Consider the following 111,749-nt stretch of genomic DNA (forward strand, 5'->3'; position numbering starts at 1 on the left):
CGGACCTCGGCCAGGCTGCCGGCCAGCTGCTCGGGTGTGTACATGTACGGCATCCAGACGTCCCCGAACCGGCCGGCGCGGCGGATCGCGGCGCCCGCGCGCCCGCCGACCCAGACCGGCGGGCCGCCCGGCTGCACCGGCGGGGGGTCGAGGGCCAGGCCGGGGAGGCGGGTGAACCGCCCCGAGACGTCGACCGGGCCGCCGGCCCACAGGGCGCGCAGGAGCTCCAGCGCCTCGTCGGCCCGGGCGCCGCGCTCGGCCACCTCGACGCCGGCGGCGGTGAACTCCGGCGGGTGCTCCCCGCCCACGCCCACGCCGAGGTCGAACCGGCCGCCGCTGACCCGGTCGAGCGTGGTGGCCAGCTTCGCGGCCAGCGCCGCCGGGTACAGCGGCAGCACCGTGAGCGAGCTGAGCAGCCGGATGCGCGTGGTCGCGCCGGCCGCGGCGGCGAGGGTGACGAAGCCGTTGGCGACCGGGCCGTGGAAGAACAGGTGCTCCCCGGTCGCCACGCCGTCGTACCCGGCCTCCTCGGCCGCGCGGGCCTCCGCGGCCACCGCGGTCTGGTCGGCCGAGAGGGTGAGGACGACCCTCACGGGTGCTCGCTGACCAGTTCGGTGTCCACGCCGACCTTGCCGACCTTGGAGGCGCCGCCCGGGCTGCCCAGGGGGGCGTCGCGGCCGGGCAGCGGCTCGACGAAGAAGCGCCGGTTGTCGTCGACGTGCGGCTCGTTCTCCTCGGTGACCCGGCGGTCCTGGGAGATGGCCTCCACCGGGCAGACCGGCTCGCAGGCGCCGCAGTCGATGCACTCCTTGGGGTTGATGTAGAGCTTGCGGTCGCCCTCGTAGATGCAGTCGACCGGGCACTCCTCCACGCAGGACATGTCGGTGGTGTCGATGCACTCGGCGCCGATGACGTACGGCACGGGGTTCTCCTCAGTCGGTGGGGGCTCGGTCGGCGGGGCGGGCGCGCAGGTCGACGTCGCTCACACCGGCCCGCCGACGTTGTCCGGGCGGGCGGCGCCGGCCAGCTGCTCCAGCGCCAGCTCGCGGATGCGGAACCGCTGCAGCTTGCCGGTCGCCGTGGTGGGCAGCTCGTCGAACAGCAGCACGTGCCGGGGCCGCTTGAAGGCGGCCAGCCCCTCGCGGCAGAAGGCGACGAGGTCCGCGTTGGTCGCCGTCCCGCCGGGGCCGAGGACGACGCAGGCCACCGGTTTGTCCAGCCCGTCGGCGTCCGGCAGGGAGACCACGACCACCTGGGCGACGTCGGGGTGCTGGCGCAGCCGCTCCTCCACCTCGGTCGGGGAGACCCAGATGCCGCCGGCCTTGATGATGTCGTCGGTGCGGCCCAGCGAGGTGTAGTAGCCGTCGGGGCTGCGCACGTAGGTGTCGCCGGTGCGCACCCACTCGCCCTGGAACACCCGGCGGGTCACGGCACTGCGCTGCCAGTAGCCGGTCGCCGCGGAGCTGCCCTTGACGTACAGGTGGCCGGGGGTGCCGTCGAGGACGGGCACGCCGTCGTCGTCGACGATCCGCGCCTCGTACCCGGCGACGATCTCGCCGGTGGCGCCGGCGCGGGTGCGACCCGGCCGGCCGCTGATGAAGATGTGCAGCATCTCGGTGGAACCGATGCCGTCGAGCATCTCCACGCCGAAGCGGCCGGTGAACCGCTCGAACAGCGCGGCGGGGAACGCCTCGCCGGCCGACACGCAGGCCCGCACGGGGGCGAACGCGTCCTCGGGCAGGCCGGCGGCCAGCAGGGCGGCGTAGAAGGTCGGCCCCCCGAAGAACAGCGTCGGCCGCAGCTCCTGCAGCACCCGCAGGGTGCCGGCCGGGCTGGGCCGGGAGCGGTCGAGGACCGTGCTCGCCCCGACCGAGAACGGGAAGGTGAGGGTGTTGCCGAGGCCGTAGGCGAAGAAGAACTTCGCCACCGAGAAGGTGACGTCGTCGGGGCCGATGGCCAGCACGTCGCGGGCGTAGGTCTCCGCGGTGTCGCGCAGCGAGCCGTGCCGGTGCATCGCGCCCTTGGGCGTGCCCGTGGTGCCGGAGGTGTAGAGCCAGAACGCCGGCGAGTCGGCGACCGTCGGGTAGGGCTCGGCGACGGCGTCCCGCGCGCCGGCCCCGGCGGCGAGGAAGTCCGCCCACGACCGCACGCGCGTCCCCGCGACGTCCGGCAGCGGGCCGTCGGTGAGGACGACGACGTCGGCGAGGTCGCGCAGCCCGCCGACGGCCGGCGCCAGGTCGGTGAACTCCGCCGACAGGGCGACCAGGCGGGCCCGGCTGTCGGCGGCCAGCACCGCGAGGTCCCGGGGCTTGAGCATGGTGCTCACCGGCACCGGGACCGCACCGATCCACAGCCCGGCGAGGAAGGCGGTCACCAGCTCGGGGGTGTCGCCCATGCACAGCAGCAGCCGCTCCTCGGGCCGGACCCCGGCGGCGACCAGCGCCGCGGCGCACGCGGTGACGGCTGCGTCGAGCTCGCCGTAGCCGAGCGTGCGGACGCTGCCGTCGAGGTCGATCGCGGTGATCGCCCGGCGGTCGGGGTCCGCCCGCGCGTGCCGGGTGACCAGCCACTCGGCGGCGTTGAACGGCTCGGCCGACGGCGGGGTCGGCGCCGGGGGTGCGACGGTGTCGAGGGTGGCCACGCTGCTCAGCCCTTCCGGTGACGTGCGGGAACCGGCCCCCGTCCAGGGGCCCTGGAACCGGCCCCCGTCCAGGGGCCCGCCCTGAGCTTGCGAAGGGTGGGGAGGACGGGGGTCCTCTCAGAAGCGGACGTAGTCGTACTCCACGGGCAGGGAGTTGATGCCGACCGACGGGGGCGCGATCCAGCCGGCGAAGTCGCCGGGCTCGTAGTGCGGGACCATCAGCTCGGCGACCCGGGCGCGGTCGTCGGCGGTGGGCAGCCACTCATCGACCCGCTGGTCCCAGGCGGCGTCGTCGAGGATGTCGCCCTGCGGGCTGACGTGGTGCCCGGCGAAGGCGCCGACCTTGCGGTTGAAGCCCTGGTGCGGCAGGTACAGCCGCTGCTCCAGACCGGCGTCCTCGAGCTCCTGGTTCCAGCGCCGCACGCCGTTCTCGCAGTCGGCGGCGTACTCGTTGCGCAGGTCGAGGTTGAGCGCGGTGAGCATCGGGACGGTCCGGGTGGCCATCTTCCCGTTCTCGACGACGGGGACCTCCATGGTGAGGTCGTGCAGCTGGTGGTCGTCCTTGCGCCGCGTCTCCATCCAGCGGCCCTTCAGGCCCGCGGTGTAGTAGCCGGCCACGTTGGAGGAGGTCTCGGAGCCGAAGAGGTCCATCGACACCGAGTACTGGAAGTTCAGGTACTTCTGGATCACCGACAGCGGGATGCCGCCGTGCTCCCAGATGTCGTCGGTGCCGTGCCGCTTCACCAGCTCCGCGGTCCGCTGGACGGTGCGCTGCACGCCCGTCGTCCCGACGAACATGTGGTGCGCCTCCTCCTTGAGCATGAACTCGCAGGTGCGCGCCAGCGGGTCGAAGCCGGACTCCTTGAGCGTGCCGAGCTGGTACTTGCCGTCCCGGTCGGTGAAGTAGGTGAACATGAAGAACGACAGCCAGTCGGTCGTCTCCTCGTTGAACGCCCCCAGGATGCGCGGGGAGTCGTAGTCACCGGAGTTGCGCTTGAGCAGCTCCTCGGCCTCCTCCCGGCCGTCCTTGCCGAAGTAGGCGTGCAGCAGGTAGACCATCGCCCACAGGTGGCGGCCCTCCTCGACGTTGACCTGGAAGAGGTTGCGCATGTCGTACAGCGACGGGGCGGTCATGCCCAGGTGGCGCTGCTGCTCGACCGAGGCGGGCTCGGTGTCGCCCTGCACGACGATGAGCCGGCGCAGGTCCGAGCGGTGCTCGCCGGGCACCTCCTGCCAGGCCGGCTCGCCCTTGCGGTCGCCGAAGTTGACCTTCCGGTCGGGGTCGGCCTCGGCGAGGAAGATGCCCCAGCGGTACTGCTCCATGGGCACCCGGTCGAAGTGCGCCCACCCGTCGCGGCCCACGGCGATGGCGGTGCGCAGGTAGACGTCGTGGGTCGGGATGGAGGGCCCGAGGTTCTTCCACCAGTCGAGGAACTTGGGCTGCCAGCCCTCCAGCGCCCGCTGCAGCTTGCGGTCGCCGGCCAGGTTGACGTTGTTCGGGATCCGCTCGCTGTAGTCGATCCGCGACAGCGGCCCGGTGGGGGTGGGGGCCTCGCCGGTGACCGTGCCGTCGGTGGGGTTGCTCTCGGTGGTGGTCATGCTCAGACCCGCTTCCTGTCGTAGTCGGCGCGCTTGCCGGTGCCGTACCGGCGCAGGGCTCCTTCGGGACCGGCGGCGTTGGGCCGCTGGAAGATCCAGTTCTGCCAGGCGGTGAGCCGGCCGAACACCTTCGTCTCCGGCGTCTCCCGGCCGGCGAAGCGCAGGTTGGCCTCCATGCCGGTGAGCGCGTCGGGGGAGAAGCTGGCCCGCTCCTCGATGACCAGGCGGACCTCGTCCTCCCAGTCGATGTCGTCCGGGGTGGCGGTGACCAGCCCCAGCGCGGCGGCGTCCTCGGCGAGCAGGTCGCGGCCGACCGCGGCCTCCGCGGCGGCGAGCTCGTCGGCCGAGCCGAGGAAACGGACCTGCAGCCGGGACAGGCCGTTGCCCATCGGCAGCAGCCCGGTGTTGAACTCGTCGAGCCGGATCGCCGCCGGGGGCTTCGGGTCCTCGTCGTCCTCGAACTGACCCTCCAGCATGAACTGCCGGTCGGCGGCGAGGGCGATCTCGGCCAGGGTGCCGGCGAAGCAGGAGCCCGGCTCGACCAGCGCGAACAGGCTGCGGCTGGTGGTGTCCAGCCGCTTGAGCGTGCGGCGCCAGTAGCCGACGGTCTCGTTCACCAGCCAGTGGTCGCGGTGGGCGAGCAGGAACCCGTCGTAGCCGGCCACCGTGCCCAGGTCGCCCTCGGTGCGCAGCAGCCAGGTGCCGACGGCCAGCTCGTTGGTGCGCAGCCGCAGGATCGCGTCGTCCAGCTCGCGGGTCGTGGCCAGCAGCCAGGCGCCGTCGCCCTGCTGGTGCAGCTCCTCGACGCTGCCCGGGACGGCGTCCGGTCCTCGCACGGTGATCGTCGCGGTGCCCGAGTCCCGGTCGAGCACCACGCGCACGTGCTCGTAGCGGGTGGTGTCGCCATCGGTCTCCCGGCGCAGCGGCGTCAGCGCCACGCCCTGCGCGCCGGCCCCCGGCCGGTTCGACGTCGCGGCCAGCTCGGCCGCGCGGCGGGCGACCTCGGCGTCGAAGTCGCGGGCCTTGACGGTGGCGTCGACCAGCCGCCAGTCGACCGCCCGCCGGCCGCGGATGCCCTCGGCGGTGGTGGAGAAGACGTCGGCCAGGTCGCGGCGCACCCCGCGCTTGTCGACCACGCGGGTCAGCCCGCCGGTGCCGGGCAGCACGCCCAGCAGCGGCACCTCGGGCAGCGACACGGCCGAGGAGTTGTCGTCGACCAGCACGATCTGGTCGCAGGCCAGGGCGAGTTCGTACCCGCCGCCGGCCGCCGTCCCGTTGACCGCCGCGACGAAGGGCAGGCCGGAGTGGGCGCTGGCGTCCTCGAAGCCGTTGCGGGTCTCGTTGGTGAACTTGCAGAAGTTCACCTTCCAGGCGTGCGGGGAGGCGGCCAGCATCTTGATGTTCGCCCCGGCGCAGAACATGCGCTCCTTGGCGCTGGCGACCACGACCGCCTTGACCTCGGGGTGCTCGAAGCGGATCCGCTGGACGGCGTCGTGCAGCTCGATGTCGACGCCGAGGTCGTAGCTGTTCATCTTCAACTCGTAGCCGGGCACGATGCCGCCGTCCTCGGCCACGTCGAGGGTGAGGGTGGCGATCTCGCCGTCCACCGACAGCCGCCAGTGCTGGTACTGCTCGGGGGAGGTGTCGAAGGAGACCTCGGTGGTGGCCGCGGGCTCGGCGGCCGGACCCGGGCCCTCGGTCGTCGTCCCGTCGGTCGCACGGTGGTCGAGGGTCGTCACGGTGCCTCCAGGGGGATTGCGGGCCCGCGGGCGCCACGGGCTCACGTCCCATCCTGACGTGCTACACGACCCGGTGCAAGAGGCAGGAGGAGTGTAGACGTGGGCCGCGGTGCGGCCCGGATCGCCGGCCGCGGTGCCACGCTGGGAGCACCAGCCCAGCCCGAGGAGGACGGCGATGACGGCGACGGACGTGCAGGCGGCGCGGTTGCAATGGGTGCGCGACGGCGACCCGCGGTGGGACGCCGACCGGGAGCGGGTGTTCGCCGGCGTCCCGGAGGGCGTGTTCCGCACCGAGGCCCGCCGGCCGGGGGAGCGGCTGCCCGGTGACTGGTGGCGGGCGGAGGACGCCGGGCGGGTCGTGGGCTACGGCTGGCTGGACGACGTGTGGGGCGACGCCGAGATCCTGCTGGCGGTCGAGGACGGCGCCCGCGGGCGCGGCGTGGGTGCCTTCGTGCTGGCCCGCCTCGAGGAGGAGGCGGCCGCCCGCGGGCTCAACTACGTGGTCAACGTGGTCCGGGACACGCACCCCGACCGGGACCGGGTGACCGCGTGGTTCCGCGCCCGCGGGTTCGCCGCCGACGACGAGGGCCGGCTGCGCAAGCGGGTGGCCCCCGGGGACACCGGCCAGCGCCAGGAGGGCCGGCCCGGAACCGGCCGCGCGCAGCCGCCGGACGGCGACCGCCGGGCCCGGTACGACGCCGAGCGGGCCCGGGCCGCGGCGCGCGGGCACGACGGGGCGGGCGACGGCGGCTCGGACCGCGGGCCCGGCGCGGAGGAGGCCGGCGGGTACGTCGACCCGGAGCACCACCGCTACTGACCCGGCCCGCCCGGGGCTGCCCCGCGCTGGCTGCTCCGGGCTGCCGTGGTGCAGGGCGCGGGCGGGGGCGCGTGGGAGCGGCCCGGGGACCGGATCAGGCCACGCCGAGGAGGGCGTGGGCGACCGAGCTGTCGCTGCGGAACTCCCGGGTGGAGGACCGGTGCACGATCCGGCCCTTGTCCATCACCGCGATGTCGTCGGCCACGGCGAAGGCCAGGTGCAGGTCCTGCTCCACGACCAGCAGCGTCACCCCCTCGGCCTTCATCCCGCCGATCGCCCCGCCGATCTGGTCCACCACCGCCGGGGCCAGGCCGTCGGAGGGCTCGTCCATCAGCACCAGCCGCGGGTTGGTCAGCAGCGCCCGCGCGATCGCCAGCATCTGCTGCTCGCCGCCGGAGAGCTGCCCGGCCGCGTGCCGGCGCCGCTCGCCGAGCCGGGGCAGCAGCTCCAGCACCCGGGGCACGTCCCAGGGGCCGGCGCCCCGCCCGCGGCGCGCGGCGAGGTCGAGGTGCTCGGTCACCGTCAGCGGCGGCCACACCCGCCGGCCCTGCGGCACCAGGCCCACGCCCGCCCGCGCGACGACGTCCGGGCGGCGGCCGGTGACGTCGCGCCCGTCGATGCGGACCGTCCCCGCCGTGGCCGTCACCAGCCCCATGAGCGTGTGGACCAGCGTGGTCTTGCCGACGCCGTTGCGGCCGAGCAGCCCCAGCACCCGGCCCGCGCCGACGTCGAGGTCGACCCCCTGCAGCACCGTGCTGCGCCGGTAGCCCGACCGCAGCCCCCGGACCTCGAGCACTCAGCCCACCTCCCGGCGGGCGGGGCCCGCACCGTCGAGGAACAGCGCCTCCCGGCCGGTGCCCAGGTAGGCCTCCTGCACCGCGGTGTCGCCGCGGACCTCGTCCGGCGTCCCGGTCAGCAGGACGCGGCCCAGGTGCAGCACGGTGACCGAGCGGGCCAGGGCGAACACGACGTCGAGGTCGTGCTCGACGACCACCACGGTCACCGACTCGGGCAGCGCCCGCAGCAGGTCGACCAGCCGGGCGCTCTCGGCCGGGGACATCCCGGCGGCCGGCTCGTCGAGCAGCAGCAGGGTGGGCTCGCAGGCCAGCGCGAGGGCCACCTCCACCTGCCGGCGCTCGCCGTGGGAGAGGGCGGCGACGGGCACGGTGGCGCGGTCGGCCAGCCCGACGTCGGCCAGCAGCGCCCGCGTCCGCTCCCGGGCGGCGGCCTGCCGGCGCGGCACCGGGGAGTGCCGGGACCCGTGCCGGCGCTGGGCGGCCAGCAGCACGTTCTGCTCCACCGTCTGCGAGAGGAACAGGCTCGAGTGCTGCAGCGTCTGGCTGATCCCGCGCCGGGCGCGCTGGGGCTCGGAGAGCCGGGTGACGTCCTGCCCGGCGAGCCGGATCCGCCCCGCGGTCACCGGCATCTCGCCGGTGACCAGCTTGAACAGGGTGCTCTTGCCCGCCCCGTTGGGGCCGATGAGCGCGTGCCGCGCGCCGGCGGGGACGTCGAGGGTGACGTCGTCCACCGCCCTCAGCGCGCCGAACGACCGGGTCACGCCGGAGAGGGACAGCAGCGGTGCGGTCACGACGAGCCCTCCCGGGCAGGACGCCGCCGGCCGATCCCGGCCCGGACGCCGGCGAGGCCGGCCACCCCCTGGGGCAGCAGGTAGACGGCGAGCACGAAGACGACGCCCAGCAGCAGGGGGCCGTGGCCCTCGAGGGTCGGGCCGTAGGTGTCGCGGACCAGGACGACGACGGCGGCACCCAGGGCCGGGCCCCACAGCGTGCCGGCGCCGCCGAGGATGACCGCGAGCAGCAGGAGGGCGCTGGTGGAGAACCCGGCGTCGCTCGGGTTGACGATCCGCACCAGCCCGGCGAACAGCCCACCGGCCAGGCCCGCGAAGCCCCCGGCGAGCACGAAGGCGGCGTACTTGTAGCGGAACGGCGTGTAGCCCAGCGAGCGCATCCGCGCCTCGTTGTCCCGGATCCCGCGCAGCGCCGCCCCGAACGGGGACGCCGAGACCAGCCACAGCCCCAGCGCCCCGAGCAGCACCACGGCCAGGACGAACCAGTACACGTACCCGGCCAGGGTCAGCGGGGTGCCGGCCACCCGGATCGACGGGATGCCGAACAGGCCGTTGGAGCCGCCGGTGACCGTGTCGGCCGACTGCGCCAGCTGGTGGACCAGCTCGCCGATGGCCAGCGTCAGCATGAGGAAGAAGACGCCGCTGCTGCGCACCGCCAGCCAGCCGGTCGCGGCCGCGCCCACCGCCCCCGCGACCGCGGCCAGGAGCACGGTGACCACGCCCTCGGCCGTCCAGTGCTCGGCGACCAGCCCGGCGGTGTAGGCGCCGATGCCGAACCAGGCGGCGTGGCCGAGCGAGGGCAGGCCGGTGATGCCGACCAGCAGGTCAAGGCTCATGGCGAACAGCGCGAAGACCAGGATCCGGGAGAGCGTGTTCGTGCCGAACGGGTCGACGAACAGCGGGACGGCCGCGAGCACCGCCAGCAGCACCAGCCCGAGGACGGCGGCCAGCGGGCGGGACCCGCGCCGTCGCGGCGTGCCCCCGGCGGCCGCCGTCGCGCCGGGTGTGCCGCGCGCGGGAGGGCTGTCCACGGTCATGAGTGGGCCACCTTCCCGGCGAAGAGTCCACGGGGCCGGACGACCAGCACCAGCGCCAGGGTGCCGAAGAGGATGAAGGAGGCCAGGTCGGGCAGCAGCGCCCGCCCCAGCGACTCGACCTGCCCGATCACCAGCGCACCGATCAGCGCGCCGCGGATCGAGCCCAGACCGCCGATCACGATGACCACCAGGGCCAGGAGCAGGATCGTCTCGTCCAGCCCGGGGCGGGCGCCGTAGACCGGCGCGGCGAGCACGCCGGCGACGGTGGCCAGCATCGACCCGAGGCCGAGGACGGCGACCTTCACCTTCCGGTTGTCGATCCCCATCGCCGACACCATCTCGCGGTCGGCGACGCTGGCCCGCACGAGCGCGCCGACCGACGTGCGCTCCACGACCAGCCACACGACCAGCGCCAGCGCCAGGCCGATGCCGATGAGCAGCAGCCGGTAGGTCGGGTAGGCGTCGCCGGCGACGTCCGTGCTGCCCCGGAGCCCCGGCGGCGGGCGCACCGAGCGGACGTCGTTGCCGTACACGATCGAGAGCACCTCGGCGACGATCAGCGAGATGCCCAGGGTCAGCAGCGCCTGGTCCAGGATCGGCCGCCGGGCCAGCGGCTCGGTCATCCCCGAGAGCACGCCGCCGGCGAGCAGGCCCACGAGCGCGGCGACGCCGAGCGCGGTGAGGAAGCCGCCCCACGACGCCCCGGCGAGGAAGGTGACCGACAGGTAGGAGCCGACCAGGAAGAAGGCGCCGTGCGCGAGGTTGAGCACGTCCATCATCCCGAAGACGATCGACAGGCCCACGGCGAGGATGAACAGCAGCGACCCGATGGCGAAGCCGTTGAGGATGCTGACCAGGTTCGCGTCGAACCAGCCGATCATCGAGGCACTCCTCTGCGCGAGACCGGGGACCGCGGGGGGTCAACCGCCCGCGGCCCCCGGCGTCCGGTCACGGCTGGGCGTAGACGCCGAGGTCCTCGACCACTGCGTTGACCAGCGTCCCGCCCTCGTCCACGACCTCGCGGAGGTAGATCGGCTGCTCCGGCGTCTGGTTGGTGAAGGTCCACGGACCGCGCGGGCTGTCCTCGACCTCCTCGACGGCGTCCAGCCCTTCGACGATCGCCTCGCCGCTGGTGCCACCGGCTTCCTCGAGCGCCCGGTCCAGCACGTTGGCCGCGTCGTAGGCCTGCAGGGCGTACGTCGTCGGCAGCTCGCCGTAGGCGTCCTGGTAGGCCTGCACGAACTCGGCGTTGGCCTCGTTGTCGATCTCGGTCGAGTAGTGCAGCGTCGTCCGGACGCCGACCGCGGACGGCCCCTGCGCGTCGAGCACGCTGCCCTCGGTGAGAAAGCCGGACCCGTAGAGCGGCACGCTGCCCTTCAGCCCGAAGGCGTCGTACTGCTGCACGAAGCTGACCGCCTCGCCACCGGCGTAGAAGACGAACGTCGCGGCCGCGCCGGAGGGCTGGATGGCCGAGAGGAACGGCTGGAAGTCCTGCGTCGTGCCGAACGGGGTGAGGGCCTGGCCGGCGACCGTGCCGCCCCCGGCCGTGTAGGCCTCGGTGAAGCCGTCGACGACCTCCTGGCCCGCGGCGTAGTCCGGTGCCATGACGTAGACCGGCCCGATGCCCTCGGCGGCCAGGTGCTCGCCCATCGCGGCGGCGACCTGCTTGTTGGTGAACGACGACCGCCAGACGTAGTCGCTCGCGGCGTCCTGGGTGACCGCCTCCGCCCCGGCGTTGGCGACGATGAGCGGGACCTGCGCCTCGGTGACCTGCTCGGCGACGCCGAGCGCGGTCGCCGAGTTGACGATGCCGACCATCGCGTCGACGTTGCCCTCGGTGAGCAGGCGCTGGACGGCCGGGACACCGGTGTCCGGCCCCTCGCCCTCGTCGGCGGTCACCGTCTCGACGGTGTAGCCGCCCAGCTCCCCGCCGTTCTGCTCCAGGAAGAGCTCCCAGCCCTGCTGCATGTCCTCGCCCAGCGGGGTGTAGACGCCCGCCTGCGGGATCACCAGGCCCACGCGGACGGTGCCGCCCTCCTCGCCCCCACCGCCCCCGCCGCCCCCGTCGTCCCCGCCGAGGCTGCCGCCGCCGCAGGCGGCGAGGGCGGTGACGAGGACGCCGGCGCCGGCACCGCGGAGGAGGCGGTGACCCAGGAGGGGGTGTGCGCGGTGCTTCGGCATGGGCACTCTCCGGTGAGGTCACGACGTGCTACAGCGACACGCCTGGTGGCGACAGAGCCTGTAGTGCCCGTTCTGAGTGTGTCAACAGTCACACCCGGCCCGGGACCGGACGAGTCCGAGTCGTGACCTGCGCCTCCACCGGCCGGGCCCGCCGGCGGCGGTGGCACGGGGTGCCACCATGAGCCCGTGGAGGTCGTGGAGGGTCCGTTCGTCACGCGCCGGCAGGAGCTGGGGGCGGCGAGCGCGCGCAGCCTGCTGCTCACCGTGCTCGGAGAGTTCGTGCTGCCCGGCGGGCGCCCGGTGTGGACCGCCAGCCTCATCGAGCTGCTGGCCGACCTGGACGTCGCGGAGAAGGCCGCGCGCCAGGCGATCATGCGCACCGCCGACAGCGGCTGGATCGCGGCCAGCCGGATCGGGCGGGAGACGCGGTGGTCGCTCACGGCGGCCGGCACGCGGCTGCTGCGCGAGGGCACCGAGCGGATCTACGGCTTCGCCGCCGGCGACCGGTCCTGGGACGGCCGCTGGCTGGTGCTCACCGTCGGGGTGCCGGAGAACAACCGGGCGCTGCGCCAGCGGCTGCGCACCCAGCTCGGCTGGGCGGGGCTGGGCTGCCTGGACGCCGGTACCTGGGTGACCCCGCGGGTGGACCGCGAGCAGGAGGCCCGCCGGGTCCTCGACGAGCTGGGCCTGCGGGCCGGCAGCTGGTCGTTCGTGGCGACCGCGGGGGCGGTCGGTGACGAGCGCACCCTGGCCCGCACCGCCTGGGACCTCGACGCCATCGAGCGCCGCTACGAGGACTTCCTCGACCTGGTCGGCCGGCGCCGCCCGCGCACCGACCGGCAGGCCCTGGTCGCGCAGGTCCGCCTCGTGCAGGAGTGGCGGCGCTTCCCGTTGCTCGACCCCGGGCTGCCGCGCGAGCTGCTGCCCCCGCGGTGGAGCGGCAACCGGGCGGCGGAGGTCTTCCGCGAGCGGCACGCCGGGTGGGCGCCGCGCGCCCAGCGGGCCTGGGAGGAGCTGACCGAGGGCCGCTGAGCTCACGCCGGCACGGGGTGGCGCTCCAGCCACGCCCGGCCGGCGTCGGTGAGGACCCGCATGTCCCGGTCGGCCTGCAGCAGCGGCGGGTCCTGCCGGTAGAGGCGGGCCACCAGGTGGCTGTCCGGGGCGAGCTGGCGGGCGATCTGGTGGGCCTCCAGCTTGTGCAGGCGGCCGCCGGGTGCCTCCGCGAAGCGCCGCAGCAGCGCGGCCTGCGCCTGCTCCGGGTCGGCCCGCTCCCGGTGCGGCGCGGGGGCGGGCTCCTCGTCGAGCAGGGTGGTGACCGCGCGGGAGAAGGTCTGCACCAGGTCCCGGATCCGGTCGTCGCGCGACGGTGCCAGCGCTGCGCCGCCCGAGCCCTGCCAGGTGCGCTGCGGGTGCCGCCGCAGGTACTCCTGCTCGAGCTCGAGCATCCGCTCGGTGTGCGTGCGGAACTGCTCCGCGGTGCCGTGCAGGAACACCCAGTGCCGCATCGCGTGCGCGTGCACGCCCTGCCGCTCGAGCTCCTCGTCGGAGAGCTGGCTCGCCGGGACCCCCGGTCGGTCGGTCATCGCGGCCTCCTCGTCGTCGGGTGCGGGACCCGGTCGGACTCTCTGGCACCGGGCCGACCGTCGTCAACCGCGCGGCGCGGGCGCCGGCGCCGCCGGTGCGCGCCGCCGGACCGGGGCGACCACGAGGGCCACGCCGACGGTGGTCACGGCGATGCCGGCCAGGGACACCGGCGAGAGCCGCTCGCCGAACAGCAGCCAGGCCTCCAGGGCCGTCGCCGGTGGCACCAGGTAGTAGAGGCTGGAGACTCCGGCGGCCGTGCCGCGGCGCAGCAGGTACAGCAGCAGGAGCACCGCGCCGAGCGAGAGGACGACGACCAGCCAGGCGAACGCGGCGACGAACTCGGCCGTCCAGCGGATGGTGGTGTCCTCGGTGGCGACGGCGAGCACGAGCAGCAGGGTCGCCGCGGCGGTGTACTGCACCGCGGTGCCCCACACCAGCGGGACGGCGTCCCCGTGCCGCTTCTGGTACAGCGTGCCGGCGGTGCCCGCGGCGAGGCCGACGACGCAGGCCAGCAGGCCGGCCACCGGCAGCGGCCCGGTCGCGGCGTCGGCGCCGAGCACGCCCGGCCCGACCGTGAGCGCGACGCCGGCGACGCCGAGCACCAGGCCGGCCCACTGCCGGGCGGTGGCCCGCTCGCCGAGCAGCGGCGCGGCGAGGACGGCGACCAGCACCGGCTGGAGGCTGACCACGACCGCCGACACGCCGGCCGGGACGCCCACGGAGATGGCGTAGAAGACCCCGCCCAGGTAGCCCGCGTGCAGCAGGAGGCCGGCGACGGAGGCGTGCCGGAGCTGGGTGCGCGAGGCCGGCCGGGCCGAGCGCAGGGCCAGCGCCAGCCCGGCGAGCAGCACGGCCGCCAGCGCCAGCCGCACGCCGAGGAAGGTGAACGGCTCGGCGTAGGGCAGGCCGTACTTGGCACCGACGAACCCGGTGCTCCACAGCAGGACGAACAGCGCCGGACCGCCGAGGCGGACCGCGGGGGAACCCGGGCCGGGGGGCGAGGTCACGGGCGCCAGCGTGCATGCCGCGTCCCGGTCGTGCCGCTCCGGATCAGCTCCAGCCGCGGCCGCGGGCCGTCGCTGCGGCCGGTCTGCGGGGGCCGGCTGCCGGCCCGGAACGGGGCCGGCCACGTGACGCCCGGCCCGGCGTACCCCTGCTCGGCGGCCGCGTGCAGGGTCCACTGGGGGTCGTAGAGGTGCGGGCGGCCCAGGGCGCAGAGGTCCGCGCGGCCGGCGAGCAGGACGGAGTTGACGTCGTCCCAGCTGGAGATGGCGCCCACCGCGATGACCGCGACGCCGAGCTCCCGGCCCACCTCGTTGCGGATCCGGTCGGCGTACGGCGTCTGGTAGCTGCGCCCGAACGCCGGCCGCTCGCCCTTGACCACCTGGCCGGTGGAGACGTCGATGCCGTCGGCGCCGTGCTCGGCGAACGCCCGGGCGACCCGCACCGCGTCGTCGACGTCGGTGCCGCCCTCGAACCAGTCGGTGGCCGAGATGCGCACCGTCATCGGTCGGTCGGCCGGCCAGGCCGCGCGGACGGCGTCGAAGACCTCCAGCGGGTAGCGCAGCCGGTTCGGCAGCGGCCCGCCGTAGCGGTCGGTGCGGTGGTTGGCCAGCGGGGAGATGAAGGAGGACAGCAGGTAGCCGTGCGCGCAGTGCAGCTCGAGGACGTCGAAGCCGGCCCGCGCCGCGGCGTGCGTGCTGTCGACGAACTGCTGGAGGATCGCGGCCAGGTCGTCCTCGGTGAGCTCCCGGGGGACGGCGTTGGCGGGGGAGTAGGGCACCGCGGAGGGGCCGACGACGTCCCAGCCGCCCTCGGGCAGCGGCTCGTCGATGCCCTCCCACATGAGCTTGGTAGAGCCCTTGCGGCCGGAGTGGCCGAGCTGCACGCCGATCCGCGCGTCGGAGGCCGCGTGCACGAAGTCGACCACCCGCGCCCAGACCGCCTCCTGCTCGGGCGCGTAGAGGCCGGTGCAGCCGGGGGTGATCCGGCCCTCGGGGGAGACGCAGACCATCTCGGTCATCACCAGCCCGGCGCCGCCGAGCGCCTTGCTGCCCAGGTGCACCAGGTGGAAGTCGGTGGGCAGGCCGTCGGCGGCGGAGTACATGTCCATCGCCGAGACCACGACCCGGTTCTTCAGCTCCAGCCCGCCGAGGCGGAAGGGGTGGAACATCGGCGGCCGGGGCTCGGCCGGTTCCGGCTGGCTGCGGGCGAACCAGGCGTCGACGGCGGCCACGAACTCCGGGTCGCGCAGCCGCAGGTTGTCGTGGGTGACCCGCCGGCTGCGGGTGATGATGTTGAACGCGAACTGCTCGGGGTCCTGGTGCACGTAGCGGCCGATCTCCTCGAACCACTCGAGGCTGGCCTGGGCGGCGCGCTGGGTGGAGAGCACGACCGGCCGGCGCTCCTCCTCGTAGGCGGCCAGCGCGGTGGGCACGTCGGGCTGCTCGTGCAGGCAGGCGGCCAGGGCGAGGGCGTCCTCCATCGCCAGCTTCGTGCCCGACCCGATGGAGAAGTGCGCGGTGTGCGCCGCGTCGCCGAGCAGCACCAGGTTGCCGTGCCGCCAGGTCTCGTTGCGCAGGGTGAGGAAGTTCAGCCACTTGGAGTTGTTGGCGAACAGCCGGTGCCCGTCGAGGACGCCGGCGAACAGCTGCTCGACCAGCGCGATCGACTTGGTGTCGCTCTCGCCGGGCGGCAGGTCGAGGGCGGCGACGTCGGCGAAGGCGCGCTGCCAGACGTCCTCGTGCATCTCCACGATGAAGGTGCTGCCGGTGCGGTCGTAGGGGTAGCCGTGGATCTGCATGACGCCGTACGGCGTCTCCTCCACGTAGAACTTGAAGGCCTCGAAGACCAGGTCGGTGCCCAGCCACATGTAGCGGCAGTTGCGGGTCTCCAACGTGGGCCGGAACACCTCGGCGTAGCGGGTGCGCACCGCCGACCGGGCGCCGTCGCCGGCCACCACCAGGTCGTGGTCCGCGCGGAGCCGCTCGACGTCGGGCGCCTCGGTGCGGAAGCGCAGCGCGACCCCGAGGTCGGCGCAGCGGCGCTGCAGGATGCCGAGCAGCTCCTTGCGGCTCATGGCGGCGAAGCCGTGCCCGCCGGAGGTGGTGACCCGGCCGCGGTGGTGCACGTCGATGTCGTCCCAGCGGGCGAAGTGCCGCTCCATCTCCCGGTAGACCGCCGGGTCGGCGTGCTCGATGCCGCCGAGCGTCTCGTCGGAGAACACGACGCCGAAGCCGAAGGTGTCGTCGGGGGCGTTGCGCTCCCACACGGTGACCTCGTGCGCGGCGTCGAGCTGCTTGACCAGCGCGGCGAGGTAGAGCCCGCCGGGCCCGCCGCCGACGACCGCGATCCGCATGCCGCCCCCTCCTACGCCGCTCACCGGAGCCGGAACCGCTGCAGCTTGCCGGTGGCCGTGCGCGGCAGCTCGGTGCGGAACTCGACGGCCCGCGGGCACTTGTACGGGGCGATCACCCGCTTGCAGTGGGCCTGCAGCTCCTCGGGCGGCACCTCGCCGGTGTGCTCCGGGTCGAGGACGACGAAGGCCTTGACGATCGTGCCGCGGTCGGGGTCCGGGGCGCCGACCACGGCGCACTCCACCACGGCGGGGTGTTGCAGCAGCGCCTGCTCGACCTCGGGGCCGGCGATGTTGTACCCGGCCGAGACGATCATGTCGTCGGTGCGCGCCCGGTAGGTGAAGTAGCCGTCGGTGTCGCGGACGTAGGTGTCGCCGGTGTGGTTCCAGCCGTGCCGGACGTAGGACTCCTGCCGGTCGCCGAAGAGGTAGCGGCAGCCGGTGGGCCCCCGCACGGCGAGGTGACCCTCGGTGCCGTCGGGCACCGGCTCGCCGTCGTCGTCCAGCACCGCGGCGGTGTAGCCGGGGACGGCGCGGCCGGTGCAGCCGGGCCGGATGTCGTCGTCGGCCGCGGAGACGAAGATGTGCAGCATCTCGGTGGCCCCGATGCCGTCGATCACCCGCAGGCCGGTGGCGTCGTGCACGGCGTGCCAGGTGGCCGCCGGCAGGTTCTCGCCGGCCGAGACCGCCCGGCGCAGCCCGGCCAGCCGGTCGGCCTTCCCGCCGGCGACGACCGCCTTGTACGCCGTCGGCGCGGTGAACAGCACCGTGACGCCGTGGTCGGCGATCGCGTCGGCGAGCTGATCGGGGGTGGCGCGCTCGAGCAGCAGCACGCTGGCCCCGACGCGCAGCGGGAAGACGACCAGCCCGCCGAGGCCGTAGGTGAACGCCAGGGGCGGGGTGCCGGTGAACACGTCCTCGGGCTCGGGGCGCAGCACGTGGGCGCCGAAGGTGTCGGCGATGGCCAGCACGTCGCGGTGGAAGTGCATGGTCGCCTTCGGCTTGCCGGTGGTGCCGGAGGTGAAGGCCAGCAGCGCGACGTCGTCGGCGGCGGTGTCCGCCGGGGCGGGCGGCGCGTCCCGCCGGGCCGCGGCGCGGGCGGTGAGGTCGCCGGGGCCGTCGCCGCCGAACGGGGCGACCACCATGCCCGGTACGGCCGCCCGCTCGAGGTCCTCGGTCAGCCGGGCGTCGCACAGGGCGAGGGCCGGCCGGCACATCTCCCCGATCGTGGCCAGCTCCCCGGCGCGCAGGGCCGGCATCGTGGTCACCACGACCCCGCCGGCGCGCAGGACCGCGAACCAGCAGGCCACCAGCCAGGGCTCGTTGAACCCGCGCAGCAGGACGCGGTTGCCCGGCACCAGGCCGAGCTCGTCGACGAGGACCGCGGCGATCCGGTCGGCCCGGTCGCGCAGCTCGCCGTAGCTCCAGGTGCCGCCGCCCGGGGTGCGCAGGCACGGCCGGTCGGCGCCGAGCCGGTCGATCGTGGCGTCGAGCAGCGCGACGGCGCAGTTGAGCCGCTCGGGGTAGCCCAGGTCGCCGAGGTCGAGGACCGGCCAGGTCTCCGGCGGGGGCAGGTTGTCCCGGCAGAAGGTGTCGACGTGCGCCGAGGGCGCGAGGGTCGGGGCGTGCACCGTCATGTCGGGGCCTCCCAGGGGCGGCGGGGTGATCCGGACCACACCGTGCGACCAGTATGGCGCTCGGGTGACGGGAGTCAACACCGCGGCATGACAGCAGGCGGGCGGCTATCCTGTCGCCGTGACCGCCGTCGAGCAGGCGACCTCGCCGGCCGGGGCGGGGTTGCAGCCGCGCCAGCTGATCGTGACGCTCTACGGGCTCTACGCCCGCGAGCGCGGCGGCTGGCTCTCGGTGGCCGCGGTGGTCCGGCTGATGGCCGACCTCGGGGTGGACGAGCCCGCCGTCCGCTCGTCGGTGTCCCGGCTCAAGCGGCGGGGGTGGCTGGCGGCCCGGCGGGAGGCCGACGTGGCCGGCTACGCCCTGACCGACCCGGCCCGCGAGGTGCTGGCCGACGGCGACGCGCGGATCTTCGCCCGGCGGCGCGCGGAGCCCTCCGACGGCTGGCTGCTCGTGGTGTTCTCGGTCCCGGAGTCCGAGCGCGAGCGGCGGCACCGGCTGCGCGCGGAGCTGACCCGGCTGGGGTTCGGCACCGTCGCGCCGGGGGTGTGGATCGCTCCCGGCCACCTGGCCGAGGAGGCCGCCGAGGTGCTGCGCCGGCGTGGCCTGGCCGGGTACGTGGAGCTGTTCACCCGCGCCTGCGTGCCCGGGGGGTCGGTGCGCGCCTCCGTCGCGCGCTGGTGGGACCTCGACGCGCTGCACGACCGGTACGCCGGTTTCCTCGACCGGCACGCCGGCGCCGACGCCGGGAGCGGGTGGCCCGACCCCGCGCGGGCGTTCCCCGACTACGTCCGGCTGCTCACCGACTGGCGGGCCCTGCCCTACGCCGACCCCGGGCTGCCGCTGGACCTGCTGCCGGCCGACTGGAACGGCGCGCGGGCGGCGGACCTGTTCGCGCGGCTGCGCGAGCGCCTCGCCGGCCCGGCCGCCGAGCACGCCCGGGCGCTGATCGAGGGCTGAACGACCCGCCGGACGCCGCCCCGGGCCCGACCCGGTGCCGAGCACGCCCCGGCGGACGCGCCACCCACCGGGTCCGCCGCGGGTCCTGCGTCTCGCCGGGGTCCTACATCTCGCCGGGGGTCCTACGTCTGTGAGTGCAACTGCACTCACAGACGTAGGACCCGCGGTGGCGACCTGGGTCGGTGGGCGCGGTCGAGCCGCCGGGGAGTATGCCGCGGTCGGGCCGGGGGTGCCGTGGTCGGGCCGGGGGTGCCGTGGTCGGGCCGGGGGTGCCGTGGTCGGGCCGGGGGTGTCGCGGTCAGGCCGGGGGTGTCGCGGTCAGGCCGGGAGGACGGCGGTGCCCTGCACCTCGACGAGCGCCTCGTCGTCCCAGAGCCGGGCCACCCCGATCCCGGCCATCGCCGGGTAGGCCTGGCCCACCAGCCGGCGCCACACGGCACCGATCTCACGGGCGTGCGCCCGGTAGTCGGCGAGGTCGACGGCGTAGACGGTGAGCGCGGCCAGGTGCCCGGGCTCCCCGCCCGCGGCCCGCAGCGCGGTGAGCAGGTTGCCCAGCGCCCGCTCGAACTGCGCGACCACGCCGTCGCCGACGATGCGCCCCTCCGCGTCCAGGGCGGTCTGGCCGGCGAGGAACACCAGGCGGCCGGCCCCGGCGACCACGGCGTGCGCGAAGCCCGACGGCCGGGCGAGCTCGGGCGGGTCGACCCGTTCCAGGCTCACGACTGCACCGCCCCTCCGTCGACGTTGATGCCCTGCCCGGTCACCGCCGCGTTCGCCACGCACAGCAGCACGACGTCGGCCACCTCCTCGGGCGTGACCAGCCGGCCGATCGGCTGCTTGCGGGCCAGCGCGTCGCGCGCCTGCTCCGGGGTGCGGCCGGTGGTGGCGCTGATGCCGGCCACCGTGCGGTCGGTCATCGGGGTGTCCACGTAGCCGGGGCAGACCGCGTTCACGGTCACCCCCCGGCCGGCCACCTCCGCGGCGGCCGAGCGCACCAGGCCCAGCAGGCCGTGCTTGCTCGCGGTGTAGGCGGCCACGTAGGGGTCCCCGCGCCTGGCCGCCACGGACGCGACCGCGACCACCCGCCCCCAGCCGGCCTCGGCCATGCCGGGCAGCACCCGGCGCAGCAGCCGGAACGGTGCGGTGAGGTTCACCTCCAGCATGCGGGCCCAGTCCTCGTCGGTGGTGCGGGCCAGCGGCGCGGACACGGCGACGCCGGCGTTGAGCACGAGCACCTCGACCGGGCCGCCCCACTCCCGCTCGACCCGGCCGGCGGCGGCGTCCGCAGCACCCGGGTTGGTGAGGTCGGCGGGGACGACGAGCGACGGGCCCGGCAGCTGCGCGGCCACCGCCTCGAGCTCCGCCGCCGTGCGGGCGACCAGCGCGACCGCGTGGCCCTCGGCGGAGAGCCGGCGGGCGACCGCGGCGCCGATGCCGCGCCCCGCCCCCGTGACCAGGCAGCGGCGGGCGGGCACGGCGGCGAGCTTGCCAGCCCCTCGTGACGACCGTCAACATGACGACATACCGCCGACAGAGGGGGCGACCGTGCGGCCCGAGGAGTTCACCGACGTTCACTACGAGGTGGAGGAGGACAACCACGCCGTCATCACCATCGACCGCCCGGAGCGGATGAACAGCTTCCGCGGCCGGACGGTGGACGAGCTGATCTCCGCCTTCAAGCACGCCTGGGCCGACCGCCGGGTCGCCGCCGTCGTCCTCACCGCGGCCGGCGAGCGCGCCTTCTGCACCGGGGGCGACGTCAAGGAGCGCGCCGAGACCGGCGGCTACGGCGAGACCGAGTGGGGGACGTTCGAGATCGAGCGGCTGCACCGGATCATCCGCGACATCCCCAAGCCCGTGATCGCCGCGGTCAACGGCATCGCGATCGGCGGCGGCCACGTGCTGCACGTGCTCTGCGACCTCACCGTGGCCTGCGAGGAGGCCACCTTCGCGCAGTCCGGGCCGCGGGTCGGCAGCTTCGACGCCGGCTTCGGCACCGCCTACCTCGCCCGCGTGGTGGGCGAGAAGCGGGCCCGCCAGATCTGGTTCCTCCTCGACCGCTACGACGCCGCCACCGCCGAGCGGTGGGGGCTGGTCAACGAGGTCGTCCCGCGCGAGCAGCTGCTCGAGACCGCCCGCGGGTACGCCCGGAAGATCGGCTCGTACTCGCCGACGGCCATCCGCTTCCTCAAGCACTCGTTCAACGCCGACAGCGACCACCTCGGCGGCATCTCGCACCTGGCGTTCGACGGCCTGGAGCAGTTCGTCCACAGCGAGGAGGGCATGGAGGGCGCCCGGGCCTTCGCCGAGAAGCGGCCGCCGGACTTCCGCCGGTTCCGCTGACGTCCTACACCCGCCCTTGACCGCTGCGACGGGCGTGTAGGACATTCGCGGCGGCGGTCGTGGCTCGGGGACGGGAGACGTCATGGGCGTGCAGACGTTCGCTGCTCCGCGGATCGAGGCCGAGCGGCCCGGCGACGGCCGGTTGCTGCTCCGCTCGGCCGAGCCGCTGGGCGACCACCCGGTCGGCGTCGTGCACTCCTTTCGGGCCGGCAGCGAGGCCCACCCCGACCGGCTGCTGGTCGCCGAGCGGGGTGCCGACGGGGAGTGGGCCCGCTCGACGTGGGGCGAGGTGCGCGCGCGGGCCGACCGGCTGGCGCAGGGCCTGCTCGACCGGGGGCTGGCCGACCGGCCGGTGCTGGTGCTGTCGGGCAACAGCCGGCTGCACCTGACCGTGGCGCTGGCCGCGATGACCGTCGGCGCCCCCGTCGTCCCGACCAGCGTCGCGTACTCGCTGCAGAGCGCCGACCACGCCAAGCTCCGCGCGATGGCCGACCTGGTCGACCCCGGCCTGGTCGTGGCCGAGGACGCCTCGTTCGCGCGGGCGGTCGAGGCCGTCACCGCGGGCCGGGCGGGGGCGCGGGAGGTGCTCGGGCCGCTGGGCACCGACCCGGCGGAGTTCGGCGCCGACCCCACCCCCGAGGTGGACCGCCGCTGCGGGGCGCTGGCCCGGGACGACGTCGCCAAGATCCTCTTCACCTCCGGGTCGACGGGCTCCCCCAAGGGCGTGCTCACCACCCACGGGATGCTCAGCGCCAACCAGCAGCAGCTGCGCCAGGTCTGGCCCTTCCTCGCCGAGGAGCCGCCGGTCCTGCTCGACTGGCTGCCCTGGAGCCACACCTTCGGCGGCAGCCACGACCTGAACCTGGTGCTCACCCACGGCGGCACGCTGTGGATCGATGACGGCCGCCCGGCCCCCGCGCTGGTGGACCGGACGGTGCGCAACCTCGCCGACGCGCGCCCCACCCTCTTCTTCAACGTGCCCGCCGGGTACGCCGCGCTGCTGCCGCACCTCGAGCGCGACCGAGCCGCGGCGGCGGCCTTCCTCGACCGGCTGCGTTTTGCCTTCTTCGCCGCCGCGGCCCTGCCCCAGCAGCTGTGGGACCGGATGGCCGCGCTGGCCGCCGCGCACGGCGCGGACATGGTCATGACCACCTCGTGGGGGCTGACCGAGACCGCACCGGCGGCGACGAGCGCCCACTACCGGATCACCCGCAGCGACGTGCTCGGGGTCCCGCTGCCCGGCGTCGAGCTCGCGCTGGTGCCGGTGGGCGCCAAGACTGAGGTCCGGGTGAAGGGCCCCAACGTCACACCCGGCTACCACCGCCGGCCCGACCTCACCGCCGCCGCCTTCGACGAGCACGGCTTCTTCCGCACCGGGGACGCCGTCGCCCTGGCCGACGACGACGACCCGGCCGCCGGGCTGGTGTTCCGGGGCCGTACCGCCGAGGACTTCAAGCTGATGACCGGCACCTTCGTCAGCGTCGGCACGCTGCGCCCGGCCCTGCTCTCGGCGGCGCAGGGCCTGCTCGCCGACGCCGTGATCTGCGGGCAGGACGGCCCGTGCGTGACCGCCCTCGCCTGGCCCGCGCCCGACGCCGCGGCCCGGGTCTCCGCCGAGGGGGTGCCGGACGACGCGCTGCGCGCCGAGCTGGCGGCCGCCCTGGCGCGGCTGGCGGCCGGGAGCAGCGGGTCCTCCCAGCACGTCGAGCGGTTGCTGCTGCTCACCGAGCCGGCCCAGCTCGACGCCGGGGAGATCACCGACAAGGGCTACGTCAACCAGGCCGCCGTCCGGGAGCGCCGCGCCGGCCTCGTCGCGCTGCTCGCCACCGAGCCGCCGCCCCCGCAGGTGGTCCTCCGGCCGCAGGGGCAGGGTGCCTGACGTGCTCGACGGCCACCTCCTCGTGGACGCGCACGTGCACGTCCCGCTGCTCTCCTCGTTGGCGCCGGCCTGGCTGGACTGGGCCCGCCGGTTCGGCCGGCCCGGCATCCTGGAGGAGGCCTGGCGGCCCGACGGCACGCCGGACCCCGCCGCGCTGGACCGGCTGTTCGCCGCCGAGGGGGTCGACGTCGCCCTGCTGTTCTGCGAGTACAGCCCCAAGGCCACCGGCTACCAGCTCTTCGACGACCTGCTGCCGGTCGTCGAGCACAACCCGCGCCGCTTCCGGCCGGTGGCCAACGTCAACCCGCACCTGCACTTCCCGATCGCCCGCGAGCTGACCCGCCAGCTCGACGCCGGGGCGGCCGCGCTGAAGATCCACCCGGTGCACGGCGGTTTCCGCGCCGACGACGCCGCCCTGTACCCCGCCTACGCCGTCCTGGTGGAGCGGGGGGTGCCGCTGGTGGTGCACTGCGGCACCAGCAGCTTCCCCGGCTCCACCAACGCCCTCGCCGACCCGCAGACCCTCGACGCCGTCCTCCGCGACTTCCCCGACCTGCAGGTCGTGCTCGCCCACGGGGGCCGAGGCTGGTGGTACGACGCGGCGGCGTTCCTCGCCGTGTCCCGCCCCAACGTCTGGATCGAGCTCTCCGGCCTGCCCCCCAAGCGGCTGCCCGAGTACTACGCCCGCTTCGACCTCGGCCGGCTGGCCCGCCGGTGGATCTACGGCACCGACTGGCCCGGCGTCCCGGGGCAGGCGGCCAACGCCCGCGCCGTGGCCTCGCTCGGGCTGCCCGAGGACGTCGTCGGCCTCGTGCTCGGGGGCAACGCGGTGCGGGTCTACGCCGGCCTCGACCCCGGCTAGGGACCCCCTGCGGTGGCGGGCCGCCGACGATCCGTCAGGATGTCCTGAGCACACCTGGGGGAAGGAGGGTCGAGCCGTGGGCAAGCACCGGGCACCTGACGCGGACCCCACCGATTTCGACGCGGCCACCACCGCGCTCGCCGACGTCACCGGCGACTACGAGGTCGACGCCGCGCACACCCGCATCGGCATCCGCGCCCGGCACGCCATGGTCACGACCGTCCGCGGGGCGTTCACCGAGTTCGCCGGCACCGCGCACCTGGACGTGGCCAAGCCCGCGGCGAGCTCGGTGACCCTGCGGATCCGGACCGAGAGCATCGACACCGGCCAGCCGGACCGGGACGCGCACCTGCGCTCGGCCGACTTCCTCGACGTCACGACGTTCCCGGAGATCGTCTTCGTCTCCACCGGGGTCGAGCAGATCGAGGACGACGTCTACACCGTCGCCGGGGACCTCACGATCCGGGACACCACCCGGCCGGTGGCGGTCGACTTCACCCTCACCGGCTCGGCGAAGGACCCGTTCGGCAACACCCGGGTCGGCTTCGAGGGCGCGCTGGCCATCAGGCGCAGCGAGTGGGGGCTGACCTGGAACACCCCGCTGGACACCGGGGGCGTGCTGGTCAGCGACCGCATCCAGGTGGAGTTCGACGTCTCGGCGGTCCGGGTCGCGTAGGCGGCGCCAGCCGGGCGCCCCGCCGGGTGCTACTGCTGCGCCCAGCGGCGGATGAACCCGACGGTGGCGCGGTCGACCTCCTCGGGGTGCGAGGCGCTGAGGAAGTGCCGGCCCCCGTCGACGACGCGCAGCTCGGCGTGCGGGCTGTTCACGAACAGCGAGATCTCGTCCTCGGCGTTCTCGACGGAGTAGACCGGGTCGGCCGTGCCGTGCATCCACAGGACCGGGCACCGCACGCCGTCCAGCCGGCCGTGCAGGCCGTCGCGGTCCCGGAGGTTGATGGTGCTCAGCCGCAGGCGCCGCCGGCCGGCGTCCCCGGCGTAGTTCTCCCGGTGGACGGCGTGCCAGAACTCGCGCTCGGCGGGGGGCACGTCCTCGCCCAGGCCCTCGGCGAGGACGGCGTCGACGAGCTCGTCCGGGATGACCCAGTCCTCGCCGACGCTGCCGGCGAGCGCGTCGACGGCCGGGGTGCAGAAGCCGACGCCGTCCCAGCACCCGAGGTCCCGGCTGCGCCGGCTCTCGGAGTCCATCGAGGTGCCCAGCGGGACGATGCCGCGGACGGTGCCGGGGGCCAGCACCGCCATGCGGGCCGCCACCCACCCGCCCTGCGAGGTGCCCAGGACGAACGCCTCGCGGACGCCGAGCGCGTCGAGGACCTGCAGGTCGGCGATCGCCGAGTCCCAGTAGGTGAACTGCTCCCAGGTGGCGCGGGTCCGGCCGTGGCCGTACGGCTCCAGCGCGAGCAGGTTGGCGGTCGCGGTGAGCTCCTCGTCGGCGAACTGCGGCCGGAACAGCTCGACGGAGGTGGTGAACGAGTTGACCAGCACGAGTGTCGGCAGGGCGGGGTCGAGCGGCCCGCTGGTCCGGTAGCCGATGGTCGAGCCGCCGAGGTGGGGCACGGTGATCGTCTGCGTCTCGGTCATGGTCCCGCCGTCCTCCGGGGAGCTGCACCCGGCCGCGGCCGGCGACCGGCCGGGTCATCGTGGCCCGGCGCGTCGGCGCCGGTCAACCGCGGGCATCCCCGGCCGGCCGGGGCGCCCCGGCGCTCACCGGCCCGGCCAGAGGGCCAGCAGCGTGCGGACCGCGGTGACCAGGGCCAGGGGCTGGTCGAGCATCGGGTGGTGCCCGGCCTCCGGCAGGTCGACGACGGTCAGCCCCCCGGGGGCCAGCCCGGCCATCTCCGCGGCCATGCCGGGCCCGACCAGCCCGCGCTCGCAGCGGAACAGCGCCGCGGGGGTGGCCAGCCGGGGCAGCACGTCGCGCAGGTCGGGCCGCGGGCCGAAGAAGCCCGGGTCGAACTTCCACGTCCACCCGCCCTCCGCGCGGCGCAGCGACCCGCGGGCCACGTGCGCCATGACGTAGGGGAGGTACTCCTCCTGCGGCGGCAGCGTGCGGAAGCGGACCACCGCCTCCCCGGGGTCGGCGTAGACCCGGTGGGTGCGGGCGATGCCCCCGGCGCGGGACTCCTCGGGCGGGCGGGCGGCCAGCGGCGAGTCGATGACCGCGGCGCCGGCGAGCGCCGGGCCGTGCTCGACCGCGGCCGTGAGGGTGACCCAGCCGCCCATGCTGTGCCCGAGCACCACCGGGCGGTCGAGCCCCTCGGCGGCGGCCACGGCGAGCACCTCCCGGGCCCACAGGGACATCGTGTACTCCGGGCGCCAGGAGCTGTCGCCGTGACCGGAGAGGTCCACCGCCACCACGCGGTGCGAGCCGAGCAGCGGGGCGACGTGGTCCCACCAGCCGGAGTGGGCGGCGCCGCCGTGCACCAGCACCAGCCCGGGGGCGTCGCCGTCCCCCCAGGCGCGGTAGTGCACCCGCGCGCCGGCCACCTCCACGTCGCGGTGCTCCGGTGCGCGGGCCAGGGCGCGGTCGAACCAGGCGGGGGCGCCGGCGTCCGGGGCGGCGGGGCGGGACATGGGCGTGCTCCTCGGGAACGGGTGGCCCCCGGCCGGGGACCGCTCCCGGACGTTACGCACGCGCCTGCGCACCCGGCGGACCGGTCCGCCGGGCCCCGCGGCCCCGCGCGCCGGGCCGCGGGGCGCCGGCCGGGTCCGGCCCGACCGCGTCCCCGCCCGCGTCCCGGCCGGCGAGCAGCCAGGCCGCCAGCGCCGCGAGCACGGCGGTGCCGCAGCCGACGGCGCCGATCACCGTGTACGCGCCCCCCGCCGGCAGCCCCCCGCCGGCGGGTGTCGCCGCGGCCAGCACGGTCCCGGTCAGGGCGCTGCCGACCGAGAAGCCGGCGTAGCGGAGCACCTGGTTGAGCGCCATCGCGCTGCCGGTCTCCCGCGGCGGGGCGCACGCCACGACCACCCCGGCGGCCGCGGCGAAGACGGTGCTCACCCCGAGCCCGGTGACCGCGGCGACGGCGGCGAGGGTCCACAGGTCGGCCCGGTGCGCCGCGAAGACCGCCTCGGCGGTGGCCACGAGCAGCGCACCGGCGGCCAGCACCGACCGCGGGCGGACCCGCTCCCCGAGCCGGCGCGACAGCGGGCCGGCGAGCATGCCGGCCAGCGAGAACGGCAGCAGCAGCAGGCCCGCGACCAGGCCGGAGGCGCCGAGCCCCGCGCCGCTGCCGGCGGGCGCCTGCGCCAGCGTGGGGAGCGAGCCCAGCAGCAGGTAGTTCGACAGGCCGATCAGCAGCACCGTGACGTGCCCGGCGGCCGGCAGCCGGCCGCGGGCCAGCCGCAGGTCGATGAGCGGGGCGGTCACCCGCAGGGCGACGGCGACCCAGGCGGCCAGCAGCAGGAGCGAGGCCGTGCCCAGGACGAGCACCCGCACCGAGGACCAGCCCCAGGTCCCGCCCTCGCCGAGGGTCACCAGCGCGCCGGCGATGCCGGCGCCGAGCAGCAGCGCGCCCGGCAGGTCGAACCGCCGCGGCGCGGCGGGGGCGGCCGGCGGCAGGACCGCGGCCGCGGCGGCGAGGGCACCGGCGCAGACGGCCGTCGCCGTCCAGAACGCGGCGGCCGTCCCGGCGGTGGTGGCGATGGCCCCGGCGATCGGGTAGCCCAGGCCGACGCCGGAGACGACGGTGATCGACAGCACCGCGATGGCGCGGGCGGCGCGGGGCGCGGGGAGCGCGTCGCGGGCGGTGGCGACGAGCAGGGGCATGAGCCCGAGCCCGAAGCCCTGCAACCCCCGGCCGGCCAGGAAGGCGCCGAAGGGCAGCGGCAGCGCGGTGAGGACGCCGCCGAGCACGACCAGGACCAGGGCGCCGAGCGCGACGGCCCGGCGGCGGGGACCGTTGCCGAGCCGACCGAGCACCGGGGTCGCCACGACGCCGACCAGCAGCGGCATGGTGAGCGACCACTGGGCGGCGTGCAGCGGCACGTCGTACCGGTCGGCGACGGCCGGGATGAGCGGCGCCCCGACGCTGCTGGTCACCGCCACCACCGTGGCGAGCAGGACCAGCACGGGGACCAGCGCGGGGGAGGGCCGCGCGGGCCCCGCGGTGCGGCCGGCCCCGGGGGCGCCGGCGGGTCGGTGCGTCAGGCCGGTGCCTCCTCGTCGCGCGGGTCGGGCTGCGGGTGCCGGTTGTACCCCACGACCGGCCGGGGGCCGGCCGCGGGCCGGGGCGGCCGGTCGGGGCGGCGGGGCTAGCCTGCCGGGGCAGCCCGGGGAGGACCGCCTGGAGGAGGACGCCGTGACCACCGTCCGCGAGACCGTGCACGACCTGCTGCGGACGTGGGGGCTGACCACCGTCTTCGGCAACCCCGGCTCCAACGAGCTGCCCTTCCTCGACGGCTTCCCGGCCGACTTCCGCTACGTGCTCGGGCTGCACGAGGGCGCGGTGCTGGCGATGGCCGACGGGTGGGCCCAGGCCAGCGGCCGCCCGGCGCTGGTGAACCTGCACTCGGCCGCCGGCCTGGGCAACGCCATGGGCAACCTGGCCAACGCCCGGGCTTCGGGGACGCCGCTGGTGGTCACCGCCGGCCAGCAGTCCCGGGCGCTGTCCGGGCTCGGGGCGGTCCTGGCCGAGCCGGCGATGACCCGCGTGCCCGAGCCCCAGGTGACGTGGTCGTTCGAGCCGGCCCGGGCGCAGGACGTGCCGCGCGCGCTGTCCGAGGCCGTGCACCTGGCCACGCTGCCGCCGACCGGCCCGGTGTTCGTCTCCCTGCCCCTGGACGACTGGGCGCAGCCGGTCGGGGACGACGAGGTCGCCCACCTGGCCGGCCGCCGGGTGCGCGCCGCGGGTGCCCTGGACCCGGAGCTGCTGGCCGAGCTGGCCGGCCGGCTGGCCGCGGCCCGCGAGCCGGTGCTCGTCGTGGGTCCCGAGGCCGACGACGAGCGGGTGGTGCCCCGGGTGGTCGCCCTCGCCGAGCGGCTGCAGGCCCGGGTGTTCACCGCGCCCAGCCCGCCGCGCTCGCCGTTCCCCACCCGGCACCCGCTCTGGCAGGGCGTGCTGCCGGCCAGCATCGGCGGGGTCAGCGGCGCGCTGGCCGGGGCCGACCAGGTGCTGGTGCTCGGCGCCCCGGTGTTCCGCTACCACGCCCAGGTGCCCGGGCCCTGGCTGCCGGCCGGGGCGCAGCTGGTCGCGGTGGGCAGCGACCCGCGGTCGGCGGCGCGGGCGGCGTTCGGGGACGCCGTCGTCGCCGACGTCGGCACCGCCGCGGGGCAGCTGCTGGCCGCACTGGAGGACGCGCCCCCCCGCCCGCCGCGGCCGGCGCCCGGGCGCGCGCCCGCGGTCGAGCCCGCGGCCGCGCCGTTCCCCGCCGACGCGGTCTTCACCGCCCTCCTGCACGGGCTGCCCGACGGCGTGCGGCTGGTCAACGAGTCGACGTCCAACACCGGCCAGTTCTGGGCGCACCTGCACCTGGCCGGCGCCCGGCGCTTCTTCTTCCCCGCGGCCGGCGGGCTCGGCTTCGGGCTGCCCGCCGCGGTCGGGGTCGCGCTGGCCGACCCCTCCCGCCCGGTGGTCGCCGTCCTCGGGGACGGCGCGTTCCAGTACGGCGTCCAGGGGCTCTGGACGGCGGCGCAGCTGGACCTGCCGGTGACCTTCGTGGTGCTGGCCAACGGGGTGTACGGGGCGCTGTCGGGGTTCGTCGGCCAGCTCGGGGTCACCGGCGTCCCGGGGCTGGAGCTGCCCGGGCTGGACGCCGCCGCGGTCGCGGCCGGCTACGGGGTGCCCGCCGTGCGGGTGGGCAGCGCCGAGGAGCTGACCGCCGAGCTCAAGGCGGTCGGCGCGGCGACCGGGCCGCGGGTGGTCGAGGTGCCGGTCGCGGTCGAGACCCGGCGGATCGGCTGAGCGCACCGGTGGCCGGCCCGCCCGCCGACGACCGGGTGCTCCGCGCGCTGGTCGACGTCTGCGCCGACGGGCTGGCGGTGACCGACCCGGCGGGCCGGCTGCTCGCCGTGAACGCGGCCGGTGCGGCGGTGCTCGGCGTCCCCGCCGGCGCCGTCCCCGTCGGCACCGTGCTGCCGTTCGCGGTGGGGCGGGGCCGGGTCGCCTGGAGGGCCCCGCACGGCCGGCGGCGGGACCTCGAGTACCGCGCCGACGCGCTGGGCGACGGCCGGGTCGCGGTCTGGTTCGCCGACGTCACCGGCTCCGTGCGCCAGCAGGAGCGGCTCACCGCGATCGTCCGGGCCGCGGCCTCGGTGGCCGACGCCGGGTCGCTGCGGGTCACCCTGGACGCGGTGGCGCGGGAGATCGCGATGACCGCCTCGATCGCCGCGGTGCAGATCCTGGCGCTGGACGACCCGCGCGACGAGGTGCGGGTGCTGGGCATGGCCGGGTTCGGCGACGCCGCGGACTTCACCGCGCGGCTGGCGGCCTGCCGCGAGCGGGGGGCGGCGGTGCGGTTCACCGAGGCGCTCGACCGGCGGCGGGCGGTCGTCGTCCCGCACCGGCGGGCGGCGATCCTCGGCGACCCGCGGTGGGCGCCGCTGCACGAGATCATGGCCCGTCCCGACTGGGACACCTTCGTCTCGATGCCGATGGTGGTGCGCGGCCGGGCGCTGGGCGTCATCAACGCCTACTACGTGCCGGGAGAGGACCCCGGGCCCGGCTCGCTGGACTTCCTCGAGGCCATGGCCGGGTCGGCCGCCGTCGCGATCGACACCGCGGCGCTGCTGGCCCAGACCCGGTCGCGGGCGCAGTCCGACGAGCGCCGGCGCCTGGCCCGGGACCTGCACGACTCCGCCGTCCAGCAGGTGTTCTCGATGCGGATGCAGGCCGAGGCGCTGCGGGCCTCGCTGGAGCGGCCCGGGCCCGACCCGGCGGCGGTCCGCGCCGCCGCCGGGGAGCTGGCCGCGCTGGCGGCCAGCGCGCTGGCCGACCTGCGCGGGCTGGTCTTCGAGCTGCGGCCGCTGGACCTCGCCGAGCACGGGCTGGCCGAGGCGGTGCGCGCCCACGCCGCCGGCATGGAGGCCCGCACCGGCCTGGCGGTCGAGGTGGTCGCCGACGACCGCCGGGAGCCCGACGTCGAGGTGGACGTGCAGGAGGACCTGTACCGGATCGTCCAGGAGGCGCTGCACAACGTGGTGAAGCACGCGGGGGCGTCCGGGGTGCGGGTGGTGCTGGCCGCGCTGCCCGGCGGGGGCGCGCGGATCACGGTGGACGACGACGGCCGCGGCGCCGGGACACCGGCCGGCCCCGGGCGGCTGGGGCTGGTGTCGATGCGGGAGCGGGCCGAGCGCTGGGGCGGCCGGCTGGTCGCCGGTCCCCGCCCGGGCGGCGGCTGGCGGGTCGAGGTGGAGCTGCCCGGGGCGCCGCGGTGAGCGGCATCGGGCTGGTGCTGGTCGACGACCACGCGGTGGTGCGCCGCGGCGTGCAGGCCTACCTCACCGCCGTCCCGGGGATGCGGGTGCTGGGGGAGGCCGCCGACGGGCAGGAGGCGGTGGAGCTGCTGGCGCGCCGGGCGGCGACCGGTGAACCGCTGCCCGACGTCGTCCTCATGGACCTGCAGATGCCCCGCGTGGACGGCGTCGCGGCGACCGCGGCGATCACCCGGGCGCACCCGTCGGTGCGGGTCGTCGTCCTCACCAGCTTCGGGGAGGCCGAGCGGGTGCACGCCGCGCTGGCCGCCGGGGCGGCCGGGTACGTGCTCAAGGACGCCGACCCCGCCGAGGTGGCCACCGCGGTCCGGGCGGCCGCCGCGGGGGAGGTGCACCTGGACGCCGCGGTCGCCCGGCAGCTCGCCCGCCGGATGGCCGCCCCCCGCGCCGGGCTCAGCGCCCTCACCGACCGGGAGCGCGAGGTGCTGGCGCTGGTCGCCCGGGGCCACTCGAACCGGGAGATCGCCGACCGGCTCGCGATCAGCGAGCGCACCGCCCGGACCCACGTGAGCAACGTGCTCGGCAAGCTGCAACTGGCCAGCCGCACCCAGGCCGCGCTGCTGGCCATCAAGGAAGGCCTGGTCCCCCCACCGGGCTGACGGCGGTCGCGGCGCCGGCGGCACCGCCGAGCACCGGCCACGGTCCGGGGCGCGGGTGCCGTCCCCGGCCGACCGCGACATCCGACGTAGGCCGGTGGCGACATCGCGCCGATCCGCGGGTGCGCGCACGATGCCTACCGTGACGTGAGCGCGGTCACCGCCCGCGCCCGTCGTCGCGGGACCGGCCCGGCGACCCCGACACCGGCGGCAGGAGGCTGCGAGATGAGCGCCAACCCGATCGTCATGGACGGCTGGTACATCGGCGCCTGGACCGACGAGGTCGGCCGCACCCTGCTGCAGCGCTGGATCTGCGGCCGGCCGGTGTGCTTCTACCGGCTCTCCGACGGCACCGCGAACGCCGTCGAGGACCGCTGCCCGCACCGCCGCTACCCGCTGTCCCTGGGCAGGCTGGGCGACGACGACGTCATCACCTGCAACTACCACGGTTACCGGATCGACGGGCAGGGGACCTGCGTCGGCGTGGCCGAGCAGCCCGACGTCCCCAGGAACGCGCGGGTGCACCGCTTCCCGGTCGTCGAGCGGCACGGCGTGGTGTGGATCTGGCCCGGCGACCCCGACCGGGCCGACCCCGCCGACGTCCCCGACCTCCCCTGGCTGGCCGACGAGGGCTGGACCCACGTCAAGGGCATGGTGCCGCTCAAGGCCCGCCAGGTCCTGCTGGTCGAGAACCTGCTCGACCTCACGCACGAGACGTTCCTGCACCCCACCTCGATCGGCAACGCCGCGGTCGCCGCCACCCCGATCGAGGTCGTGGGGGAGGGCAACCGGGTGTCGTTCATCCGGCACATGATCGGCATCGAGGCGCCGCCGTTCTACCGGTCCTCGATGGGGGTCACCACCGACATCGACCGCTGGCAGGACGGCGACTTCTTCGCCCCGGGCACGTTCGTCCTCAACATCCGGATCGCCCCCACCGGCACGGAGGAGCCCGAGGGCTTCCACATGAAGGTCTTCTACGGGATGACCCCGGCCACGGCGACGGAGACGCACGACTTCTTCGCCCTCGGCCGGGACTACCGGATCGAGGACCGGGAGCTGTCGGAGTTCCAGCTCGCGCAGCAGCTGGCGGTCATGCAGGAGGACATCGACGCCCTGGAGGTGCAGGAGGTCATGGTCGCCACCGACCCGGGGATGGTCGAGTCCAGCATCCGGTCCGACGTCGCCGGCATCCGCGGCCGCCGGCTGCTGGACAAGATGGTCAAGGCCGAGGCCGCCGCCCGCGGGGAGGCCCCGGCCCGGCCGGCGAGGCCGCAGCGCCCCGCGGCCGCCGCCGGCGGGCAGGCGCCGGCCGCCCGCCCCGAGCCGGCGCGGCAGGCATGAGCACCTTCGTCCTCGTCCACGGGGCCTGGCACGGCGGCTGGTGCTGGGACCGCGTCGCCCCGCTGCTGCGCGCGGCCGGCCACGACGTGCACACCCCCACCCTCACCGGGCTGTCGGAGCGGGCGCACCTGCTCGCGCCCACCGTCGGGCTCGACACCCACGTCGAGGACGTCGTCCGGCTGCTCGACGTCCTCGGCCTGCGTGACGTCGTCCTCGTCGGGCACAGCTACGCCGGGCAGGTCGTCACCGGCGTCGCCGACCGGCGGCCGGACGCGCTCGCGCGGCGGGTCTACCTCGACGCCTTCGTCGGCGAGGACGGCGAGGCCGCCCGCGACCTGCTGCCCGAGCAGGTCGAGCACCACTGGGCGGAGTCGGCCGAGCAGCAGGGCTTCGGCTGGCTGGTCCCGGTGCGCAAGCTCTCGGTGCTCGGGGTGACCGACCAGGCCGACGTCGACTGGCTCACGCCGAAGCTCACCCCGCACCCGTGGAAGACCTACACCGACCCGCTGCGGCTCACCGGGGCCGCCGGGCGGGTGCCGGCCGCGTTCGTCGAGTGCGTGACCTGGATGCGGGTGTTCGCCGCCCAGGCCGAGCGGGCCCGCGCCCGGGGCTGGCCGGTGCACGAGCTCGACACCGGGCACGAGGCGATGGTGACCGCGCCCAAGGCGCTGGCCGACGTCCTGCTCGAGATCGCCCGCTGACCGCCCCCCGACCCCTGGAGGACCCGTGGAGTTCCTCGTCCGCTCCGAGAACCGCCTGCCGCCGGAGACGCCGGCCGAGCGCCGCGAGGAGCTGCGCGCCGCCGAGCGGGCCCGGGCCGTGGAGCTGCGCGCCGCCGGGGTGCTCAAGCGGCTCTGGCGGGTGCCGGGCCGCAACGCCACCATCGGCCTCTACGAGGCCCCGGACGCCGCCGCCCTCCACGACGCGCTGGTCTCGCTGCCGATGTCGCCGTGGCTGGACGTGCACGTCGAGGCCCTCGCCCAGCACCCGCAGGAGCGGACGTGACCGCTCCGGTCCGCCGAGAGCTGCGCATCTCCTTCCGCCAGCACGACGGTGAGATGCTCGGCACCTGCTGGTGCGGGCTGACCCGGTCCAGCGCCCACCCGCGCCAGCTGTGGGAGTGGCTCGACGAGCACGAGCACGAGCACGAGCACGAGCACGAGCACGAGCGGCCCGGCGCCGCTGAGGAGGACCCGCCCGATGAGCACTGACACGCCGGCCGGCAGCCGGTTCGACCTGCCGGGGACGCCGGTCTTCGACGGGCAGACCAGCCGCCGCGGCCTGCGGATGAACAAGATGTTCATGAGCCTGCGGTCGGAGGCCAACCGCACGCGCTTCCTCGCCGACGAGGCCGGCTACTGCCGCGAGTTCGGCCTCACGCCGGAGCAGGAGCGCGCCGTCCTCGACCGGGACTGGCAGGCGATGATCGACCTCGGCGGGAGCATCTTCTACGTCTACAAGCTGGCCGTGATGGACGGCCGGTCCATGCAGTACCTCGGCGGTGTGTTCACCGGCATGACCGAGGAGGAGTTCGTGGCGGCCATGCGGGCCGGCGGGCGACGCGACACGGGAGGACGGCGGGATGGCTGAGGTGGTCTGGGGTCTGGCGACCTCGCACGTGCCCTCGATCGGGGCGGCCATGGACCGCGGGAAGACCGAGGACCCGAACTGGAAGGCGCTGTTCGACGGCTACGCCCCGGCCCGCGCCTGGCTGGCCGAGCACCGCCCCGACGTGGCGGTCGTCGTCTACAACGACCACGCCAACGGCATCGACCTCGACGTCGTCCCGACCTTCGCGATCGGCACCGCCGAGCACTACCCGGTCGCCGACGAGGGCTTCGGCCGGCGGCCGGTGCCCGACGTGGTGGGGGACGCCGACCTGTCGCTGCACCTGCTGGAGAGCCTGGTCGACGAGGGCTTCGACCTGACCGTCTTCCAGGAGCTGGACGTCGACCACGGCCTCACCGTGCCCCTGTCGGTGTGGACGCCGGACCCCGGCGAGGCCTGGCCGTGCCCGGTGGTGCCGCTGCTGGTCAACGTCATCCAGTACCCGCAGCCCACCGCCGCCCGCTGCTACGCCCTCGGCCAGGCGCTGGGCCGCGCGATCCGCAGCTACCCGGAGGACCAGAAGGTGGCCCTGCTGGGCACCGGCGGCATGTCCCACCAGCTGGCCGGGGCGCGGGCCGGGTTCATCAACCCCGAGTTCGACGCCATGTGGATGGAGGCGATCGAGACCGACCCGGCGCGCCTGGCCGCGCTGTCCCGCGAGGAGCTGATCCGCCAGGCCGGGTCGGAGGGCATCGAGCTGATCATGTGGCTGATCATGCGCGGGGCGATGGACGAGCGGATCACCAAGGTGCACAGCTCCTACTTCGTGCCGGCGTCCAACACCGCCGCGGGGATCGCGCTGTTCGACAACCGGGCGCCCCAGCCGGCCTGAGCCCGGCCGCAGCGGGGGCGTCCGGGCGCGGCTGCATCCCGGGGTCCGTCGTCCTACGTCTCTGAGTGCAGGTGCACTCAGAGACGTAGGACCCGCGAGGGGGACGTCGCCCGGCCCGCGCGACCCCGCCCGGCCCGGGGCTCAGCCGACCCGGGAGACGAACGAGTTGAGCTGGCCGGTGACGCAGCCGGGGAAGGTCTCGAACGCCCGAGCCCGCTCGGGGGAGGCGTTGTAGACCTCCTCGACCGCGCGGAACCCGGCCTCGTCGCCGTCGTGCTCCACCGCCCACACGAACGCGTCGTTCGGCTCGTCGGCGAACGCGGCGACCACCCGGAACCCGAACGACGCCCGCACCGGCAGCAGGGTCGGGAACCAGGCGAGGAAGTCGGCCATCCGGCCCGGCTCGATGGTGTAGCGGCGCAGCTGCACGGTCGTGGTCACCGGGGCAGTGTCGCGCACCCGGTCCGGCGCGGCGGACGGCGTGGTTGGCTGGCCCCCCGCCCGCCGTCGAAGGGACCGCCATGCCCGTCCTGCCCGAGCTCGCCGCCGCCCTCGCCGGTGGCCGGATCGAGGTCGTCGACCTCACCGCGCCGCTGTCGTCGGGGACGCCGGTCATCGCGCTGCCGGAGCAGTTCGCCCAGACCGCCCGGTTCGAGCTGACCGAGCTCTCCCGCTACGACGACCGCGGGCCGGCCTGGTACTGGAACGACATCCGCACCGGCGAGCACACCGGGACCCACCTCGACGCGCCGAACCACTGGGTGACCGGCCGGGACGGCGAGGACGTCGCGTCCATCGCCCCCGCCCGGCTGGTGGGGCCGGCCGCCGTCCTGGACCTCTCCGCCGAGGCCGCCGCCGACCCCGACTTCCTGCTCGAGGTCGACCACGTGCGCGCCTGGGAGGCCGAGCACGGCCCGCTCCCCGAGGGCGGCTGGCTGCTCTACCGCACCGGGTGGGACGCCCGCAGCGACTCCCAGGAGCGGTTCGTCAACGCCGACGAGAGCGGGCCGCACACCCCCGGGGTCTCGCCGGCGTGCGCCCGCTGGCTGGCCGAGGAGGCCCCGGTCGTCGGCCTGGGCGTCGAGACCGTCGGCACCGACGCCGGCGCCGCGGGCGGCTTCGACCCGCCCTTCCCGTGCCACGCCGCGCTCATGGGCAGCGGCAGGTACGGCCTCACCCAGCTGCGCAACCTGGCCCTGCTCCCGCCGACCGGCGCGGTGCTCGTCGCCGCCCCGCTGCCGATCGTCGGCGGGTCCGGGTCGCCGGCGCGGGTGCTGGCGCTCGTCGAGCGGGGCTGAGCGGTGGCGACGGTCGCCGAGGCGGTCGGCGCCGCGCTGGTCCGGCACGGTGCGGACACCGTGTTCGGCGTGGTGGGCTCGGGCAACTTCGCCGTCACCAACGCCATGGTGGCCGCCGGGGCCCGGTTCGTCGCCGCGCGGCACGAGGGCGGCGCGGCCACGATGGCCGACGCCTACGCGCGGGCCAGCGGCACCCCGGGCGTGCTCAGCGTGCACCAGGGGTGCGGCCTGACCAACGCCCTCACCGGCATCACCGAGGCCGCCAAGAGCCGCACCCCGCTGGTCGTCCTGGCCGCCGAGGCGACCTCGCCGCTGTCCAACTTCGCCGTCGACCAGGCCGGCCTGGCGGCGGCGGTCGGCGCGGTGCCGCGGCGGGTCTCCTCGGCGGCGACGGCGCTGGAGGACGTCGCCGCGGCGGTCGCGACCGCGGTGGGCGAGCGCCGCACCGTGCTGCTCAACCTGCCCCTCGACGTGCAGGTGGACGACGTCCCGCACGGCGCCACCGACCCGGTGGTGCCGGCGCCGGCGCTGCCGGCCCCGGCCGCGGCCGACGTCGACCGGCTGGCCGCCGTGCTGCAGACCGCCGCCCGCCCGGTGTTCGTCGCCGGCCGCGGCGCCCGGCACGCCCGCGCGGCGCTCGAGGAGCTCGCCGACCGGTGCGGAGCCCTCCTCGCCACCTCGGCGGTCGCCCGCGGGTTGTTCGCCGGCAACCCGTGGTCGCTGGGCACCTCCGGCGGCTTCGCCTCGCCGCTGGCCGCCGAGCTGATCCGGGAGGCGGACCTGCTCGTCGCCTGGGGCTGCTCGCTGACCATGTGGACCACCCGGCACGGCCGGCTGGTCGGCCCGGGCACCCGGGTGGCGCAGGTGGACCTCGAGCCGGGGGCGATCGGCCGCAACCAGCCGGCGGACACCGGCGTGGTGGGCGACGTCCGGCGGACGGCAGAGGCGGTGGGCGCCGTCCTCGGGACGACGTGCCCCGGCTACCGCTCCCCGGAGCTCGCCGACCGCCTGGCCGCCGGGGTGCGCTGGCGCGACGTCCCCTTCACCCCGGCGGCGCACGCCGACCGGATCGACCCGCGCACCCTCACCACCGCCCTCGACGACCTGCTGCCCGAGCAGCGGCTGGTGGCGGTGGACTCCGGCAACTTCATGGGCTACCCCAGCGCCTTCCTCGACGTCCCCGACGCCGACGGGTCGGTGTTCACCCAGGCCTTCCAGTCGGTCGGCCTCGGCCTGGCCACCGCCATCGGGGCCGCGCTGGCCCGGCCGGACCGGCTGACCGTGGCCGCCCTCGGCGACGGCGGTGCGCTCATGGGCGCCTCGGAGCTGGAGACCGTGGTGCGGCTCGGGCTGCCCCTGGTCGTGGTGGTCTACGACGACGCCGCCTACGGCGCCGAGGTGCACCACTTCGGGCCCGACGGGCACCCGCTCGACACGGTGCGCTTCCCGGACGCCGACCTCGCCGCCGTCGCCCGCGGGCACGGGTTCGAGGCGCACGTCGTGCGGGCCGAGCGCGACCTCGAGCCGGTGGCGCGCTGGCTGGCCGGCCCGCGGTCCCGGCCGCTGCTCCTCGACGCCAAGGTGGCCGCCGACGAGCCGTCGTGGTGGCTGGCCGAGGCCTTCGGCCACTGACCCGCGGCTCCGGCGGGGGCGGGTCAGTCGGCGAAGACCGCGGTGAGCGCGGTGGCCACGTCGCGGTGGCCGTGCACCAGCCGGCAGCGGCCGCGGCCGACCCGGGCCAGGTCGCGGCCGAGGTCGACGTCGTCCTCCCCGGAGGTGTCCAGCAGGACGTCGAGCCGCGGCAGCCGGGCGGCGACCAGCCGCGGGTCGGGCCCGGCGTTGTGCACGCAGTCCGACAGAAGCAGCACCCGGGCGTCGCGCGGCGGCACCCCGGCCAGCTGCGCCGCCGCGGTCTCCAGCGCGAAGGACACGTTGGTCAGCCCCTGCGCCGGCACCCGCACCAGCAGGTCGAGGACGGCGAGCGGGTCGGTGGTCTCCCCGAGCCGCACGAGGACGGCGGCGTCGGACCAGAACGCCACCACGGCCAGCCGGTCGCGGCCCAGCTCCCCGGCCAGCGCACCGACCGTGGCCGCGGCGGTGCGCACCCGCTCGCCGCGCATCGACCCGGAGACGTCGACGACCAGCACCACCGACCGCCGGCGGCGCACCCGCTCGCGGACGACGACGTCCTCGTCCTCGGGCACCGGCGTCCCGGCGACCGCCTCCAACGTGCGCTCCAGGTCCAGCTCGTCGGACCCGCCGCTCCACCGCAGGCTGGTCAGCTCACCGAGGCCCCGGCGGTCCCGGCGGTCGCGCGGCGGGTGGGTGACCGCGAGCCGGCGGGCGATCTCCCGGGCGCGGCGGCGCACCTGGCCGTCGTCCGTGCCGGGCGCGGCCAGGTCGGCCAGCGGGACGAGCTCGGCCGGCTCGTCGGTCGTGCCGCGCGCGGTGCCGGCGGGCCGGGGTGCGCCCGGCCCGCCCCGGCGCCGGTCGCCGGAGGACAGCGCCAGCCCGCCGCCGCCGGCCGAGGGCCGGTACAGCGAGGGCTCCTCGGTCAGCTGCTTGGGGCGCCGCCGCAGCGGGCGCATCCCGGACGCCCGCCCGCCGGACCCGCGCCGGGTCACCGGCGAGTCGGCCTCGACCGCCCTTCAACCGGGCTGGGCCGCCGCGGGGGAGAGCAGGAAGTGGTCCTCCCACACCTGCCGCAGCACCGCCTCGGCGGTCGCCTCCAGCGCCTCGTCGAGGAAGATCCGGCCGGACAGGGCCAGCAGCAGCGCGTCGAGGACGACCGCGGTGTACTCCTCGGGCAGGTCGCGGGGAGGCTGCACCGAGGGGGCGTCCGGCAGCCGGACCCCGCGCATGGCGGCCAGCTGCGCGGCGACCAGCGCCAGGTCGATCGCCCCGCGCACGCTGCTGCCCTGGCGGACGTCGTCCCGATCCCGGGTCGCCCGGGTCAGGGCCACCGCGTCGGCGACCAGCCGCGGCGACTCCAGGCCGGTGCGGCGGCCGACGATGCCGCGCTCGGCCTCGGCGTCCTGGTAGCCGATCGACAGCCGGCACAGCCGGTCGTAGACCGACGTCGACAGCCGGGTGGTGCCCACGTTGTCGTAGGGGTTCATGGAGGCGACCACCCGGAAGGTGGGCAGCGCGGTGACCGTGCCGACCCGGGGGACGGCGATCCGGCGCTCGGCCATCGCGGTGAGCAGCGTGTTGAGGGTGTCCTCGGGCGCCCGGTTGAACTCCTCCACGTAGAGGAAGCCGCCCGAGCGCATCGCCTCGACCAGCGGGCCGGGCACGAAGTTGTCCTCGGTGTAGTCCTCGCGCAGCACCCGGGCCGGGTTGTGGTGCCCGACCAGCCGGGTCGGGGTGAGGTCGGCGTTGCCCTCGACGAACACCAGGGGGATGCCCCACTCCAGGGTGATGGAGCGCAGCAGCGTCGTCTTCGACGTCCCCGGCGGGCCCTCCAGCAGGACGTCGCGGCCCGCCGACACCGCTGCCAGCAGCAGGTCCAGCTCCCGCTCCCGGCCGACCAGGTGACGGGCGACCCGGGCGCGGACCTCGCGGACCGAGGCGCCCTCGACCCCGGTCACCCGGCTGCCGGTCACGGCCGTCTCCGGGGCCGTGCCCTCCACGGGTGCGTCGTCCGGGGCGCGGGTGCGGGCGTCGTCGTCCACGGGGCCTCCCACCGAGAAGGTGCTCAGGGTTTGACGGGCCCCGAGCCTAACCGCGGCCGCCGCCCCGCCCGCGCGCGGTCCCAGGGTCCCGCCGGCCCGGTGCCCGGGTCCCCGCGGGCCCGGGCACCTGCACCCCGGAGGTCCTACGTCATTGAGTGCTGTGGCACTCAATGACGTAGGACCCGGGCCGCGCTCGTCCCGGGCCGCGCTGGACCCGGGCCGCGCCGGTCCCGGGCCGCGCCGGTCCCGGGCCGCTCCGCCGGGCGGGGTCAGGCGACGCGGCGGGCGGAGTTGTAGCCGCCCATCGCGTCCACGGAGGCCACCTTGACCGGCTGCCCGTAGGTGGAGGCGTGCACCATCTGCCCGTTGCCGATGTAGATGCCGACGTGGCTGACCGGGCTGTAGAAGAAGACCAGGTCGCCGGGCTGCAGCGCCGAGCGGGAGACCGGTGTGCCCAGCTGCGACTGCATGCGGCTGGAGTGCGGCAGCGGGACGCCCGCGGCGGCGAAGGCGTACTGCACCAGGCCCGAGCAGTCGAAGGCGTTCGGCCCGGCGGCGGCCCACACGTAGGGGTCGCCGATCTGGGCCATCGCGGTGTCCACCGCCACCTGCGCCGCCCTCCCCGGGGCCGGCGCGGCCGACCCGCCCCCGCCCGACGGGGCCGGCGCCGCCGCCTGCTGCCCGTCGTCCTCCGCGGCCGCCGCCGCGCTGGACTCCGCGGCGGCCGCCTGCTCGGCGGCGTGCCGCTCGGCCGCGGCCTGCGCCGCGGCCTGCTCCTCGGCGGCCAGCCGGTCGTACTCGGCCCGGAACTCGGCGACCTGCCGGTCCAAGTCGGCCTGCTGGGCGCTCACCCGGTCCAGCAGCTGCTGTGCGTCGGCCCGGGTGCGCTCGGCCGCCGCGGCGGCGCGGTCGGCCTCGGCCGCGGCCCGGTCGGCGTCGTGGGCGGCGCGGTCGGCGTCCCGCCCGGCCCGCTCGGCACCGTCGAGCAGGCCGTTGTTGTGGTCGGCGATGGTCTGCAGCGTGCCGACCCGGTCCAGCGCCTCCTCCGGGGAGCCGCTGGACAGCACGGCCGACAGCGGGCCCAGCCGGTCGCCGGTCCAGGCGCCGCGGGCGACGGCCCGCACCCGGTCCCGGGCGTCGGCCAGCGCGGCCCGCGCCGCCGCCACGGCGGCCTGCGCGTCGGCGACCGCGGCCTCGGCCGCGAGGACCCCCGCGGCGGCCTGCTCGGCGGCACCCTGGGCGGCGCGCAGCCGCTCCCGGGCCTCGTTGAACTCCTCGGTGACCACCTCGAGCCGGTGGGCGCGGTCGGCGACCAGGGCCGCGGCCTCGGCGGAGGTGGCCGGGTCGTCGGGGGCGGCGAGCGCCGGCAGGGGGCTGAGGACCAGCCCGCCGGCGGCGAGCAGACCCACCAGGACCCGGGGGGCGGACGGACGGCGGGCAGGGGTGGGCACTCGCGCCATGGCCGGTGGGGCGTCCTCTCTTCCACGGCCGCCTACCGGGTTAGCTGACGGGTTCGGGCGGGAAGGCGCCCGGCCGCCGCGGCCGGTGAGGGCCGAGGCGTGCTTCACCCCAGGACTGCGGTGGGTCCCCGGTCCCCGGTTCCGGCGGCGTGGCCGGCGCCGGGGTTCGGCGGCGTCCGGGCGGTGCCACCAGTCGGTGACGGAACGGCCCGTCCGGACGCGGACACGCTAGAGGTGCGGTCGTTCCGGAACCAACCGCGGGCCCGACACCCCGGGCGGGTCTCACGCTGCGTGACCACGCCGCCCGGTGTGAGCGCTCAGAAGTTGCCGCGCCGCTCCTGCTCCCGCTCGATCGCCTCGAACAGCGCCTTGAAGTTGCCCTTCCCGAAGCCGAGCGAGCCGTGCCGCTCGATGAGCTCGAAGAACACCGTGGGCCGGTCGCCGGTCGGCTTGGTGAAGATCTGCAGCAGGTAGCCGTCCTCGTCGCGGTCGACCAGGATGCCGCGCCGCTGCAGCTCCTCGACCGGGACGCGCACGGTGCCGATGCGGGACCGCAGCTCCGGGTCCTCGTAGTAGGAGTCGGGGGTGGCGAGGAACTCCACGCCCTCGGCGGTCATCGCGTCGACGGTGGCCACGATGTCGTTGGTCGCCAGGGCGACGTGCTGGGCGCCCGGGCCGCCGTAGAACTCCAGGTACTCGTCGATCTGGGACTTCTTCTTGCCCACCGCCGGCTCGTTGAGCGGGAACTTCACCCGGTGGTTGCCGTTGGCGACGACCTTGCTCATCAGGGCCGAGTAGTCGGTGGCGATGTCCTCCCCGATGAACTCGGCCATGTTGGTGAACCCCATGACGCGGTTGTAGAAGTCGACCCAGCGGTCCATCTCGCCGAGCTCCACGTTGCCGACCACGTGGTCGACGGCCTGGAACAGCCGCTTCGGGGCGCCCTCGCGCTTGACGAAGGACGACGTCCGGGCGGTGTAGCCGGGCAGGTAGGGGCCGCTGTAGCGGGAGCGGTCCACCAGCGTGTGCCGGGTGTCGCCGTAGGTGGCGATCGCGGCCAGCCGCACCGTGCCGTGCTCGTCGGAGACGTCGTGCGGCTCCTCGAGCACGATGGCGCCCATGGCGCGGGCGTGGGCGACGCACCGGTCGACGTCGGGCACCGACAGCGCGATGTCGACGATGCCGTCCCCGTGCCGCCGGTGGTGGTCGGCCAGCGGGCTGGCCGGGTCGTAGGCGCCCTGCACCACGAAGCGGGCGGCGCCCGAGCGCAGCACGTAGGCGTGGTGGTCGCGGTTGCCGGTCTCCGGGCCCGAGTAGGCCACCAGCTCCATGCCGAAGGCCGACTGGAAGAAGTGCGCGGTCTGGACCGCGTTGCCGACCACCCACACCAGGGCGTCCCAGCCGCTCACCGGGAAGGGGTCGGTGGAGTCGTCGTGCTCGACGAGGCCGACGAGCTGGCGCAGCTGGTCCGTGCTCAGCTCGGCCAGCCGCTCCTGGTCGTTGAGCGTGTCGTTCAGGGTGCCGTCGAGACTCATGGGGTCCTCCGTCCGGTCGGCGCGGTGCTCGGTCCGGTACCCAGGACACCTCCCCGTCGCGCAGGTGTGCAAGATGGATGGACCGAGCTGGCCAACCCGCCCAGTTCGGCGGGCCCCGGGCGGGCCGGGCTGTCCGGTCTGCACACGTGCCCGCGACCACGCAGGACGACGGAGGACCGCGGTGGCCGACCTCGACGCGCTCGACCTGGCGGTGCTCGCCGCCCTCACCGAGCAGCCCCGGGCGGGGGTGCTGGAGCTGTCCCGCCGGCTGGGCGTGGCCCGCGCGACGGTGCAGGCCCGGCTGCGGCGGCTGGAGGGGACCGGCGTGGTCGCCGGGTACGGCCCCGACATCGACCTGGCGGCCGCGGGCTACGCCGTCCAGGCCTTCGTGACCCTGGAGATCGCGCAGGGCGCGCTCGACGAGGTGGCCGCCGACCTGCGGGCGATCCCCGGGGTGCTCGAGGCGCACGCCACCACCGGCGCCGGGGACGTGCTGTGCCGGATCGCCGCCGCGTCGCACGCCGCCCTGCAGGAGACGCTGGTGCAGCTCGGCCGCTCGCCGTGCGTGGTCCGCTCGACCAGCGTCGTGGCCCTCTCGGAGCTCGTGCCCCGCCGGGCGCTGCCGCTGCTCACCGCGGGCGGCCCGCGCGGGGCGAGCCGGTCGCCGGCCTACCGGGACGGCGGGCCGGCGGCGTCCCGCGGCTGACGGGGCAGCGCCAGGGCCCCGACCAGCCCCAGCGCCAGGACGGCGGTGCTCAGCGCGAACGCCGCCTGGAACGAGACCACGTCGGTCAGCCACCCGGCCGCCAGCGGCCCGACGATCGCGCCCAGGTCGGCCGACATCTGGAAGACGGCGACCACCCGGCCGCCGCGCGCGGGGCTGACGTCGCCGACCAGCGCGGCCGGCACGCTGGCCAGCAGGGCCGCCCCCAGCCCGAAGACCGCCATCGAGGCGAGGAAGGCCCACAGCGCGGGCGGCAGCACGAGCACGGCCATCGAGCCGGTCGCCAGCGCCGCGCCGAGCACCAGCGACGGGCGCCGGCCCCAGGTGTCGGCCAGCCGGCCGGCCCGCAGCAGCGCCAGGGCCTGTGCCAGGGACCCGGCCAGCAGCCCGGCGCCGGCCCAGGCCACGGTCCGGCCGAGCTCCTCGGTGACGTACAGGGGCACCAGGGAGTTGCGCACCCCGAAGAGCACCCAGCCGACCCCGAGGTTGGCCGCGAGCGCGGCCAGGTAGAGCCGCGAGCGCAGGGCCCGGGCCAGCGGCAGGGGGTCGGCGGTCGCCGCGGCGCCGGCCGCCCCGTCCCCGTCGCCGCCGGGGGCCGCGCGCAGGAACAGCATGCTGACCGCGCCGGCCACCAGGAGGAACCCGGCGTAGAGCAGGAAGGGCAGGCGCGGGGAGAGCTCGGCGAGCAGCCCGCCGGCGGCCGGCCCGGCGATCCCGCCGAGGATGAAGCCGCCCTGCCAGGTGGCCGCGGCCCGGCCGCGCTGGTCCGGCGGCGCGACCCGCAGCAGGAGCGACAGCGCCGAGACGGTGAACATCGCGCTGCCCACCCCGCCGGCCGCCCGCAGCGCCAGGAACAGGGGGAAGGAGCCGGCCAGCCCGGCCGCGCCGGTGGTGAGCGCGACCGTGACCAGCCCGGTGGCCAGCACGGTCCGCTCGCCGAAGCGCTCGACCAGGCTGCCGCCGCCGAAGGCGGAGACGAAGCGGAAGAAGGCGAAGGCGCTGACCGCCAGGCCGACCGCGGTCGTGCCCACCCCGAACGAGCGGGCGAACAGCGGGATGGCCGGCGCGACGATGCCGAACCCGAGGGCGACCACGAAGGCCACCACCGCCAGGACGCCGACCTCGCGGGGCATTCCCCCGGGACCCCGCTGCTGCACGGGCACGGATCGTCGCACGCGGTCGCCGCACCGCCCGACCGGGCGTCCGGCCGGCGCGGCTCAGCGCGGCGGGGCGACCTCCCGCACCGGCGCCTGCCACGGCACGCCGAGCTCGTCCCGGTGCGCGTAGAGCGCCTCCCGGTCGGGCAGCGGGTGGCGCGCCGGGCACAGCAGCGTGCCCACCTCGCCGACGTAGACCGGGTGCGGGCGGGCCGGCACCTCGTAGCGGCCGGCCCGCTGCACCAGTCGCTGCCCGCACTCCGGGCAGTGGAGGTTGTGCACTGAATGGATCCACACGGCTACCACGCGTCGACCCTGACGGCCCCGCCCGCCGGGATCCAGCCCGGGGGGCGGGTGCAACGGACCGTCATCCGATCGCAAAGGCGCCCGTCCGGTCCCCGGCGGGCGCCCCCTAGGCTGCCCCGGTGCCGCTGTTCAGCTTCGAGGGCCGGTCCCCGCAGGTGCACCCGGAGGCGTGGGTCGCCCCCACCGCGACGCTCGTCGGCGACGTCGTCGTCGAGGCCGGGGCCTCCGTCTGGTACGGCGCCGTGCTGCGCGCCGACTTCGGCCGGATCGTGGTCCGGGCCGGGGCGAACGTGCAGGACAACTCGGTGCTGCACGGCGGCGACGACCCGGTCACCGAGATCGGTCCCGGCGCCACGGTCGGGCACATGTGCGTCGTCCACGGCGCGGTGGTCGGCGCCGAGGCGCTGGTCGGCAACGGGGCCACCGTGCAGGACGGCGCCCGGATCGGCCGGCGGGCCCTCGTCGGCGCGCACAGCCTCGTCCCGCCCGGCGCGGAGGTGCCCGACGGGACGGTGGCGCTCGGGGCGCCGGCCCGGGTGCGCGGCCCGCTGACCGAGGGCGCGGCCCGCTGGGTGGACGGCAACCCCGCCATCTACCAGGAGCTGGCGCGCCGGCACGCCGCCGGGGCCACCGAGGTCGGCTGACCGCCGCGGGGAGGCAGCCGTCCCGGGGGAGCCGGGGCGGGTGGGCCGGCCGCACCGTGAGATGCGCGACGCACCACCCGGACGGGCGCGTCGTCATGTCGTCATGACGTATGGTCGCGGAGACCCGGCCCCACACATCCCGAGGAGCAGCCGGTGCGCATCGGCATCCTGACCGGCGGCGGCGACTGCCCCGGCCTCAACGCCGTCATCCGGTCCGTCGTCCGCAGCTCGACGGCTCACTACGGCAGCGAGGTCGTGGGCTTCCGCGACGGCTGGCGCGGCCTGCTGGAGAACCGGACGACGCCGCTGGACGTCGCCGCCGTGGACGGCCTGCTCACCCGCGGGGGGACGACGCTCGGCTCGGCGCGGGTCGCCCCGCAGCGGCTGCGCGACGAGCTGCCCGGGATGAAGGCCGTGCTGGCCCGGCACGGCATCGACGTGCTGATCCCGATCGGCGGGGAGGGCACGCTCACCGCCGCCCACCTGCTCTCCTCGGCCGGGGTCCCGGTCGTCGGCATCCCGAAGACGATCGACAACGACATCGACTGCACCGACCTCACCTTCGGCTTCGACACCGCCGTGAGCATCGCCACCGACCTCATCGACCGGCTGCACACCACCGCCGAGTCCCACCAGCGGGTGCTGCTGGTCGAGGTGATGGGCCGGCACGCCGGCTGGATCGCCCTGCACGCCGGCCTGGCCTCCGGGGCCCACCTGACCCTGGTGCCCGAGGAGCCCTTCGACGTCGCCGAGGTCGCCGAGGTGGTCGAGGAGCGCTTCGCCCGCGGGGACAGCCACGTGATCGGCGTCGTCGCCGAGGGGGCGCACCCGCTGCCCGGCACGATGCTCGTGCGGGACGGCGGCGTGGACGAGTACGGCCACCGGCGGTTCACCGGCGTGGCCCAGCAGCTGGGGGAGGAGCTGGAGCGGCGCACCGGCAAGGAGGTGCGGACCACCGTCCTCGGGCACGTGCAGCGCGGCGGCACCCCGACGTCCTTCGACCGGGTGCTGGCCACCCGCTTCGGCCTGCACGCGACGATCGCCGCCCACGAGGGCCGGCACGGGCAGATGGTCGCGCTGCGCGGGACCGAGATCGAGCTGGTGCCGCTGGCCGACGCGGTCGCCCGGCTGAAGACCGTGACGCCGTCCCGGCTGGCCGAGACCGGCGCCTTCACCGGCTGAGCCCCACCGGCCGACCTGCCGCCGGCGGCCCGCGGGGCTAGCGTCCGGGGCGAGCGACCGGCGAGGCGAGGAGGCCCGCGTGCCCGAGACGGCCATCCCGGGCGGGGCCAGCGCCCCGCGGCTGCGCGCCCACCTGGCGGTGCCCCCGGTCGGGGAGGGCCCCTGGCCCGGTGTCGTGGTCGTGCACGAGGTGTTCGGGCTGACCGACGACGTGCGCGAGCACGCCGACCGGCTGGCCGCGGCCGGCTACCTCGCCGTCGCCCCGGACCTGCTCTCCGCCGGCGGGTTCCGCTGCCTGCGGCGCGTGTTCGCCGACCTGTCCCGGCAGGAGGGCCCGGCCTTCGGGGACCTCGAGGCCGCCCGCTCCTGGCTGGCCGGCCGGGAGGACTGCACCGGCCGGGTCGGCGTGCTCGGCTTCTGCCTGGGCGGCGGATTCGCGCTCCTGGCCGCCACGCGCGGCTTCGACGTCGCCGCACCCCACTACGGTCCGCTGCCCGACGACCCGGCCGCGGTCCTGGCCGGTGCCTGCCCGGTGGTGGCGAGCTACGGGCGACGGGACCCGGCGCTCCGGGGGGCCGCCGCGCGGGTCGAGGCGGCGCTGACCGAGCACGGGGTGCCGCACGACGTCCGCGAGTACCCGGACGCCGGGCACTCGTTCATGAACCGGTACGACGCCGGCCCGCTCACCGTCCTGGCCCGTCTCGCCGGGGTGGGCTACCACCACGCGTCGGCCGAGGACGCCTGGGGGCGCGTGCTGCGGTTCCTGGACCGGCACCTGCGCTGAAGGTCACCCGCCGCCCGGTGGCCGCTCCCGCGGGACGTCGTCCCCCCGCCGGGCCCCGGCCACGAGCAGGGGGACGCCGAGGACGAGCACGGCCAGCAGCGCGACCGCCCGGGGGCCCAGCGCGAAGGCGAGGGCGACGGCCGCGATCCACCCGGTGACCACCGCGGCCAGCATCCGGCGGCAGCGGTCGCGGACCAGCCGCTGGCCCGCACGCCGGAAGGACGGGTCGTCGCGCTCGAGGTCGTCCCGCAGCGCGGCGAGCACCTCGTCGTCGGCCGGCCGGGGTGCCGGGAGCCGGCCGGCGCGAGGAGCCTCCACCGGTCGCGGCGCCGGCCGGGCGGCGCCGGCCGGGCGCACCCGCCGGCCGGTCCTCACGTCGGGTCCGGGTCCTCGGAGCCGCTGCGCCTGCCCGAGGTCAGCCCCAGCTCGCTGACCCCGCCGACGGGCTCGTGCCGCCCCCCGGTGTGCCGCTCGGCCTCGAGCCGGTCGAGCAGGTGCGGGTGGTGGGCCTCGAACGCCGGGCGCTCGGAGCGGATCCGCGGGATCTCGGTGAAGTTGTGCCGCGGCGGCGGCGACGAGGTCGCCCACTCCAGCGAGTTGCCGTGGCCCCAGGGGTCGTCGCGCAGGGCGAGCGGACCGTTGCGCCAGGACTTCCAGACGTTGTAGAGGAACGGGATGATCGAGGCCCCGAGCACGAAGCTGAAGATCGTGGAGATCGTGTTCAGCGTCGTGAACCCGTCGGTGGGCAGGTAGTTCACGTAGCGGCGTGGGTAGCCCTCGTTGCCCAGCCAGTGCTGGACCAGGAACGTGCCGTGGAAGCCGACGAAGACCATCCAGAACTGCAGCTTGCCCAGCCGCTCGTCCATCATCCGGCCGCACATCTTCGGGAACCAGAAGTACATGCCGGCGTAGGCGGCGAAGACCACGGTGCCGAAGACCACGTAGTGGAAGTGCGCGACGACGAAGTACGTGTCGTTGAGGTGCCAGTCCAGCGGCGGGGAGGCCAGCAGCACGCCGGTCAGGCCGCCGAGCAGGAAGGTGACCAGGAAGCCGAGGGAGAAGAGCATCGGCGTCTCGAAGGTCAGCTGACCCCGCCACATGGTGCCGATCCAGTTGAAGAACTTGATGCCGGTCGGCACCGCGATCAGGTAGGTCAGGAACGCGAAGAACGGCAGCAGCACCGCGCCGGTGGCGTACATGTGGTGCGCCCACACGGTGATGGAGAGGAAACCGATCAGCAGCGTCGCCCCGACCATGCCCTTGTAGCCGAACAGCGGCTTGCGGCTGAACACCGGGATGACCTCGGTGATGATGCCGAAGAACGGCAGCGCGATGATGTAGACCTCGGGGTGCCCGAAGAACCAGAACAGGTGCTGCCACAGCATCGGCCCGGCCATCTCGGCCGAGTAGACCATCGCGCCCAGCTGCCGCTCGGCCAGCAGGGCGAAGAGCGCCGCGGTGAGGATCGGGAAGGCGAAGAGCACGAGCAGGCTGGTGACCAGGGTGTTCCAGCAGAAGATCGGCATCCGGAACATCGTCATGCCCGGCGCCCGCAGGCAGATGATCGTGGTGATGAAGTTGACGCCGCCGAGGATGGTGCCCAGGCCGGAGACGGCCAGGCCGGCGATCCACAGGTCCCCACCGGGGCCGGGCGAGTGCACCACGGTCGACAGCGGGGTGTAGGCGTACCAGCCGAAGTCGGCGGCGCCGCCGGGGGTGAAGAACCCGGCCACGGCGAGCGTGCTGCCGAAGAGGAACAGCCAGTAGGAGAAGGCGTTCAGCCGCGGGAACGCCACGTCGGGCGAGCCGATCTGCAGCGGCATGATGAGGTTGCCGAAGGCGAAGAACAGCGGCGTGGCGAAGAACAGCAGCATCACCGTGCCGTGCATGGTGAACAGCTGGTTGTACTGCTCGGGCGAGAGGAACTGCAGCCCCGGCTGGGCGATCTCCCCGCGGATCAGCATGGCCATGAGGCCGCCGATCACGAACCAGAAGAACGAGGTGGCCAGGTACATCAGGCCGATGGTCTTGTGGTCGGTGGTCCGCAGCAGGTTCGACAGCCGCCCGCCCTTGGCGGCCGGCTGGGCGCCGGCCGGTCGGCTGACGATCGGCCGGGGCGCGATGGCGGTCACGCGGCACGCTCCCCGGTGCGGGCCGGGCGGGGACGGGTCATGGTTCCCCCAGCTGCTCGGCCGCCCGGCGGTCGGCCGTGCTGCGCCGGTCCACCGGTTCGGCGGTGCACCCGCCCGGGGGTCCGGGCGGTACCCCCATCATGGACCTGACCCCGGGAGAGGCAAGCGGGGATCGCGCGCCAGTTCGGCCCGAGCGGGGATCCGTCGCGGGCGGGGGTCAGTGCAGGCGGGAGCGCCAGTCGGCGGGGACCCGCCCGGCCGGGCCCGGCGCGGGCTGGTCGGTCGGCCGGGACCGGGGCGGGGCCAGCTCCGGGCCGCGGACCGCCCGCTCGGCGGAGAAGTCCCAGAACCAGGCCTCGCCGGGCTCGAAGCTGCGGACGACCGGGTGCCCGGCCTCGGCCGCGTGCGCCCGGGCGTGCCGGGACGGCGAGGAGTCGCAGCAGCCGACGTGCCCGCACGTCGCGCACCGGCGCAGGTGGAACCACCACCCGCCGAGCTCCTCGCACTCCACGCACCCGGTGCCGCTCGGCGGCACGGAAGGGTCGATCGCTGCGGTCATCGCCGGCCTCCGTCGTGGGTCCGCCGCCCACCGTAGGGACGCCGGGGCCCCACCGGAAGGTGCCGCCGGTCCGCGGCCCGGGTCGACGCGGGCGCCGCGGGGGCGTTCGATGGGGGCAGGTCACCAGGAGGGGAGCCGTGGGGGTCGGTCACCGGGAGGGGCGCATGGGCACCGTCGCGCTGGGCGCGCAGGACTTCGCGGCGACCGTCGGGCGGCCGGGCATCGTGCTGGTCGACTTCCGCACCGAGCTGTCCGGCTCCAGCCGGGCCTTCGCGACCGTCTTCGACGCCGCCGCGCACCGGCACCCCGACCTGGTGTTCGCCACGGTCGACACCGAGGCCGAGGCCGACCTCACCGCGCGGGTCGGGGTCCGGGCCGCCCCGACGCTCATGGTCTTCCGCGACGGCGTGACCGTCTTCGCCGAGCCGGGGTGGCTGCCCGGGGACTCGGTGGACCTGCTCATCGCCACCGTCCGCAGCCTGGACATGGACGCGGTGCGGGCCCAGTTCCCGGAGCCGGTCACCGGCCCCTGACCGCGGGCGGCCCCGCGGGTCTGTCGGCGGGCCGTGCCCGGGGCTAGCGTGGCCGTCGCCGCGGCCGACGCCGTCCGCGGGCCGTCAGCCCCCGGGCCGCCCGCACGGCCCGGCTTGCCGCCCGGAGCACCCGGCGGTGCGACAGGAGGACCCATGCCCAAGCCGGTGCTGCTCAGCGTGGACGACGACCCCGGCGTCTCCCGCTCGGTCGCCCGTGACCTGCGCCGCCGGTACGGCGAGGAGTTCCGCGTGCTGCGCGCCTCCTCCGGCACCGAGGCGCTCGACGCGCTGCGCGAGCTGACCCTGCGCGGCGACCCGGTGGCGGCGCTGCTGGCCGACTACCGCATGCCGGGGATGGACGGCATCGAGTTCCTCGAGCAGGCGATGGACCTGATGCCGCGCGCCCGGCGCGCGCTGCTCACCGCCTACGCCGACACCGACGCGGCCATCGCCGCGATCAACGTGGTCGACGTCGACCACTACCTGCTCAAGCCGTGGGACCCGCCCGAGGAGAAGCTGTACCCGGTCCTCGACGCGATGATCGACACGTGGCGGTCGACCCCGGATGCCGCGGCGGACGGCGTGAAGCTGGTCGGGCACCGCTGGTCGGCGCCGTCGGCCCGCGCCCGCGACCTGCTGGCCCGCAACGCCGTCCCGTACCGCTGGTACAGCGTGGAGGAGCCCGAGGGCCGGCGGCTGCTCGAGGCGGCCGGCGCCGGCCCGGAGCAGCTCCCGGTCGTGGTCACCCCGGACGCCCGCGTGCTCGTGGCCCCCAGCGAGGCCGAGCTCGCCGCGGTGGCCGGGCTCGCGGTCGACCCCCGCGAGCAGTTCTACGACCTGGTGGTCGTCGGGGGTGGCCCGGCGGGGCTCGGGGCGGCGGTGTACGGGGCCTCGGAGGGGCTGCGCACCGTGCTCGTGGAGCGCGAGGCGACCGGCGGGCAGGCCGGGCAGAGCAGCCGGATCGAGAACTACCTCGGCTTCCCCGACGGCGTCTCCGGCGGGCAGCTCGCCGACCGCGCCCGCCGGCAGGCGGTCAAGTTCGGCGCCGAGCTGCTGCTGGCCCGCGACGTGGTGTCGCTGGAGGCGCACGGGCCCAAGCGGGTGCTGCAGCTCGACGACGGCCGGCGGATCGGCGCGCACGCCGTCGTGCTCGCCACCGGCGTCTCCTACCGCAGCCTGGGGGTGCCCGGGGTCGACGACCTCACCGGCCGGGGGGTCTTCTACGGCTCGGCGATGACCGAGGCCGCCGAGTGCGCCGACCGCGACGTCCTCATCGTCGGCGGGGCCAACTCGGCCGGCCAGGCGGCGGTCTTCTTCTCGCGGTACGCCCGGTCGGTGTGCCTGCTCGTGCGCGGCCCCTCGCTGGAGGCCTCCATGTCGGCGTACCTGGTCGACCAGCTCGCCGCGCTGCCCACCGTGTCGGTGCGGACCTGCACCACGGTGGCCGCCGTGCACGGCGACGGGCACCTGGAGGCGGTCACGCTCGCCGACGGCACCACGGGCGAGCGCGAGACCGTCCCCGCCGGCCACCTGTTCGTCTTCATCGGCGGGGCACCGCGCACCGGGTGGCTCGACGGCACCGTCGTCCGCGACGAGCGCGGTTTCGTGCCCACCGGCCCGGCCCTGGTGACCGGCGGCCGGCGCCCGCCGGGCTGGACGCCCGACCGGGACCCCTACCTGCTGGAGTCCAGCCTCCCGGGGGTGTTCGTCGCCGGGGACGTGCGGGCCGAGTCGGTCAAGCGGGTCGCCTCGGCGGTCGGCGAGGGCGCGATGGCCGTCACCCTCGTGCACCGGTACCTGGGGGAGACGTGAGCACCGCCGAGCGCGGCCTGGCGCCGGCCGAGCTGCGCGAGCTGTTCCTCTTCGCCGACCTCGACGACGAGCAGCTGGACTGGGTCGCCGCGCACGCCGACGTCGTCGGGTACGACGAGGGGGCGGAGATCTCGACCGAGGGCGGCCCGGCCGAGTGCTTCCACGTGCTCCTCGACGGGACCATCAGCATGGTCCGGACCGTGGGCGGCACCGAGGTCGAGACCGTGCGCTCGTCCCAGCGCGGCGTCTACTCGGGGGCGGTGCAGTTCTACGTCGGCGACCGGATCGAGCAGGTCTACCCGGCCACGGTGCGGGCGGTCACCGACGTCCGGGTGCTCGCGCTGCCGGCGGCCGGCTTCGCCGAGGTGTTCCGGCAGTGGTACCCGATGGCGGTGCACCTGCTGGAGGGGCTGTTCTTCGGGCAGCGCAACCTCGCCGAGCTGGTGACCCAGCGGGAACGCCTGCTGGCCCTGGGCAAGCTGTCGGCGGGGCTGACCCACGAGCTGAACAACCCCGCCGCCGCCGCGTCCCGGGCGGCGGCGGCGCTGCGCGAGCGGGTGGCGGGCATGCGGCACAAGCTCGCGCTGCTGTCGGAGGGCCGGCTCGACGGCGCTGTGATGCGCGCCCTCACCGCGCTGCAGGAGGACCTCGTGGCCCGCGTCGCCGACGCGCCCGAGCTCACCGCGCTGGAGCGCTCCGACCGGGAGGACGAGCTCGCCGACTGGATCACCGACCACGGCGTGGGCGGGGCCTGGGAGCTCGCGGCGGTCTTCGTGCCCGCCGGCCTCGGCCCCGACGACCTCGACCGGGTGGCCGGCGCGGTCGCCGCGGACTCCCTGGAGCCGGCGCTGCGGTGGCTGTCCTACACCGTGGAGACCGAGTCGCTGCTGGTGGAGATCATCGAGAGCACGGCGCGGATCTCGAACCTGGTGGACGCCGCCAAGCAGTACTCGCAGGTCGACCGGGCGCCGCACCAGCCCACCGACCTGCACGCGGGGCTGGACGCCACCCTCGTCGTCCTCGGCGCGAAGATCCCGCCCGGCGTCACCGTGGTGAAGGAGTACGACCGCTCGCTGCCGGCCGTGCCGGCGTTCGCCGCCGAGCTCAACCAGGTGTGGACCAACCTGGTGGTCAACGCCCTCGACGCCATGGCGGGCGACGACATGGCGGGGGACGGCGGGGACGGCACCGGCACGCTGACCCTGCGCACCGGCCGGGACGGCGACTGCGCGCTGGTCGAGGTGGTCGACACCGGCCCCGGCGTGCCCGAGGAGCTGCGCCGGCGGGTGTTCGAACCGTTCTTCACCACCAAGCCCTTCGGCAAGGGCACCGGGCTGGGGCTGGACTACGCCTACCGGACCGTGGTCAGCCGGCACGGGGGTGACCTCCGGCTGCGCTCGCGGCCGGGCGAGACCCGTTTCCAGGTGCTGCTGCCGCTGGCCGAGCGGCCGGGCGCCGGGGGCTGACCGCCCGGCGGGTCAGTCGCCCGCCAGGGCCAGCAGGACGCCGATGGTGAGCCCGACGGTGGTGTGCCCGACCACGCCGCGGGCGTGGCTGACCAGGGGGTAGTCGGTCATCGTCGGCAGGGCCGTCCCCTCGTCGACCACCGCCCAGGCGGCGGCGCCCACGGTGAGCCCGGCGGCGACCGGGTGCAGCCCGCGCCGGGCCAGCAGCGCGGCCAGCACCCCGTAGGTGGTGCCGAAGGTCCGGTGCACGGCGAGGCCCACCCGGCCGGCGGTCGCGTCGTCGAGGTCGCGACCGGCGACCGCCCCCAGCTGGTGGCCGAGCTGGACGAGGGTGCCACCCGGCGCGATCTCGTCCTCCCGCTTGCGGGAGTCCTCGCTCTGGCGGGCGTGGAAGACGCCGGTGACGGCGTCCATGGTGCGGCTGGCGACGTAGCCGGCCAGCGCGCCGGTGACGAGGGTGCGGCGCAGCGGTGCCATGGGGTCCTCCCGGGAGGCCGAGAGCGGGCGGGTGCCCGGAGCCTCCCGCCGCCCCGACCCGGTCCGGTAGTGCCGGAGGTCATCGGGCACGGGGTGCAGGACCGGGCCGGGCGGGTAGCCACCGGGAGCTCACCGCCCCTGCACGTCTGGAGACGCCCGTGACGGCTCGGCCGCCCACCCGCGACGCACCCGGCGAGGCCGACCCGGACACCGACCAGCCCGACCCCCGCCGCTGGCGGGCGCTGTCGGTCACCCTCGTCGCCGGGTTCATGAGCCTGCTCGACGTCAGCATCGTCTCGGTGGCGCTGCCCTCGCTGCAGGCGGACCTCGCGGCCTCGCCGGCCACCGTGCAGTGGGTCGTCTCCGGGTACGCGCTGACCTTCGCGCTGGTGCTGGTGACCGCCGGCCGGCTCGGGGACGCCTTCGGCCGCCGGCGGATGTTCCTCGTCGGGCTGGCGCTGTTCGTGCTGTGCAGCGCGGCGGCCGGCGCCGCCCCCACCGTGGGGCTGCTCGTCGCCGCGCGCCTGGCGCAGGGGGTGGCGGCCGGGTGCCTCGCCCCGCAGAACTCCGGCCTGATCCAGCAGCTGTTCCGCGGTGGCGAGCGCGGCCGCGCGTTCGGCCTGTTCGGGGCCACCGTGGGCCTGTCCACCGCGATCGGGCCGGTGCTCGGCGGGCTCATCCTCGGGCTCGCCGGCGGCCCGGGCGGCTGGCGGTGGATCTTCTACGTCAACGTGCCGATCGGCGTGGTGGCCTTCGTGCTGGCCTGGCGGCTGCTGCCCCGCGGCGGCACCGGCCGGCCGGGCCGGGTGGACGGCGGCGGCGTGCTGCTGCTCGGGGCCGGCGCGCTGGCCCTGCTGCTGCCGCTGGTCCAGGCGGAGTCCGGGGGGCTGGGTCGCCTGTGGTGGCTGTTCCCGGTCGGCGGGGCCGTGCTGGCCGGGTTCGTCGCCTGGGAGCGCCGGGTGGTCGCCCGCGGCGGTGAGCCGGTGTTCGACCCGCGGCTGGTGACCCGGACCCGCGGCTACGGCATCGGCGCGGCGCTGGCCACCGCCTACTTCGTCGGCTTCAGCGGCATCTGGCTGGTCTTCGCGCTGTTCTTCCAGACCGGCCTGGGGTTCACCCCGCTGCAGTCCGGCCTGGCCGTCACCCCGTTCGCGCTGGGCTCCGCGGTCGCGGCGGTGGTGGCCGGCCGGCTGGTCGAGCGGTTCGGGCGGTGGCTGACCGTGCTGGGGCTCACCGGCGTCCTGGCCGGGCTCGGCGCGGTCGTGGCGGTGCTGCTCGTCGTGCCCGAGGGGGCGGTGGGCTGGGCGGTCCTCCCCGCGCTGCTCCTCGCGGGCCTGGGCGGCGGGATGGTCATCTCGCCCAACATCACCATGACGCTGCGCGAGGTGCCGGTGCGGCTGGCCGGCTCGGCCGGGGGCGGCCTGCAGACCGCCCAGCGGTTCGGCGGCGCCATCGGCACGGCGGCCCTGCCGGGGCTCTACTACGTGGTGCTCGCCGCCAGCGGGGAGGACCACCCGACCGCGGCGGCCGCCGGGCTGGCCGCGGCGCTCGTCGGCGTGGCCGTCGCGCTCGCGCTCGGGGTCGCCGACCTGCGGCGCGGGGCGGGCGGCGGCGACGATCACGACGACGATCACGACGGCGGGGGCGAGCGAGACGGCGGGGGCGAGCGAGACGGGGAGGGCGGCGGCGAGCGCGCCGGGGCGGGGGACCGGCGCCGGTCGGGGACGCCCGGCCACGACCACCTGCACGCCCACGGCCACGCGGCCCACGGCTGACCGGCGTCCGGCTGCCGCGCGCGGTGGTCCTCGACTCCTCGCGGGTCGGGTGGCGGGTCGGGTGGCGGGTCGGGTGGCGGGTCGGGTGGCGGGCCGGGGCGCGGTACGCCCCGGCCCGCCGACGCTCACGCCTGGCCGGCCTTCTCCTTCTCGTACCGCTCGGTCATCGTGGCCACCGCCTGCATCTGGGCGGCGGCGTAGTCCTCCCGCTTGCCCATCGCCCACTCCTTGGCGTCCAGCGTCCGCTGCGCGTGGGACACGTCCCCGCCCTGGAAGTGCGGCATGACGTGCTGGGCGATGAGCTCCCAGGAGCGCTTGGTGGCCTGCGGGTTCGCCCACTCGTGGCCCAGCAGCAGCATGGCGCCGAAACCGCCGGACTGGTCCCACAGCCGCTGCACCTGGGCCCGGGCGTCCTCGACCGTGCCGATCGCGCCGATGCCGGCCTCGTTGATGAAGTCGATCATCTCCTTGGCGTCGCCGCCCTCGACCGCCATCTGCGGGAACGCGGCGGTCTTCTGGAAGTACCGGAACCACGTCTCGATGCCGTGCTGGACGTCGGCGTAGGCCTGCTCGCGGGTCTCGGCCACGTGCATGAGCCCGACCAGGCGCCAGTCGCGGCGGGAGACGGTCTGCCCGAAGTGGGCGGCCCGCTCCTCGACCACGTTCCAGTGGTGGGCGAGGGCGTCGAAGCCGTCCTTGGTCAGGGTCGCCCCGATCGAGAGCAGCCCGACCCCGTGCCGGCCGGCCATCCGCGGCCCGGTCGGGGAGGCGACCGCGGCGACGGCGATCTCGAAGCAGGGCTGGGTGTAGGGCCGCAGGTGCAGCCGTGCGTCGACCAGCTCGTGCGTGCGGGTCTTCGCGGTGACCGTCTCGCCGCGCAGCAGCCGCATGATGATGTCGAGGTCGACCTCGAGCAGCTCGCGGGTGTCGGTCGGGGTGAGCCCCAGCATCATCGAGTCGGTGGGCAGCGACCCGGGACCGCAGCCGAGCATGGCCCGCCCGCGGGTGAGGTGGTCGAGCAGGACCATGCGCTCGGCCACCCACAGCGGGTTGTGGTAGGCGATCGAGGTGACGCCGGTGCCGAGCTTGATGTGCCGCGTCCGCTCGGCGGCCGCGGCGATGAAGATCTCCGGCGAGGCGATGATCTCCGTGCCCGCCGAGTGGTGCTCCCCGATCCAGGCCTCGTCGTAGCCCAGCCGGTCGAGGTGCTCGACCAGCTCCAGATCGCGCTGCAGGGCCAGCGTGGGGTTCTCCCCGGCGGGGTGGAACGGGGCGAGGAACGTGCCGAAGCGCAGCCTGTCCATGTGCTCTCCTCGGAAGGGGACCTGGGTCCCGCGAACGTAACCGAGGTCACACCCCGAGCGGGAGTCTCAGGGCCCCGGCGACGGCGGGTGCAGGCGGCCGAACAGGCCGAGCAGCTGGTCGCGCACCGGCTCCGGCAGCGTCGGCGGCGGCAGCTGCGCCAGCGCGGCCGTGGTGGCGCGCACCTGCGCCAGGTACTCCACGCACGGGTCGCACAGCGCCAGGTGCGCGACGACGGCCCGCTCCACCGCCGGGGGCAGCGCGCCCTCGAGGTGCTCGGTGACGAGCTCGACGAACTCCTGGCAGGCCACCTCGAGGACGGCGTCGCCCCCGGACCCGTCGACGCGCCGCGGTTCACCCACCGCCGTCTCCTTCCGTGCGGCCCCGGTAGAGCCCTTCCAGGCGGGCCCGGAGCCGGGCCCGCCCCCGGTGCAGCAGGATGCGCTGGTTGCCGGGGGTGAGGGCCAGCCGGGCGCACACCTCGTCCGAGGAGAGCCCGAGCACGTCCCGCAGCTCGACCACCGCGCGCTGCCGCGGGGGCAGCTCGTCGAGGGCGGCGCGCAGCTCGCGGCGCACCTCGGCGGCCACGGCGGCGTCCTCGGGCGGGGGCTCCCAGGCGACCGGTGCGCCGGCGTCGGTCCAGTGCCGCGGCCATCGGTCACCGGCGCCGCGGAAGCGGGCCGGGTCGACCGTCGGCCCGCCACCGTCCCCCTCGCCGTCCCCCGGGAAGGCCGACGACCACGGCAGCGTGCGGGCCTCCCGGCGGCCGCGGGTGCGCGCCAGGTTCTCGAGGATGCGGAACGCCCAGGTGCGCAGCGAGGAGCGGCCCTCGAAGCGGTCGAGCTGGCGGACCACCGCCAGCCAGGTCTCCTGCACGACCTCCTCGGCCGACGCCCGGGACGAGACGTGCAGCATCGCCACCCGCAGCATGACCGGGGACCACGTGTCGACGAGCTCGGCGAAGGCCCGCTGGTCCCCCGCGCGGAGCCGGGCCAGCAGCCCGGCCTGGTCGTCGCTGCCCCCGGGGCGGGCGGCGGCGACCGCCACCGTGACGGGCGGGGCGGCCGCCCGGCGGGCTCCCGGGCCCGGCGGGTCGGGCTCGGGTGGCGCCGGGCGCGGCTGGGGCGGCTCGGTCATGCGCGGCCTCCACGCGGTCGGCCGGGAGGGCCGCCCCAGGATGGTGGCCGCGCCGCCCGGTGTCACCGGCCGTTGGTCCCGCGCCGCGCCCGCTCGGCCTGGTCGATCGCCCACGCGGCGTTGACCAGGCCGATGTGGCTGAACGCCTGCGGGACGTTGCCCAGCAGCTCACCGGTGGTGGCGTCGACCTCCTCGGCCAGCAGGCCGAGGTCGCTGACGTACCCGGCCGCCCGGGCGAAGACCTCCCGTGCCCGCTCGACCTGGCCCGACATCGCCAGCGCCTGGGCCAGCCAGAAGGTGCACAGCAGGAAGGTGCCCTCCTCCCCGGCCAGCCCGTCGACGCCGTCGTCCGTGCGGTAGCGGTAGACCAGCCCGCGCTCGTCGGTCAGCCGGTCGGCGACCGCGTCGATCGTGGCCAGCACCCGCGGGTCGTCGGCGGGCAGGAACCCGACGATCGGCATCATCAGGTTCGAGGCGTCCAGGGCGGTGGTGCCCGGGTACTGGGTGAAGGCCTGCGCCTGCTCGGACCAGCCCTGCTCGAGCACCACCGCGGCGATCTCGTCGCGGGCCCGCTTCCAGCCGTCGACCCGGTCCTCGGCGTCCAGCACCGCGGCCAGCGACACGGCCCGGTCGAGGGCGACCCAGCACATCACCTTGGAGTAGAGGAAGTGCTGCGGCTCCCCGCGCACCTCCCAGATGCCCTGGTCGCGGTCGCGCCAGCGGACGGCGGCGGCGTCGGCGCAGGCCACCAGGAACCGGCGGGTGTCCTCGTCGAGGGAGGGGAGCTGGTCGGCCAGCCGGGCGGCCGCGCCGAGCAGCTCGCCGTACACGTCGACCTGCCGCTGGTCCCAGGCGCCGTTGCCCACGCGGACCGGCCGGCTGTCCCGCCAGCCGCGGAGGTGGCGCAGGGTGCGCTCGGTCAGGTCGTGCTCCCCGCCGACGCCGAACATGATCTGCAGCGACTGCTCGGGCCCCACCCCGCCGGCGCCCGCGGTGGTCATGAACGCGAAGAAGTCCTCGGCCTCGTCCGGGCAGGCGGCCACCCACAGCGCCTCCATGGTGAAGCTGGCATCGCGCACCCAGGCGTAGCGGTAGTCCCAGTTGCGCTCGCCGCCGACCCCTTCCGGCAGCGAGGTGGTGGCCGCGGCGACGACCGCCCCGCTCGGCTGGTAGGACAGCCCCTGCAGCACCCGGCCGCTGGTGTGCACGAGGTCGGCCCACGGCCCGTCGTAGGCCTGGTGCAGGTCGCACCAGGACTCCCAGGCGGCGAGGGTGCGGTCGAGCAGGGCCGCGAGGTCCTCCTGCGCCCAGACGTGCGCGGGGACGGCGTCGCCCAGGGTGCTGCGCTGCAGCGCCAGGTGGACGACGTCGCCGGCCCGCAGCCGCAGCCGGGCACGGGCCCGGCCGTCGGCGACGCGGACGTCGCCGGGCAGCGTGAGCACCAGCCAGTCGGCGCCGCCCCGGGCGGTCACCCCGCCGTCGACGTGCGACAGCAGCGGGACGACGAGGCCGTACTCGGGCCGCGGCCGGTAGTCGACGTCCACCTCGACCTCGCCGTCGGTGCACGCCAGCCGGCGGACCAGCACATGCGGCACGTCCCGGCCGAGGCGGTGCCCGCCGTTGTCGGGGCCGAGGCCGAGGGCGTCGGTGAGGACCAGGGTGCCCCCGGCGGTGCTGAAGGTCGTCTGCAGGGCCAGCGAGCGCCCGGCGTACCGGCGGCTCGAGCGCCACCCGGCGGTCGGGTGCACCGACCAGTGGCCGGCGTCGTCGTCGAGCAGCCGGCCGAACACCGATGCGCTGTCGAAGCGCGGGAAGCACAGCCACTCGACCGAGCCCGCGCGGTCGACGAGCGCGCTGGAGTGCCGGTCGGAGAGGAAGGCGTGGTCGGCGATGGGCGTGGAGCTCATGGGGGTCTCCCGGGGCGGACGGCGCTGGTGTGCCCCCTGTCCCGCCGGCGCCGCCGGCCGTTACGCGTAACACCCGCGCCGGCCGCCGTGACCAGGGGCCACCGAACGCGAGGAGGTCCCGATGTCCGCTGCGGTGCAGGAGGTCGACGTCGTCGTGGTGGGCGGCGGCCCCGCCGGGGAGGTGGTGGCCGGCCGGTGCGCCGACCACGGCCTGTCCACGGTGCTGGTCGAGCGCGAGCTGGTCGGCGGCGAGTGCTCGTACTGGGGGTGCATCCCGAGCAAGACGCTGCTGCGGCCGGGCGACGTCCTGGCCGCGGCCCGCCGGGTCCCCGGGGCCGCGGCCGCGGTGGCCGGACCGGTCGACGTCCCCGCCGCGCTGGCCCGCCGGGACCTCATGACCGCGCGCTGGGACGACGCCGGGCAGCAGCGCTGGCTGGCCGGGCACGGCGTCCGGCTGGTGCGCGGCACCGGCCGGCTGGCCGGGCCGCGGCGGGTGGCCGTGGCGGGCGGGCCGGTGCTGGTATCGCGGCGGGCGGTCGTGCTCGCGACCGGCAGCAGCGCCGTCCTGCCCCCGGTGCCCGGGCTGGCCGAGGTGCGGCCGTGGGACAACCGGGCCGCCACGGCGGCCAAGGAGGTGCCCGCGCGGCTGCTGGTGATGGGCGGGGGCGCGGTCGGTCTGGAGCTGGCCCAGGCGTTCCGCCGGCTCGGCTCGGCCGAGGTCACGGTCGTGGAGGGCACGCCCCGGCTGCTGCCGCGCGAGGAGCCGTTCGCCGGGGAGCAGGTGCTGGCCGCGCTGACCCGCGAGGGCGTCGCCGTGCGCCTGGGCACGCTCGTGGCGTCCGTCGCGCGGGCCGGCTCCGACGGCCCGGTGACCGCGACGCTCTCCGACGGGACGGCGGTGACCGCCGACGAGCTGCTGGTCGCGGTCGGCCGCCGGCCGGCGACCGCGGACGTCGGGCTGGGGACGGTGGGCCTGGCCCCCGGTCGCCCGGTCGAGGTGGACGACCGGATGCGCGCCACCGGCGTGCCGGAGGGCTGGCTGTACGCGATCGGCGACTGCACCGGCCGGGCCGCGTTCACGCACATGGGCAAGTACCAGGCGCGGGTCGCCGCCTCCGCGCTCACCGGCGGTGACCTCACCGACCGGGCCGGCCGCGACGCCGTACCCCGGGTCACCTTCACCGACCCGCAGGTCTGCGCGGTCGGGCTGACCGCCGCGGCGGCCGGCGACCGCGGGCTCGCGGTCCGGGTCGTCGACGTGGCCACCGGCGAGGTGCCCGGCGCCTACGTCCTGGGGGACGGCGCCGAGGGCACCACCCGCCTCGTCGTCGACGCCGACCGCGGCGTCCTCGTGGGCGCCACGATCACCGGCAGCGGCGTGCAGGAGCTCCTGCACTCGGCCACCGTCGCCGTGGCCTGCCGGGTGCCGCTGGGCGAGCTGCGGCACGCCGTCCCCCCGTTCCCGACCGTCTCGGAGGTGTGGCTGCACGCCCTCGAGGCGCTCGGCGTCTGACCGGAGGCCCGCCGTGCCCGACGTGTCGTTCACCAACCTGCTCGTCGTCACCGCGGTGGCGGCCCTCGTGCCGCTGGCGCTCGGCTGGGCGCCCCGGCTGCGGGTGCCCGCCGTCGTCCTGGAGATCGTCGCCGGGGTGGTGCTGGGGCCCTCGGTGCTGGGCTGGGTCGAGGTCGACCTGCCGGTCGCCGTCCTGTCCGTCACCGGCCTGGCCTTCCTGCTGCTGCTCGCGGGCCTTGAGATCGACCTGCGCGGGGTGCGGGGGCAGGCCCTCGGTCCGGCCGGCGCCGGCTACCTGCTCAGCGCCGGGCTCGCCCTGGTGGTGGGCCTCGGCGCCGGCGCGCTCGGCTGGACGGCCAGCCCGCTGTTCCTCGCCGTGGCGCTGACCGCCACCGCGCTGGGGCTGGTCGTCCCCGTCCTCAAGGACGCCGGGCAGGTGGCCTCCCCGGTCGGTCAGGCGACCATCGCCGGGGCGTCGGTCGCCGACTTCTCCGCCATCGTCCTGCTGACCCTGCTCTTCTCGACCTCGGGGGGCGGGGCGGGGGCCACGGCGGCCGTGCTCGTCGGCTTCGGCGTGCTGGTGGCGGTGCTCGCGGTCGCGCTCGGCCGGGCCGGCATGTCGATGCGCCTGGGTGAGGTGCTGGTACGGCTGCAGGACACGACGGCGGAGATCCGGGTGCGGCTGGTCGTCGTGCTGCTGTTCGCCTTCGTCGTCCTCGCCGAGCGGGTCGGGTTCGAGCTGCTGCTCGGCGCCTTCCTGGCCGGCGCGCTGGTCGGCGTCCTCGACCGCGACTCGGCGAGCCACCCGCACTTCCGCGTCAAGCTGGAGGCGATCGGGTTCGGCTTCCTGATCCCGGTGTTCTTCGTCAGCAGCGGGGTGCGGCTGGACCTGCGCGGCCTGCTCGAGGAGCCGTCGGCGCTGCTGCGGGTGCCGGTGTTCCTCGCCGTGCTGCTCCTGGTGCGCGGCGTGCCGGCGCTGCTGCACGCGCGGACCCTGGGGCGGCGCGGTGCCGCCGCCGTCGGGCTGCTGCAGGCCACCTCGCTGCCGTTCCTGGTGACCGCGGTGCAGATCGGGGAGGCCACCGGCCGGCTGGACCCGGTGACCGGCGCGGCGCTGGTCTGCGCCGGGCTGCTCTCGGTGCTGGTCTACCCGGCGCTGGCCCTCGGCCTGCTGGGGCGGACGTCGTCGCCCGAGGCCACCGCCGAGCCGGGGGCGCGGCGCGCGGTGGAGATGCAGTTCCGCTGAGCCGGCGGGCGGCTCGACCCGGCCGGTGCAGACGGCGGGACCGCCGGGTGGGCATTCCTCCGGACCACCGGACGTCTCCGCGGGAACGCGGGCAAGGCCCCGGCCCCGACGACCTCGACCTCCCCGGGCTCCTCGACGTCATCGAGGCGGAGATGAAGGACGCCCCCGACCGCCTGCAGTGGGCGATGAACCACTGCCTGGCCCAGCTCGGATCGAGCACGCCGAGCACCGCGCCCGGGCGATCGACATCGGGGAGCGCGGCCCGTGCGCTCGCCCACCGGCACGCGGAGCCGGCCCGTGCGGGGCGGGGGGGAGCCGGTCAGGCCGGCGGCGGCCCGACGACCTCCACGCGGCACCGGGTTCCGGGCGCCCGCGCCAGCCGGGCGTCCGCCGTGACCAGCGCAACGGCGAGTGCCTCGGCCAGGGCGACGTAGGCGGCGTCGTACGAGCTCAGGTTCTCCCGCAGTTCCCAGCAGCGCCCGAGCAGGGCCCGGTGGGGCGCTCGCCGCACCGGCAGGTCGGTCAGGTCGGTCAGGGCCTGCTCCGCGCGCCGGAGGGGCAGGTGCCCACCCCGCTGCTGCCGGCGGAGCACGGACAGCACCTCGAGGTCCAGGAGCTCCGGCGCCGCCAGTGTCTCCCCGCGCAGCCGGGCGCGAGCGAGGTCGCCGTCGGCGCCGTCGTCCGCCAGTGCGGTCACCAGCACGCTGGCATCAACGACGATCACGGTCCGCCCGGATCGTGGACACCGACGCGGCGAACGGCACGGAGCCGCCGGCTCGGCCGCCGGCACGCTCCAGCACCTCGTCCACCGTGGCGAGGCCGGCCTCCTCGATCAGCCGCGCACGCAGGTACTCCTGCAGCGACTGGTGCGCGGCCGCGGCCCGGCGCCGGAGCACGGCGTGGGTCTCGGCCGGCACGTCCTTGATCTGCACGCTGGGCATGGCGCCATTCTGGCGCTGGCGGCGCCAGAACGCCAGCCCATGCCGGCCCTGCGGGTCCGATGGCCGGCTGCTCCTGCTCCTGATCCACCCGGCGCCGGGCCTGCCGGGGTGACGCCGCGACGCGAGGATCCCGCCCCGCCGAGCGCGGGGAGCGGCGAGCGGCGAGCGGTGGTGATTCAGATTCGCGGGAACCGGCGCCGGGCTCGACCCCGCCGGCGGGCGCTTCTGGTAGCCACGAGCGCCTCCGCGGGAACGCGGTCAAGGCCTCGGCCTTGCTGCGTTCCCGCGGAGACGTTCCCGCGGAGACGTTCCCGCGGAGACGTTCCCGCGGAGACGTTCCCGCGGAGACGTTCCCGCGGAGACGTTCCCGCGGAGACGTTCCCGCGGAGACGTTCCCGCGGAGACGTTCCCGCGGAGACGTTCCCGCGGAGACGTTCGTTCCCGCGGAGACGTTCCCGCGGAGACGTTCCCGCGGAGACGTCGGTCGCTGGGGGCCGGTCCGTCGCGGCGTGCTCGCCTTCGAGCCGGACCGAGGGCAGGATCGGCCGCACAGGAGCCCCGAACCGTCGTCGTGGTCTGGTTCCCTGCGCGGTGGAGAGGAGGCCGAGATGACGCAGACGGCCGCGACCGGGCTGACGGTCGCCGAGGTGATGGCCGAGCTGGCCGCGCTCGAGGACCCCAGGATCCGCGAGGTGAACGAGCGGCACGGCGACGACCACGGCGTGAACCTAGGCGCCCTGCGGGCGCTCGCCAAGCGGCTGAAGACCCAGCAGGACCTCGCGCGCGACCTGTGGGCGACCGGGGAGTCGGCGGCGCGGCTGCTGGCGATCCTGATCTGCCGCCCGAAGGCGTTCGAGCGCGAGGAGCTGGACGCCATGCTGCGCCAGGCGCGGACGCCCAAGGTGCACGACTGGCTGGTGAGCTACGTGGTCGCGAGGAGCCCGCACGCGGAGGAGCTGCGCCGGGCCTGGTCCGCCGACCCGGACCCGGTGGTCGCGAGCGCCGGCTGGGCGCTGACCACGGCGCGTGTGGCGAGGAAGCCCGACGGCCTCGACCTCCCCGGGCTCCTCGACGTCATCGAGGCGGAGATGAAGGGTGCCCCGGACCGCCTGCAGTGGGCGATGAACCACTGCCTGGCCCAGATCGGGATCGAGCACGCCGAGCACCGCGCCCGGGCGATCGACATCGGGGAGCGCCTGGAGGTGCTGAAGGACTACCCGACGCCCCCGAACTGCACGTCCCCGTACGCGCCGATCTGGATCACCGAGATGGTGAGCCGGCAGGGCAACGGGTAGGCGCCTCGCCCCGAGGCGGGACCAGCCGGCCGGACGGCTGACCCGGAGCCACGTCCGCAGGGTGAGCCGGACGGCTGCCCTCGAGCGACCCGCTCACCCGAGGCGCCTCCGCGACCGCGACAGCTGAGAAGAGGACGGCGATGGGCGAGACCAGCGGCACCCGTGCCCCCGTGACCTACGAGCGCTGCGCGCACATCGAGGGACCCTTCTACCACGGGACGAGGTCCGCGCTCGAGGTCGGCGACGAGCTGCTCCCCGGCCACGGCTCGAACTTCCAGGAGGGCCGGGTGTCGAACCACGTCTACTTCGCCGCCCTCGTGGGCACGGCCGCATGGGGAGCCGAACTGGCGGCAGCGCTGGCCGGGGACGGGGAGCGGGGACGCATCTACGTCGTGGAGCCCCTGGGCCCCTTCGAGGACGACCCGAACGTGACCGACAAGAGGTTCCCCGGCAACCCCACGCAGTCCTACCGCACCCGCCACCCGCTGCGCGTCGTCGACGAGGTGGCCGGCTGGCAGGGGCATGCCCCGGAGCTGGTGGAGGGGATGCTGGACCACCTGGCCCGGCTGCGGGAGCAGGGACTCGACGTCATCGAGGACTAAGCGCACCCCTCGCTCCCCGGGCCGCCGCGCCGGTCAGGCCCGCACGGTCACCTCCGGCTCCACCCGCGGCGGCGGGACAGCGCGGGCCGTCGCGCCGGCGCCCAGCCGCTCGGCGATCCGGTCAGCCACCCGCAGCGCGTTGGCGACGATCGTCAGCGTCGGGTTCACCGCCGTGCTGGAGACGAAGAACGACGAGTCGGCGACGTAGAGGTTGTCCACCTCGTGCATCCGGCAGTCGAGGTCCAGCGGGGCGGACGACGGGTCCGGGCCGAAGCGGATCGTCCCGTTCTGGTGCGCCACCCCGCCGATGCCGAGCTGGCCGCCGGCGTAGGTGCGGTTCTCGTGCACGTCGGACTCGCAGCGCATCGCGTCCAGCAGGCCCTCCAGCCGCATCCGCAGCCGGGCCACCTCGGCCGCGTTGGTCCGCCGGTAGTGCAGGCTGATCCGCCCGTCGCGGTCGACGGTCACCCGGTTCTCGTCCAGCGGCAGGTCCTCGGTGGTCAACCAGAAGTCGATCGAGTGCCGGGCCAGGTCGGCCGGGTCCCGGGCGTCGGGGACGTCGAAGCCGATGAGGACGGCGTCGCTCTTGCCGTTCATCTGGATGGAGCCGACCGGGTACTCCCAGCCGGGGTCGAACGGGTCGGACCAGTAGAAGTCGTTGACCCCGAGCGTCTTCTGGAACCGGGTCGGGTTCGGCGTCCGCGAGAACGCGACCAGGCCCGAGTTGTTGTGCAGCATCAGGTGCCGGCCGACGTGCCCGGAGCCGTTGCCCAGGCCGGCCGGGTGCCGGTCCGACGTCGAGGACAGCAGCAGCGCCGCCGAGTTGATCGCCCCGGCGGCGAGGACGACGACGTCGGCGGTGTACTCCTCCCGCTCGCCGTCCCGGTCGACGACGACCCGCGAGACGCTGCGCCCGGTCGGGTCGGTCTCCAGCCGGACGACCCGGGCGCGGGTCCGCAGCTGCACGTCCGGGTACCGCAGCGCGGGCTCGACGGTCATCACCTGCGCGTCGGCCTTGCCGTTGACCAGGCACGGGAACCCGTCGCAGGTCGCGCAGCGGATGCACGCCGACAGGTGCGGTCGGGCCTCGTCGAGCAGGATGCCGTTGGGCAGGGAGAAGGGGTGCAGCCCGGCCGCGGTGAGGTCGGCACGCAGCTGGGCGATGCGCGGCTCGTCGCTGATCGCCGGCCACGGGTAGGGCCCGCTCGCCGGCGGGTCGTCCGGGTCCTCGCCGCGGGTGCCGTGCACCTGGTACAGCGCCTCGGCGCGGTCGTAGTACGGCGCGAGGTCGGCGTAGGAGATCGGCCAGGCCGGGGAGACGCCGTCCACGTGCTGCACGGGGCCGAAGTCGCGCTCCCGGAAGCGGTAGAGGATCGCGCCGTAGAACTTGGTGTTCCCGCCGACGTAGTAGTGCTGCTTCGGGGTGAACCGGCGGCCGTCGGCGCCGTCGGTCCACTGCCCGCTGTTGGCGTAGCGCTTGTCCGCCCACAGCGCCTGCGGGTCCCAGTTCTGCGGTTCGCGGCGCAGCCGGTCGCCGCGCTCCAGCAGCAGCACCCTCTTCCCGGTCGGGGCGAGCGCCCAGGCGACGGCACCACCGCCGGCACCCGACCCGATGACGACGACGTCGGCGTGCTCGCTCATGGCGGACCTCTCCTCAGGTGATCGCGAGCGGGGTGACCCAGGCGCCGGTGGCGCCGAGCAGCTTGGCGTGGCTGACCACGAGGCAGAACTCGCGCAGCCCGGCGGCGGCCGCCTCGGCCAGCCGCAGGTTCTCCAGCACGACCACGCCGTGCCGGACGTTCAGCGTCTGAGGGACGACGAACGGCTCATCGGGGTCCTCCGGAGGCACCGGCCCGTAGCTCCAGGTGTCGCACCCGGTGAGCGCGACCCGCTGCGCGGCCAGCCACCCCGCCAGCTCCAGGCCCGGGCCGGGCTCGCCCGCGCCGTAGCCGGCCGGGTCGTCGTCCCAGAGCCGCCCCCAGCCGGTGTGGAACAGCACGGCGTCCCCCGGCCGCAGCCGCCGGCCGCCGAGCGCGGCCTCGGCGTCGGCGACGGTGACCACGTCGCCGGGCTCGAGGGCGGCGACCCCGCGGGCCGCGGCCACGTCGAGCAGCAGCCCGCGGGTGACGACCTGCGGCAGGGAGTCCACGCCCAGCCGGCTGGTGCCGTGCTCCTCGGCGATGTCGGCCAGCCGGTGGCCGTTGTACGTGCGGTCGCCGACCTGCAGGTGGTTGAGCGCGTCCAGGTGCGTGCCCATCTGCTGGGTGGCGGTGACCTGCTCGACCACCCAGTTGACCGCGTTGCGGCCCCAGCCCTCGGGGGTCCCGCCCGGCCGGCGGCGGTTGACGGCGTGGGCGTTGGTGGTCAGGTACGAGCGGTAGGTGCGGCCGGGGAACGCCGGCACCCCGGCGTGCAGCACGTGCGCCAGGTCGAGCACCCGGCCGGTGCGGACCAGCGACACCGCCGCCAGCACCGTCGCCGGCGTGATCTCGTTGAGCGCGCCGGCCTGGTCGTCCGCGCCCCACCGCGAGGGGAACCACCCCGCCGTCCGCTCCGCGACGGGCGGCGAGGTGCCGACGGCGGTCACTCCGAGGACCAGGTGGTCTCGAACGACGGGTAGAGCGTCAGCCCGCCGTCGACGAACAGCGTCTGGCCGGTGATGTAGGCGGCCTCGTCGGAGCACAGGAACGCGGTGACCGCGGCCATCTCCTCGGCGTCGCCGGCCCGGCGCATCGGGATGTGGCTCTCCACCATGCGCCGCTTGACCGGGTCGTCGATCCACGAGCGGTTGATCGGCGTGACCGTGGCGCCCGGGCCGACGCCGTTGACCCGGATGCCGCGGGCGGCGTACTCCAGCGCCAGGGTGCGGGTCAGGTTCTGCATGCCGCCCTTGGACACCGAGTAGCCCACGAACCGCGGCTTCGGGATCACCTGGTGCACGCTCGAGACGTTGACGATGCTCCCCGGCCGGTCCGCCCGCAGCCACGCGCGGATGGCCTGCTGGCTGCACAGGAACGCCCCGCGCAGGTTGACCGCCAGCACCTTGTCGAAGGCGGCGACGTCGAGCTCGTCGCTGTCGGCGGCGACCTGGATGCCGGCGTTGTTGACGAGCAGGTCGACCCGGCCGTACTCGCCGAGCACCCGGTCGAACATCGCGGCGACCTGGTCCTCCTGCGAGACGTCGGCGGCGACCAGCAGCGGCCGGGTGCCGGCCGCCGACATCTCCTTCATGCAGATCTCGACGCCGTGCTCGATGGCCTCCCGGGTCTCCTCCGCGCCCTGCGGCGGGCCGACGTAGTTGATCGCCACGTCGACGCCCTCCTGGCCCAGCCGGATGGCGATGGCCTGGCCGATGCCGGAGCTCCCGCCGGTCACCAGCGCCGTCCTGCCCTGCAGTCCCTTCATGACCTGCTCCTGTCGGTGCGTGCTGCCTCGGTCCGTGCCTCGTCGATGCGTGCCTTGGCCTGGAGGAAGAAGTCGAGGACGTCGTCGGCGGCGGGGACCTGCGCGGCGGTGCGCACGGCGCCGAACGGCGCGGTCCAGAAGTCCCGGTCGACGTCGGGGCCGGCGGGCCGGCCCTCGTGCGGGCCGGCGTAGGCGTAGGGCTCGGGGACGGCGTCGTCGCCGGGGGAGACGCCGTAGTTCACCGCGTCGTGCGTGATGCCGAGGTCGAGGTGCTCGGGCCACAGCACCGGCTCCTGCGGGCTGCCGAGCGCGGCGGCCAGCCGGCGCAGGGCGGCGTCGCCGAGGGCGTACCAGGCGGCCAGGGTCGCGGCCGCCTCGAGGTCGACGGGCAGCGGCGCGTCCGGGTCCGACGAGGTCGCCGGGGTGTAGCTGCCGGTCAGGCCGGGCCGGACGCCGGCGGCCGCGGCGACCTCGCGCAGCGTCGTCAGCGGCGTCCCGCTGCGGCCGTCGGGGCCGGTGACCACCAGCCGGTCACCGACGACGGCGAGCTGCCGGCCGTCGACGCCGGCGGTGGTGCCGAACCCGCCGGGGAGGGCGCGCAGCCGGATCGTCCCGGCGGCGGCGTACTGGCCGGCGGCGAGGACGTGCTCGGCCACCCGGTGCCAGCTCTCCCGGGTGGCGGGGGCCGCGGATCGGTCTCGGGTCTCGGTGGGTGTCACGAGGCTGTGGTCTGCCGCGGCGGCGGGACGTTACGCCCCCGCCTACGGTCGGCGGGGTGACGGTCCGCGAGCTCGTCGTCCTCGGCACCGCCAGCCAGGTCCCGACCCGCACTCGCAACCACAACGGGTACCTGCTGCGCTGGGACGGGCAGGGGCTGCTGTTCGACCCCGGGGAGGGCACGCAGCGGCAGATGCTGCTCGCGGGCGTCCCGAGCAGCGCGGTCACGCGGATCTGCCTGACCCACTTCCACGGCGACCACTGCCTCGGCCTGCCGGGCGTGGTGCAGCGCATGTCGCTGGACGGCGTGACCCGGCCGGTACCGGTGCACTCCCCGGCGTCCGGGCGGCCCTTCCTCGACCGGCTGCTGGCCGCATCGGCCTTCCGCGACGTCACCGACCTGCGCCCCGAGCCGGTGCGGGAGGACGGCGTCCTCGACCCCGGCCCGCCCGTGCTGGAGGCATGCCGCCTGGACCACGCGGTCGACGCCGTCGGCTACCGCCTGGTCGAGCCGGATGGCCGCCGCATGCTGCCCGACCGGCTGGCCGCGGCGGGGATCGCCGGTCCCGACGTCGGCCGGCTGCAGCGCGAGGGGGTGCTCGACACCGGCGGCCGGACGGTGCGGCTGGCGGAGGTCAGCGCGCCGCGGCCGGGTCAGCGGTTCGCCTTCGTGATGGACACCCGGCTCTGCGACGGCATGCACACCCTCGCCGACGGCGCCGACCTGCTCGTCGTCGAGGCCACCTTCCTGCACGAGGACGCCGCCCTCGCCCACGAGTACGGGCACCTCACCGCCCGCCAGGCGGCCGGGGTGGCCGCGGAGTGCGGGGTGCGCCGGCTGGTGCTCACCCACTTCTCGCAGCGCTACCCCGACCCCCGGGCGTTCCGCGACGAGGCGGCCGCCGTCTTCGCCGGGGACCTGGTCGTCGCCGAGGACCTCGCGACCGTGCCGCTGCCCCCGCGCCGGGCCCCGTAGACGCGGGCGGGCCGGCACCGGTGTTCCCGGTGCCGGCCCCGGCCCGTGCGGGCGGTGCGGGTCAGCGCAGCGACGCCTGCGCCAGCTCCCGCTCCTCGGCCGCGGCGTCGCGGTCGCCGGGCCCGGCGGCGGTCGCCGAGGTCGGCAGCTCCGCGGCGCCGTGCTCGTCGTCGAGCATGGTGGCCTCGTCGAACGGGGCGCTGCCGGAGAGCGCGGCCGACAGCTGCTCGCGGTCCAGCTCGCGGGTCCAGGTGGCGACCAGCACGGTGGCCACCGCGTTGCCGGCGAAGTTGGTCAGCGCCCGGGCCTCGGACATGAACCGGTCGATGCCGACGATGAGGCCGACGCCGTCGAGCAGGTCCGGCCGGTGCGCCGAGAGCCCGCCGGCCAGGGTGGCCAGACCCGCGCCGGTGACGCCGGCCGCGCCCTTGGAGGCGACGATCATGAACAGCAGCAGGCCGACCTGCTCGCCGACCGACAGCGGGTCGCCCAGCGCCGTGGCGATGAACAGCGAGGCCATCGTCAGGTAGATGGCGGTGCCGTCGAGGTTGAACGAGTACCCGGTCGGGACGACGATCCCGGCGACCGGCTTGCTCACGCCGGCGTGCTCCATCTTCGCGATCAGCCGGGGCAGCGCGGTCTCCGAGGAGGAGGTCGACACGATGAGCAGGAACTCCCGGCCGAGGTAGCGCAGCAGGCTGAAGAGGTTGACCCCGGCGACCAGACGCAGCAGCAGGCCGAGGACGACGACCACGAACAGGCCGCAGGTCGCGTAGAAGCCCAGCATGATCACCGCGAGGCTCTTCAGCGCGTCGACGCCGGTCTCGCCGACGACGGCGGCGATCGCCCCGAAGGCGCCGACGGGGGCCGCCCACATGATCATGGCGAGGATGCGGAAGACCAGCTTCTGCAGGTGCCCGACGCCGCGCAGCAGCGGCTCACCGGCCGGCCCCATCGCCTGGATGGCGAACCCGACGAGCAGCGCGACGAGCAGCGCCTGCAGCACCGAGCCGTCGGTCAGCGCCGACAGCAGCGAGGTCGGGATGAGCCCCAGCAGGAAGTCCGTCGTCCCCCCGCTCTCGTGCGCGGTGGCCGCCAGCTCGGCGCCCTCGCCGCGCAGGTCCGCAGAGATCTGCAGCCCGTCGCCCGGGTGCAGCAGGTTGCCGACCACCAGGCCGATGGCCAGCGCCACCGTCGACATCAGCAGGAAGTAGCCGAGCGCCAGCCCGCCGACCCGGCCGACCTTGGCCGCCTGCCGGATCGAGCCGATGCCCAGCACGATGGTGCAGAAGATGACCGGCGCGATGATCATCTTGATCAGGCCGACAAACGCCGTCCCGATCCACTTGAGCCCGGCGGCGAACTCGGGGAACAGCAGGCCGACGCCGATGCCGGCGAGGACGGCGGCGATCACCGCGAGGTAGAGCCAGTGGGTGCGGTCGCGCCGGGCGACCGCTGCGGGGTGGGCCATGGGTGCTCCTGGGGATCGGCTGCGGGGAGTCGACCGGGAGGGCGACGCGGATCACGGTGCGGGATGCGGTGACCGCGGTCACGGATGCGTTCATTCCGTTCACGCCCCGCGCGCGGCAGCGCGGGACACTCGCTGCGTGCCCGCCTCCGCCCGTCCCCGCCCTCCGGGGGGCACCCGGCCCCGGGAGACCAGCCTGGCCCGCCGGCTGCTGGTGCTGCAGGCCGCGGTCGTCGGCGTCCTCGTCCTGGCGATGACCGTGGTGGCCTGGCTGGACGCGCGGGAGGCCGTGCGGGACACGGCCGAGGAGCAGACCGTCGCGGTCGTGGAGAGCATCGCCGACTCGCCGCTGGTGGCCGACGCGGTGGCCGGCCCGGACCCGACCGCGGTGCTGCAGCCCTACGTCGAGCAGGTCCGCGCCGACACCGGCATCTCCTTCGTCACCGTCCTCGCCCCCGACCGCACCCGCTGGACCCACCCCGACCCGGCGGAGATCGGCCGGCCGTTCCTGGGCACGATCGCCCCGGCGCTGGCCGGCCGGACCTTCACCGAGACCTACACCGGGACCCTGGGGCCCTCGGTGCGGACGACGGGCCCGGTGTTCGGCGCCGACGGCGAGGTGGTCGCGCTGGTGTCGGCGGGGGTCACCGTCGAGGCGATCGGCCGGGACCTGGCCGCCGCCGTCCCGGGGATCGCGGGCACCGCCGCGGCGACGGTGGCCGCCGGCGCGCTGGGCAGCTGGGCGCTGGCCCGCCGGCTGCGCCGGCAGACCCACGGGCTCTCCCCGGAGGCGCTGGCGCGGATGGTCGAGTACCACCACGGCGTGCTGCACGCCGTCCGGGAGGGCCTGCTCCTGGTGGACGCCGACGCGCGGGTGCAGCTGGTCAACGACGAGGCGCGGCGGCTGCTCGACCTCCCCGGTGACCCGACGGGGTGCCGGGTCACCGAGCTGGGCCTGCCCGCGGAGCTGGCCGAGGTGCTGGCCAGCCGCCGCACCGCCGTCGACGAGGTGCACCTGACCGGCAGCCGCGTGCTCGTGGTCAGCCAGGCCCCGCCGTCGGGCGCCGGCGGCGGCACGGTGGTGACCCTGCGCGACCGCACCGAGCTGCAGCGGCTGACCGGCGAGCTGGACAGCGTGCGCTCCTTCGCCGAGTCGCTGCGCGCGCAGGCGCACGAGGCGGCCAACCGGCTGCACACCACGGTCTCGCTCGTCGAGCTCGGCCGCACCGACGAGGCGGTCGAGTTCGCCACCGAGCAGCTGCGCACCGCGCAGGAGCTCACCGACCGGGTGGTCTCGGCGGTCGAGGAGCCGGTGCTGGCCGCGCTGCTGCTCGGGAAGGCGGCCACCGCGGCCGAGCGGGGGGTGCGGCTGGAGATCGACGCCGGCAGCGTCGGGGCGACCGGGCTGCCCGGCGGGGACCTGGTCACGGTGGTCGGCAACCTGCTGGACAACGCGATCGAGGCCGCGCTGGCCGGCGACCCGCCGCGGGAGGTCGAGGTCGGCCTCGAGGTGGTCGGGGGCGCGCTGGAGGTCCGGGTCGAGGACACCGGCCCCGGGATCGCTGCGGCCGACCTCGGGCGGGTGTTCCGGCGCGGCTGGACGACGAAGGCCGCCGACGGCGCGCCGCACGGGCTGGGCCTGGCGCTGGTGGCCGCCGTCGTGCGCCGGCACGGCGGCGAGCTGAGGGTGCGCCCGGGCCCGGGGGCGGAGTTCCGCGTGACCCTGCCGCTGCGGTCGCCGGCCGGGGCGGCGCCGTGACCCCCGGGGCCGGGATCTCCGTGCTGGTGGTGGAGGACGAGCCGGTCGCCGCGGAGGCGCACCGGGCCTACGTGGCCCGGACCCCGGGGTTCGCCGCGACCGCGGTCGCCGCCACCGGCGCGCAGGCCCTCGAGGCGCTGGCCCGCGGCCCGGTCGACCTGGTGCTGCTGGACATGAACCTCCCCGACACGCACGGCATCGAGCTGTGCCGGCGGATCCGCGCGGCGGGCGCGGACGTCGACGTCCTGGCGGTGACCTCCGCCCGCGAGCTGTCCACCGTGCGCGCGGCCGCGGCGCACGGCGTGGTCGGCTACCTGCTCAAGCCGTTCACCTACCCGGCGCTGCGCGACCGGCTGCTCGCCTACGCCGAGTACCGGGCGCGGCTGCGCGGCGGCGGCGACGCGGCCGGGCAGGACGAGGTGGACCGGGTGCTCGACGCGGTGCGCCCGTCCCGGTCGGCGCCGCTGCCCAAGGGGATGGGGCGGGAGACGCTGGACGCGGTGGTGGCCGCCGTCCGCGCCGGGGACGGGCTGTCGGCGGCCGAGACCGGGCAGGTGATCGGCGCGTCGCGGATCACCGCCCGGCGCTACCTGGAGTACCTGGCGGACACCGGGCTGGTCGAGCGCGCGCCGCGGTACGGCGGCACGGGCCGCCCGGAGCTGGAGTACCGCTGGCGCTGAGGAGCTGCGCCACCCACGGCACCCGCGCCCGCCGGGGTCACCCGGCCGGGCCGGGCCCGTAGTCGCCGAACGGGGCCGACGGCGCGGCCGCCACCGCCACCTCGGCGAGGGCCGCTCCCGTGGCGTCCCGGGTGCGCACCGTGCGGGCGCCCTCGGGCAGGGGCAGGGCCGCGCTGCCCCCCTCCAGCGGCGCGGTGCCGAGCACGGCCCCGCGCCGGTCCAGCACGGCCATCGACGCGGCCGCGTCCGGTGCGGTGACCACCAGCCAGCGCCCCGCGGGGGAGGGCTCGCGCTCGGGTTCGGAGAGGTCGCACACGCGGGCGACGACCAGCCGGGAGACCTCCGTGGTGCCGGGCGGGGTCTGCACACCGCAGGGCACCGCGCGGCCGGCCCCCGCCGGGCCCACCTGCGCCGCCCACGTGGTCACGACCAGCCCGCCCCCGGGGCTGCGGCCCACCACGACCACCGCCGTCCCGGGGACCTCGTCCAGAGGGAACCGGCCGGCCCACAGCAGGACCGGCTCCAGGACCTCGGGTTCCACGCCCAGGGGGACGGCGATCTCGCGCAGGGCCTGGGCGAGCACCCGATCGGCGGGCGGGGTGCCGCCGGGCCGCAGCGGCTCCAGGTCGGGCGCCTCCGGCGGCGGCAGCTCGCGGGGCCCGCCGACCCCCGAGCGCCACACCTCCCGGCCGTCCCGGGTCACGCGCACGCTCACGCCCGTGCCGCCGGCGGTGGTGGTCACCGGGACGACGGCGACCCCGGCCGCGTCGGCCACCGGCCGGTAGGTGCGCCCGACGGTCCCGCGCGGGCCGACCTGCAGCCGGTCGGAGACCTCCACCGCGTCACCGGGCGCGGCGACCACGACCAGCGACGCCGGCCCGGGCCCGCCGAGCAGCAGCGGGGCCGGCCGGCCGGGCCCCAGCGCCGGCGGCTGGAACGGGGCCAGCTCCGCGGGGTCGGCGCCGGGCGGCCCGGTGAGCCACACCCCGCGCAGGTCGTCGTCCACCCGGCCGACCAGGAGGGCCGCCCGGCCGTGCGGGGTGTCACCGGCGTACACCACGGTGCGGCGGTCCGGGGACGGCGCCACCCGCGCCCCCCAGCCGGCCTCCCGCACGGCGGCGAGGAAGGCGGCGTCCCCGGCGAGCGAGCCGCGGGTGGGGCCGGCGAGCACCGGCACCGACGGGTCCGGCGGCGCGGACGGGCCCGCCGGGGCGGCCGCGGTCGCCCCGGCGGGAGGACCCGGTGGGGTACCGCGCCCGGGTGCGACCAGCAGGGCGCCGACCGCCAGGGCGGCGACGGCCGCGCCCGCGACGCCGACCCGCCACCGCCGGGTGCGGCGGCGCCGGCGGAGCAGGTCGGCGACCGCGGCCTCGTCGGACAGCCGCCACCGCGCCGGCCCCGCGCGGGGACCCGCGGCCGCCCGGCCGAGCACGTCGGCCCGCCGGTGCGGCGGGAGGTCGGGCAGCACCCGCGCGAGCGGGCCGCCCGCGACGCCGTCCCCGACCCCGCCCGTGAGCCCGCCGTCCGGGAACCCGTCGTCCGCGGGCACCAGCGCCTGCCCGGCCCGCCCCCGCCGGCCGGCCGCGGCGTCGAGCAGCGCCTCCAGCGCGGCCCCCTCGGCCAGCCGGCCGCGGGTGACCGCCCGGGAGAGCGCGACCTGTACCAGCTCCTCGGCGCGCCCGGTGTCCCCGGTCAGCAGCCAGGCCGTGCGCAGCAGGGCCGGGAGCTCGGCCGCCACGGCCCGCTGCAGGTCGCCGTCCGCCGCGGTCCCGCGCGCCGCCCGCCGGCCCACGCCGCCCGCCGCGCCTCAGCAGAGGGCGCCGGGGTTCATGATCCCCAGCGGGTCCAGCGCGGCGCGCACCCGGCGGTTGAGCTCGAGCACGTCGGGCCCGAGCTGCTCGGGCAGGGCGGCCCGCTTGGTCCGCCCGACCCCGTGCTCGCCGGTGATGGTGCCGCCGCAGGCGATCGCCTCCCGCATGATGTCGGCGAAGGCGGCCTCCGCGCGGCGCACCGAGTCCGGGTCGCCGGGTTCGTAGCGGATCGCCGGGTGCAGGTTGCCGTCGCCGGCGTGGGCGAACACCGGGACGTCGACGCCGTGCCGCCGGGCCAGCTCGGCGATCCGGTCGAGGACGTCGGGGACGAGGTGCACCGGCACGCAGACGTCCTCGGCCATGAACGCGCCGAGGGCGTCGAGGGCCGGCCCTGCGGCCCGGCGGGCCTCGAGGAACATGTCGCCCTCGGCGGGGTCGTCGGTGCTGAGCACCTCCCGCGCGCCGGCCTCCCGGCAGCAGGCGGCCATGACCTCGACCTCCTCGGCGCGGGCGGCCCCGGGGGCGTCGGACTGCCCGACCAGCAGCGCGCCGGCGGTGCGGTCCAGGCCCAGGGGGCGGAAGTCCTCGACCGCGTTGACCGTCGCGCGGTCCATGAGCTCGAGCATCGCCGGGCGGACCCGCGCCCCCATCGCGGCCACGGCTGCCCCGGCCTGCTGCGGGGTGTCGAACCAGGCGACGACGGTGGCGGCGGGCGGCTGGGCGGGCAGCAGCCGGAGGACGACGCGGGTGACCACGCCCAGGGTGCCCTCGCTGCCCACGAACAGCTTGAGCAGCGGCAGCCCGGCGACGTCCTTGACCGTCGTCCCGCCGAGGGTGACCAGCCGGCCGTCGGGGAGCACGACGTCGAGGCCGAGGACGTAGTCGGTGGTGACGCCGTACTTCACGCAGCAGATGCCGCCGGCGTTGGTCGCCACGTTGCCGCCGACGGAGCTGATGCGGAACGAGCCGGGGTCCGGGGGGTACCACAGGCCGTGGACGGCGGCGGCCTCCTTCACCGCGACGTTGAGCGCGCCCGCCCCGGCGACGGCGATCCGCTGGACCGGGTCCACCTCGATCGCGGTCATCCGCTCGGTGCTGACCACCAGGCAGCCCTCGACCGCGGTGACGCCCCCGGCCAGCCCGCTGCCCGCACCGCGGGGCACCACGGGCACCCGGTGCTCGGCGGCCCAGCGCACCGCGGTCTGCACGTCGGCGGCCGACCCGGCCCGCACCACGGCCGCCGGGCGGCCGGCCGCGGGGGAGCGGGTCCAGTCGTCCCGGTAGGACTCGGTGAGGTCGGGTTCGGTGAGGACCGTGCCCGCGGGCAGGGCGTCGATGAGCTGGGCGAGAACGGCGTCGTCCATACCCGTAGCCAACCACCGCCGGCCCGCGCTCAGCGCACGAGGACGACGGCCTCCACCTCCACGGCGATGTCGAAGGGCAGCGCGGCCACGCCCACCGCGGAGCGGGCGCCCCGGCCGGCCTCGCCGAGGACCTCGACGAACAGGTCGGAGCAGCCGTCGACGACCGCGGGGGTCGCGGTGAAGCCCGGGGCGGTGTTCACCATGCCGAGGGTCTTCACCACCTGCCCGACCCGGTCGAGGTCGCCGAGCTCGGCGCGCAGCACGGCGAGGACCTGCAACCCGGTCAGGCGGGCCGCGCCCCGCGCGGTGTCCAGGTCCAGCCCGCCCGGGCCCACCTTGCCGGTGACCAGGCCCCCGTCGGGCAGGACCGGGCCCTGCCCGGACACGAAGAGCAGGTCGCCGGCGCGGGCGGCCGGCCGGTAGGTCCCCCCGGGGGCCATCGGCGCGGGCAGCTCGATGCCCAGCTCGCGCAGTCGCTCGTCGACGGTCATCCACCGACCCTGGCCGCGCGGGGCGCCCGGCGGAAGACCTCCCGGGGCGGGTCGTGCCCGACCGGCCCCGGGCGCTAGCGTCGACCCGTGCAGCTGCCCGACGGCCTGGTCGCCGTGGTCAAGCGCGACTGCCCGACGTGCGTGCTGGTGGAGCCGGTGCTCCGCGGCCTGGGCGCCGCCGTCTGGTGCCAGGACGACCCGGGTTGGTTCGCCGGTGACGACACCTCGCTGGAGCTGTCCTGGCGGCTGCGGGTGGAGACCGTCCCGACCCTGCTGCGCGTCGAGGGCGGCGCCGAGACGGCCCGGGTGGTCGGCTGGAGCCGGCCGCAGTGGGAGGAGCTCAGCGGGGTGAGCGGGCTGGGCGCCGGGCTGCCCGAGCACCGGCCCGGCTGCGGGTCCCTGTCGGTGGACCCCGACCGGGTGGACGCGCTCGAGGCCCGCTTCGGCGACGGGCTGGCCAGCCGGCGGGTGGAGCTCGCCGACCGCGAGGACGAGCACGAGGCGGCGTTCGCCCGCGGCTGGACCGACGGGTTGCCCGTCGTCCCGCCCACGCCCGAGCGGGTGCTGGCGATGCTGCGCGGCACCTCGCGGGACCCGGGTGAGGTGGTGGCCGTCGTCCCGCCCGACCTCGTGCCGTGCACGGTCGAGAAGGTCGCGGTCAACGCGGTGCTGGCCGGCTGCCGGCCCGAGCACCTGCCGGTGGTGCTCGCCGCGGTCGAGGCCGCCTGCGCCGACGAGTTCGCCCTGCACGGGCTGCTGGCCACCACCTACTTCTCCGGCCCCGTCGTCGTCGTCAACGGCCGCATCACCCGGCGGATCGGCATGAACAGCGGGGTGAACGCGCTCGGCCAGGGCAACCGGGCCAACGCCACGATCGGGCGGGCCCTGCAGCTCGTCGTCCGCAACGTCGGCGGCGGCCGGCCCGGTGAGGTGGACCGCGCGACGCTGGGCAACCCCGGCAAGTACACGTTCTGCTTCGCCGAGCGCGAGGAGGGCAGCCCGTTCGCGCCGCTGGCCGCCGACCGCGGGGTACCGGGCGACGCGGTCACCGTGTTCGCCGGCGCCGGGGTCCAGCCGGTGGTCGACCAGCTCAGCCGGGACCCCGGGTCGCTGGCCCGCACCTTCGCCGCCTGCCTGCGCTCGGTCGCCCACCCCAAGCTGGTGCTCGCCTTCGACGCGCTGCTGGTGGTCTCCCCGGAGCACGGCCGGGTGTTCCGCGGGGCCGGCTGGGACCGCGCCCGCCTGGTGGCCGAGCTGGAGCAGCTGCTCACCCTGCCGGTCGGGGAGCTGGTCCGCGGGGCCGGGGGGATGGCCGAGGGGATGCCGGCCGGGTCGGGTGCCGACGAGCTGCCCAAGTTCCGGCCGGGCGGGCTGCTGGTGGCGCACGCCGGCGGGGACGCCGGGCTGTTCAGCGCGGTGATCGGCGGCTGGGTGTCGGGGACCTCGGGCAGCGCGCCCGTGACCAGGGAGGTACGGACATGAGGACGGTCCTCGACCCGACCGGCGAGCGGGCGCCGGCGTCCCGGCAGCTGCGGCCACGGCCCGACGGGCTGGCGGGCCGCACGGTGGGGCTGCTGGACATCTCCAAGGCCCGCGGGGACGTCGTCCTCGACCGGCTGGCCGAGCTGCTCGAACGCGAGGGCGCGCGGGTGCTGCGCTTCCGCAAGCCCACCTTCGCCCGGCCGGCGCCGGTGGACCTGCGGCAGGAGATCGCCGAGCGCTGCGAGGTGGTCATCGAGGCACTGGCCGACTAGGGCTCGTGCACGTCGTGCAGTGTGCACGACATCGCCGACCTCGAGGCCCGCGGCGTGGTGGGGGTGTTCCTGGCCAGCGAGGCCTTCGCCGAGGCCGCCCGGGTGCAGGGGGAGTCGCTCGGCTTCCCGGCGCCGGTCGTCCTGGTGCCGCACCCGGTGCAGGACCGCACCGACGAGGAGCTGCGCGCCGTCGCCGAGGCGGTCGCGCCCGCGGTCGTGGCGGCGGTGACCGGACCCGCGTGACGGTCGCCGGCAAGCCGCTCCGGGACGTCGTCGCCCCGGACCTCGACGTCCTCTTCTGCGGCATCAACCCCTCGCTGCGCTCGGCGGAGGTCGGGCGCCACTTCGCCCGGCCGGGCAACCGCTTCTGGCCCGCCCTGCACCTGGCCGGGCTGACCCCGCGGCGGCTCACCCCCGCCGAGGACGGCGAGCTGCCGCGGTACGGCCTCGGCGTGACCAACCTGGTGGCGCGGCCGACCCGCACCGCGGCGGAGCTCACGCCCGCCGAGCTGGCGACGGGCGCGGAGCTGCTGGCGGCGCTGGTCGACACCTGGCGGCCCCGGGTGCTGGCGGTGCTGGGCATCACCGCGTACCGCACCGGGTTCGGCCGGCCGCGGGCGGTGCTGGGCCGTCAACCGGAGCGGATCGGCGGCGCCGAGACGTGGGTGGCGCCCAACCCGAGCGGGCTGAACGCGCACTTCCAGCTGCCGGACCTGGCGCGCGCCTACCGGGAGCTGCGGCCGGACGGGTGCCCGGGGCGTGCCGGGACCCCTCCTCCCGGTGCGCCCGCGGGTGGCTGCTGACGGGGACGACGACCGCCGGCGAGGCCGTGCGGGTCCGCGGGTGCGGCCTGTTCGACCTGCCCCCGGACGGGCGGATCCGGCGCAAGGACTCCTACTGGGAGATCGTCGGGTGCCCACCCGGGTGACGGCGGGCCGGCCGCCGCCCCCGGTGGCCGGGCCGTCGCCCGCCGCGGTCAGCGGCGGGTGGCCAGGGTGCGCAGCTCGTGGGCGGACTCCAGCGTCGGCGCGGCGGCCGCCCACCGCTCGAGGGCCCGCTCCTCGCGGAGCCGGGCGCGGTCGCGGCGGTGGGCGCTGAGGGCGGTGCGCAGGCGGGACATGGTCGGACCTCCGGTGGTCAGGCGCCGACGGGCGTCGGCGCCGGGGTGGGGGCGGTGCGGCGGACGGCGGGGCTGCGCAGGGCCTGGACCCCGCCGTCGGGGGTGAGGGAGGCGTGGGGCAGCAGCCGCCGGGCCAGCCCGAGGGCGCGCTCGTTGTCCGCCTGGACGCTGGCGGTCAGCGTGGCGACGCCGCGCCGGGCGGCGAGGTCGGTCGGCTCGGCGAGCAGCTGGCGGCCCACCCCGACGCCCTGCCAGGCGTCCTCCACCACCACCGCCAGGTCGGCGGTGGCCGGGTCGGCGGGGGAGCGGTCGTAGCGGGCCACCCCGACGACCTCACCGCCGACGACGGCGACGAGGGCCTCGCGGCGGTCGTGGTCGACGTGCACCAGCCGGTGCAGCCAGCCCGCCGGCAGGCAGCGCAGCGGGGCGTGGAAGCGGCGGTACACCGTGTCGGGCGAGAGCCGCCCCCACAGCCGCCGGAAGGGCTCGGCGTCCTCGGGTCGCACCGGCCTGGTCGCCACCGCGATGTCCATCCCGACCTCCTGAGTTCGTGAGGTGAACTCTGCCCCGGTCGAGTGAGTTCGTCAAGCGAACCCAGCGTCGTAGACTGGGGGCATGAGCGAGGCGCGGTGGGACCGGTCCCGGTGCTCGGTCGCCGGCACGCTGGCGATCGTGGGGGAGAAGTGGAGCCTCCTGGTGCTCCGCGAGGCGTTCCTCGGCGTCCGGCGCTTCGCCGACCTGCAGCGCACCCTGGGCGCGCCGCGGGCGGTGCTCACCGACCGGCTGGCCACCCTCGTCGACCAGGGGCTGCTCCGGCGCGTGCCGTACCAGGCCGAGGGTGAGCGCCAGCGCCACGAGTACCGGCTGACCCGCAAGGGCGTCGACCTCTACCCCGCCCTGGTGGCGCTCATGGAGTGGGGCGACCGCTACCTCGCCGAGGACGGCGTGGCCCCGTTGGAGCTGCGGCACCGCGACTGCGGGGAGCCGGTGCACCTCGCGCTCGTGTGCGACGGCGGGCACCGGCTCGACGGCGCGCGGGAGGTCCGCCCGGTGCCGCACCCCTCCGTGCGCACGGCGGAGGCCTGAGCCGGCCCCCCGGTGGTACCCCCGGTCAGTGGACGCCGAGCGCGCGCAGGCCGGCGGTCACCAGCACGGCGGCGAGGACGGCGACCAGCACGTGCGCCCGCCGCCAGAGCAGCACCCCGGCCGTCGCCACACCGGCGGTGTCGGCCCCGACGCGCCACTCGCCGCCGTCGGCCAGGGCCGCGGTGACCACCAGCGCCGCCAGCAGCGCCGACGACAGCAGCACGACCACCCGGACGGCGGCCGGCGGCAGCTGCCGTGCCCCGGTCAGCGCCGGGCCGGCCCCGCGGATGGTGACCAGCACGGCCGCGCAGAGCAGCACCAGCAGCCACGCCGTCCCCGCGGTCACCCCGACCTCCGCAACCCGGCCAGCGCGGCCGTGCTGGCCGCGAGCACGGGCAGCCCCGGCGCGGCGACCGGGACCAGGGCCAGCGCGATCGCCGCGCCGGCGAGCGCGACGCCGAGGCGCAGCCGGTCGCGCACCTCGCCGGCGAGGATCGCCAGGAAGAAGGCGGGGAAGACGACGTCGAGGCCGAGCACCCGCACGTCGACCGACGCCGGGACGACGACGCCGAGGAGGGTCCCGAGGACCCAGAGCACGTACTGCGCCGCGGAGTGCCCGAACAGGTACTCGCGGTCGAAGGTCCCGTCACCGCGGGCGGCCATGGCCCAGGAGGCGTCGACGGTGGCCTGCCCCTCGAGCGCCCGCCGTGCCCGGCTGCCCCGCAGCGAGGGCCCGAGCGCCAGGCCCATGGGGAGGAACCGGGAGCTGACCAGGGCCGCCGCGCCGGCGGCCGCCAGCAGCCCGCCGCCGGCGCCCACGATGCCGAGCGCGGCCAGCTGCCCCGAGGCCGAGTACACGACCGCGGACATCACCACGGCCGCCGCCGGGGGCATGCCGAGGTCGGTCGCCACCACCCCGAACGAGACGGCCAGCACGAAGACCGCGCCCCCGTAGGGCGCGCCGTCCCGCAGACCCGCCCGGAAACCCCGCTCCGCCACCCCGCCGACCTCCCGTCCCCGCCAGACCCTGGCAGAGGGGTGATCCGGGCGGGCGGGCGGGGCGCGGCGGCGGCGCGCGGAGCGGCGCGGAGGGGCGCGGCCGCGGGTGCTCAGGCGGCCGGGGCGGCGAGCTCCGTGCCGGGTGCGCGGCGCAGCGACCACCGCAGGTCGAGCAGCTCGTTGACCCGTGCCTCGGCGACCTCGCAGGCCAGGGCGTCCTCGCCGCACGGCGCGGAGTCGAAGCGGCGGCGCAGTTCGGCCAGGGCGCGGAAGGCGTCCAGGATCGAGCGGTCGAGATCGGGGAGGCGGGGGGCGTGAGCGGTCATGGCGGCCTTCCGGCGGGGTACGGGGCCGGTGGCTGAGGCCGACGTCCCAGAGGTGGTGCGTCCCTACCCCGGAACGCGCCCCTCCAGTCCGCCCGCCGTCGACCACCTGCCCCCAGCGTGACCCGGCCCCGTTCCGCCGCCGTGTCGGCGGCGTGACGGGGCCGGGTCGGGCCGTACCGCGCTCAGGCCGTCACTCCGGCTCGACGGCCTCCGCCTGCACGCCGCGCTGTCCCTCGGCGGGGCTGAAGGAGACCCGCTGGCCCTCGTCGAGCGAGCGGTAGCCGCCGGTGTCGGCGATCGCGGAGAAGTGCACGAACACGTCGGCGCCGCCGTCGTCCGGGGAGATGAAGCCGAAGCCCTTCTCGGCGTTGAACCACTTCACGGTGCCGCCGACGCGGTCGCCGCCGCCGCGCGGGGCCGGGCGCCGGGCACCGCCGCGCGGGCCGCCGCCATGGCCGCCGGAGTCCCGGCCGCCGCCGTAGCCGCCGCGCGAGCCGCCGTCCCGCCCGCCGTACCCGCCGCCGTAGCCGGAGCCGCCGCCGGGGCCACCACCGAGGGGCCGGACGTTCTCCGCCTGCGGGCCGCGCTGGCCCTGGGTGGCCTCGTACTGCACGACCTGGCCCTCGTCGAGCGAGCGGTAGCCGCCGGTGTCGGCGATCGCGGAGAAGTGCACGAACACGTCGGCGCCGCCGTCGTCCGGGGTGATGAAGCCGAAGCCCTTCTCGGCGTTGAACCACGACACGGTGCCGGTGGCCACGCCCGCGGCGGCCCTGCCCCCGGTGCTGCCGCCCGGCCCGCGGTCGCGGCCGCCGGACGGGCGGGCCGGCGCCTCACCGGTCGGCCGGACGGTGTCGGCCTGCAGGCCGCGCTGGCCCTGGCTGGCCTCGTACTCCACCCGCTGCCCCTCGTCGAGGCTGCGGTACCCCCCGGTGTCGGCGATGGCGGAGAAGTGCACGAACACGTCGCGTCCACCGTCGTCGGGCTCGATGAACCCGAACCCCTTGCCTGCGTCGAACCACTTCACGGTGCCCTGCGGCATGTCCCTCGTCCACTCCTGCACTGTCGAGCCGGCGCGGGGTTCCTCTCCCGCCGCCGGTGCGAGGGTGCCCCTCCGGCCGGGCCGGGACGCGGGCACCCCCGCACCGATGCTCCCAGGCCCGCGGCCCGGGTGGGGGTGCCCCCCGTCACGGGCCCCCGTCACGGGCCCGGACGGCGCGCGACCGCTGGGCGCACGCGTCCGGTCAGTGCCCGGGTCCGGTAGGCGCAGCAGGACGACGAACCGCTCCGGCTGGTGCGGGTGGCTGCCTTCCCGGCCGGCGTCCCTGTCGCGGCGGGTCCGTACCGCTGTGCGCCGACGTGCGCGGGACTGGTTGTCCGCTTCCGGAGCTGGGTCACCGGTCCGGCGGACGCCGCCCTGCACTGACTGTGCGCGCACGGCTCCGGACCCGTCCGGTGCCGCCTTCCGCCCGTGGCGCGGGCAGCCCGCGGACCCGGCGCACGCGGGGGTGCGCCGGGTCCGTGGTTCTCGCTCTGGCCGTCCGGTTCAGGCGGCGAGTGGTGGGGCCGGGATGTGGATCTGGGTGCCGTCGGGGCGCCAGGTGCGCCAGGTGCCGTCGGGTTGCCGTTCGACGCGGAAGCCGTGGTGGACCTTGGTGTGGTGCCGCTCGCACAACAGCGCGCTGTTGGCGAGGCTGGTCTCTCCGCCGAGGGCCCATGCGAGCAGGTGGTGCACGTCGCACCAGTGGGTGGGAGCCCCGCAGCCGGTGAACACGCACCCGCGGTCGCGCCGCTCCACCGCCCGGCGCAGGTGCGGGGGCACCACCCGGTGGGTGCGCCCGACGTCCAGGGGGGCGCCGTCGGGGCCCAGCACGATGCGGGTGACCGCCCCGTCGCAGGCCAGCCAGCGGGCCCGGGCGGCGGAGATCGTGGCGCCGAAGCCCAGCTCCGCCGCACCCGGGCCGGTGCCGGGGTCGACCAGGTCGGCGGCGCCGAGGACCACGGCGACGTGCGGCTTGACCGTACGCAGCACCGGCAGGGTGCCGGCGGCGAGCTGGAGATCGCACAGCTGGACCAGGGCGTCGGCCTGCGCCTGGGGGCGGGTGCGCTCGTCGCCGGCGCACCGCCCGGCCTGCAGGAGGCTCTCCAGGGTGGCCTGCAGCCTCTCCCCGCCGGCGGCATCCAGCTCCAGCCGGCCGGTGAGCGACCCGTCGGCGTGCCGGACGAGGGAGAGCCGGCGGCCCTCGGTGGGGTCGGGCTCGGGCCCGTCGGGGTCCAGGCCGGCCAGGTAGTGCCGCACCACCTGCACCAGGTCGGCGTGCGGGCGCGCGGCGGCCAGGTCGGTGAGCAGCCGGTCGACCTCGGCCAGGTCCACGCCGGCGGCCGCGGCGGCGGCCAGGTTCTCCTCCCGGGTGATCGGGGCGATCGTCGCCACGGCCTCGGCCGACACCGCCCCGGCGGCGTGCGCTTCGGCCAGGGCGGGGAGCGCCTCCAGGGCCCGGCCGGCGCGGACCAGCCCGGCCGCGGTCAGGGTCGACATGCGCCCGTGCCCGCGCAGCCAGCCGGCCATGGTCTTGAGCCCGTCGAACTCGGGTGCGCCGGCCAGCTCGCAGGCCCGCACGGTGCGGGCCACCTCGGCGGCCAGCCGGTGCTGGGCGACCAGCAGCCCACCCAGGCGGGCCAGCAGCTCCGGGCCGAACGCCGTGGCCAGCTCGGCGCCGGCCAGCTCGTCCAGCGCGCTCGACAGCTGCTCCACCGCCGGGTCACCTCCCGCTCCACCGTCTCGAACGTGTGTACGGACATTACCGCCGCGCGAGGTCGCCGGTGTCGCGAATCCCCAGGTCGACGTCCTGTCCACACATTGCCGGTGCGGCCTTGACGGACCGCGGCGGCAGCCCGCTCCCGTGTGCCGGCGGCCGAAGATGGTCAGTTCTGGTCATGACCGCCGCCACGGACCGCGGCACGCTCACGGGCGACCCGGCCGGGCGGCCGGGTCCCCGCCGCGAGTGGCGGGAGCGTCGTCCGGAGGTCATCCATGGCTCCAGCCAGCCCCTGCGCCGCGCCGTCCCGGCCGGCGGCGCCGAGCCCTGAGCGGGCGGGGGTGCTGACCGGCACCAGGGTCCTGCTGGGGGCCTTCGTCGGGCTGACCGCGCTCGCCGTCGTCGCCCTGCTGATGCGGCCGGCGCAGGCGCACGAGGAGTTCGCCTGGCCGATCCACATGCCGATGACGGCGGCCTTCCTGGGTGCGGCCTACGCGGCGGGCTGCCTGCTGTCGGCCGCGGCGCTGCGGGAGCGGTCCTGGGACCGGGTCCGCGTCACCGTGGTGACCGTCGGCGTCTTCACCGCCCTGGTGCTGTGCGCCTCGGTGCACCACGCCCACCGCCTCAGCCTGGCCGACGGGGGACCGGTCGCGCGGTTCGCCGCCTGGCTCTGGCTGGGCGTCTACCTCGCCGTCCCGGTGGCCTGCCTGGCCGTGACCGTCCGGCAGGGCAGCGAGGCCGTCCGGCAGGGGGGCGCCGTGCGGCACGCGGTCGTCCGCCCGATGCCGACCTGGCTGGCCCGGACCGTCGCCGTGCAGGGCGCGGTCCTGGGCGCGGCCGGTGCGGTGCTGTTCGTCGGCGGGCTCGGGGAGCACCACCACACCACGCTGGTGATCGGGGTGCTGCCGTGGGACCTCACGCCGCTGTCCGCGCAGGTGGTCGGGTCGTGGTTGCTGGCTTTCGGCGTGGCGGCCGCCCTCGTGGTCCGCGAGCGGGACCTCGCCCGGCTGCGGGGGCCGGCGGCGGCCTACGCCGTCTTCGGGGCCCTGGAGCTGGCCGTGCTGGCCCGCTACCGGGCACAGCTCGACCACGGCGACCCGCGGCTGTGGGCCGCCGTGCTGCTGCTCCTGGGCATCGTCGCGGCCGGGGCCTGCGGGTGGTGGCTCGGCCGGTGGCGCGGGCCCGGGACCGGTGGGGTCCCGGGCCCGCGCCGGCCGGCGGCCACGTCGGAGAGCGGGAGCTCCCGCAGCACCAGGGCGAGCAGCAGCGTGACCGCCTGGAACGGCAGCAGGTAGCCGGGCACGGGCCGGCGCGGCGGCGCAGGTGATGCCTGCGGCGCGGGACGGCCGCCAGAAATCCGGTGGCGGTGCCGGCGCCCGGGCGCGCAGATTCTGTCGGTGGGTCGCGGGACGCTGCGGCCCTGCCGAGGAGGGGATGCCCCGTGCCACGTGAACTCGCGATCGAGGCCACCGGGCTGGTCAAGGCCTTCGGTGCCACCCGGGCCGTCGACGGCGTGGACCTCGCGGTGCCGGCCGGGGCGGTCTACGGCGTCCTCGGCCCCAACGGCGCCGGGAAGACGACGACCATCCGCATGCTGGCGACGCTGCTGCGACCCGACGCCGGCAGCGCATGCGTGCTCGGCCACGACGTGGTCGGCGAGGCCGACGCCGTCCGCGGTGCGATCAGCCTGACCGGCCAGCTCGCCTCCGTCGACGAGGAGCTCACCGGCCGGGAGAACCTGGTGCTGATCGCCCGGCTGCTCGGGCTGGGCCGGGCCGCCGCACGGGCCCGCGCCGACGAGCTGCTGGAGGCCTTCGGCATCAGCGGGGCCGCCGGGCGGCTGGTGAAGAACTACTCGGGCGGAATGCGCCGCCGGCTCGACATCGCGGCGAGCCTGGTGGTGACCCCGCCCCTGCTGTTCCTCGACGAGCCCACCACCGGCCTGGACCCGCGCTCGCGCACCCAGGTCTGGGAGATCGCCCGGGCGCTGGTCGCCGAGGGCACGACGATCCTGCTGTGCACCCAGTACCTCGAGGAGGCCGACCAGCTGGCCGACGGCCTCGTGGTGATCGACCGCGGCCGGGTGATCGCCGAGGGCACCCCGGGGCAGCTGCGGTCGTCGGCGGGCAGCGGGTCGCTGCACGTGCGGCTCATCGACCCCGAGCAGCGCCCCGAGGCCGCCCGGGGGCTCGAGCAGGCGGTGGGCCCGGTGGTGCTGGAGCCGGACGGCGCCGCGCTGTCGGCGGCCTGCGAGGACGCCGCGCGGGCCGCCGCCGGGGTCGCCGAGCTGGCCCGGGCGGGGGTGGCCCTCGCCGACTTCTCCCTCGGCCGGCCGAGCCTGGACGAGGTCTTCCTGGCCCTCACCGGCCACCTGGCCGCCGACGCGGCCCCCGTTCCCGAGGAGCAGCCGTCGTGACCGCCACCAGCGCCGCGTCCGGCACCACCGACACCGTCGCCGTCCGGAGGGCCATCGCCTCCACGCCGCGACCGCCGCGGCCGGGCCGGCTGGCCACCGCGCTGACCTTCGGCTGGCGCGGCATCCTCAAGATCAAGCACGTGCCCGAGCAGCTGCTCGACGTCACCCTGACGCCGGTCATGTTCGTGCTGATGTTCACCTATCTGTTCGGCGGCGCCATCGCCGGCTCCACCGGCGCGTACCTGCAGTACGTGCTGCCGGGGATCCTCGTCATGTCGGTGCTCTTCACGACCGTCTACTCCGGCGTCACGCTGAACACCGACCTCACCAAGGGCGTCGTGGACCGGTTCCGCTCCCTGCCGGTGTGGCGGCCGGCCCCGCTGCTCGGAGCGCTGCTCGGCGACAGCGTCCGCTACGTCATCGCCGGCACGGTCATCCTGGTGCTGGGGTTCGTCCTGGGCTGGCGGCCCGACGGCGGCCTGCCCGGCGCGCTGGCCGCCCTCGGGCTGGTCGTGGTCTTCTCGTTCGGCCTGTCGTGGGTCTTCACGGTGATGGGCCTGCTCCTGCGGGCGCCGAACGCCGTCCTCAACGCCGGGTTCACCGTGCTGTTCCCGCTGACCTTCCTGTCCAACGTCTTCGTCGACCCGGCGACGCTGCCCGGGCCGCTGCGGGCCTTCGTCGAGGTCAACCCGATCTCGGTGCTGGTCACCGCGACCCGGTCCCTGGTCGACGGGGCACCGGACGGCACGGCCGTCGCCGTGTCCCTCGCGGTCGCTGCGGCGCTGGCCGCGGTGTTCCTCCCGATCACCACCCGCCTCTACCGCAGCCGCTGAGCCGCTCCCGGTCCCGGGACGGGGCCGGCGGCCGTCGGGCCAGGCGTCCGGGGGCCGCCGGTCAGGTGCTACCGGTGCCGGTCGCGGCGGTGGTCCCCGCCGGCGCCTCGGTGGTGGCCGGCGCCTCGGTGGTGGCCGGTGGCGGGGTGGTGGCCGGTGGCGGGGTGCTGGCCGGTGGCGGGGTGGTGGCCGGTGGCGGGGTGGTGGCCGGTGGCGGGGTGGTGGCCGGTGGCGGGGTGGTGGCCGGTGGCGGGGTGGTGGCCGGTGGCGGGGGGGTGGTGACCGGCGAGGGTGCCGTGGTGGTCCCCGGCGCCGTGGTCGTCCCGGGTGCGGTCGTCGTCCCTGGTGGCGTCGTGGTGCCGGGGCTCGTGGTGCCGGGGCTCGTGGTGCCGGGGCTCGTGGTGCCGGGGCTCGTGGTGCCGGGGCTCGTGGTGCCGGGGCTCGTGGTGCCGGGGCTCGTGGTGCCGGGGCTCGTGGTGCCGGGGCTCGTGCTGCCGGGGCTCGTGGTGCCGGGGCTCGTGGTGCCGGGGCTCGTGGTGCCGGGGCTCGTGCTGCCGGGGCTCGTGCTGCCGGGGCTCGTGCTGCCGGGGCTCGTGGTGCCGGCGCTCGTGCTGCCGGGACCAGGCGTCCCCGCGGCCGCGGTCGTCGGCGGGGCTGCGGCGGTCGTGCCCGGCGCGGCCAGCGGCTGGCGGGCCGCGGAGGCCCCACCGGCCGGGGTGCCCCCGGCGACGACCGCGGCCGGGGAGCCGGCCACGGGTGGCGCCAGCAGGGCGCCGCCACCGCCGCCGCCGCCACCGCCGCCGCCACCGCCGCCACCGCCGTCGGCGGGCGACTCCGCCTCGGGCAGCGCCTCGCCGATCTCGCCGCCCGGGGCCGGCGTCGGGGCGGCATCGGACTCGCGGATGGCCAGTGACGCCGCGCGACCGCTGGCCTCGGTCTCCCCGACGCCCTCGCGCAGCACCGAGGCGAGGACGCCCATGCCGACGAGCACCGCGAGCGCCACCGCAGCAGTGGCCGCGCGCTCTGCCCAGGCCGGCAGGCCCCGGCCCGGCCCGGCCGGCACCGGGGTGGCCGACCGGGCCACGGCCGGGGCCGGGACGGTGGTCGCCGGCGCGGGAGCGGCCGCGGCGGGAGCGGCACCTTCGGCCGGCCGGCGGCCTGCCGTCGCCCGCAGCCGCCCAGCCGTGCCGGGGCGGAGCAGGACGCAGGCCAGGACGCCGGCCGCGAGGACCGCGGCGCCCACGAGCATCGCGATCGCCTGCCCCGCGGCGAAGGCGTCCCGCGCCCCTTCGGCGACGGCGGCCCCGCGGACCCCGAGCCCGCCGGCCACCTCGACCGCCGGGGTGACCCCGCCCTGCACCTGCGCGGCCGCGTCGGCGGGCAGGCCGCGGACGACGCCGGCGACCTCGCCCGCGTAGCCGGTCAGCAGCGCACCGGCCGCCACGACCGCGCCGAGCGCCGCCCCCACCTGCCGGCCGGCGGCGCCGACCGCGGCCGCCCGGAGCTGTGCGTCGGCCGGCAGGTCGTCGGTGACCAGCGCGGCGGCCGGTCCGAGCGCCAGGCCGCTGCCCGCCCCGCAGAGGAGCAGCGCGACCCCGACCTGCCACAGCGGCGTCCCGACGCCGGCGAGGACGGCCAGCAGCACGAAGCCGGCGCCCAGCACCGCGAGGCCGCCGGCCGCGACCGCCCGGGCTCCCGCCTGCCGCACCAGCACCGGCACGAGCGCCGCCGCGAGCGCGAACCCCGGCGCGATAGGGGTCAGCCACAGCGCGGCCGCCAGCGGCCCGAGGCCCTGGACGTGCACCAGCCACTGGGGGAGGAGGAAGAGCAGGCCGGAGAGGGCCAGGAACAGCAGCAGGACCACCAGGTTCCCGGTGGCCGTCCCGCGGGACCGCAGCAGCCGGAGGTGCAGCAGCGGGGTGCCGCTGCGCAGCTGCCGGCGCACGAAGGTGATCAGCAGACCCGCGGCGGCGGCCCGCGCGGCGATCGTGGCCGGGTCGATCCAGCCGCGCGTCGGGGACTCGACGACCCCGAAGGCCAGCGCCCCCAGCCCGAGCAGCAGGAGCAGGGCGCCCACCGGGTCGACGGGGAGGTCCGGATCGCGCGCCGGCGGGACGACGAGCGCGCTCAGCCCGAGGACGACGGCGGCCGCCGCGCCGAACGCGGCCGGCACGCTGCCCCACCACGAGAACTCGAGCAGCACACCGGCGAGCAGCAGCCCGAGCAGCGCGCCGGCGCCCGTGACCGCCAGCCACCACCCGATCACGCCCGGCCGGCGTTGCCGGGGGACGGCGTCCAGCAGCACCGCCAGCGTCACCGGGAGCACGACGGCGGCACCGACCCCGGTCAGGGCACGCAGCGCCACGAGCTGCCAGACCTGGTCCACGAGGGCGGTGGCGATGCTCGCGACGGCGACGAGCCCGAGCCCGGCCAGCAGCGCCTCGCGGCGGCCGAACCGGTCCGCGGCGACCCCGAGGGGGAGCAGCAGGCCGGCGACGACCAGGGGGTGGGCGATGACCACCCAGGTGAGCGCGGTCTGGCCCGCCCCGGTCGCGGCCGCCAGCTCCGGCAGCGCCAGGGTGAGCGACGACCCGGCGCCGACCACCAGCGCAGCCGCCGTGCACATCACCGCCAGCAGGGCGCCGCGCCCCGCGATGGCCGTGGGAGTCCCCCGCATCAAGCCCCTCCAGCCGCGCCCCGTCGGGCGCCCGGCGCCGAGCGCCCGGCACCGGTCGCGCGCCAGCATGGTCCGCCCCGGTCGGGCGGCGCAACCTCCTCGCTCGCCCTTCCCGGCCGGGGCCCTCCGGGTTGTGGGCTCCGCCCGCGGCGCGCGAGCATCGCAGCGGCAGCGGCGCGAGGAGGCGGCGATGACGAGGCACGGGACTCCCGGCGACGGGACGGCCGGGGGCGACCTCGGCTACGACACGGTGCACGAGGGGGCGGCGCAGCAGGGGGCGCACCAGGAGCGGGAGTACCCGCCGGCCGGGTCCGGCCGCGGGCCCGTGCCGCCGCGGCCGGAGGACGTCGGCGGCGACCTCTCCTACGACGAGAGCCACGACTTCCGCCGGTGAGCGCGCGGACCCCCGGGGGGGACGGCGGTACGGAGGGCCGGGGCCCGGTCACCGGGTACGCCGAGTACCTCGACCTGCCCCAGCTGCTCGGCGCCCAGCACCCGCGCAGCTCGCCGGTCCACCACGACGAGCTGCTGTTCATCGTCCAGCACCAGACCAGCGAGCTGTGGTTCAAGCTGGTGCTGCACGAGCTCACCGCCGCCTGCCGGTACCTGGGCGGGGACGAGCTGGCGCCGGCCCTCAAGTGCCTGGCGCGGGTGAAGAACGTGCAGCGCACCCTCATCGAGCAGTGGTCGGTGCTGGCCACGCTCACGCCGCGCGAGTACGCCCAGTTCCGCGGCGCGCTGGGCACCGCCTCGGGGTTCCAGTCGCACCAGTACCGGGCGGTGGAGTTCGTCCTGGGCAACAAGGACGCCGGGCTGCTCCCGGCGTTCGCCGCCGACCCGGCCGCGCACGACCTGCTGGCCGGCCTGCTGGAGGCGCCCACCCTCTACGACGAGTTCCTGCGGCTCATGGCCCGGCAGGGCGTCGCCGTCCCCGCCGAGGTGCTCGACCGGGACGTGCGGGAGGCGTGGACGTACCGCCCCCAGCTGGTGCCGCTGTTCCGCGCCGTCTACGAGGACCCCGGTGCCCCGTGGGGCTTCTACGAGGCCTGCGAGAGCCTGGTCGACATCGAGGACAACCTGCAGATGTGGCGCTTCCGCCACCTGCGCACCGTGCAGCGGACCATCGGGGACAAGCGGGGCACCGGCGGGTCGGCCGGGCTGGCCTTCCTGCGCCGGGCGCTCGACGTCACCTTCTTCCCCGAGCTCTACGCCGTCCGCACCGTCATCGGCACCTGAGCCGCGGCCCCCCGGCGGGGAGCCGCGGCGCCGGACCTCAGAGCCAGCCGCGCCGTGCGCCGAGCTGGCGGACGACCTCGTCCAGCCGGGCGGCCACCGCGTGCAGGTCGGTGTCGGAGTGCGCCAGGCGCAGCCGGCCGCTCACGTCGCGGCCCTCGGTGAGCAGGCCGCCGCGCCGGTCGACCTCCAGCACCACCTCGACCCCCTGCGGGTCGGCCAGGAAGGTCACCTCCACCTCGTTGACCCGGCCGCGCAGGGACATCGGCGGGGCGAACTCGACCTCCTGGTAGAAGGGCAGCGCGCTGCCGGGCAGGTGGCCCTTCTCCACGTCGGCGCCGCGGAAGGAGAAGCCGAGGCCGTCGAGGGCCTGCAGCACGGTGCGCTGCACCGGCAGCGGGGTGACGGTCACCGGGTCGAGGTCACCGGGGTCGACGGCGCCGCGGACGTCGACCCGGGTGCGCAGGCCGACCCGCATGCCGCGCAGCGTCCAGCCGTCGATGCTGGTGATCGGGCACTGCCACGGGACGGCGAGACCGAACGGGATGGCGTGCCGGGCGCCCGGCTCGATCCGGCCCGCGCCGGCGACGGTGGCCGTGCCGAAGGCGACGTTCTCCTTCCAGGAGTTGTCCCCGCGCTCCACCTCGACGGTGGCCTCGAGGGCCACGCGGATCTCGGTGATCTCCTGGGCGACGTCGCCGCCGGTGAGGTGGACGGTGCCGGTGACGGTGCCGCCCGGGGTGGTGGTGGGGGTGTCGAGGACGGCGTCGACCGACGCGTTGCCGCCGCCGAGCTTGGCCATGAGGTCGCGGAAGCCCACGGGGGTGCTCCTCCAGGGGTGGGGTCGGGTGTGCCGCGGCATGATGCACGCCGGCCGGTCGCGGCGGAACCTCCGGGCGCGCCGTCCAACGCGGTGCGTTGACGTGACGTGGGTCACTGATTACCGTGACGCCGACCCGAACGACCCCGCGGCCGGGCGCCGCGGCCGTCCGGCGCTGGGGCGAGCCCGCTCGACGACGACGAGCCGCCGCCGGCCTGCTCGAGCGGGCCGGCAGGCTGCCGGGTGCCGCCGGTGGATCCGGGCCGCACCCCCAGGAGAGGCGACCCGATGACCGCGAGTCCGGCGGTGTCCCCGGCCGACGACCCCCGCCACGCGTCGGCGCGTTCCGTGGCACGGCCCGTCCCGGCCGCGGTGGCGGCCCCGTCCGCGCCGCCGCGGAGCCCGGCGGTCACCACCGGCCGGCCCGTCCCCGCCGGCATGTTCACCGCGATCTGCGCCGAGCTCGGCTACGACCCCTACGCGGTGCTGTCGGTCCGGCTCAATGCGCGGGAGGTCGTCGTCACCCGCTCCGACGAGCACGGGGGCCTGGGCACGGTGACCCACCCGGTCGAGCCGTAGGGGCCGCCCGGCGGGGCGGGCGCGCGGGCGGACCGCGCGTCCTCAGGCTCCTCCGGGCGCCCGCACGGTCAGCGTGACCCCGTCGGCGAGCCGGTAGGGCCGGGTGTCGACCAGGCCGCCGACCGCCCGCCGCAGCCGCGACACCTCGGCGCGGGCGGTCACCCGGTGCGCGTCGTCCCCGAACAGGGCCGTGCTGAGCCCGGCGGCGCTCACCCCGGCCCGTCCCGCGCGGTGCAGCAGGACCAGCAGCTCGGCGTGCCGGCGGGTCAGCGGCGTCCGCCACGGCTCGCCGTCCCCGGGGTCCAACCGCAGCACCGGCGCGCCGGTGAGGTCCAGCTCGGCGCGCAGGTCGGTGGCCCGGTCCGGCGGGCGGACCAGCCAGCCCTCGCCGAGCCGCTCCGGCGTGCAGAGGCCCAGCCCCGGCACGGCGATGAGCCGGTCGGCCCGCGGGACCTCGAGCCGGTCCCGGACGGCGATGCCCGCCTGGTGGGCCACCCAGCCGTCGTCGTCGACGAGCAGCACCGGGCCGCGGACGGTGGCCAGCACGCCCTGCGCGGACCGGCGCACCCGCTCCAGGTGCTGCTGGTGGTGCCGCCACAGCCGGGACTCGGCCAGCCGCACCGCCGTCTCGACCAGCGCGCCGATCAGCGGGTGCAGGGTGAGGGCCGGGCCGCTGACGTCGACCACGCCGAGCAGCTCCCCGGTCGCCGGGTGGTGGATCGGTGCGGCCGTGCAGTACCAGGGGTGCTGGGCCTGCTCGAAGTGCTCGGCGGAGAACAGCTGCACCGGCGCCGCCTCGGCCAGCGCCGTCCCGATCGCGTTGGTGCCGACGACGCCCTCCGTCCACAGCGCGCCGGGGGTGAAGCCGAGGGCGTCGGCGCGCAGCTGCACGGCCGCCGATCCCTCGCGCCAGAGGATGACCCCGTCGGCGTCGGTCACCACGACGAGGAAGCAGGAGGCGTCGGCGGCGCTGACCAGCACCTGCCGCAGCTCGTCGACCACCAGCGACAGGGCCGAGCGGGCCCGCCGCGCCTCCAGCTCGGCCAGCGGCAGCGGCCGGCGGGTGTTGGCCCGGGACGGGTCGAGGCCCAGGCCGAGCACCCGGGACCAGGAGCGGGCGACCACGTCCCGCGGCTGCGCCGGCGGGCGCCCGCCGCCGATGACCGCGTCGTGCACGCGGACCAGGACGCGGGCGTGCTGCGAGAGGTCCGTGCCCGGGGTGATCGCCGAGAAGCCGGGCACGGGCACCTCCAGGTCGGCACCGCGGGATGCAACCGGCTGCAACCCTCCCGCGCCGGCCCCGGGTGCGGTGTGCTCCCCATCACACCACGCCCGAACCCCCCGGGAGGAGACGCGATGACGCAGACCCTGGACGCCCCGCCCACCACCGCCGAGCAGCGCGCGCAGACCTGGCTGACCGGGTTCGAGGACGCCCTGCGGGCCCGCGACGTCGGCCGCGCCGCCGGCATGTTCGCGACCACCAGCTTCTGGCGTGACCTGGTCTCGTTCACCTGGAACCTCACCACCGTCGAGGGGCGCGCGGGCGTCACCGGCCTGCTCGAGGGGACGCTGGAGAGCACCGACCCGTCGTCCTTCGCGCTGGAGGAGCCGCCCGAGGAGGCCGACGGGGTGACCACCGCGTGGTTCACCTTCGAGACCGGGCCCGGCCGCGGCCGCGGTCTGGTGCGGCTGGTCGAGGAGGACGGCGAGACCCGGGCGTGGACCCTGCTCACCACGCTGCACGAGCTCAAGGACCACGAGGAGCCGCGCGGGCCGCGCCGGCCGATGGGTGCCGAGCACGGCGCCGACCGCGAGCGGCTCACCTGGGCCGAGCGCCGGGAGCGGGAGGAGGCCGAGCTCGGCGTCACCGTGCAGCCCTACGTGCTCGTCGTCGGCGGCGGGCAGGGCGGCATCGCCCTCGGCGCGCGGCTGCGGCAGATGGGCGTCCCCGCGCTGGTGGTCGACAAGCACCCGCGGCCGGGCGACCAGTGGCGCGGCCGGTACAAGTCGCTGTGCCTGCACGACCCGGTCTGGTACGACCACCTGCCCTACCTGAAGTTCCCCGACAACTGGCCGGTGTTCTCGCCGAAGGACAAGATCGCCGACTGGCTGGAGTCCTACGTCCGGGTCATGGAGATCCCCTACTGGGGGAGCACGGAGGCCAGGCGCGCCACCTACTCGCCGGAGGCGGGGGAGTGGACCGTCGAGGTCGAGCGCGAGGGCGCGCCGCTGACGCTGCGCCCGAAGCACCTGGTGCTGGCCACCGGCATGAGCGGCAAGCCGAACGTGCCGGTGCTGCCGGGGCAGGACGTGTTCCGCGGGGACCAGCACCACTCCTCGGCGCACCCGGGCCCGGACGCCTACGCGGGGAAGCGCTGCGTGGTGATCGGGAGCAACAACTCCGCGTTCGACATCTGCGGCGCGCTGTGGGAGGCCGGCGCCGACGTCACGATGGTGCAGCGCACCTCGACGCACATCGTCAGGAGCGACAGCCTCATGGAGATCGGCCTCGGCGCGCTCTACAGCGAGCAGGCCGTGGCCGACGGGGTCACCACCGAGAAGGCCGACCTCGTCTTCGCCTCGATCCCGTACCGGATCATGCACGAGTTCCAGATCCCGCTGTACGAGCAGATGAAGGAGCGGGACGCCGACTTCTACCGGCGGATGGAGGCCGCCGGCTTCTGGCTCGACTGGGGGGACGACGGCTCCGGGCTGTTCATGAAGTACCTGCGCCGCGGCTCCGGTTACTACATCGACGTGGGCGCCGCCGACCTGGTGGCGAACGGGGACGTGCGGCTGGTGCACGGCCAGGTCGACCACCTCACCGAGGACGCCGTCGTCCTCGAGGACGGCACGACGCTGCCGGCCGACCTGGTCGTCTACGCCACCGGGTACGGGTCGATGAACGGCTGGGCGGCCGACCTGATCAGCCAGGAGGTCGCCGACCGCGTCGGCAAGGTGTGGGGCCTGGGCTCGGACACCACCAAGGACCCGGGCCCGTGGGAGGGCGAGCAGCGCAACATGTGGAAGCCCACCCAGCAGGAGGGGCTGTGGTTCCACGGCGGCAACCTGCACCAGTCGCGGCACTACTCGCTCTACCTCGCACTGCAGCTCAAGGCCCGCCACGAGGGGATCCCGACGCCGGTGCACGGGCTGCAGGAGGTGCACCACCTCTCCTGACCGCCCGGCCGGGGCGGCGAGGCCCTCCCGCCCCGGCCGCGGCCGCGCCCCGGCGGGCGGTTGACCTGCGGTTCTGGTACGCAGGGAGCCGAACCGGGGCGGGCGTCGCCCCAGGGGGACGGCACGAGGTCGACGCCACGCCCTCCGACACCCACGGAGAGGCCCCCATGGACCGTCGTCGCGCGGCGTTGCTGCTCAGCCCCCTGCTCGTCCTCGCCGCCTGCGGCGGATCCGGAGGGGAGGGCGCCGGGCAGGACGTCGCGGCGGCCGCCTCGGCCACCCCGGCCGGGCCTCCTCCGGAGGTGGAGTGGGGCGCCTGCGGGTTCCAGGTCCCCGCCGGTGTGCAGATCGACTGCGGGACCCTCCCGGTCCCCGCCGACCGCGCCGACCCCGGGGCCGGGACCGTCGACCTGGCCTTCGGCGTGGTCCGCACCCCGGACCCGGACCCGGCCGCGACCCCGGTCGTCTACCTCTCGGGCGGGCCGGGCCAGAGCACGCTCGAGCTGGTGCCGCAGGCCTACGGGCAGCTGTACGAGCCGCTGGCCCGGGGCCGCGACCTGGTGCTGCTCGACCAGCGCGGCACCGGCCTGTCGCAGCCCTCCCTGGCCTGCGAGGAGTACGGCTCCTGGGTCCGCGAGTCCCTGGGGGCCGGCCTGTCACCGGAGGAGCTGCGCACCCAGGCGCTGGACTCGCTGGAGCAGTGCCGGGCGCGGCTGGTCGAGGAGGAGGGCGTCGACCTGGACGACTACGACAGCGTCGCCTCGGCCGCCGACCTCGACGACCTCCGCCGGGCCCTGGGTCACGAGCAGTGGGACCTCTACGGCATCTCCTACGGCACCCGGCTGGCGCAGACGGTCCTGCGCGAGCACCCCGAGGGCGTGCGGTCGGCGGTGCTCGACGCGGCCTACCCGGTCGACGCCGACCTCTACGAGGAGACCCCCAGCAACGCCGTGCGGGCCATGGAGGCGCTGTTCGACGCGTGCGCGGCCGACCCCGCGTGCGCCGAGGCCCACCCCGACCTCGGCCGCACCGTCCGCGACCTGGTGGCCGAGCTCGACGCCGAGCCGGCGCCCCTCACCGTCGTCGACCCCGCCACCGGCCAGCGGGTGCAGGACGAGCTCAGCGGGGCCGCCCTCGCCGGGTTCCTGTTCCAGAGCCTCTACTCGACCGAGCTGGTCGACCACCTGCCCGAGATCATCGCGGCCGCCGACGAGGGCCGGTACGACACCATCGGGCTGCTCCTGGGCGCCCTCTCCCAGCAGCTGGACCTGGTGGCCGTCGGCCAGCAGCTGGCCGTGCAGTGCGAGGAGGAGGTCGCGTTCAGCTCCCGCGAGGCGGTCGCGGAGGCGGCGGCCGAGCACCCGCTGGTCGAGGGCTTCCTGGACGGCGCGGTGACCCTGGGGCCCGGCGTCTTCGAGGTCTGCGACGCCTGGGCCGCCGGCCGGCCGGACCCGGCGGCGGACGAGGCCGTCAGCAGCGACGTCCCCGTGCTCGTGTTCGCCGGCGAACTCGACCCGATCACCCCGCCCCGGTGGGGTGAGGACGTCGTGGCGGGCCTCTCCGACGCGCGGCTCGTGCTGTTCCCGCACACCGGGCACGGCTCCCTGCCGTCCCACGACTGCGCCGTCCGCATCGCCACCGAGTTCCTCGACGACCCGGGCACCGAGCCGGGCACCGGCTGCGTCGACGAGGTGCCGCCGCCGACCTTCACCGCGGCCGGCGTGGACGTGGCGATGACGCCCTTCGAGAGCGAGGAGCTGGGCCTGGCCGGCATGCGACCGGAGGGCTGGACGGAGGTCCTGCCCGGCGCCCACCAGGAGTCGGCGCTGGTGTCGCTGGTGCAGCGGGTGGTCCCGGGGGCCACCGCGGAGCAGCTGCTGCAGCAGCTCGCGGCCCAGCTGGGCACCGGGCAGCCGCCGCAGCCGGTCGAGCAGCTGCAGACCGGAGCCCTGTCGTGGGACCTGTACCGCCTCGACGACCTCGGCCAGCGGGTCGAGCTGGCGCTGGCCGACAGCCCGCAGGGGCTGGTGCTCGTCCAGCTGACGACGACGCCGGAGCGCGCGGACGTCCACCGCGAGCAGGTCTTCCTCCCGGCGGTCGAGGCGCTGACCCCGGCGCCCTGAGCCGGCCCCGCCGCGCGCCCGACCCGTCGGCCGAGGGGGGCGGGCGCGCGGCCCGGTCGCCGGACCGTTGCCGCCGGTGGCCGGCGTCACTAGCGTCCGGGCACCGCGGGGGCCCGACGAACGCCAGGAGGAACCGTGACCACGACGTCCGAACCCGCCGCGGCCCCCGCGTCGCCCACCGCCGGGCCGCGGCTGCCCGGCCGACTCGGGGACCCCACCGCCGAGTACCGCACCGACCCCCGGGCGGCCCGTGCGCTGCGGGAGGCACTGGCGCGGGTGGGGCTGGACGCGCCGGCCGCCGAGCCGCCGCTGGACCGCGAGGCCCCGCTCGAGGCGCGGATGCAGTTCATCCGGGGGGGCGCACGACGCGTTCGAGGGCCTGTACGCCGCGCTCGAGGCCGGGCGGCCGCCCCGCGACGACGTGACCCGCACCGAGCGCGCGGTGCGGGGCCGCGGCGGGCACGACATCCCCCTGCACGTCCTCCGCCCCGCCGGCGCCGACCGGGCGCTGCCGGGGGTCGTGTACGTGCACGGCGGGGGGATGACGATCCTGGAGTGCGCCAACCGCGTGCACCTGCGCTGGTGCGAGGACCTCGCCGCGCACGGGCTCACCGTCGTCGCGGTCGACTTCCGCAGCGCCGGCGGGCCGGCGGGGCACTTCCCGTTCCCCGCGGGGCTCGAGGACTGCTGCGACGCCGTCGACTGGATCGCCGCGCACCGCGACGAGCTGGGGATGTCCTCGGTCGTCCTGCAGGGGGAGTCCGGCGGGGCCAACCTCGCGATCGCCACCACGCTGGCGGCCAAGCGGGCCGGGACCGTCGGGGCGATCGCCGGGGTGTACGCGGCGGTCCCGTACATCTCCGGCGGCTACGGCTGGTCGCGGGAGGAGAAGCTCGCCGAGCTCCCCTCGCTGGTGGAGAACGAGGGCTGGTTCCTCAACACCGCGATGATGGACCTGCTGGTCAGCGGCTACGACCCCGACGACGCGCACCGGCGGGACCCCCTGGCCTGGCCGTACTTCGCGACCGAGGAGGACCTCGCCGGGCTGCCGCCGCACGTCGTCACGGTCAACGAGCTGGACCCGCTGCGCGACGAGGGCATCGCCTACTACCGCAGGCTGCAGGCCGCCGGCGTCCCCTCGACCGGGCGGGTCAACCTGGGTCTCACCCACGCCGCCGAGCTGATCTTCAAGGAGGCCGTGGGCGACGTGTACGACTCGACGCTCACCGACATCGCACGGTTCACCCGGGCGGTGTCGACCGCCTGAGCAGCCCCGCGGCACGACGCGGCCCGGCCCCCGTGGGGGTGCCGGGCCGCGTCGTGCGCCGGCTCAGGCCGCGCGCCGGAGCGGCGCCGCGGCCGGGCAGGTCCACCGCATCTCCAGGTGCCGGTGACCGGCGGCGTCGACGACGGGCACCCAGCGCAGCTGCGGGCGGGGCTGCGTGTTCATGCGTGTGGCCACCTCTCGTTCACCTGTTGTTCACCTGGTGACCGACCATCGTCCACCTCGTGCCGGAAGCGCAGCGACCGTGACCGAACCGTGACCCGTGCTGTCGCGGTTGGCCGCACCGGGCGGCGGGCATGCCGGGGCCAGCCGACCGCCGGAGGACAGCTGCCGTGACCCGCCCCGACCGCCCGACCTCGTCCCCCCGCGTCCCGCCCACCCGGGTGGACGCCAACCGGCTGTGGGTCGACTCCCGGCCGCGGGCCCTCCTGCAGCGCCGGGTCGAGGCCGCCGAGCTGCGCCGGCTCGGCGGGCCGCAGACCGGCGGGCGGGTGCTGGAGCTGGGCACCGGGCGGCGCGGGACGGGGCTGCGGCTGGCCCTCGAGGCCTTCGGGGCGGCGCACGCCGACGGGGTCGAGCTGCACGACGGCAGCGTGCGGGCCTGCCGGGCCGCGGTGGCCGACCTCGGGGACCGGGTCACCGTGGCGCAGGGCGACGCCACGCGGCTCGACGCGCCGGACGGCAGCTACGACGCGGTGTTCGGCTACCACGTGCTGCACCACGCGGAGGACTGGCGCGCCGTGCTGGCCGAGGCCGCCCGGGTGCTGCGGCCCGGTGGCCGGCTCTACTCGTGCGAGATGACCGCCCGCTTCGTCGACAGCCGGCCGCTGCGCGCGGTGTCCTTCCACCCGGCCGACGGCGACCGGCCCACGCCGGAGGGCCTGGCGGCCGCCTGCCGTGCCGCCGGCCTCGACGTCACCGGGCAGGCCACCCGGCTGGCCGGCTGCTGGACGGCGCTGGTCGCCGCCCGCCGGTGACCCGCCCGGCCCCGGACGCCGCCCGGCCCGGGCCCACCGTCCGCTCCGCCCTGCGGCTGCTGCGCCGCCACGCGGGGCCGGCCTACCTCGCCGCCGTCGGGGCGACGCTGGTCAACACGGTCCCCGACGTCGTCCGCCAGCTGCTGGTGTACGACGACCCGCGGCTGTCGGCCGCCGTGGTCGTCGACGCCGTCGGCCTCCTCACCGGCCTGGTCGCCCAGCTCTGGGTGACCGGGGCGCTCGCCGGGCTGCCGCGCGACGGCCGGCTGCGCGCCCGGGGTGCCCTGGGCCGGGGGACGGCGCTGGCCTGGCGGGCGGTGCGCACGGCGCCGGCGACCGTGCTGGCCGGCGTGCTGCTCGGCGGCGCGGTGTCGGCCCTGCTCACCGTCCCCGCCACGGTGGCCGCGCTCGGGGTGGGCGGGATGATCGGCCCGCTCGACGCCCCGTCGGCGGCCGCGTTCACCGTCGCCACGGTCAGCGACGTCGTCGCCAGCGCGGTCACGCTGCCCTTCCTGGCCCTCGTCCTGGTCCTGGCCGGTTCGAGCGGGCGCCGCGCGGGCACGGGGGAGCCGTGAGCGAGGAGTGGGACGTCAGCCGCAAGGGCGTCGGGACGCTGTCGATCTGGCTGGGCACGGCCGCCCTGGTCGCCCCGCGGGCGATCACCCGGTGGCTGGGGGTGCGCGAGCCCGCCCCGCGGGGCGACCGGGCGCTGCCCCTCCTGGTCCGGCTGGTGGCGGCGCGCAACATCGCCATGGGGGCGGCGCTGCTGGTCAGCCCGGCCCCGCAGGCGCGCCGCACGACGGAGGTGACCCTGCTGCTGACCGCCCTGGACGCCGCCGCCGTGCTGGTGGCGCGCCGCGGCGGGGACGTCGCCCCGCGCAGCGCCGCCCTGTCGCTGGCCGTGCTGGGGACCGCGGCGGCCGGGGCGGTGCGCTGGCACCGGCGCTGACCGCGCCAGGGCCGACCGTGCACCGGCGCTGGCCGCGCGCACCGGCGGGCGGTGACCTACGGTCGGCGCCGTGGTCAAGCGCCTGGTCGTCGTGGGAGGGGACGCCGCCGGTGGCAGCGCGGCGTCGCAGGCCAGGAAGCGGGACCCCGGGCTCGACGTCGTGATGTTCGAGCGCGGCCGGGCCACCTCGTACTCCGCCTGCGGGATCCCCTACTGGATCGGCGGGGCGGTCGACAGCGAGGCGCAGCTCATCGCCCGCACGCCCGAGCAGCACCGCGCGGCCGGCATCGACGTGCGGATGCGCACGGAGGTCGTCGGCGTCGACCTCGACCGCCGGGTGGTGCACTGGCGCGAGCTGGACGGCGACGGGCAGGGCCGGGAGCCCTTCGACGACCTGGTGCTGGCCACCGGCAGCGTGCCGATGCGGCCACCGGTGCCGGGCATCGACGCCGAGGGCGTGCACGGCGTCCAGGTGCTCGACGACGGGGTCGCGCTGCGCGAGCAGCTCTCCCGCGAGGGCGTGCGCCGCGTGGTCGTGGTGGGCGGCGGCTACATCGGCCTGGAGATCGCCGAGGCCTGCCGGGTGCGCGGGCTGGACGTGACGGTCGTCGACCTCTCGGCCACCCCGATCGGCACCTTCGACCCGGACGTCGGCGCGCTGATCGCCGACGCGGTCCGCCGCGAGGGCATCCGGCTGGTCCTCTCCGACCCGGTCACCGCCATCGAGGTCGACCGCACCGGCCGGGCGCGCGCCGTGCTCACCCGCAGCGGTCTGGAGCTGCCGGCCGACGTCGTCGTCCTCGGGCTGGGGGTGCGGCCGGACGTGCGGCTGGCCCGGGAGGCCGGCGTCCCCCTCGGGACGTCGGGCGGCATCGCGGTGGACGCCCGCATGCGCACCGAGGCCGAGGGGGTGTGGGCCGCCGGTGACTGCGTGGAGTCCCGGCACCGGCTGTCGGGCCAGCGGGTCGTGGTCGCCCTCGGCACCCACGCCAACAAGCAGGGCCGGGTGGCCGGCATCAACATCGGCGGCGGCTACGCGACCTTCCCGGGCGTCATCGGGACGGCGATCACCAAGATCTGCTCCCTGGAGGCCGCCCGCACCGGGCTCTCCTCGGAGGAGGCGGAGCTGGCCGGCTACTCCTTCGTCACCGCGGCGGTGGAATCCACGACGAAGGCCGGGTACTTCCCGGGCGCCCAGCCGATCCGGGTCAAGATGATCGCCGAGCGGCGCAGCGGCCGGCTGCTCGGTGCCCAGGTGATCGGGGACGCCGGGTCGGCCAAGCGGATCGACGCGCTGGCGATCTGCATCTGGAACGAGATGACCGTCGACGAGGTCCTCTCCCTCGACCTCTCCTACGCCCCGCCGTTCTCCCCGGTGTGGGACCCGGTCCTCATCGCGGCGCGGAAGGCCTTCGAGGCCGTGGAGGAGGACATCCGCGGCCTGCTGTGACGGCCCGCGCTCAGCGGGACGGGTCGGCGGCGTACCACCGGGCCAGCCGGGCGAACCCCTCGTCGAGGGGCACCCGCGGGGCCCAGCCCAGGGCCTCCCGGGTGCGCCGCTGGTCGAACCAGTGCGCAGTGGCCAGCTGCCCGGCGAGGAAGCGGGTCAGCGGCGGGGTGTCCCGGCGGCCGGTCGCGGCCCACACGCCCTCGGCCAGCGCGCCGGCCGCCCAGGCCGCGGGCAGGGGCACCGACCGGCGCGGCGGCGGGGCGCCCGCCGCGCGGCACAGCGCGGCGATCACCTCGCCGACCGGCCGGGGTTCGCCGTTGGACACCACGAGGGCCTCGCCGTGCACGGGCGCCTCGACGGCGGCGACGAGGGCGTCGGCGGCGTTGTCGACCCAGGTGGTGTCGACCAGGGCGGCTCCGGTGCCGACGACGGGCAGCCGGCCGGTGCGGGCCCGCGCGACGATCCGCCCGACCAGCTGCGGGTCGCCCGGCCCCCACACCAGGTGCGGGCGCACGGCCACCACCGCGGTCGGGCCCCCGTCGGCGGCCAGGGCCAGCCGCTCGGCCAGCGCCTTGGACCGGGAGTAGGCGCCCCGGGCGGCTGCCGGGTCGGCCGGGCCGGCGCCCACCCCGACCAGCGCCGCGCCGGCGTGCGCCACCGACGGCGAGGAGACGTGCACCAGCCGGCCGACGCCGGCCCCGCGGCAGGCGTCGACCACCGCCCGGGTGCCGGTGACGTTCGCGTGCAGGTACTCCCGCCAGGGGCCGGTGACGTCGACCTTGGCGGCCAGGTGCACGACGGCGTCCTGACCGCGCGCGGCGCGCCCGACCGCGTCCGGGTCGGCGACGTCGCCGAGCACCTCGCGCAGCGGCAGCCCGGCCGGCCGGCGCTGGAGCACGGTGACCTCGTCCCCGCGGGCGGCCAGGGCGGTGGCGGTCGCCCGGCCGAGCATGCCGCTGGCCCCGGTGACCAGCACCCTCACGGCCGGCGGGACCCGGCCAGGTGGGCCGCCGCCCGGCGGGCCACGAGCGTGCGGTCGACCTTGGACTGGTGGCGGACGTCGACCGGCAGCCGGTCGGTGACGAGCACGGCGGCCACCGGGGACCCGGCCGCCGCCCGCACCGCGGCGGCGAGATCGGCGCCGGCCAGCCGCAGCCGGCCCGCCCGCCGGCCCGGGGGCCGGGCCTCCCCGGAGGGGACGACGACGGCGACCAGCGCCTGCGTCCCGGCCGGGCCCACCCCGACGGCGGCGCAGGCGGCGACCCCGGCCAGCCGCTCCACCCGCTGCTCCACGCCGACCGGCGCCACGGGGCCGGCCGCGGTGGTGACCACGTGCGGCAGCCGGCCGGCGACCCACAGCCGGCCCTCGGCGTCCAGGGCCCCGACGTCCCCGGTGCGGTGCCAGCCCGGGTCCCGGGAGGCGGCCCGCTCGGTCAGCCAGAGCGCGTCGTAGCGGTCCTTGACGTGCGCGCCGCGGACGCAGACCTCGCCGAGCACGCCGGGCTCGGCGGTCAGCGGGCCCGCCGCGCGGCCGCGGTCGTCGAGGGGGCTGACGCTGACCTCGACCCCGGCCAGCGGGCGCCCGACGCACACGCCGTCCCCCTCCCCGGCGGCCTCGACCTCGGCCAGGGAGACGTCGGTGACCGGCAGGGCCTCGGTCATGCCGTACGGGGTGTGCGGCTCGGCCCGGGGGAGCACGCTGCCGGCCGCACGCAGCAGCGCCGCGGGGACCGGGGCGCCGGCGCTGAGCAGCAGCCGGACCCGGCCCAGCGCCGTCCGCTGCGCGGTGGTGAGGTCGCCGGCGGTGGCGACGACGCGGCGCAGCGCGGCCGGCGAGGCGAACACGGCGGTGGCGTCGACGGCGGCGACCGCGTCGGCGAGCGCGGCGGCGGTCAGCGACCCGGGCGCGGTGACGTCCACGTCGGGGATCGCGGTGCCGATGCCGAGGCCCGGCCCGAGCAGCGCGAACGGCGCGAAGGCGGCGACGAGCCGGTCCGCGGGGGTGAGCCGGTAGGTGGCGCGGACCAGCTCGAGCTGGGCGCGGGCCTGGCGGTGGGTGTAGACGACGCCCTTGGCCGGCCCGGTCGCGCCGGAGGTGAAGAGCACGGCGCAGTCGGCGTCCGGGTCGGCGACGGGCGGCGGGGGGGCGCCCCGGCCCCGGGCGGCCAGCTCGTCGAGGGTGGCCTCGACGCGCAGCGCGCGGCGGGCGGCCACGGGCAGCGGGCCGGCGGCGATGCGTCGGCCGGGCAGCCGCATGAGGCGGGCGGCGGCCAGCCCGGCCCGGCTGCCGACGACGACCGCCGGGGCGGCGCTGCCCAGCGCCCGCCGCATGCCGCCCAGGCCCAGCCCCTTGTCGGCCACGACGACGACCCCGCCGGCCCGCCACACCGCGTAGACCACGGCGGTGAGGTCGGCCGACGGCTCGACCAGCAGCGCCACCCGCGACCCGGGCCCCACCCCGGCCGCGGCCAGCCCGGCGGCGAGCTCGGCGACGCGGCGGGCGAGGACGTCCCAGCCGGTGGCCCGGCCCCCGGCCTCGACGACGGCGGGGGAGGGGTCGCCGGCCCGCTCCTCCAGCGCCGCCCAGAGCGGCCGGTGAGCGGAGTGGATCCCGGGGCGGGACGCCGACGGGTCCACTCCGCTCCCGAGCCCGGTGACCCAGTCGGCGACGGCCTCGGCGTACTGGGGGGCGTCCTCCGGCAGCAGGTGCGAGGCGCCCTCGAAGCGGTGCAGGGCCGCGTGCGGCAGCCGCCCGCGCAGGTCGGTCAGGTAGCGCTCGCCGAACACCGGGTCGCGCGGCCCCCACAGCAGCAGGGCCGGGACGTCGAGGCCGCAGACACCCTCGGCGATCTCCTCCTGCACGGGGCGGGAGGGGTGCCCGGGCGCGAACGGGATGTCGGCGACGAAGTCGCCGACGGCGCGGCGCCGGGCGGCGGTCCGGTAGGGGGCGGCGAAGGCGTCGCGGACGGCCGGCGGCAGCGGTGGCCGGGACAGCGCGGTGGTGGCCCGCACGAAGACCGGGGTGCCGACGGTCACCGCCGAGCGGACGCCGGGTGCGTGCGCCATGCGGATGAGCGCCGGGCCGCGGTCGCCCTCGGGCATGGCGACCGCCGTGTTGGCCAGCACGACGCCGCGCAGCTGCTCCCGGTGCGCCAGCGCCCAGCCGAGGGAGACGATGCCGCCCCAGTCGTGGCCCACGGTGACCACCGGGCCGGTCAGCCCCAGGGCGGCGCTGAGGTCGCCGAGGTCGGCCACCCGCTCGGCGAGCGTCCGCGGCCGGTCCAGGCGCTGCGACCAGCCCATGCCGAGCTGGTCGGGGGCGATCACCCGCCAGCCGGCCGGCCGCGCGGCCAGCAGGCGCCGCCACAGGTAGGACCAGGTGGGGTTGCCGTGGACGCACAGCAGCGTCCCGGCCGCCGCGTCCCCGGCACCGGCCCCCTCCGTGCCGGTGGCCGGCCCCGTGTCGAGGACGTGCCAGACGTGCGTGGCGCCGGTCCGGTCGGTGACCGGGACGTGCCGGGACCAGGCCGGGTCGAGCCCGGGGAGGTCGGTCTCGGGGCGCGGGGGTGCCGCCGTCACCAGGCGATCTCGAGGCAGGAGGCGTTCAGGCCCGAGCCGATGCCCATGAGCAGCACCCGGTCCCCGGAGACCAGCGACTGCGCCTCACCGGCGAGGGTCACCGGCACCGAGGCCGGGCCGAGGTTGCCGCGGGTCGGGAACGTGCGGGGCACCAGGTCGGGGTCGACGCCGAACCGGTCGCACATCGCCTGGGTGTGCACCCTGGACACCTGGTGCATGACGTAGCGGCTCATCCCGTCGGCCCAGTCGAACTGCTCGCGCGCCTCCTCCCACATGTCGAGGGAGAGGGCGATGCCGGCGTCGAGCAGGCCCTTGAGGTCGGTGCGCATCTCGTCGTTGTCACCGGTGCACAGCTCGTGGTGCTCGGTGCCGGCGCGGCTGACCGAGCCGACCAGCCGGTGCCCCTCGGGGTGCAGGTCGCTGCGCCCCAGGACCATCGCCACCGCGCCCGAGCCGAGGGTCAGCGTGGCGAACTGGGCGAGCACGTCCCGCGACACCGTCTCCGGCCGGGACAGCCGCTCGATGGTGCGCTCCTGCACGGGCCGGGAGTCCTCGCCGTTGACGACGAGGGCGTACTGCACCCGGCCGGAGTCGATCATCGCCGCGGCGAGCTCCATGCCGTTGACGAAACCCAGGCAGGCGTTGGTGATGTCGTAGTTCTGGCAGGACCGCGGCAGGCCGAGCGCGCTGTGCACGGCCACCGCGGTCGAGGGCTCCAGCCAGCGGCGGCTCACCGAGGTGTTGACCATGAGGCCGACCGCGGCGGGGTCCACCCCGCTCTCGCTGATCGCCTTGGCCCCGGCCATGGCGGCGCCGTCGACGAAGGTCACCCCGTCGGCCCACCAGCGCCGCTCGCGGATGCCGGCCAGGCGCTCCAGCAGCCCCGGCCGCAGGCCCACCTGCCGGTAGGTGCCGGCCAGGCGCTCGTCGATCTCGTCGGAGGTCACCACGCGGGTGGCGTCCTCGGTGGCGACCGAGAGGACGGAGGTGTTGGCGAAGTGGTGGGTGGCGTTGCCGGTCACGCGTGGCCTCCAGGGCGTTCTGAGGAGGGCCGACCCGGGTGCGTGCCGCCCTGTCCGGTCGGCGCTACCCCGTCACGCCGCCGCTATGCGGCGTCCTCGCCGCGCCGGACCAGCGTAGCCGCCCGATCCCGCACGTCACGCCGGGACGGCGGGAGCGGGCACCTCCCCGGCCAGCCGCCCGACGAGGGCGCAGGCCGCCCCGGCGTCCATCCCGGCCCCCTCGGCGAGGGCCGCCTCGTACGCGGCGGCGTCGAGGCCGGCGCGGGCGGCGGCGACGTAGCGCTGCCCGTCCAGCGGGTCCATCCGCAGCGGGTCGTAGCCGATCAGCCGCGCCGAGGCCTGCACCGCCCCGAGCAGGACGGCGGCGTCGGTGTGCCGGCCGGCCGCGGCGGCGGCCCCGACGGCGGTG

Annotated in this window: 108 protein-coding genes, 1 pseudogene and 1 riboswitch (2 of these 110 running past the window's edge); of the genes and pseudogenes, 51 read left to right on the top strand and 58 right to left on the bottom strand. The window is 76.6% G+C overall.

Annotated features, from left to right (window positions below; translation table 11 throughout):
• The 5 genes from D0Z06_RS09950 to boxC form a co-directional block, all read right to left on the bottom strand.
• Window positions 1-593: the 5' portion of an LLM class flavin-dependent oxidoreductase gene (locus D0Z06_RS09950; RefSeq protein ID WP_117377221.1), read on the bottom strand. Its footprint begins 319 nt before the window's first position; the window shows 593 of its 912 coding nt (coding positions 1-593); it begins with the start codon at window positions 591-593; its stop codon lies beyond the left edge, outside the window.
• Window positions 590-922 carry a ferredoxin gene (fdxA, locus tag D0Z06_RS09955; RefSeq protein ID WP_117377222.1) on the bottom strand — a complete coding sequence of 111 codons (333 nt, stop codon included), beginning with the start codon at window positions 920-922 and terminating at the stop codon, window positions 590-592. Before fdxA ends, D0Z06_RS09950 begins: the two co-directional genes overlap by 4 nt.
• A 60-nt stretch (window positions 923-982) precedes the next feature.
• Window positions 983-2,641: a benzoate-CoA ligase family protein gene (locus D0Z06_RS09960; RefSeq protein WP_117377223.1), complete on the bottom strand. Its 1,659-nt coding sequence runs from the start codon at window positions 2,639-2,641 to the stop codon at window positions 983-985.
• A 117-nt stretch (window positions 2,642-2,758) separates the two neighbouring features.
• Entirely contained in the window at window positions 2,759-4,240 is a 1,482-nt protein-coding gene (boxB, locus tag D0Z06_RS09965; protein ID WP_233517579.1) for a benzoyl-CoA 2,3-epoxidase subunit BoxB, read from the bottom strand.
• 2 nt (window positions 4,241-4,242) lie between these two features.
• Entirely contained in the window at window positions 4,243-5,979 is a 1,737-nt protein-coding gene (gene boxC / locus D0Z06_RS09970; RefSeq protein ID WP_117377224.1) for a 2,3-epoxybenzoyl-CoA dihydrolase, read from the bottom strand.
• Between the two features lie 175 nt (window positions 5,980-6,154).
• Between boxC and D0Z06_RS09975 the strand changes: the two genes are divergently transcribed.
• Window positions 6,155-6,796, top strand: coding sequence for a GNAT family N-acetyltransferase (locus D0Z06_RS09975; RefSeq protein ID WP_117377225.1), 642 nt, complete (start codon window positions 6,155-6,157; stop codon window positions 6,794-6,796).
• 94 nt (window positions 6,797-6,890) lie between these two features.
• On the opposite strand, the gene D0Z06_RS09980 is transcribed toward D0Z06_RS09975, so the two are convergent.
• The 5 genes from D0Z06_RS09980 to D0Z06_RS10000 all read right to left on the bottom strand — a co-directional run bounded on the left by D0Z06_RS09980 (window position 6,891) and on the right by D0Z06_RS10000 (window position 11,602).
• The gene (locus D0Z06_RS09980; RefSeq protein ID WP_117377226.1) at window positions 6,891-7,592 is read right to left on the bottom strand and encodes an ABC transporter ATP-binding protein; all 702 of its coding nucleotides are present in this window, start codon (window positions 7,590-7,592) and stop codon (window positions 6,891-6,893) included.
• On the bottom strand, window positions 7,593-8,384 hold the full coding sequence (locus tag D0Z06_RS09985) for an ABC transporter ATP-binding protein (protein WP_117377227.1): 792 nt from the start codon (window positions 8,382-8,384) through the stop codon (window positions 7,593-7,595). It lies immediately after the preceding gene.
• Window positions 8,381-9,421 carry a branched-chain amino acid ABC transporter permease gene (locus D0Z06_RS09990; protein WP_117377228.1) on the bottom strand — a complete coding sequence of 347 codons (1,041 nt, stop codon included), beginning with the start codon at window positions 9,419-9,421 and terminating at the stop codon, window positions 8,381-8,383. The genes D0Z06_RS09985 and D0Z06_RS09990 overlap by 4 nt, the downstream gene beginning before the upstream one ends.
• Window positions 9,418-10,302, bottom strand: a complete 885-nt coding sequence (locus tag D0Z06_RS09995; RefSeq protein ID WP_117377229.1) for a branched-chain amino acid ABC transporter permease — start codon at window positions 10,300-10,302, stop codon at window positions 9,418-9,420. Before D0Z06_RS09995 ends, D0Z06_RS09990 begins: the two co-directional genes overlap by 4 nt.
• A 67-nt stretch (window positions 10,303-10,369) precedes the next feature.
• Window positions 10,370-11,602, bottom strand: coding sequence for an ABC transporter substrate-binding protein (locus D0Z06_RS10000; protein WP_117377230.1), 1,233 nt, complete (start codon window positions 11,600-11,602; stop codon window positions 10,370-10,372).
• Window positions 11,603-11,788: 186 nt separating this feature from the next.
• Between D0Z06_RS10000 and D0Z06_RS10005 the strand changes: the two genes are divergently transcribed.
• Entirely contained in the window at window positions 11,789-12,634 is an 846-nt protein-coding gene (locus tag D0Z06_RS10005) for a PaaX family transcriptional regulator (protein ID WP_117377231.1), read from the top strand.
• Between the two features lie 2 nt (window positions 12,635-12,636).
• Here the strand turns inward: D0Z06_RS10005 and D0Z06_RS25745 are convergent, their stop codons facing one another.
• From D0Z06_RS25745 to D0Z06_RS10025, 4 genes are all read right to left on the bottom strand, one after another.
• Window positions 12,637-13,185 carry a DUF6158 family protein gene (locus D0Z06_RS25745; protein WP_199522238.1) on the bottom strand — a complete coding sequence of 183 codons (549 nt, stop codon included), beginning with the start codon at window positions 13,183-13,185 and terminating at the stop codon, window positions 12,637-12,639.
• A gap of 63 nt (window positions 13,186-13,248) precedes the next feature.
• Window positions 13,249-14,193 carry a DMT family transporter gene (locus D0Z06_RS10015; protein ID WP_117377232.1) on the bottom strand — a complete coding sequence of 315 codons (945 nt, stop codon included), beginning with the start codon at window positions 14,191-14,193 and terminating at the stop codon, window positions 13,249-13,251.
• Entirely contained in the window at window positions 14,190-16,544 is a 2,355-nt protein-coding gene (locus D0Z06_RS10020; protein WP_117377233.1) for a bifunctional salicylyl-CoA 5-hydroxylase/oxidoreductase, read from the bottom strand. The genes D0Z06_RS10015 and D0Z06_RS10020 overlap by 4 nt, the downstream gene beginning before the upstream one ends.
• A 20-nt stretch (window positions 16,545-16,564) precedes the next feature.
• Window positions 16,565-18,178 (bottom strand): AMP-binding protein, encoded by a 1,614-nt coding sequence (locus D0Z06_RS10025; protein ID WP_117377374.1) that lies wholly within the window; start codon window positions 18,176-18,178, stop codon window positions 16,565-16,567.
• A gap of 118 nt (window positions 18,179-18,296) precedes the next feature.
• Between D0Z06_RS10025 and D0Z06_RS10030 the strand changes: the two genes are divergently transcribed.
• Entirely contained in the window at window positions 18,297-19,133 is an 837-nt protein-coding gene (locus tag D0Z06_RS10030) for a PaaX family transcriptional regulator (RefSeq protein WP_117377234.1), read from the top strand.
• Between the two features lie 318 nt (window positions 19,134-19,451).
• Here the strand turns inward: D0Z06_RS10030 and D0Z06_RS10035 are convergent, their stop codons facing one another.
• Entirely contained in the window at window positions 19,452-19,853 is a 402-nt protein-coding gene (locus D0Z06_RS10035; protein WP_233517580.1) for a RidA family protein, read from the bottom strand.
• Window positions 19,850-20,608 (bottom strand): SDR family NAD(P)-dependent oxidoreductase, encoded by a 759-nt coding sequence (locus D0Z06_RS10040; protein WP_117377235.1) that lies wholly within the window; start codon window positions 20,606-20,608, stop codon window positions 19,850-19,852. The genes D0Z06_RS10035 and D0Z06_RS10040 overlap by 4 nt, the downstream gene beginning before the upstream one ends.
• Window positions 20,609-20,678: 70 nt before the next feature.
• Here D0Z06_RS10040 and D0Z06_RS10045 point away from each other — a divergent pair, with 70 nt between their 5' ends.
• The 4 genes from D0Z06_RS10045 (at window position 20,679) to D0Z06_RS10060 (ending at window position 24,893) form a co-directional block, all read left to right on the top strand.
• Entirely contained in the window at window positions 20,679-21,476 is a 798-nt protein-coding gene (locus D0Z06_RS10045) for an enoyl-CoA hydratase-related protein (protein WP_199522239.1), read from the top strand.
• Between the two features lie 82 nt (window positions 21,477-21,558).
• Window positions 21,559-23,355, top strand: coding sequence for an AMP-binding protein (locus D0Z06_RS10050; protein WP_117377236.1), 1,797 nt, complete (start codon window positions 21,559-21,561; stop codon window positions 23,353-23,355).
• Between the two features lies 1 nt (window position 23,356).
• Window positions 23,357-24,217: an amidohydrolase family protein gene (locus D0Z06_RS10055; protein WP_117377237.1), complete on the top strand. Its 861-nt coding sequence runs from the start codon at window positions 23,357-23,359 to the stop codon at window positions 24,215-24,217.
• 76 nt (window positions 24,218-24,293) lie between these two features.
• The gene (locus D0Z06_RS10060; protein ID WP_117377238.1) at window positions 24,294-24,893 is read left to right on the top strand and encodes a YceI family protein; all 600 of its coding nucleotides are present in this window, start codon (window positions 24,294-24,296) and stop codon (window positions 24,891-24,893) included.
• Window positions 24,894-24,922: 29 nt separating this feature from the next.
• Here the strand turns inward: D0Z06_RS10060 and D0Z06_RS10065 are convergent, their stop codons facing one another.
• The 3 genes from D0Z06_RS10065 to D0Z06_RS10075 all read right to left on the bottom strand — a co-directional run bounded on the left by D0Z06_RS10065 (window position 24,923) and on the right by D0Z06_RS10075 (window position 28,304).
• Window positions 24,923-25,816 carry an alpha/beta fold hydrolase gene (locus tag D0Z06_RS10065; RefSeq protein ID WP_117377239.1) on the bottom strand — a complete coding sequence of 298 codons (894 nt, stop codon included), beginning with the start codon at window positions 25,814-25,816 and terminating at the stop codon, window positions 24,923-24,925.
• 123 nt (window positions 25,817-25,939) lie between these two features.
• Window positions 25,940-26,809: an alpha/beta fold hydrolase gene (locus D0Z06_RS10070; protein ID WP_117377240.1), complete on the bottom strand. Its 870-nt coding sequence runs from the start codon at window positions 26,807-26,809 to the stop codon at window positions 25,940-25,942.
• Between the two features lie 52 nt (window positions 26,810-26,861).
• Window positions 26,862-28,304: an MFS transporter gene (locus tag D0Z06_RS10075; RefSeq protein ID WP_117377241.1), complete on the bottom strand. Its 1,443-nt coding sequence runs from the start codon at window positions 28,302-28,304 to the stop codon at window positions 26,862-26,864.
• Between the two features lie 229 nt (window positions 28,305-28,533).
• Between D0Z06_RS10075 and mdlC the strand changes: the two genes are divergently transcribed.
• The 9 genes from mdlC (at window position 28,534) to D0Z06_RS10120 (ending at window position 36,044) form a co-directional block, all read left to right on the top strand.
• Window positions 28,534-30,135, top strand: a complete 1,602-nt coding sequence (gene mdlC, locus D0Z06_RS10080; RefSeq protein WP_199522240.1) for a benzoylformate decarboxylase — start codon at window positions 28,534-28,536, stop codon at window positions 30,133-30,135.
• Window positions 30,136-30,143: 8 nt separating this feature from the next.
• Window positions 30,144-31,607: a PAS domain-containing sensor histidine kinase gene (locus D0Z06_RS10085; RefSeq protein ID WP_199522241.1), complete on the top strand. Its 1,464-nt coding sequence runs from the start codon at window positions 30,144-30,146 to the stop codon at window positions 31,605-31,607.
• Window positions 31,604-32,263 (top strand): response regulator transcription factor, encoded by a 660-nt coding sequence (locus D0Z06_RS10090; protein WP_233517581.1) that lies wholly within the window; start codon window positions 31,604-31,606, stop codon window positions 32,261-32,263. Before D0Z06_RS10085 ends, D0Z06_RS10090 begins: the two co-directional genes overlap by 4 nt.
• 222 nt (window positions 32,264-32,485) lie before the next feature.
• On the top strand, window positions 32,486-33,604 hold the full coding sequence (locus D0Z06_RS10095; protein ID WP_117377243.1) for an aromatic ring-hydroxylating dioxygenase subunit alpha: 1,119 nt from the start codon (window positions 32,486-32,488) through the stop codon (window positions 33,602-33,604).
• Complete coding sequence (locus D0Z06_RS10100) at window positions 33,601-34,305, top strand: alpha/beta hydrolase (RefSeq protein ID WP_117377244.1); 705 nt, start codon at window positions 33,601-33,603, stop codon at window positions 34,303-34,305. Before D0Z06_RS10095 ends, D0Z06_RS10100 begins: the two co-directional genes overlap by 4 nt.
• A 25-nt stretch (window positions 34,306-34,330) precedes the next feature.
• Window positions 34,331-34,609 (top strand): muconolactone Delta-isomerase family protein, encoded by a 279-nt coding sequence (locus D0Z06_RS10105; RefSeq protein WP_117377245.1) that lies wholly within the window; start codon window positions 34,331-34,333, stop codon window positions 34,607-34,609.
• Complete coding sequence (locus D0Z06_RS10110; RefSeq protein ID WP_117377246.1) at window positions 34,606-34,815, top strand: hypothetical protein; 210 nt, start codon at window positions 34,606-34,608, stop codon at window positions 34,813-34,815. The genes D0Z06_RS10105 and D0Z06_RS10110 overlap by 4 nt, the downstream gene beginning before the upstream one ends.
• Window positions 34,805-35,194 (top strand): protocatechuate 4,5-dioxygenase subunit alpha, encoded by a 390-nt coding sequence (ligA, locus tag D0Z06_RS10115; protein ID WP_117377247.1) that lies wholly within the window; start codon window positions 34,805-34,807, stop codon window positions 35,192-35,194. The genes D0Z06_RS10110 and ligA overlap by 11 nt, the downstream gene beginning before the upstream one ends.
• Window positions 35,187-36,044, top strand: coding sequence for a class III extradiol dioxygenase family protein (locus D0Z06_RS10120; protein WP_117377248.1), 858 nt, complete (start codon window positions 35,187-35,189; stop codon window positions 36,042-36,044). The genes ligA and D0Z06_RS10120 overlap by 8 nt, the downstream gene beginning before the upstream one ends.
• Before the next feature lie 141 nt (window positions 36,045-36,185).
• Here D0Z06_RS10120 and D0Z06_RS10125 read toward each other — a convergent pair whose 3' ends face one another.
• Entirely contained in the window at window positions 36,186-36,485 is a 300-nt protein-coding gene (locus tag D0Z06_RS10125) for a hypothetical protein (RefSeq protein WP_117377249.1), read from the bottom strand.
• An 80-nt stretch (window positions 36,486-36,565) separates the two neighbouring features.
• Between D0Z06_RS10125 and D0Z06_RS10130 the strand changes: the two genes are divergently transcribed.
• Together D0Z06_RS10130 and D0Z06_RS10135 are read left to right on the top strand one after the other, a co-directional pair.
• Window positions 36,566-37,342, top strand: coding sequence for a cyclase family protein (locus D0Z06_RS10130; protein ID WP_117377250.1), 777 nt, complete (start codon window positions 36,566-36,568; stop codon window positions 37,340-37,342).
• A 3-nt stretch (window positions 37,343-37,345) separates the two neighbouring features.
• Window positions 37,346-38,974 (top strand): thiamine pyrophosphate-binding protein, encoded by a 1,629-nt coding sequence (locus D0Z06_RS10135; RefSeq protein WP_117377251.1) that lies wholly within the window; start codon window positions 37,346-37,348, stop codon window positions 38,972-38,974.
• 23 nt (window positions 38,975-38,997) lie between these two features.
• Here the strand turns inward: D0Z06_RS10135 and D0Z06_RS10140 are convergent, their stop codons facing one another.
• The 4 genes from D0Z06_RS10140 to hppD form a co-directional block, all read right to left on the bottom strand.
• Window positions 38,998-39,966, bottom strand: a complete 969-nt coding sequence (locus tag D0Z06_RS10140) for a vWA domain-containing protein (RefSeq protein WP_233517582.1) — start codon at window positions 39,964-39,966, stop codon at window positions 38,998-39,000.
• A 24-nt stretch (window positions 39,967-39,990) separates the two neighbouring features.
• Window positions 39,991-41,016, bottom strand: a complete 1,026-nt coding sequence (locus tag D0Z06_RS10145; RefSeq protein ID WP_233517583.1) for an AAA family ATPase — start codon at window positions 41,014-41,016, stop codon at window positions 39,991-39,993.
• A 269-nt stretch (window positions 41,017-41,285) separates the two neighbouring features.
• Window positions 41,286-42,425: a C40 family peptidase gene (locus tag D0Z06_RS10150; RefSeq protein WP_117377381.1), complete on the bottom strand. Its 1,140-nt coding sequence runs from the start codon at window positions 42,423-42,425 to the stop codon at window positions 41,286-41,288.
• Between the two features lie 65 nt (window positions 42,426-42,490).
• A riboswitch (cyclic di-AMP (ydaO/yuaA leader) is annotated at window positions 42,491-42,633 on the bottom strand.
• Window positions 42,634-42,793: 160 nt separating this feature from the next.
• Complete coding sequence (gene hppD, locus D0Z06_RS10155; RefSeq protein WP_117377252.1) at window positions 42,794-44,011, bottom strand: 4-hydroxyphenylpyruvate dioxygenase; 1,218 nt, start codon at window positions 44,009-44,011, stop codon at window positions 42,794-42,796.
• 181 nt (window positions 44,012-44,192) lie between these two features.
• Between hppD and D0Z06_RS10160 the strand changes: the two genes are divergently transcribed.
• Window positions 44,193-44,717, top strand: a complete 525-nt coding sequence (locus D0Z06_RS10160; RefSeq protein WP_233517584.1) for an Lrp/AsnC family transcriptional regulator — start codon at window positions 44,193-44,195, stop codon at window positions 44,715-44,717.
• Here the strand turns inward: D0Z06_RS10160 and D0Z06_RS10165 are convergent.
• Window positions 44,681-45,868: an MFS transporter gene (locus D0Z06_RS10165; protein WP_233517585.1), complete on the bottom strand. Its 1,188-nt coding sequence runs from the start codon at window positions 45,866-45,868 to the stop codon at window positions 44,681-44,683. The genes D0Z06_RS10160 and D0Z06_RS10165 overlap by 37 nt on opposite strands.
• 84 nt (window positions 45,869-45,952) lie before the next feature.
• Window positions 45,953-46,174 carry a hypothetical protein gene (locus D0Z06_RS10170; RefSeq protein ID WP_117377254.1) on the bottom strand — a complete coding sequence of 74 codons (222 nt, stop codon included), beginning with the start codon at window positions 46,172-46,174 and terminating at the stop codon, window positions 45,953-45,955.
• A gap of 143 nt (window positions 46,175-46,317) precedes the next feature.
• On the opposite strand from D0Z06_RS10170, the gene D0Z06_RS10175 reads away from it, so the two are divergent.
• The 3 genes from D0Z06_RS10175 (at window position 46,318) to D0Z06_RS10185 (ending at window position 48,808) form a co-directional block, all read left to right on the top strand.
• Window positions 46,318-46,842: a gamma carbonic anhydrase family protein gene (locus D0Z06_RS10175; protein WP_117377255.1), complete on the top strand. Its 525-nt coding sequence runs from the start codon at window positions 46,318-46,320 to the stop codon at window positions 46,840-46,842.
• Window positions 46,843-46,995: 153 nt separating this feature from the next.
• Window positions 46,996-48,024, top strand: a complete 1,029-nt coding sequence (locus D0Z06_RS10180) for an ATP-dependent 6-phosphofructokinase (RefSeq protein ID WP_117377256.1) — start codon at window positions 46,996-46,998, stop codon at window positions 48,022-48,024.
• A 79-nt stretch (window positions 48,025-48,103) separates the two neighbouring features.
• The gene (locus D0Z06_RS10185) at window positions 48,104-48,808 is read left to right on the top strand and encodes a dienelactone hydrolase family protein (protein WP_117377257.1); all 705 of its coding nucleotides are present in this window, start codon (window positions 48,104-48,106) and stop codon (window positions 48,806-48,808) included.
• 3 nt (window positions 48,809-48,811) lie between these two features.
• On the opposite strand, the gene D0Z06_RS10190 is transcribed toward D0Z06_RS10185, so the two are convergent.
• The 3 genes from D0Z06_RS10190 to D0Z06_RS10200 form a co-directional block, all read right to left on the bottom strand.
• Window positions 48,812-49,183 carry a hypothetical protein gene (locus D0Z06_RS10190; protein WP_117377258.1) on the bottom strand — a complete coding sequence of 124 codons (372 nt, stop codon included), beginning with the start codon at window positions 49,181-49,183 and terminating at the stop codon, window positions 48,812-48,814.
• A complete protein-coding gene (gene ctaD, locus D0Z06_RS10195) occupies window positions 49,180-50,940 on the bottom strand; it encodes an aa3-type cytochrome oxidase subunit I (RefSeq protein WP_117377259.1) in 1,761 nt (586 codons plus the stop codon). Before ctaD ends, D0Z06_RS10190 begins: the two co-directional genes overlap by 4 nt.
• Window positions 50,941-51,157: 217 nt before the next feature.
• Complete coding sequence (locus tag D0Z06_RS10200; RefSeq protein WP_117377260.1) at window positions 51,158-51,499, bottom strand: UBP-type zinc finger domain-containing protein; 342 nt, start codon at window positions 51,497-51,499, stop codon at window positions 51,158-51,160.
• Window positions 51,500-51,636: 137 nt separating this feature from the next.
• Between D0Z06_RS10200 and D0Z06_RS10205 the strand changes: the two genes are divergently transcribed.
• From D0Z06_RS10205 to D0Z06_RS10215, 3 genes are all read left to right on the top strand, one after another.
• On the top strand, window positions 51,637-52,032 hold the full coding sequence (locus D0Z06_RS10205) for a thioredoxin family protein (protein WP_199522243.1): 396 nt from the start codon (window positions 51,637-51,639) through the stop codon (window positions 52,030-52,032).
• 153 nt (window positions 52,033-52,185) lie between these two features.
• Window positions 52,186-53,844, top strand: coding sequence for an FAD-dependent oxidoreductase (locus D0Z06_RS10210; protein ID WP_117377261.1), 1,659 nt, complete (start codon window positions 52,186-52,188; stop codon window positions 53,842-53,844).
• A complete protein-coding gene (locus D0Z06_RS10215) occupies window positions 53,841-55,310 on the top strand; it encodes an ATP-binding protein (RefSeq protein ID WP_117377262.1) in 1,470 nt (489 codons plus the stop codon). Before D0Z06_RS10210 ends, D0Z06_RS10215 begins: the two co-directional genes overlap by 4 nt.
• Window positions 55,311-55,322: 12 nt before the next feature.
• Here D0Z06_RS10215 and D0Z06_RS10220 read toward each other — a convergent pair whose 3' ends face one another.
• A complete protein-coding gene (locus D0Z06_RS10220; protein WP_147332010.1) occupies window positions 55,323-55,787 on the bottom strand; it encodes a hypothetical protein in 465 nt (154 codons plus the stop codon).
• A gap of 158 nt (window positions 55,788-55,945) precedes the next feature.
• Between D0Z06_RS10220 and D0Z06_RS10225 the strand changes: the two genes are divergently transcribed.
• Window positions 55,946-57,562, top strand: coding sequence for an MFS transporter (locus D0Z06_RS10225; RefSeq protein WP_233517586.1), 1,617 nt, complete (start codon window positions 55,946-55,948; stop codon window positions 57,560-57,562).
• Window positions 57,563-57,687: 125 nt separating this feature from the next.
• Here D0Z06_RS10225 and D0Z06_RS10230 read toward each other — a convergent pair whose 3' ends face one another.
• The 4 genes from D0Z06_RS10230 to D0Z06_RS10245 all read right to left on the bottom strand — a co-directional run bounded on the left by D0Z06_RS10230 (window position 57,688) and on the right by D0Z06_RS10245 (window position 61,908).
• Window positions 57,688-58,866: an LLM class flavin-dependent oxidoreductase gene (locus tag D0Z06_RS10230; protein ID WP_117377264.1), complete on the bottom strand. Its 1,179-nt coding sequence runs from the start codon at window positions 58,864-58,866 to the stop codon at window positions 57,688-57,690.
• A 66-nt stretch (window positions 58,867-58,932) separates the two neighbouring features.
• Window positions 58,933-59,226 (bottom strand): anti-sigma factor family protein, encoded by a 294-nt coding sequence (locus D0Z06_RS10235; protein WP_199522244.1) that lies wholly within the window; start codon window positions 59,224-59,226, stop codon window positions 58,933-58,935.
• Window positions 59,219-60,001 (bottom strand): RNA polymerase sigma factor, encoded by a 783-nt coding sequence (locus D0Z06_RS10240; RefSeq protein WP_117377265.1) that lies wholly within the window; start codon window positions 59,999-60,001, stop codon window positions 59,219-59,221. The genes D0Z06_RS10235 and D0Z06_RS10240 overlap by 8 nt, the downstream gene beginning before the upstream one ends.
• Before the next feature lie 62 nt (window positions 60,002-60,063).
• Window positions 60,064-61,908: a glycoside hydrolase family 15 protein gene (locus D0Z06_RS10245; RefSeq protein ID WP_117377266.1), complete on the bottom strand. Its 1,845-nt coding sequence runs from the start codon at window positions 61,906-61,908 to the stop codon at window positions 60,064-60,066.
• A gap of 121 nt (window positions 61,909-62,029) precedes the next feature.
• On the opposite strand from D0Z06_RS10245, the gene D0Z06_RS10250 reads away from it, so the two are divergent.
• Window positions 62,030-63,421 (top strand): dihydrolipoyl dehydrogenase family protein, encoded by a 1,392-nt coding sequence (locus tag D0Z06_RS10250; RefSeq protein WP_117377267.1) that lies wholly within the window; start codon window positions 62,030-62,032, stop codon window positions 63,419-63,421.
• 13 nt (window positions 63,422-63,434) lie between these two features.
• Window positions 63,435-64,667: a cation:proton antiporter gene (locus D0Z06_RS10255; protein ID WP_117377268.1), complete on the top strand. Its 1,233-nt coding sequence runs from the start codon at window positions 63,435-63,437 to the stop codon at window positions 64,665-64,667.
• Window positions 64,668-64,986: 319 nt separating this feature from the next.
• Here the strand turns inward: D0Z06_RS10255 and D0Z06_RS10265 are convergent, their stop codons facing one another.
• Together D0Z06_RS10265 and D0Z06_RS10270 are read right to left on the bottom strand one after the other, a co-directional pair.
• Window positions 64,987-65,391, bottom strand: coding sequence for a type II toxin-antitoxin system VapC family toxin (locus D0Z06_RS10265; RefSeq protein ID WP_117377269.1), 405 nt, complete (start codon window positions 65,389-65,391; stop codon window positions 64,987-64,989).
• Entirely contained in the window at window positions 65,378-65,608 is a 231-nt protein-coding gene (locus D0Z06_RS10270; RefSeq protein ID WP_117377270.1) for a FitA-like ribbon-helix-helix domain-containing protein, read from the bottom strand. The genes D0Z06_RS10265 and D0Z06_RS10270 overlap by 14 nt, the downstream gene beginning before the upstream one ends.
• 608 nt (window positions 65,609-66,216) lie before the next feature.
• Here D0Z06_RS10270 and D0Z06_RS10275 point away from each other — a divergent pair.
• Together D0Z06_RS10275 and arr are read left to right on the top strand one after the other, a co-directional pair.
• Window positions 66,217-66,903 (top strand): DNA alkylation repair protein, encoded by a 687-nt coding sequence (locus tag D0Z06_RS10275; RefSeq protein WP_117377271.1) that lies wholly within the window; start codon window positions 66,217-66,219, stop codon window positions 66,901-66,903.
• A 140-nt stretch (window positions 66,904-67,043) separates the two neighbouring features.
• Window positions 67,044-67,505: an NAD(+)--rifampin ADP-ribosyltransferase gene (arr, locus tag D0Z06_RS10280; RefSeq protein ID WP_117377272.1), complete on the top strand. Its 462-nt coding sequence runs from the start codon at window positions 67,044-67,046 to the stop codon at window positions 67,503-67,505.
• Between the two features lie 33 nt (window positions 67,506-67,538).
• Here arr and D0Z06_RS10285 read toward each other — a convergent pair whose 3' ends face one another.
• Genes D0Z06_RS10285 through D0Z06_RS10300 form a run of 4 tightly spaced genes read right to left on the bottom strand, consistent with a single transcriptional unit; the run spans window position 67,539 to window position 71,629 of the window.
• Entirely contained in the window at window positions 67,539-69,146 is a 1,608-nt protein-coding gene (locus D0Z06_RS10285; protein ID WP_117377273.1) for a GMC oxidoreductase, read from the bottom strand.
• Window positions 69,147-69,159: 13 nt separating this feature from the next.
• The gene (locus tag D0Z06_RS10290) at window positions 69,160-70,092 is read right to left on the bottom strand and encodes a cyclase family protein (protein WP_158579930.1); all 933 of its coding nucleotides are present in this window, start codon (window positions 70,090-70,092) and stop codon (window positions 69,160-69,162) included.
• The gene (locus D0Z06_RS10295) at window positions 70,089-70,910 is read right to left on the bottom strand and encodes a glucose 1-dehydrogenase (protein WP_117377275.1); all 822 of its coding nucleotides are present in this window, start codon (window positions 70,908-70,910) and stop codon (window positions 70,089-70,091) included. The genes D0Z06_RS10290 and D0Z06_RS10295 overlap by 4 nt, the downstream gene beginning before the upstream one ends.
• The gene (locus D0Z06_RS10300; RefSeq protein ID WP_117377276.1) at window positions 70,907-71,629 is read right to left on the bottom strand and encodes a hypothetical protein; all 723 of its coding nucleotides are present in this window, start codon (window positions 71,627-71,629) and stop codon (window positions 70,907-70,909) included. The genes D0Z06_RS10295 and D0Z06_RS10300 overlap by 4 nt, the downstream gene beginning before the upstream one ends.
• Before the next feature lie 56 nt (window positions 71,630-71,685).
• Here D0Z06_RS10300 and D0Z06_RS10305 point away from each other — a divergent pair, with 56 nt between their 5' ends.
• Window positions 71,686-72,603: a ribonuclease Z gene (locus D0Z06_RS10305; RefSeq protein ID WP_117377277.1), complete on the top strand. Its 918-nt coding sequence runs from the start codon at window positions 71,686-71,688 to the stop codon at window positions 72,601-72,603.
• 61 nt (window positions 72,604-72,664) lie between these two features.
• On the opposite strand, the gene D0Z06_RS10310 is transcribed toward D0Z06_RS10305, so the two are convergent.
• Entirely contained in the window at window positions 72,665-74,074 is a 1,410-nt protein-coding gene (locus D0Z06_RS10310; RefSeq protein ID WP_117377278.1) for a cation:dicarboxylate symporter family transporter, read from the bottom strand.
• Between the two features lie 136 nt (window positions 74,075-74,210).
• On the opposite strand from D0Z06_RS10310, the gene D0Z06_RS10315 reads away from it, so the two are divergent.
• Window positions 74,211-75,830: a sensor histidine kinase gene (locus D0Z06_RS10315; protein ID WP_233517587.1), complete on the top strand. Its 1,620-nt coding sequence runs from the start codon at window positions 74,211-74,213 to the stop codon at window positions 75,828-75,830.
• Window positions 75,827-76,510 (top strand): response regulator, encoded by a 684-nt coding sequence (locus D0Z06_RS10320; RefSeq protein WP_233517588.1) that lies wholly within the window; start codon window positions 75,827-75,829, stop codon window positions 76,508-76,510. Before D0Z06_RS10315 ends, D0Z06_RS10320 begins: the two co-directional genes overlap by 4 nt.
• Window positions 76,511-76,547: 37 nt before the next feature.
• Here D0Z06_RS10320 and D0Z06_RS10325 read toward each other — a convergent pair whose 3' ends face one another.
• Genes D0Z06_RS10325 through D0Z06_RS10335 form a run of 3 tightly spaced genes read right to left on the bottom strand, consistent with a single transcriptional unit; the run spans window position 76,548 to window position 80,176 of the window.
• Window positions 76,548-78,302, bottom strand: coding sequence for a SigE family RNA polymerase sigma factor (locus D0Z06_RS10325; protein WP_117377280.1), 1,755 nt, complete (start codon window positions 78,300-78,302; stop codon window positions 76,548-76,550).
• Window positions 78,303-78,317: 15 nt separating this feature from the next.
• On the bottom strand, window positions 78,318-79,685 hold the full coding sequence (locus D0Z06_RS10330) for an FAD-binding oxidoreductase (RefSeq protein WP_117377281.1): 1,368 nt from the start codon (window positions 79,683-79,685) through the stop codon (window positions 78,318-78,320).
• A gap of 29 nt (window positions 79,686-79,714) precedes the next feature.
• Window positions 79,715-80,176 (bottom strand): RidA family protein, encoded by a 462-nt coding sequence (locus D0Z06_RS10335; RefSeq protein ID WP_117377282.1) that lies wholly within the window; start codon window positions 80,174-80,176, stop codon window positions 79,715-79,717.
• Window positions 80,177-80,263: 87 nt separating this feature from the next.
• Here D0Z06_RS10335 and D0Z06_RS10340 point away from each other — a divergent pair, with 87 nt between their 5' ends.
• The 3 genes and pseudogenes from D0Z06_RS10340 to mug all read left to right on the top strand — a co-directional run bounded on the left by D0Z06_RS10340 (window position 80,264) and on the right by mug (window position 82,733).
• Window positions 80,264-81,658: a thioredoxin domain-containing protein gene (locus D0Z06_RS10340; protein ID WP_117377283.1), complete on the top strand. Its 1,395-nt coding sequence runs from the start codon at window positions 80,264-80,266 to the stop codon at window positions 81,656-81,658.
• Window positions 81,655-82,173 (top strand): annotated as a pseudogene (locus D0Z06_RS26920) (UGSC family (seleno)protein). The gene D0Z06_RS10340 and the pseudogene D0Z06_RS26920 overlap by 4 nt, the downstream one beginning before the upstream one ends.
• A complete protein-coding gene (mug, locus tag D0Z06_RS10355) occupies window positions 82,170-82,733 on the top strand; it encodes a G/U mismatch-specific DNA glycosylase (protein WP_117377286.1) in 564 nt (187 codons plus the stop codon). Before D0Z06_RS26920 ends, mug begins: the two are co-directional and overlap by 4 nt.
• 173 nt (window positions 82,734-82,906) lie before the next feature.
• On the opposite strand, the gene D0Z06_RS25315 is transcribed toward mug, so the two are convergent.
• Entirely contained in the window at window positions 82,907-83,050 is a 144-nt protein-coding gene (locus D0Z06_RS25315; RefSeq protein ID WP_158579931.1) for a hypothetical protein, read from the bottom strand.
• Window positions 83,051-83,067: 17 nt separating this feature from the next.
• Window positions 83,068-83,583 (bottom strand): GNAT family N-acetyltransferase, encoded by a 516-nt coding sequence (locus tag D0Z06_RS10365; protein ID WP_117377288.1) that lies wholly within the window; start codon window positions 83,581-83,583, stop codon window positions 83,068-83,070.
• A gap of 82 nt (window positions 83,584-83,665) precedes the next feature.
• On the opposite strand from D0Z06_RS10365, the gene D0Z06_RS10370 reads away from it, so the two are divergent.
• The gene (locus tag D0Z06_RS10370; protein WP_117377289.1) at window positions 83,666-84,136 is read left to right on the top strand and encodes a winged helix-turn-helix transcriptional regulator; all 471 of its coding nucleotides are present in this window, start codon (window positions 83,666-83,668) and stop codon (window positions 84,134-84,136) included.
• A 25-nt stretch (window positions 84,137-84,161) separates the two neighbouring features.
• Here the strand turns inward: D0Z06_RS10370 and D0Z06_RS10375 are convergent, their stop codons facing one another.
• The 5 genes from D0Z06_RS10375 to D0Z06_RS10395 form a co-directional block, all read right to left on the bottom strand.
• Complete coding sequence (locus D0Z06_RS10375) at window positions 84,162-84,482, bottom strand: AzlD domain-containing protein (protein WP_117377290.1); 321 nt, start codon at window positions 84,480-84,482, stop codon at window positions 84,162-84,164.
• Complete coding sequence (locus D0Z06_RS10380; protein ID WP_233517589.1) at window positions 84,479-85,135, bottom strand: AzlC family ABC transporter permease; 657 nt, start codon at window positions 85,133-85,135, stop codon at window positions 84,479-84,481. Before D0Z06_RS10380 ends, D0Z06_RS10375 begins: the two co-directional genes overlap by 4 nt.
• A 110-nt stretch (window positions 85,136-85,245) precedes the next feature.
• Entirely contained in the window at window positions 85,246-85,461 is a 216-nt protein-coding gene (locus tag D0Z06_RS10385; protein ID WP_117377291.1) for a hypothetical protein, read from the bottom strand.
• Window positions 85,462-85,651: 190 nt separating this feature from the next.
• Window positions 85,652-86,500 carry a cold-shock protein gene (locus D0Z06_RS27260; protein ID WP_117377292.1) on the bottom strand — a complete coding sequence of 283 codons (849 nt, stop codon included), beginning with the start codon at window positions 86,498-86,500 and terminating at the stop codon, window positions 85,652-85,654.
• Between the two features lie 504 nt (window positions 86,501-87,004).
• Window positions 87,005-88,213, bottom strand: a complete 1,209-nt coding sequence (locus D0Z06_RS10395) for an HNH endonuclease (protein ID WP_117377293.1) — start codon at window positions 88,211-88,213, stop codon at window positions 87,005-87,007.
• A 182-nt stretch (window positions 88,214-88,395) separates the two neighbouring features.
• Between D0Z06_RS10395 and D0Z06_RS25320 the strand changes: the two genes are divergently transcribed.
• The 4 genes from D0Z06_RS25320 to D0Z06_RS10410 all read left to right on the top strand — a co-directional run bounded on the left by D0Z06_RS25320 (window position 88,396) and on the right by D0Z06_RS10410 (window position 91,466).
• Window positions 88,396-88,548 carry a hypothetical protein gene (locus D0Z06_RS25320; protein ID WP_158579932.1) on the top strand — a complete coding sequence of 51 codons (153 nt, stop codon included), beginning with the start codon at window positions 88,396-88,398 and terminating at the stop codon, window positions 88,546-88,548.
• A 10-nt stretch (window positions 88,549-88,558) separates the two neighbouring features.
• The gene (locus D0Z06_RS10400) at window positions 88,559-89,512 is read left to right on the top strand and encodes a hypothetical protein (RefSeq protein ID WP_117377294.1); all 954 of its coding nucleotides are present in this window, start codon (window positions 88,559-88,561) and stop codon (window positions 89,510-89,512) included.
• Window positions 89,513-89,658: 146 nt separating this feature from the next.
• Window positions 89,659-90,633, top strand: a complete 975-nt coding sequence (locus D0Z06_RS10405; RefSeq protein WP_117377295.1) for an ATP-binding cassette domain-containing protein — start codon at window positions 89,659-89,661, stop codon at window positions 90,631-90,633.
• Window positions 90,630-91,466 (top strand): ABC transporter permease, encoded by an 837-nt coding sequence (locus tag D0Z06_RS10410; RefSeq protein ID WP_117377296.1) that lies wholly within the window; start codon window positions 90,630-90,632, stop codon window positions 91,464-91,466. The genes D0Z06_RS10405 and D0Z06_RS10410 overlap by 4 nt, the downstream gene beginning before the upstream one ends.
• Window positions 91,467-91,527: 61 nt before the next feature.
• On the opposite strand, the gene D0Z06_RS10415 is transcribed toward D0Z06_RS10410, so the two are convergent.
• The gene (locus D0Z06_RS10415; RefSeq protein ID WP_158579933.1) at window positions 91,528-94,143 is read right to left on the bottom strand and encodes an MFS transporter; all 2,616 of its coding nucleotides are present in this window, start codon (window positions 94,141-94,143) and stop codon (window positions 91,528-91,530) included.
• A 190-nt stretch (window positions 94,144-94,333) separates the two neighbouring features.
• Here D0Z06_RS10415 and D0Z06_RS10420 point away from each other — a divergent pair, with 190 nt between their 5' ends.
• Window positions 94,334-94,537: a hypothetical protein gene (locus D0Z06_RS10420; protein ID WP_117377298.1), complete on the top strand. Its 204-nt coding sequence runs from the start codon at window positions 94,334-94,336 to the stop codon at window positions 94,535-94,537.
• A complete protein-coding gene (locus D0Z06_RS10425; protein ID WP_117377299.1) occupies window positions 94,534-95,379 on the top strand; it encodes a tryptophan 2,3-dioxygenase in 846 nt (281 codons plus the stop codon). Before D0Z06_RS10420 ends, D0Z06_RS10425 begins: the two co-directional genes overlap by 4 nt.
• Window positions 95,380-95,416: 37 nt before the next feature.
• Here the strand turns inward: D0Z06_RS10425 and D0Z06_RS10430 are convergent, their stop codons facing one another.
• Window positions 95,417-96,196, bottom strand: a complete 780-nt coding sequence (locus tag D0Z06_RS10430) for a sporulation protein (protein WP_117377300.1) — start codon at window positions 96,194-96,196, stop codon at window positions 95,417-95,419.
• Window positions 96,197-96,484: 288 nt separating this feature from the next.
• On the opposite strand from D0Z06_RS10430, the gene D0Z06_RS10435 reads away from it, so the two are divergent.
• The gene (locus D0Z06_RS10435; RefSeq protein WP_117377301.1) at window positions 96,485-96,775 is read left to right on the top strand and encodes a hypothetical protein; all 291 of its coding nucleotides are present in this window, start codon (window positions 96,485-96,487) and stop codon (window positions 96,773-96,775) included.
• Between the two features lie 42 nt (window positions 96,776-96,817).
• Here D0Z06_RS10435 and D0Z06_RS10440 read toward each other — a convergent pair whose 3' ends face one another.
• A complete protein-coding gene (locus tag D0Z06_RS10440; protein ID WP_117377302.1) occupies window positions 96,818-98,017 on the bottom strand; it encodes a sigma-54-dependent transcriptional regulator family protein in 1,200 nt (399 codons plus the stop codon).
• Window positions 98,018-98,131: 114 nt separating this feature from the next.
• Here D0Z06_RS10440 and D0Z06_RS10445 point away from each other — a divergent pair, with 114 nt between their 5' ends.
• The 7 genes from D0Z06_RS10445 (at window position 98,132) to D0Z06_RS10475 (ending at window position 106,739) form a co-directional block, all read left to right on the top strand.
• Window positions 98,132-99,955, top strand: a complete 1,824-nt coding sequence (locus D0Z06_RS10445) for a flavin-containing monooxygenase (RefSeq protein WP_117377303.1) — start codon at window positions 98,132-98,134, stop codon at window positions 99,953-99,955.
• Between the two features lie 167 nt (window positions 99,956-100,122).
• A complete protein-coding gene (locus tag D0Z06_RS10450) occupies window positions 100,123-102,078 on the top strand; it encodes an alpha/beta fold hydrolase (RefSeq protein WP_147332012.1) in 1,956 nt (651 codons plus the stop codon).
• 421 nt (window positions 102,079-102,499) lie between these two features.
• Window positions 102,500-103,345, top strand: coding sequence for an alpha/beta fold hydrolase (locus D0Z06_RS10455; RefSeq protein WP_117377305.1), 846 nt, complete (start codon window positions 102,500-102,502; stop codon window positions 103,343-103,345).
• A 350-nt stretch (window positions 103,346-103,695) separates the two neighbouring features.
• Window positions 103,696-104,340: a class I SAM-dependent methyltransferase gene (locus tag D0Z06_RS10460; RefSeq protein ID WP_233517590.1), complete on the top strand. Its 645-nt coding sequence runs from the start codon at window positions 103,696-103,698 to the stop codon at window positions 104,338-104,340.
• On the top strand, window positions 104,337-104,915 hold the full coding sequence (locus tag D0Z06_RS10465) for a hypothetical protein (protein WP_117377307.1): 579 nt from the start codon (window positions 104,337-104,339) through the stop codon (window positions 104,913-104,915). Before D0Z06_RS10460 ends, D0Z06_RS10465 begins: the two co-directional genes overlap by 4 nt.
• Window positions 104,912-105,289 (top strand): DUF4267 domain-containing protein, encoded by a 378-nt coding sequence (locus D0Z06_RS10470; RefSeq protein ID WP_117377308.1) that lies wholly within the window; start codon window positions 104,912-104,914, stop codon window positions 105,287-105,289. The genes D0Z06_RS10465 and D0Z06_RS10470 overlap by 4 nt, the downstream gene beginning before the upstream one ends.
• A 70-nt stretch (window positions 105,290-105,359) precedes the next feature.
• Window positions 105,360-106,739 (top strand): FAD-dependent oxidoreductase, encoded by a 1,380-nt coding sequence (locus D0Z06_RS10475; protein WP_117377309.1) that lies wholly within the window; start codon window positions 105,360-105,362, stop codon window positions 106,737-106,739.
• 10 nt (window positions 106,740-106,749) lie between these two features.
• Here the strand turns inward: D0Z06_RS10475 and D0Z06_RS10480 are convergent, their stop codons facing one another.
• The 4 genes from D0Z06_RS10480 to D0Z06_RS10495 all read right to left on the bottom strand — a co-directional run.
• Window positions 106,750-107,721 (bottom strand): NAD-dependent epimerase/dehydratase family protein, encoded by a 972-nt coding sequence (locus tag D0Z06_RS10480; protein ID WP_117377310.1) that lies wholly within the window; start codon window positions 107,719-107,721, stop codon window positions 106,750-106,752.
• On the bottom strand, window positions 107,718-110,318 hold the full coding sequence (locus D0Z06_RS10485) for an alpha/beta fold hydrolase (protein ID WP_117377311.1): 2,601 nt from the start codon (window positions 110,316-110,318) through the stop codon (window positions 107,718-107,720). The genes D0Z06_RS10480 and D0Z06_RS10485 overlap by 4 nt, the downstream gene beginning before the upstream one ends.
• Window positions 110,315-111,340, bottom strand: a complete 1,026-nt coding sequence (locus D0Z06_RS10490) for a 3-oxoacyl-ACP synthase III (RefSeq protein WP_117377312.1) — start codon at window positions 111,338-111,340, stop codon at window positions 110,315-110,317. Before D0Z06_RS10490 ends, D0Z06_RS10485 begins: the two co-directional genes overlap by 4 nt.
• Window positions 111,341-111,475: 135 nt before the next feature.
• A protein-coding gene (locus tag D0Z06_RS10495; RefSeq protein ID WP_117377313.1) for a BTAD domain-containing putative transcriptional regulator crosses the window boundary here: on the bottom strand, window positions 111,476-111,749 show its end. It continues 2,618 nt past the right edge of the window; 274 of the gene's 2,892 nt are visible here — the last part of the coding sequence; its start codon lies off the right edge, out of view — the gene reads right to left on this strand; the stop codon is at window positions 111,476-111,478.

The sequence above is a fragment of the Geodermatophilus marinus genome (assembly GCF_003428645.1).
Taxonomy (GTDB): domain Bacteria; phylum Actinomycetota; class Actinomycetes; order Mycobacteriales; family Geodermatophilaceae; genus Geodermatophilus.

What these genes read in the sequence shown, in the direction of transcription:
- boxB (WP_233517579.1), bottom strand. Translation starts at nt 4,240, where the DNA reads ATGACCACCACCGAGAGCAACCCCACCGACGGCACGGTCACCGGCGAG.
- D0Z06_RS09975 (WP_117377225.1), top strand. Translation starts at nt 6,155, where the DNA reads ATGACGGCGACGGACGTGCAGGCGGCGCGGTTGCAATGGGTGCGCGAC.
- D0Z06_RS09990 (WP_117377228.1), bottom strand. Translation starts at nt 9,421, where the DNA reads ATGACCGTGGACAGCCCTCCCGCGCGCGGCACACCCGGCGCGACGGCG.
- D0Z06_RS09995 (WP_117377229.1), bottom strand. Translation starts at nt 10,302, where the DNA reads ATGATCGGCTGGTTCGACGCGAACCTGGTCAGCATCCTCAACGGCTTC.
- D0Z06_RS10000 (WP_117377230.1), bottom strand. Translation starts at nt 11,602, where the DNA reads ATGCCGAAGCACCGCGCACACCCCCTCCTGGGTCACCGCCTCCTCCGC.
- D0Z06_RS25745 (WP_199522238.1), bottom strand. Translation starts at nt 13,185, where the DNA reads ATGACCGACCGACCGGGGGTCCCGGCGAGCCAGCTCTCCGACGAGGAG.
- D0Z06_RS10020 (WP_117377233.1), bottom strand. Translation starts at nt 16,544, where the DNA reads ATGCGGATCGCGGTCGTCGGCGGCGGGCCCGGCGGGCTCTACCTCGCC.
- D0Z06_RS10025 (WP_117377374.1), bottom strand. Translation starts at nt 18,178, where the DNA reads ATGACGGTGCACGCCCCGACCCTCGCGCCCTCGGCGCACGTCGACACC.
- D0Z06_RS10050 (WP_117377236.1), top strand. Translation starts at nt 21,559, where the DNA reads ATGGGCGTGCAGACGTTCGCTGCTCCGCGGATCGAGGCCGAGCGGCCC.
- D0Z06_RS10065 (WP_117377239.1), bottom strand. Translation starts at nt 25,816, where the DNA reads ATGACCGAGACGCAGACGATCACCGTGCCCCACCTCGGCGGCTCGACC.
- D0Z06_RS10070 (WP_117377240.1), bottom strand. Translation starts at nt 26,809, where the DNA reads ATGTCCCGCCCCGCCGCCCCGGACGCCGGCGCCCCCGCCTGGTTCGAC.
- D0Z06_RS10095 (WP_117377243.1), top strand. Translation starts at nt 32,486, where the DNA reads ATGAGCGCCAACCCGATCGTCATGGACGGCTGGTACATCGGCGCCTGG.
- D0Z06_RS10100 (WP_117377244.1), top strand. Translation starts at nt 33,601, where the DNA reads ATGAGCACCTTCGTCCTCGTCCACGGGGCCTGGCACGGCGGCTGGTGC.
- ligA (WP_117377247.1), top strand. Translation starts at nt 34,805, where the DNA reads ATGAGCACTGACACGCCGGCCGGCAGCCGGTTCGACCTGCCGGGGACG.
- D0Z06_RS10120 (WP_117377248.1), top strand. Translation starts at nt 35,187, where the DNA reads ATGGCTGAGGTGGTCTGGGGTCTGGCGACCTCGCACGTGCCCTCGATC.
- D0Z06_RS10130 (WP_117377250.1), top strand. Translation starts at nt 36,566, where the DNA reads ATGCCCGTCCTGCCCGAGCTCGCCGCCGCCCTCGCCGGTGGCCGGATC.
- hppD (WP_117377252.1), bottom strand. Translation starts at nt 44,011, where the DNA reads ATGAGTCTCGACGGCACCCTGAACGACACGCTCAACGACCAGGAGCGG.
- D0Z06_RS10165 (WP_233517585.1), bottom strand. Translation starts at nt 45,868, where the DNA reads ATGCCCCGCGAGGTCGGCGTCCTGGCGGTGGTGGCCTTCGTGGTCGCC.
- D0Z06_RS10200 (WP_117377260.1), bottom strand. Translation starts at nt 51,499, where the DNA reads ATGACCGCAGCGATCGACCCTTCCGTGCCGCCGAGCGGCACCGGGTGC.
- D0Z06_RS10210 (WP_117377261.1), top strand. Translation starts at nt 52,186, where the DNA reads ATGCCCAAGCCGGTGCTGCTCAGCGTGGACGACGACCCCGGCGTCTCC.
- D0Z06_RS10220 (WP_147332010.1), bottom strand. Translation starts at nt 55,787, where the DNA reads ATGGCACCGCTGCGCCGCACCCTCGTCACCGGCGCGCTGGCCGGCTAC.
- D0Z06_RS10230 (WP_117377264.1), bottom strand. Translation starts at nt 58,866, where the DNA reads ATGGACAGGCTGCGCTTCGGCACGTTCCTCGCCCCGTTCCACCCCGCC.
- D0Z06_RS10240 (WP_117377265.1), bottom strand. Translation starts at nt 60,001, where the DNA reads ATGACCGAGCCGCCCCAGCCGCGCCCGGCGCCACCCGAGCCCGACCCG.
- D0Z06_RS10245 (WP_117377266.1), bottom strand. Translation starts at nt 61,908, where the DNA reads ATGAGCTCCACGCCCATCGCCGACCACGCCTTCCTCTCCGACCGGCAC.
- D0Z06_RS10250 (WP_117377267.1), top strand. Translation starts at nt 62,030, where the DNA reads ATGTCCGCTGCGGTGCAGGAGGTCGACGTCGTCGTGGTGGGCGGCGGC.
- D0Z06_RS10270 (WP_117377270.1), bottom strand. Translation starts at nt 65,608, where the DNA reads ATGCCCAGCGTGCAGATCAAGGACGTGCCGGCCGAGACCCACGCCGTG.
- D0Z06_RS10275 (WP_117377271.1), top strand. Translation starts at nt 66,217, where the DNA reads ATGACGCAGACGGCCGCGACCGGGCTGACGGTCGCCGAGGTGATGGCC.
- arr (WP_117377272.1), top strand. Translation starts at nt 67,044, where the DNA reads ATGGGCGAGACCAGCGGCACCCGTGCCCCCGTGACCTACGAGCGCTGC.
- D0Z06_RS10285 (WP_117377273.1), bottom strand. Translation starts at nt 69,146, where the DNA reads ATGAGCGAGCACGCCGACGTCGTCGTCATCGGGTCGGGTGCCGGCGGT.
- D0Z06_RS10295 (WP_117377275.1), bottom strand. Translation starts at nt 70,910, where the DNA reads ATGAAGGGACTGCAGGGCAGGACGGCGCTGGTGACCGGCGGGAGCTCC.
- D0Z06_RS10310 (WP_117377278.1), bottom strand. Translation starts at nt 74,074, where the DNA reads ATGGCCCACCCCGCAGCGGTCGCCCGGCGCGACCGCACCCACTGGCTC.
- D0Z06_RS10330 (WP_117377281.1), bottom strand. Translation starts at nt 79,685, where the DNA reads ATGGACGACGCCGTTCTCGCCCAGCTCATCGACGCCCTGCCCGCGGGC.
- D0Z06_RS10335 (WP_117377282.1), bottom strand. Translation starts at nt 80,176, where the DNA reads ATGACCGTCGACGAGCGACTGCGCGAGCTGGGCATCGAGCTGCCCGCG.
- D0Z06_RS25315 (WP_158579931.1), bottom strand. Translation starts at nt 83,050, where the DNA reads ATGTCCCGCCTGCGCACCGCCCTCAGCGCCCACCGCCGCGACCGCGCC.
- D0Z06_RS10365 (WP_117377288.1), bottom strand. Translation starts at nt 83,583, where the DNA reads ATGGACATCGCGGTGGCGACCAGGCCGGTGCGACCCGAGGACGCCGAG.
- D0Z06_RS10370 (WP_117377289.1), top strand. Translation starts at nt 83,666, where the DNA reads ATGAGCGAGGCGCGGTGGGACCGGTCCCGGTGCTCGGTCGCCGGCACG.
- D0Z06_RS10385 (WP_117377291.1), bottom strand. Translation starts at nt 85,461, where the DNA reads ATGACCGCTCACGCCCCCCGCCTCCCCGATCTCGACCGCTCGATCCTG.
- D0Z06_RS27260 (WP_117377292.1), bottom strand. Translation starts at nt 86,500, where the DNA reads ATGCCGCAGGGCACCGTGAAGTGGTTCGACGCAGGCAAGGGGTTCGGG.
- D0Z06_RS25320 (WP_158579932.1), top strand. Translation starts at nt 88,396, where the DNA reads ATGACCGCCGCCACGGACCGCGGCACGCTCACGGGCGACCCGGCCGGG.
- D0Z06_RS10415 (WP_158579933.1), bottom strand. Translation starts at nt 94,143, where the DNA reads ATGCGGGGGACTCCCACGGCCATCGCGGGGCGCGGCGCCCTGCTGGCG.
- D0Z06_RS10420 (WP_117377298.1), top strand. Translation starts at nt 94,334, where the DNA reads ATGACGAGGCACGGGACTCCCGGCGACGGGACGGCCGGGGGCGACCTC.
- D0Z06_RS10435 (WP_117377301.1), top strand. Translation starts at nt 96,485, where the DNA reads ATGACCGCGAGTCCGGCGGTGTCCCCGGCCGACGACCCCCGCCACGCG.
- D0Z06_RS10445 (WP_117377303.1), top strand. Translation starts at nt 98,132, where the DNA reads ATGACGCAGACCCTGGACGCCCCGCCCACCACCGCCGAGCAGCGCGCG.
- D0Z06_RS10450 (WP_147332012.1), top strand. Translation starts at nt 100,123, where the DNA reads ATGGACCGTCGTCGCGCGGCGTTGCTGCTCAGCCCCCTGCTCGTCCTC.